The sequence below is a fragment of the Terrisporobacter othiniensis genome (genome assembly GCF_000808015.1).
Taxonomy (GTDB): Bacteria; Bacillota; Clostridia; order Peptostreptococcales; family Peptostreptococcaceae; genus Terrisporobacter; species Terrisporobacter muris.
Window position 1 is genome coordinate 1 of sequence record NZ_JWHR01000112.1, and the last position, 115,343, is coordinate 115,343.

General features: G+C 29.3%; 112 protein-coding genes, 2 pseudogenes and 3 riboswitches. Of the genes and pseudogenes, 13 read left to right on the top strand and 101 right to left on the bottom strand.

Going from position 1 to position 115,343, the window contains the following annotated elements; all coding sequences use genetic code 11:
- A pseudogene (locus QX51_RS20050) lies at positions 1–657 on the top strand (IS3 family transposase); the annotation flags it as partial.
- Positions 658–726: 69 nt separating this feature from the next.
- Here QX51_RS20050 and QX51_RS13230 read toward each other — a convergent pair.
- Entirely contained in the window at positions 727–3,261 is a 2,535-nt protein-coding gene (locus tag QX51_RS13230; protein ID WP_039680372.1) for an FAD-dependent oxidoreductase, read from the bottom strand.
- A gap of 216 nt (positions 3,262–3,477) precedes the next feature.
- Positions 3,478–3,672, bottom strand: coding sequence for a double zinc ribbon domain-containing protein (locus tag QX51_RS13235; RefSeq protein WP_039680373.1), 195 nt, complete (start codon positions 3,670–3,672; stop codon positions 3,478–3,480).
- Between the two features lie 258 nt (positions 3,673–3,930).
- Here QX51_RS13235 and QX51_RS13240 point away from each other — a divergent pair, with 258 nt between their 5' ends.
- A complete protein-coding gene (locus tag QX51_RS13240; protein WP_039680374.1) occupies positions 3,931–4,899 on the top strand; it encodes an ornithine cyclodeaminase family protein in 969 nt (322 codons plus the stop codon).
- Positions 4,900–4,934: 35 nt separating this feature from the next.
- On the opposite strand, the gene rlmD is transcribed toward QX51_RS13240, so the two are convergent.
- The 12 genes from rlmD to murB all read right to left on the bottom strand — a co-directional run bounded on the left by rlmD (position 4,935) and on the right by murB (position 20,870).
- On the bottom strand, positions 4,935–6,296 hold the full coding sequence (gene rlmD / locus QX51_RS13245) for a 23S rRNA (uracil(1939)-C(5))-methyltransferase RlmD (RefSeq protein WP_039680375.1): 1,362 nt from the start codon (positions 6,294–6,296) through the stop codon (positions 4,935–4,937).
- A 74-nt stretch (positions 6,297–6,370) separates the two neighbouring features.
- Positions 6,371–7,063, bottom strand: a complete 693-nt coding sequence (locus QX51_RS13250) for an HMG-box domain-containing protein (RefSeq protein ID WP_039680376.1) — start codon at positions 7,061–7,063, stop codon at positions 6,371–6,373.
- Positions 7,064–7,371: 308 nt separating this feature from the next.
- Positions 7,372–8,937 carry a sodium:neurotransmitter symporter family protein gene (locus tag QX51_RS13255; protein ID WP_039680377.1) on the bottom strand — a complete coding sequence of 522 codons (1,566 nt, stop codon included), beginning with the start codon at positions 8,935–8,937 and terminating at the stop codon, positions 7,372–7,374.
- Positions 8,938–9,234: 297 nt separating this feature from the next.
- Positions 9,235–10,995 (bottom strand): pyruvate kinase, encoded by a 1,761-nt coding sequence (gene pyk / locus QX51_RS13260; protein WP_039680378.1) that lies wholly within the window; start codon positions 10,993–10,995, stop codon positions 9,235–9,237.
- 22 nt (positions 10,996–11,017) lie between these two features.
- A complete protein-coding gene (gene pfkA, locus QX51_RS13265) occupies positions 11,018–11,977 on the bottom strand; it encodes a 6-phosphofructokinase (protein WP_039680379.1) in 960 nt (319 codons plus the stop codon).
- A 156-nt stretch (positions 11,978–12,133) separates the two neighbouring features.
- On the bottom strand, positions 12,134–15,664 hold the full coding sequence (locus tag QX51_RS13270; protein WP_039680380.1) for a DNA polymerase III subunit alpha: 3,531 nt from the start codon (positions 15,662–15,664) through the stop codon (positions 12,134–12,136).
- An 84-nt stretch (positions 15,665–15,748) separates the two neighbouring features.
- Positions 15,749–16,723 (bottom strand): DNA-binding protein WhiA, encoded by a 975-nt coding sequence (gene whiA / locus QX51_RS13275; protein WP_039680381.1) that lies wholly within the window; start codon positions 16,721–16,723, stop codon positions 15,749–15,751.
- Positions 16,724–16,740: 17 nt separating this feature from the next.
- Entirely contained in the window at positions 16,741–17,166 is a 426-nt protein-coding gene (locus QX51_RS13280) for an NUDIX domain-containing protein (RefSeq protein WP_039680382.1), read from the bottom strand.
- A gap of 65 nt (positions 17,167–17,231) precedes the next feature.
- Entirely contained in the window at positions 17,232–18,347 is a 1,116-nt protein-coding gene (locus QX51_RS13285) for a gluconeogenesis morphogenetic factor MgfK (RefSeq protein ID WP_039680383.1), read from the bottom strand.
- 12 nt (positions 18,348–18,359) lie between these two features.
- The gene (gene rapZ / locus QX51_RS13290; protein WP_039680384.1) at positions 18,360–19,217 is read right to left on the bottom strand and encodes an RNase adapter RapZ; all 858 of its coding nucleotides are present in this window, start codon (positions 19,215–19,217) and stop codon (positions 18,360–18,362) included.
- A gap of 18 nt (positions 19,218–19,235) precedes the next feature.
- Positions 19,236–19,952, bottom strand: coding sequence for a PHP domain-containing protein (locus QX51_RS13295; RefSeq protein ID WP_039680385.1), 717 nt, complete (start codon positions 19,950–19,952; stop codon positions 19,236–19,238).
- 3 nt (positions 19,953–19,955) lie between these two features.
- Positions 19,956–20,870 carry a UDP-N-acetylmuramate dehydrogenase gene (gene murB, locus QX51_RS13300; protein WP_039680386.1) on the bottom strand — a complete coding sequence of 305 codons (915 nt, stop codon included), beginning with the start codon at positions 20,868–20,870 and terminating at the stop codon, positions 19,956–19,958.
- Between the two features lie 570 nt (positions 20,871–21,440).
- On the opposite strand from murB, the gene fdhF reads away from it, so the two are divergent.
- From fdhF to QX51_RS13325, 4 genes are read left to right on the top strand one after another with little or no spacing between them, the layout of a single operon-like run.
- Entirely contained in the window at positions 21,441–23,591 is a 2,151-nt protein-coding gene (gene fdhF / locus QX51_RS13310; RefSeq protein ID WP_082007839.1) for a formate dehydrogenase subunit alpha, read from the top strand.
- Positions 23,592–23,650: 59 nt separating this feature from the next.
- The gene (locus tag QX51_RS13315) at positions 23,651–24,205 is read left to right on the top strand and encodes a 4Fe-4S dicluster domain-containing protein (protein WP_039680389.1); all 555 of its coding nucleotides are present in this window, start codon (positions 23,651–23,653) and stop codon (positions 24,203–24,205) included.
- A gap of 18 nt (positions 24,206–24,223) precedes the next feature.
- Positions 24,224–25,600 (top strand): [FeFe] hydrogenase, group A, encoded by a 1,377-nt coding sequence (locus QX51_RS13320; RefSeq protein ID WP_039680390.1) that lies wholly within the window; start codon positions 24,224–24,226, stop codon positions 25,598–25,600.
- Complete coding sequence (locus tag QX51_RS13325; protein WP_039680391.1) at positions 25,601–26,146, top strand: 4Fe-4S dicluster domain-containing protein; 546 nt, start codon at positions 25,601–25,603, stop codon at positions 26,144–26,146.
- Positions 26,147–26,227: 81 nt separating this feature from the next.
- On the opposite strand, the gene QX51_RS13330 is transcribed toward QX51_RS13325, so the two are convergent.
- Positions 26,228–27,022, bottom strand: coding sequence for a formate/nitrite transporter family protein (locus QX51_RS13330; protein WP_039680392.1), 795 nt, complete (start codon positions 27,020–27,022; stop codon positions 26,228–26,230).
- A 251-nt stretch (positions 27,023–27,273) separates the two neighbouring features.
- Here QX51_RS13330 and fdhD point away from each other — a divergent pair, with 251 nt between their 5' ends.
- The gene (gene fdhD / locus QX51_RS13335) at positions 27,274–28,071 is read left to right on the top strand and encodes a formate dehydrogenase accessory sulfurtransferase FdhD (protein ID WP_039680393.1); all 798 of its coding nucleotides are present in this window, start codon (positions 27,274–27,276) and stop codon (positions 28,069–28,071) included.
- 93 nt (positions 28,072–28,164) lie between these two features.
- On the opposite strand, the gene QX51_RS13340 is transcribed toward fdhD, so the two are convergent.
- The 25 genes from QX51_RS13340 to QX51_RS13455 all read right to left on the bottom strand — a co-directional run bounded on the left by QX51_RS13340 (position 28,165) and on the right by QX51_RS13455 (position 49,567).
- Positions 28,165–30,066 (bottom strand): molybdopterin biosynthesis protein, encoded by a 1,902-nt coding sequence (locus QX51_RS13340; RefSeq protein WP_039680394.1) that lies wholly within the window; start codon positions 30,064–30,066, stop codon positions 28,165–28,167.
- A 16-nt stretch (positions 30,067–30,082) separates the two neighbouring features.
- Positions 30,083–31,306 carry a molybdopterin molybdotransferase MoeA gene (locus QX51_RS13345; protein WP_039680395.1) on the bottom strand — a complete coding sequence of 408 codons (1,224 nt, stop codon included), beginning with the start codon at positions 31,304–31,306 and terminating at the stop codon, positions 30,083–30,085.
- Between the two features lie 18 nt (positions 31,307–31,324).
- Positions 31,325–32,290 carry an aldehyde ferredoxin oxidoreductase N-terminal domain-containing protein gene (locus QX51_RS13350; protein ID WP_039680396.1) on the bottom strand — a complete coding sequence of 322 codons (966 nt, stop codon included), beginning with the start codon at positions 32,288–32,290 and terminating at the stop codon, positions 31,325–31,327.
- A gap of 106 nt (positions 32,291–32,396) precedes the next feature.
- Positions 32,397–33,242, bottom strand: coding sequence for an ABC transporter substrate-binding protein (locus tag QX51_RS13355; protein ID WP_039680397.1), 846 nt, complete (start codon positions 33,240–33,242; stop codon positions 32,397–32,399).
- Between the two features lie 72 nt (positions 33,243–33,314).
- Complete coding sequence (locus tag QX51_RS13360; protein WP_039680398.1) at positions 33,315–33,980, bottom strand: ABC transporter ATP-binding protein; 666 nt, start codon at positions 33,978–33,980, stop codon at positions 33,315–33,317.
- Between the two features lie 14 nt (positions 33,981–33,994).
- Positions 33,995–34,636 carry an ABC transporter permease gene (locus QX51_RS13365; RefSeq protein ID WP_052233055.1) on the bottom strand — a complete coding sequence of 214 codons (642 nt, stop codon included), beginning with the start codon at positions 34,634–34,636 and terminating at the stop codon, positions 33,995–33,997.
- Positions 34,637–34,716: 80 nt separating this feature from the next.
- Complete coding sequence (locus QX51_RS21820; RefSeq protein ID WP_052233056.1) at positions 34,717–35,064, bottom strand: helix-turn-helix transcriptional regulator; 348 nt, start codon at positions 35,062–35,064, stop codon at positions 34,717–34,719.
- A gap of 112 nt (positions 35,065–35,176) precedes the next feature.
- A complete protein-coding gene (locus QX51_RS13375; RefSeq protein ID WP_039680400.1) occupies positions 35,177–35,860 on the bottom strand; it encodes a HesA/MoeB/ThiF family protein in 684 nt (227 codons plus the stop codon).
- A 4-nt stretch (positions 35,861–35,864) separates the two neighbouring features.
- Entirely contained in the window at positions 35,865–36,089 is a 225-nt protein-coding gene (locus QX51_RS13380; protein WP_039680401.1) for a MoaD/ThiS family protein, read from the bottom strand.
- A 94-nt stretch (positions 36,090–36,183) separates the two neighbouring features.
- A complete protein-coding gene (locus tag QX51_RS13385; protein ID WP_039680402.1) occupies positions 36,184–38,019 on the bottom strand; it encodes an aldehyde ferredoxin oxidoreductase family protein in 1,836 nt (611 codons plus the stop codon).
- Positions 38,020–38,184: 165 nt separating this feature from the next.
- Positions 38,185–38,301: riboswitch (molybdenum cofactor riboswitch) on the bottom strand.
- Positions 38,302–38,408: 107 nt separating this feature from the next.
- Positions 38,409–38,900 carry a MogA/MoaB family molybdenum cofactor biosynthesis protein gene (locus QX51_RS13390; RefSeq protein WP_039680403.1) on the bottom strand — a complete coding sequence of 164 codons (492 nt, stop codon included), beginning with the start codon at positions 38,898–38,900 and terminating at the stop codon, positions 38,409–38,411.
- A 1-nt stretch (position 38,901) separates the two neighbouring features.
- Positions 38,902–39,336, bottom strand: coding sequence for an MOSC domain-containing protein (locus tag QX51_RS13395; RefSeq protein WP_039680404.1), 435 nt, complete (start codon positions 39,334–39,336; stop codon positions 38,902–38,904).
- 13 nt (positions 39,337–39,349) lie between these two features.
- On the bottom strand, positions 39,350–40,327 hold the full coding sequence (gene moaA / locus QX51_RS13400) for a GTP 3',8-cyclase MoaA (RefSeq protein WP_039680405.1): 978 nt from the start codon (positions 40,325–40,327) through the stop codon (positions 39,350–39,352).
- A 40-nt stretch (positions 40,328–40,367) separates the two neighbouring features.
- Positions 40,368–40,871, bottom strand: a complete 504-nt coding sequence (gene mobB / locus QX51_RS13405; protein ID WP_039680406.1) for a molybdopterin-guanine dinucleotide biosynthesis protein B — start codon at positions 40,869–40,871, stop codon at positions 40,368–40,370.
- 11 nt (positions 40,872–40,882) lie between these two features.
- A complete protein-coding gene (locus QX51_RS13410) occupies positions 40,883–42,088 on the bottom strand; it encodes a molybdopterin molybdotransferase MoeA (RefSeq protein ID WP_039680407.1) in 1,206 nt (401 codons plus the stop codon).
- A 141-nt stretch (positions 42,089–42,229) separates the two neighbouring features.
- Positions 42,230–42,366: riboswitch (molybdenum cofactor riboswitch) on the bottom strand.
- The gene (gene mobA / locus QX51_RS13415) at positions 42,365–42,964 is read right to left on the bottom strand and encodes a molybdenum cofactor guanylyltransferase (protein ID WP_039680408.1); all 600 of its coding nucleotides are present in this window, start codon (positions 42,962–42,964) and stop codon (positions 42,365–42,367) included. (Overlaps the previous riboswitch by 2 nt.)
- 37 nt (positions 42,965–43,001) lie before the next feature.
- Entirely contained in the window at positions 43,002–44,021 is a 1,020-nt protein-coding gene (locus QX51_RS13420) for a molybdopterin-binding protein (RefSeq protein WP_039680409.1), read from the bottom strand.
- A 282-nt stretch (positions 44,022–44,303) separates the two neighbouring features.
- Complete coding sequence (locus QX51_RS13425; protein WP_039680410.1) at positions 44,304–44,789, bottom strand: hypothetical protein; 486 nt, start codon at positions 44,787–44,789, stop codon at positions 44,304–44,306.
- Between the two features lie 36 nt (positions 44,790–44,825).
- Positions 44,826–45,074 (bottom strand): hypothetical protein, encoded by a 249-nt coding sequence (locus QX51_RS21245; RefSeq protein ID WP_242842743.1) that lies wholly within the window; start codon positions 45,072–45,074, stop codon positions 44,826–44,828.
- Entirely contained in the window at positions 45,044–45,382 is a 339-nt protein-coding gene (locus QX51_RS21250) for a hypothetical protein (RefSeq protein ID WP_242842744.1), read from the bottom strand. The genes QX51_RS21245 and QX51_RS21250 overlap by 31 nt, the downstream gene beginning before the upstream one ends.
- 126 nt (positions 45,383–45,508) lie before the next feature.
- Positions 45,509–46,201: a hypothetical protein gene (locus QX51_RS13435; protein ID WP_039680411.1), complete on the bottom strand. Its 693-nt coding sequence runs from the start codon at positions 46,199–46,201 to the stop codon at positions 45,509–45,511.
- Positions 46,202–46,301: 100 nt separating this feature from the next.
- Positions 46,302–46,994 carry a metallophosphoesterase gene (locus QX51_RS13440; protein ID WP_039680412.1) on the bottom strand — a complete coding sequence of 231 codons (693 nt, stop codon included), beginning with the start codon at positions 46,992–46,994 and terminating at the stop codon, positions 46,302–46,304.
- A 58-nt stretch (positions 46,995–47,052) separates the two neighbouring features.
- Positions 47,053–47,853 carry a GTP diphosphokinase gene (locus tag QX51_RS13445; RefSeq protein WP_039680413.1) on the bottom strand — a complete coding sequence of 267 codons (801 nt, stop codon included), beginning with the start codon at positions 47,851–47,853 and terminating at the stop codon, positions 47,053–47,055.
- Positions 47,854–47,902: 49 nt separating this feature from the next.
- A complete protein-coding gene (locus tag QX51_RS13450) occupies positions 47,903–48,814 on the bottom strand; it encodes an MBL fold metallo-hydrolase (protein WP_039680414.1) in 912 nt (303 codons plus the stop codon).
- A gap of 21 nt (positions 48,815–48,835) precedes the next feature.
- Complete coding sequence (locus tag QX51_RS13455) at positions 48,836–49,567, bottom strand: YkgJ family cysteine cluster protein (protein ID WP_039680415.1); 732 nt, start codon at positions 49,565–49,567, stop codon at positions 48,836–48,838.
- 90 nt (positions 49,568–49,657) lie between these two features.
- Here QX51_RS13455 and QX51_RS13460 point away from each other — a divergent pair, with 90 nt between their 5' ends.
- From QX51_RS13460 to QX51_RS13470, 3 genes are all read left to right on the top strand, one after another.
- A complete protein-coding gene (locus QX51_RS13460; RefSeq protein WP_039680416.1) occupies positions 49,658–49,909 on the top strand; it encodes a hypothetical protein in 252 nt (83 codons plus the stop codon).
- Positions 49,910–50,238: 329 nt separating this feature from the next.
- Positions 50,239–50,568 (top strand): hypothetical protein, encoded by a 330-nt coding sequence (locus QX51_RS13465; RefSeq protein ID WP_079764792.1) that lies wholly within the window; start codon positions 50,239–50,241, stop codon positions 50,566–50,568.
- 385 nt (positions 50,569–50,953) lie between these two features.
- Complete coding sequence (locus QX51_RS13470) at positions 50,954–51,865, top strand: manganese-dependent inorganic pyrophosphatase (RefSeq protein ID WP_039680417.1); 912 nt, start codon at positions 50,954–50,956, stop codon at positions 51,863–51,865.
- Positions 51,866–52,093: 228 nt separating this feature from the next.
- Here the strand turns inward: QX51_RS13470 and QX51_RS13475 are convergent, their stop codons facing one another.
- The 7 genes and pseudogenes from QX51_RS13475 to QX51_RS13510 all read right to left on the bottom strand — a co-directional run bounded on the left by QX51_RS13475 (position 52,094) and on the right by QX51_RS13510 (position 61,496).
- A complete protein-coding gene (locus QX51_RS13475; RefSeq protein ID WP_039680418.1) occupies positions 52,094–52,618 on the bottom strand; it encodes a peptidylprolyl isomerase in 525 nt (174 codons plus the stop codon).
- A 340-nt stretch (positions 52,619–52,958) separates the two neighbouring features.
- Positions 52,959–54,251 (bottom strand): M18 family aminopeptidase, encoded by a 1,293-nt coding sequence (locus tag QX51_RS13480; RefSeq protein WP_039680419.1) that lies wholly within the window; start codon positions 54,249–54,251, stop codon positions 52,959–52,961.
- Between the two features lie 11 nt (positions 54,252–54,262).
- The gene (pcrA, locus tag QX51_RS13485; RefSeq protein WP_039680420.1) at positions 54,263–56,503 is read right to left on the bottom strand and encodes a DNA helicase PcrA; all 2,241 of its coding nucleotides are present in this window, start codon (positions 56,501–56,503) and stop codon (positions 54,263–54,265) included.
- 378 nt (positions 56,504–56,881) lie between these two features.
- Positions 56,882–57,056: riboswitch (cobalamin riboswitch) on the bottom strand.
- Between the two features lie 90 nt (positions 57,057–57,146).
- Positions 57,147–58,934, bottom strand: coding sequence for a vWA domain-containing protein (locus tag QX51_RS13490; protein WP_039680421.1), 1,788 nt, complete (start codon positions 58,932–58,934; stop codon positions 57,147–57,149).
- Positions 58,935–58,952: 18 nt separating this feature from the next.
- Entirely contained in the window at positions 58,953–59,879 is a 927-nt protein-coding gene (locus tag QX51_RS13495; protein WP_039680422.1) for an AAA family ATPase, read from the bottom strand.
- 182 nt (positions 59,880–60,061) lie between these two features.
- Positions 60,062–60,597 (bottom strand): annotated as a pseudogene (locus QX51_RS21825) (aminotransferase class III-fold pyridoxal phosphate-dependent enzyme).
- Positions 60,598–61,202: 605 nt separating this feature from the next.
- Complete coding sequence (locus QX51_RS13510) at positions 61,203–61,496, bottom strand: hypothetical protein (protein WP_039680423.1); 294 nt, start codon at positions 61,494–61,496, stop codon at positions 61,203–61,205.
- Between the two features lie 464 nt (positions 61,497–61,960).
- Here QX51_RS13510 and QX51_RS13515 point away from each other — a divergent pair, with 464 nt between their 5' ends.
- Positions 61,961–63,076, top strand: a complete 1,116-nt coding sequence (locus tag QX51_RS13515; RefSeq protein WP_039680424.1) for a 4-hydroxybutyrate dehydrogenase — start codon at positions 61,961–61,963, stop codon at positions 63,074–63,076.
- A 105-nt stretch (positions 63,077–63,181) separates the two neighbouring features.
- Here the strand turns inward: QX51_RS13515 and QX51_RS13520 are convergent, their stop codons facing one another.
- Genes QX51_RS13520 through cobT form a run of 4 tightly spaced genes read right to left on the bottom strand, consistent with a single transcriptional unit; the run spans position 63,182 to position 66,197 of the window.
- Entirely contained in the window at positions 63,182–63,790 is a 609-nt protein-coding gene (locus QX51_RS13520; RefSeq protein WP_039680425.1) for a histidine phosphatase family protein, read from the bottom strand.
- Between the two features lie 9 nt (positions 63,791–63,799).
- The gene (cobS, locus tag QX51_RS13525) at positions 63,800–64,567 is read right to left on the bottom strand and encodes an adenosylcobinamide-GDP ribazoletransferase (protein ID WP_039680426.1); all 768 of its coding nucleotides are present in this window, start codon (positions 64,565–64,567) and stop codon (positions 63,800–63,802) included.
- A 2-nt stretch (positions 64,568–64,569) separates the two neighbouring features.
- A complete protein-coding gene (gene cobU / locus QX51_RS13530) occupies positions 64,570–65,130 on the bottom strand; it encodes a bifunctional adenosylcobinamide kinase/adenosylcobinamide-phosphate guanylyltransferase (protein WP_039680427.1) in 561 nt (186 codons plus the stop codon).
- A gap of 20 nt (positions 65,131–65,150) precedes the next feature.
- Entirely contained in the window at positions 65,151–66,197 is a 1,047-nt protein-coding gene (gene cobT / locus QX51_RS13535) for a nicotinate-nucleotide--dimethylbenzimidazole phosphoribosyltransferase (RefSeq protein WP_039680428.1), read from the bottom strand.
- A gap of 222 nt (positions 66,198–66,419) precedes the next feature.
- Between cobT and QX51_RS13540 the strand changes: the two genes are divergently transcribed.
- Entirely contained in the window at positions 66,420–66,611 is a 192-nt protein-coding gene (locus tag QX51_RS13540; RefSeq protein WP_039680429.1) for a hypothetical protein, read from the top strand.
- A 559-nt stretch (positions 66,612–67,170) separates the two neighbouring features.
- On the opposite strand, the gene QX51_RS13545 is transcribed toward QX51_RS13540, so the two are convergent.
- Positions 67,171–68,322, bottom strand: a complete 1,152-nt coding sequence (locus tag QX51_RS13545) for a S41 family peptidase (protein ID WP_039680430.1) — start codon at positions 68,320–68,322, stop codon at positions 67,171–67,173.
- A gap of 168 nt (positions 68,323–68,490) precedes the next feature.
- Between QX51_RS13545 and QX51_RS13550 the strand changes: the two genes are divergently transcribed.
- Positions 68,491–69,060 (top strand): 5-formyltetrahydrofolate cyclo-ligase, encoded by a 570-nt coding sequence (locus QX51_RS13550; protein ID WP_039680431.1) that lies wholly within the window; start codon positions 68,491–68,493, stop codon positions 69,058–69,060.
- A gap of 54 nt (positions 69,061–69,114) precedes the next feature.
- Here the strand turns inward: QX51_RS13550 and QX51_RS13555 are convergent, their stop codons facing one another.
- The 49 genes from QX51_RS13555 to tyrS form a co-directional block, all read right to left on the bottom strand.
- Positions 69,115–69,540, bottom strand: a complete 426-nt coding sequence (locus QX51_RS13555; protein ID WP_039680432.1) for a hypothetical protein — start codon at positions 69,538–69,540, stop codon at positions 69,115–69,117.
- 166 nt (positions 69,541–69,706) lie between these two features.
- The gene (locus QX51_RS13560; protein ID WP_039680433.1) at positions 69,707–70,636 is read right to left on the bottom strand and encodes a transketolase family protein; all 930 of its coding nucleotides are present in this window, start codon (positions 70,634–70,636) and stop codon (positions 69,707–69,709) included.
- Positions 70,629–71,456, bottom strand: a complete 828-nt coding sequence (locus QX51_RS13565) for a transketolase (protein ID WP_039680434.1) — start codon at positions 71,454–71,456, stop codon at positions 70,629–70,631. Before QX51_RS13565 ends, QX51_RS13560 begins: the two co-directional genes overlap by 8 nt.
- A gap of 154 nt (positions 71,457–71,610) precedes the next feature.
- Positions 71,611–71,976, bottom strand: a complete 366-nt coding sequence (locus QX51_RS13570; protein ID WP_039680435.1) for a type II toxin-antitoxin system PemK/MazF family toxin — start codon at positions 71,974–71,976, stop codon at positions 71,611–71,613.
- The gene (locus tag QX51_RS13575) at positions 71,969–72,250 is read right to left on the bottom strand and encodes a hypothetical protein (protein ID WP_052233059.1); all 282 of its coding nucleotides are present in this window, start codon (positions 72,248–72,250) and stop codon (positions 71,969–71,971) included. Before QX51_RS13575 ends, QX51_RS13570 begins: the two co-directional genes overlap by 8 nt.
- Positions 72,251–72,597: 347 nt before the next feature.
- Complete coding sequence (gerS, locus tag QX51_RS13580) at positions 72,598–73,191, bottom strand: germination lipoprotein GerS (protein WP_039680436.1); 594 nt, start codon at positions 73,189–73,191, stop codon at positions 72,598–72,600.
- Positions 73,192–73,245: 54 nt separating this feature from the next.
- On the bottom strand, positions 73,246–73,623 hold the full coding sequence (gene acpS / locus QX51_RS13585; protein WP_039680437.1) for a holo-ACP synthase: 378 nt from the start codon (positions 73,621–73,623) through the stop codon (positions 73,246–73,248).
- 143 nt (positions 73,624–73,766) lie between these two features.
- On the bottom strand, positions 73,767–74,045 hold the full coding sequence (atpC, locus tag QX51_RS13590; RefSeq protein WP_079764793.1) for an ATP synthase F1 subunit epsilon: 279 nt from the start codon (positions 74,043–74,045) through the stop codon (positions 73,767–73,769).
- A 3-nt stretch (positions 74,046–74,048) separates the two neighbouring features.
- Positions 74,049–75,443 carry a F0F1 ATP synthase subunit beta gene (atpD, locus tag QX51_RS13595; protein WP_039680438.1) on the bottom strand — a complete coding sequence of 465 codons (1,395 nt, stop codon included), beginning with the start codon at positions 75,441–75,443 and terminating at the stop codon, positions 74,049–74,051.
- A 12-nt stretch (positions 75,444–75,455) separates the two neighbouring features.
- Positions 75,456–76,325, bottom strand: coding sequence for an ATP synthase F1 subunit gamma (atpG, locus tag QX51_RS13600; RefSeq protein ID WP_039680439.1), 870 nt, complete (start codon positions 76,323–76,325; stop codon positions 75,456–75,458).
- 27 nt (positions 76,326–76,352) lie between these two features.
- Entirely contained in the window at positions 76,353–77,855 is a 1,503-nt protein-coding gene (gene atpA / locus QX51_RS13605) for a F0F1 ATP synthase subunit alpha (protein WP_039680440.1), read from the bottom strand.
- Between the two features lie 15 nt (positions 77,856–77,870).
- A complete protein-coding gene (locus tag QX51_RS13610; RefSeq protein WP_039680441.1) occupies positions 77,871–78,413 on the bottom strand; it encodes a F0F1 ATP synthase subunit delta in 543 nt (180 codons plus the stop codon).
- Positions 78,410–78,910, bottom strand: coding sequence for a F0F1 ATP synthase subunit B (atpF, locus tag QX51_RS13615; RefSeq protein WP_039680442.1), 501 nt, complete (start codon positions 78,908–78,910; stop codon positions 78,410–78,412). Before atpF ends, QX51_RS13610 begins: the two co-directional genes overlap by 4 nt.
- A 96-nt stretch (positions 78,911–79,006) precedes the next feature.
- A complete protein-coding gene (gene atpE / locus QX51_RS13620) occupies positions 79,007–79,258 on the bottom strand; it encodes an ATP synthase F0 subunit C (protein ID WP_200886403.1) in 252 nt (83 codons plus the stop codon).
- A gap of 84 nt (positions 79,259–79,342) precedes the next feature.
- Positions 79,343–80,047 carry a F0F1 ATP synthase subunit A gene (gene atpB, locus QX51_RS13625; RefSeq protein ID WP_079764794.1) on the bottom strand — a complete coding sequence of 235 codons (705 nt, stop codon included), beginning with the start codon at positions 80,045–80,047 and terminating at the stop codon, positions 79,343–79,345.
- 4 nt (positions 80,048–80,051) lie between these two features.
- Complete coding sequence (locus QX51_RS13630) at positions 80,052–80,441, bottom strand: ATP synthase subunit I (RefSeq protein WP_039680444.1); 390 nt, start codon at positions 80,439–80,441, stop codon at positions 80,052–80,054.
- A gap of 7 nt (positions 80,442–80,448) precedes the next feature.
- Entirely contained in the window at positions 80,449–80,679 is a 231-nt protein-coding gene (locus QX51_RS13635; protein WP_039680445.1) for an AtpZ/AtpI family protein, read from the bottom strand.
- Positions 80,680–80,757: 78 nt separating this feature from the next.
- Positions 80,758–81,387, bottom strand: a complete 630-nt coding sequence (upp, locus tag QX51_RS13640; protein WP_039680446.1) for a uracil phosphoribosyltransferase — start codon at positions 81,385–81,387, stop codon at positions 80,758–80,760.
- Positions 81,388–81,402: 15 nt separating this feature from the next.
- On the bottom strand, positions 81,403–81,855 hold the full coding sequence (rpiB, locus tag QX51_RS13645) for a ribose 5-phosphate isomerase B (protein ID WP_039680447.1): 453 nt from the start codon (positions 81,853–81,855) through the stop codon (positions 81,403–81,405).
- A gap of 283 nt (positions 81,856–82,138) precedes the next feature.
- A complete protein-coding gene (locus tag QX51_RS13650; protein ID WP_039680448.1) occupies positions 82,139–83,176 on the bottom strand; it encodes an L-threonylcarbamoyladenylate synthase in 1,038 nt (345 codons plus the stop codon).
- 27 nt (positions 83,177–83,203) lie between these two features.
- Complete coding sequence (locus tag QX51_RS13655) at positions 83,204–83,884, bottom strand: ZIP family metal transporter (protein ID WP_039680449.1); 681 nt, start codon at positions 83,882–83,884, stop codon at positions 83,204–83,206.
- Between the two features lie 99 nt (positions 83,885–83,983).
- Entirely contained in the window at positions 83,984–85,048 is a 1,065-nt protein-coding gene (prfA, locus tag QX51_RS13660; RefSeq protein ID WP_039680450.1) for a peptide chain release factor 1, read from the bottom strand.
- 44 nt (positions 85,049–85,092) lie between these two features.
- Positions 85,093–85,938: a peptide chain release factor N(5)-glutamine methyltransferase gene (gene prmC / locus QX51_RS13665; protein WP_039680451.1), complete on the bottom strand. Its 846-nt coding sequence runs from the start codon at positions 85,936–85,938 to the stop codon at positions 85,093–85,095.
- Between the two features lie 20 nt (positions 85,939–85,958).
- A complete protein-coding gene (locus QX51_RS13670) occupies positions 85,959–86,855 on the bottom strand; it encodes a DUF1385 domain-containing protein (RefSeq protein WP_039680452.1) in 897 nt (298 codons plus the stop codon).
- A gap of 97 nt (positions 86,856–86,952) precedes the next feature.
- Positions 86,953–87,525 carry a thymidine kinase gene (locus QX51_RS13675; protein WP_039680453.1) on the bottom strand — a complete coding sequence of 191 codons (573 nt, stop codon included), beginning with the start codon at positions 87,523–87,525 and terminating at the stop codon, positions 86,953–86,955.
- A 122-nt stretch (positions 87,526–87,647) separates the two neighbouring features.
- Positions 87,648–87,848, bottom strand: coding sequence for a 50S ribosomal protein L31 (gene rpmE, locus QX51_RS13680; RefSeq protein ID WP_039680454.1), 201 nt, complete (start codon positions 87,846–87,848; stop codon positions 87,648–87,650).
- A 146-nt stretch (positions 87,849–87,994) separates the two neighbouring features.
- A complete protein-coding gene (rho, locus tag QX51_RS13685; RefSeq protein ID WP_139045048.1) occupies positions 87,995–89,578 on the bottom strand; it encodes a transcription termination factor Rho in 1,584 nt (527 codons plus the stop codon).
- Positions 89,579–89,818: 240 nt separating this feature from the next.
- Positions 89,819–90,820, bottom strand: a complete 1,002-nt coding sequence (gene glpX / locus QX51_RS13690; protein WP_039680455.1) for a class II fructose-bisphosphatase — start codon at positions 90,818–90,820, stop codon at positions 89,819–89,821.
- 272 nt (positions 90,821–91,092) lie between these two features.
- Positions 91,093–91,254 (bottom strand): MerR family DNA-binding transcriptional regulator, encoded by a 162-nt coding sequence (locus QX51_RS20055; RefSeq protein ID WP_330376090.1) that lies wholly within the window; start codon positions 91,252–91,254, stop codon positions 91,093–91,095.
- A gap of 496 nt (positions 91,255–91,750) precedes the next feature.
- Positions 91,751–92,638: a UTP--glucose-1-phosphate uridylyltransferase GalU gene (gene galU, locus QX51_RS13695; protein WP_039680456.1), complete on the bottom strand. Its 888-nt coding sequence runs from the start codon at positions 92,636–92,638 to the stop codon at positions 91,751–91,753.
- 100 nt (positions 92,639–92,738) lie between these two features.
- A complete protein-coding gene (gene pepF / locus QX51_RS13700; RefSeq protein WP_039680457.1) occupies positions 92,739–94,613 on the bottom strand; it encodes an oligoendopeptidase F in 1,875 nt (624 codons plus the stop codon).
- 260 nt (positions 94,614–94,873) lie between these two features.
- Positions 94,874–97,243, bottom strand: coding sequence for a stage II sporulation protein E (gene spoIIE / locus QX51_RS13705; RefSeq protein WP_039680458.1), 2,370 nt, complete (start codon positions 97,241–97,243; stop codon positions 94,874–94,876).
- Positions 97,244–97,329: 86 nt separating this feature from the next.
- Positions 97,330–98,256, bottom strand: a complete 927-nt coding sequence (locus QX51_RS13710; protein ID WP_039680459.1) for a Ppx/GppA phosphatase family protein — start codon at positions 98,254–98,256, stop codon at positions 97,330–97,332.
- Between the two features lie 159 nt (positions 98,257–98,415).
- The gene (locus QX51_RS13715; RefSeq protein ID WP_052233060.1) at positions 98,416–98,709 is read right to left on the bottom strand and encodes an FtsB family cell division protein; all 294 of its coding nucleotides are present in this window, start codon (positions 98,707–98,709) and stop codon (positions 98,416–98,418) included.
- Entirely contained in the window at positions 98,706–99,182 is a 477-nt protein-coding gene (gene yabQ, locus QX51_RS13720) for a spore cortex biosynthesis protein YabQ (protein ID WP_039680460.1), read from the bottom strand. The genes QX51_RS13715 and yabQ overlap by 4 nt, the downstream gene beginning before the upstream one ends.
- On the bottom strand, positions 99,182–99,436 hold the full coding sequence (yabP, locus tag QX51_RS13725) for a sporulation protein YabP (protein ID WP_039680461.1): 255 nt from the start codon (positions 99,434–99,436) through the stop codon (positions 99,182–99,184). Before yabP ends, yabQ begins: the two co-directional genes overlap by 1 nt.
- Positions 99,437–99,496: 60 nt before the next feature.
- Positions 99,497–99,739 (bottom strand): RNA-binding S4 domain-containing protein, encoded by a 243-nt coding sequence (locus QX51_RS13730; protein WP_039680463.1) that lies wholly within the window; start codon positions 99,737–99,739, stop codon positions 99,497–99,499.
- A 72-nt stretch (positions 99,740–99,811) separates the two neighbouring features.
- Positions 99,812–100,096 carry an HU family DNA-binding protein gene (locus QX51_RS13735; RefSeq protein WP_039680464.1) on the bottom strand — a complete coding sequence of 95 codons (285 nt, stop codon included), beginning with the start codon at positions 100,094–100,096 and terminating at the stop codon, positions 99,812–99,814.
- 80 nt (positions 100,097–100,176) lie between these two features.
- Complete coding sequence (gene yabN, locus QX51_RS13740; RefSeq protein ID WP_039680465.1) at positions 100,177–101,625, bottom strand: bifunctional methyltransferase/pyrophosphohydrolase YabN; 1,449 nt, start codon at positions 101,623–101,625, stop codon at positions 100,177–100,179.
- A 74-nt stretch (positions 101,626–101,699) separates the two neighbouring features.
- On the bottom strand, positions 101,700–103,313 hold the full coding sequence (locus QX51_RS13745; RefSeq protein ID WP_039680466.1) for a putative polysaccharide biosynthesis protein: 1,614 nt from the start codon (positions 103,311–103,313) through the stop codon (positions 101,700–101,702).
- Positions 103,314–103,457: 144 nt separating this feature from the next.
- Entirely contained in the window at positions 103,458–103,997 is a 540-nt protein-coding gene (locus QX51_RS13750) for a stage V sporulation T C-terminal domain-containing protein (protein WP_039680467.1), read from the bottom strand.
- A gap of 108 nt (positions 103,998–104,105) precedes the next feature.
- Complete coding sequence (locus QX51_RS13755) at positions 104,106–105,098, bottom strand: peptidylprolyl isomerase (RefSeq protein WP_039680468.1); 993 nt, start codon at positions 105,096–105,098, stop codon at positions 104,106–104,108.
- Positions 105,099–105,114: 16 nt separating this feature from the next.
- Complete coding sequence (gene mfd, locus QX51_RS13760; protein ID WP_039680469.1) at positions 105,115–108,507, bottom strand: transcription-repair coupling factor; 3,393 nt, start codon at positions 108,505–108,507, stop codon at positions 105,115–105,117.
- Positions 108,508–108,521: 14 nt separating this feature from the next.
- Positions 108,522–109,085 carry an aminoacyl-tRNA hydrolase gene (pth, locus tag QX51_RS13765; RefSeq protein ID WP_039680470.1) on the bottom strand — a complete coding sequence of 188 codons (564 nt, stop codon included), beginning with the start codon at positions 109,083–109,085 and terminating at the stop codon, positions 108,522–108,524.
- A 12-nt stretch (positions 109,086–109,097) separates the two neighbouring features.
- Positions 109,098–109,661, bottom strand: a complete 564-nt coding sequence (locus tag QX51_RS13770) for a prepilin peptidase (RefSeq protein ID WP_242842745.1) — start codon at positions 109,659–109,661, stop codon at positions 109,098–109,100.
- Positions 109,662–110,001: 340 nt separating this feature from the next.
- Entirely contained in the window at positions 110,002–111,063 is a 1,062-nt protein-coding gene (locus QX51_RS13775; RefSeq protein WP_039680472.1) for a type IV pilus twitching motility protein PilT, read from the bottom strand.
- A 399-nt stretch (positions 111,064–111,462) separates the two neighbouring features.
- A complete protein-coding gene (locus tag QX51_RS13780; RefSeq protein ID WP_039680473.1) occupies positions 111,463–112,413 on the bottom strand; it encodes a ribose-phosphate diphosphokinase in 951 nt (316 codons plus the stop codon).
- Between the two features lie 61 nt (positions 112,414–112,474).
- The gene (glmU, locus tag QX51_RS13785) at positions 112,475–113,851 is read right to left on the bottom strand and encodes a bifunctional UDP-N-acetylglucosamine diphosphorylase/glucosamine-1-phosphate N-acetyltransferase GlmU (RefSeq protein WP_039680474.1); all 1,377 of its coding nucleotides are present in this window, start codon (positions 113,849–113,851) and stop codon (positions 112,475–112,477) included.
- Positions 113,852–114,078: 227 nt separating this feature from the next.
- Positions 114,079–115,302 (bottom strand): tyrosine--tRNA ligase, encoded by a 1,224-nt coding sequence (gene tyrS / locus QX51_RS13790; protein WP_039680510.1) that lies wholly within the window; start codon positions 115,300–115,302, stop codon positions 114,079–114,081.
- Positions 115,303–115,343: the final 41 nt, after the last annotated feature.

Sequence of the window (115,343 nt, forward strand, 5' to 3'; positions counted from 1 at the left end):
TTTGGAGTAATAATGAATAGAAAGAAAATATAAAGAATAATGCGCAAATATAATATTATTTGTCCAATACGTAAATCTAATCCTTATAAACGTATAGCTAAGGCAACTAAAGAGCATAGGGTTGTTCCAAATAAATTAAATAGAGAATTCAAGCAAAATATACCAGGGAAAGTATTGTTAACAGATATCACGTATATGCCTTATGGCAATGGAAAAATGGCATATTTATCTACGATAAAAGATTCATCAACTAATGAAATATTATCACATTATTTATCAAAAAGTTTAGCTATAGAAATTGCTACTAAAACTATTGATAAATTAGTTGAGTTTAAATCATTTAAACTACATAAAGATGCATTTATTCACTTTGATTAGGGCTCTTAGTATACTAGTCCAATTTTTCAAAAGTTACTTAAAAAGAATAATTTAGAGCAATCGATGTCTAGAAAAGGTAATTGTTGGAATAATGCTCCGCAGGAGTCATTCTTTGGTCATATGAAAGACGAGATTGATTATAAAAGTTGCAATACATTTGAAGAGTTACAGATTTTAGTAGATGACTATATAGATTATTATAATAATTTCAGATACCAATGGAATTTAAAAAAGCTGACTCCTATTCAATTTAGAAATCAGCTTTTGATGATGTCTTAGCCATGTCTTTTTTCTTGTGTCCTTGACAAAGGATCCACTTTATTTAGACTTAGAGTTTTTTCTTATAATCTATTTAAATATTTTATTAAATAATCTATTTTCTTCTACTGCCATAGTTAAATCTACTAATCTACTAGTGTCACCAATTAGTATAACTCCACTTAATCGGTTATTTACAAAGTAGTATTTTTCATAAGTTTGTTTTTTCTCATCTGCAAATTCTACTGTTTTATATTTTTTATTTGGATCTTTTCCATTATCCCCTATGACAAATAGTGAAGTGTCCATACCGTTGAAAGTAAGTCCTGCACTAACTGTTTCATATGTTACAGAATCTCCTGCCGCATTTGCTCCTGCAACTTTCCCCATTTCTACAGCTTGTGGCCAAATAGCATAATTTATATTTTCAAATTCTGCGCAGTCTCCACACGCATATATATCTGATTTATTAGTTTCCATCTTTTCATTTACAACTACTGCTTTATTTACATTTATTCCACAAGATGATGCTAAAGATACATTAGCCCTAACACCACAAGAAATCACTACCAAGTCTGCTGATATTATTTCTCCATCACCAAGCTTAACTCCTGTAACACCATCTTCACCTTCAATGCTATCAATTTTAACATTTAATTTTAAGTCTATCCCTGATTCTTTAATTATATCAGCTAAAAAGTCTCCTGACCTTTCATCTAATTGTCTAGGCATTAGACTAGGTGCAAGTTCTAATACAGTTACATTACATTTAGCTTTGCTAAGTTCCCAAGCAGCCTCTAATCCTAGTACTCCTCCACCTATTACTACTGCATTTTTAACACTTGGAAGTATATCATTTATTTTATCAGTATCAGAAATTCTTCTAATTGCTATTACTCCTTCTTTTTCATTCCCAGCAATTGGTGGTATAAATGATTCTGAACCTAATGCATAAATACATTTATCGTATTTAAGCTTCATATCACCATCTAAAGTTACTATTTTTTCTTCAGTATTTATATCTATTACATTTTTATCTAATATATTAGTTATGTTATTTTCCTTGTACCATTCTTCGTTATAAATTGCTAATTGATTAGCATCAAATTTAGCAATCATGCTTTTAGTAAGCATTGGTCTATTATAACTTAATACATTTTCATTTGATATCATAACTATATTACAAGTATTGTTTCTTTCTCTTATAGCTTTTGCAGCATTTATACCAGCAGCACCATTACCAAGAATTAAGAATATCTCATTTGTATCCTTCTTAAAGTTACTTTCTTCCACATTAACTGGTATAAAGTTTTCTCTTCCAACACCACATACTGGGCATATGTCTAAACTAGCATCAAATATTTCTCCACAAACTACACATTTTACTAGCGGAGTTTCTGTTACTTTATTTTTAACTCTTTTATTTTCCTTATTTAATAATATACATCCAAAATTAAACCCATATTCATATGCATCTTTTAAATCCTTTTTACCTGGTTTAAACTTAACTCTAAATCCATCTACAACTTTCATTCTAAGTTGTTTTAATCTTTCTATAATATGAGGTACTCCTTCACCACTCCATCCATAACTACCAAAAGCACTAGCAAGTTTACCTCCATGAGTTCCAGCAAATATCGAAGTTGTTAAATCCCAAATAGGTTTTAATGCTTCTCCCACAATTGTTGGTGTTCCAAATAATAATCCATCTGCAAAACCTATTTCTTCTAAAACTTTAGCTGTATCACTTTCAACTAAATCATAAATTCTAACATCTATTTCTCCACTATCTTTTATACCTTTTTCTATTTCATGTGCTAATTCTTTTGTATATCCATAAGCGCTAACATAAGGTATTATCACTGTTTTTCTTGGATTTGGATTTATAACCGTACACCATTTTTTATAAGTTTCTTTTATTTCATCAATTCTACAATCTATTACTGGTCCATGACCTGTACATATCATATCTATCTTTAAGTCTTTTATTTTACCTAAAGCTTTTAACATATGTGGTTTAAATGGACCTATTATGTTATCAAAGTAATATTTTGTAGCTCTCATATATCCTTCATTATCAGTCAATTTACTTAATACTATATCATCTAAGCAGTAGTGAGAACCAAATGAGTCACATGTGATTAAGGTTTCATCTTCTTCTATGTAAGTATACATAGTATCAGGCCAATGTAAGTGCGGTACTGAAATAAATCTTAAAGTTTTATCTCCAACTTTTAAGATATCGTTATCCTTGACAGTTAAACTATAGAAGTCATGATTAACTATATTCTTTAAGAAGTTTATTGCAACTGTACTTCCTACTACTTTTATATTTGGATTCATATCTATTAATTTTTCCACACTACCTGCATGATCTGGTTCAGTATGATTGACAACAATATAATCAATCTTATTTATATCTACTATTTGTTTTAAACGTTCTAAATAAGATTGGAAAAATTTAGCCTTTGCTGTTTCAAATAATATGACTTTGTCACCAGTTTTTAATACATAAGAATTATAACTAGTCCCAAACTCCGTCTCCATAATAATATCAAAGATCCTTAAATCCTTATCTAGTATTCCTGCCCAATAAAAATCTTTTTTTAATTCCTTATAATCCATAATCTACCTCCACTTATTTGTATATTAAGTATAATAATTTAGTCTAATTTTTATCCCCTATTCAGATGTTAAATTCTGTTATTTTTTTATTATATCTCTACCCTTTATTATAGTATATAAACTCATTTATAGGATAATTGTTAAATTTTATACAAAAAAAATAGGTCCAATTTTGAACCTATTAATATTATCTATGCTTAATCTAATTGTTTTAATTTAAAGTAGATTTTTACATTCATTACAAATTTTATTTTCTACTGAATTTTTTGATCCACAAACTTCACAAAATACATGAGTAAAATCCTTTAGCATATAACCGCAGTCTTGACAAAAATTAACATTGTCGTAATTAATTTCTCCACACTTATTGCAAATTTGAACTTCACTAATATCTTTTCTTACCTCCACCATGCTTACAGCCTCCCCTTTTTTAATTTTCTGACTATCATGCACACTATTTACTTTTATTATAGTACTTTTTTATATAATTAACAATATCGTATATCATATTTATTATTTTTTTGTTATTAGTATGTCATATTTTATTTATATGGCTTTCTTTGGTCAATATATTTTTATATTATATTTAAAATAAATATCAATTTACTTTGTATTTTTTTACAACTATAATTAAATAAGAGTATAAATTAAGGGGGAATAAAAAAATATATGTTAATCATCAATGAAAAGTACATGGAGCAAAATATAACTATCGAAGATGTATTAAGTTCTATAGAAAAAGCATTATTAATACAAGAATCTGGCAAATTTAGTCAACCAGATCGTATCCATTTAGGTGAAGATGAAAATCCATTTTTGTTAATGCCTTGTTTTAAAGAAGACTATTTTTCTACAAAGTTGATAACTGTATATCCTAAAAATAGTGAAATAGGGGAAGCTGTAACACAAGGTGTTACTTTATTAAATGATATTAAGACCGGCAAACCTTTAGCTTTATTAAATGGTACATATTTAACAGCACTAAGAACAGGATGTGTTGGTGGTGTATCTTCAAAATATTTAGCAAAAAAAGATGCTTCATCTATAGCGATAATCGGAGCTGGCGTTCAGTCAGTATTCCAAGTGTTAGCTACATGTGCAGTTAGACCAATAAAAGACGTGTATGTATATAGTAGAACAGAGTCAAAAGTAAACTCTTTCATAGAGAAGTTACAGCTATTACTTCCTAATGTAAAGTTCCACAGAAGTAATTCTAGTAAAGATGCTATAGAGAAAAGTGACATAATAATATGTGCTACTACCTCAGCTAATCCTGTTATACCTGATGATGCTGATTTATACAAAGGAAAACATATAATCGGAATCGGTTCTTATCAACCTCATACTAGAGAATTTTCTAACGCTGCAATTAAATCTGCTGATCATATTTATACAGATACTTTATTTGCCATAGAAGAAAGTGGGGACTTAGGCATACCAGTTAAAGAAAATTTAATAAAAAAAGAAAATATTCAAACTTTAGGTAAGGTTATTCAACTTAATGAATTAGATGATGATTTATTAAATTCTACTACTGTTTTTAAATCTGTTGGCATAGGCTTATTTGATTTATGTGCAGCTGAAGCCATATATAAGCATGCTCTTGAAAATGGTGGTTCTATAGATATAAATTTATAAACAATAAAAAGTAGAGAAATTAATTTCTCTACTTTTTATTGTTTCTTAACTATAAGAGCCACATTTTCAATATGAACACTATGAGGGAACATATCAACTGGCTGTACTTCTAAACATTTGTATCCTCTTTCATCTAGATAATTCAAATCTCTAGCTAAAGTTGATGGATTACAAGAAACGTAAACTACCCTATCAGGTTGCATAGATATAATTGTATCTAGTACTTTTTCATCGCAACCTTTTCTAGGTGGGTCAACAACTACTACGTTAGCACGTTTCCCTTGTTTATACATCTTTGGAACAACCTCTTCAGCCTTTCCAACATAGAATTCCACATTATCTAAATTGTTTATATTTGCATTTATCTTTGCATCTTTTATTGCTTCTTCTACAATCTCTATTCCATACACTTTTTTAGCTTTTTGCGCTAAAAATAATGAAATAGTTCCGATTCCACAGTATATATCAAATACTGTATCATTTTCTCCTAAATTAGCATATTCTAATGCTTTATTATATAGTACTTCTGTTTGTACAGGATTAACTTGGAAGAATGATAAAGGTGATATTTCAAATACTAAATCTCCTATATTATCATTAATCTTTCCATCTCCATAAATCACTCTATTTTCATTTCCTAATATTACATTAGTTTTTTCTCTATTCACGTTAACTACTAACGTTTTAAATCCTGGAATATTTTCTTTTAATACAGATGCTAGTTCATTTAAATATGGTAATTTTCTTCCGTTGGCAACTAATACTACCATAACTTCTTTAGTAGTAAAACCTACCTTTGTTACTAAGTGTCTTAAAACCCCTGTATGAGTTTTTTCATCATATATACTAACTTTATAAGCTCTTATATATGTTTTTATTATTTTTATTATTTTATCATTTACATCATGTTGTATAATACATTGATTTGTAGGTATAATATCATGGCTTTTCTTTTTATAAAAACCAATTACAGGTACTCCATCTACTTTTTGAATAGGAAATTGTGCCTTATTTCTATATCTAAAAGGTTCTTCCATTCCTAAAGCATTATGAATTACCACATCATCAAGTTTTCCAATTCTACTTATAACTTGTTTCACTTCATTAGTTTTTAAATTAAGTTGTTCTTTATAATCTAATTCTTGAATTTGACATCCACCACATTCTTTAAGCTCTTTGCTACATTTTCTCTCAACTCTATATGGTGATGGTTCCAGTATTTCAACTATTTCTCCAACGGCATAATTCTTTTTTGATTTAGTTATCTTAACCTTAATCTTATCTTTTACTAATCCGCCATCTACAAAAACTGTAAATCCTTCGAATTTACCAATTCCAACTCCACCTTGACCTATATCAACTATCTCTACAACGTACATTTTATCCTTTGATAACATAGGTTTTCCTCCGAACAATTAAATTTAGACTTCAAAGACTTATTTTATCAAAAAAATAAGGACTATTAAAGTCCTTATATAAATAAATCTCTATTTTTTAATCCTAAATAAAATTGTGTACATGCTAATACAAGTAAAATTACTCCTCCTATAGAGCCTATGTAGATTAATTTCTCTGCTAAACCTTGTGATAATCCTGATTCTACAATCACTTGTACATATTTATTAAAGTTTTGCATTGCTTGGTATCCATATCGAACCCATGTAATACCTGTCATAAGTCCCATTGGAACTATACTCATGCTCATATAAAATCCATTTATTGATCTTTGCTTACTACCTTTAACTCCAAGTATAATTGGTACTAAAAATAATAGTGGCAACATATATCCATAAAATTGAGGTGTTAAAGCTAAAAATAATGCTGCCGTTAAATAAAATGCTAATAAATAATTTTTTAATACATTTGTTTCACCTTTAAAGTCTCTTAAAGATGCTTTCAAATATCTTATATATACAGGCAGATCATTTTCAACACCTTGAGTATCCCTACCCATTCTCATATCTTTAATTAATTCCTTGCCTTTTCCATTAAGTTGATTATATTGTTTACTAAAATATTCTGGTACTTCTACCTGCTCATATTCAGATCTTAACTTTTCTAAATCAGACAAATATTTTTGTCTTTTTCTTTCTTTTATCCCTTTGAACTTTTTGGTTTCAGTGATTAATTGGTTAATCGTCATAACTACTAATCCTGTACTCATACCTCCACCCCCTTATAATTATGATACTATATAGACAATTCAACTGCTACATTTTAATAATAAAATTTATAAGTTCTTTTATATATATATTCATTATTTATATAAAGAACCCTACAAAATTGTAGGGCTCTTTTTTATTTTAGTTACCTTTCGTTATCAAAATTCTATTTACCATGGTTTACTATCTTACTTAATGCTATTCCAGCACAACTTAATATAATAACCCACACTATTGACATAAAAGCCCAAGCAAATCCTGTCATTATATTCACCATCCTTTAAATTTAATCTATAAGATTAAAATTTTATTAAGCTTCTACTTTATTATTATTTATTTCAGAAGTATATTTAGATTTTATAGATTTATATGTTTGTATAAATCCAACTATTAATATACATACAACTACTGCCCTAGCAAGATTTACCCAAACAACAAATTGTTCATTTCCTGCCATATAAGATGGTATAGCTTTAAAGTTACCAGCTAATGCATAGTCCTTAGTAAATATTGCTAGGAAAACTATTATAGAAATTGGTGTCAAGAATTGATGGAATAATCTAAAGAACCATTTTGGTACCTTCCATAAACCACCTTTATTCATTTCATCTAATGCTGGGTCTTTAACTAACCAAGCTACAACTATAACTTCTATTAATCCAAGAACAATTAACAAGTAGTTACCTATCCAGTTATCAACTTCTGTAAAGTAGAATAAGTTAGCAGTTCCTGTAACTATTGATTCTAATGCTATTGGAGCACCAACTATCAAATATGCTAAGAATATAATAACGGCACCTTTCTTTCTTTGTATTCCCATATCTTCTTCTAGTAATGCAACTAAGTAGTTGTACATTGCTATAGCTGAAGTAAATCCTGCGAAGAATAATAAGAAGAACCAAACAGCTCCGAATATTCTACCACCAGTCATATCAGCAAATACATTTGGCAATGCCATAAATGCAAGCCCTATACTACCTTTTATACCTTCTGGTCCAAGGAATGCATATGAAATAGGTATAACAGAAGTACCAGCAAGTATAACTTCAGCAAATTCATTTAATGATACTGTAGCAACAGAAGCAGCTACTATATCTTCATCTGCTTGTAAATAAGATGCATAGTTACAAATAATCCCCATACCCAAAGATAATGTGAAGAATATTTGTCCTGTTGCAGTTACTACTGAAGCCGAAGTTAATTTACTTAAATCTGGATTCCATACGAAGTTTAATCCATTCATTGCTGACCAATCAGGATTAACTGGAGCACCTAATGTTAAAGCTCTTATAACAAGTATGATACCAAATACATATATTGTTGGCATCATTACTTTAGCCCAAGCTTCTATACCTTCAGATACACCCTTCATTACAGCCCATCCAAGTAAAGCTAAAGAAATTACCCAGAATATCAACATCTTAGGATCAGTTATATATTGAACAAAGAATGTTGAACCATCTACACCTACATAACCACCTGTTAGTGATTGTACTGCGTACCCTAGTGACCAACCTATTATATGAGTATAATAAGAGTTAACTAATAATGTAACTCCAAATGCTATAGCTCCCGCAAGAGCTCCAAGTATAATTGCAGTTTTTGGTTTTACAGCTTTTTTAGCCTGTAAATAAATCATTGGGCCTACTGTACCATGTCCATGCGCTCCACCATAACGACCTATACTCCATTCTATTAACATTACAGGTATACCTATAACGATTAGAGCAAAGAAGTATGGTATCATAAATGCGCCACCACCATTTGTAGCAGCTATATACGGGAATCTCCAGAAATTCCCTAATCCAACAGCATTTCCTGCCATTGCTAAGATAAGACCTATCTTAGAACCCCATTGTTCTCTGTTTTCTGCCATTTGTTACTCCCTCCTTTTTATTTTAAATATTACGGAAAATAAAACCTAAAATAAATATTCAGAATAAAACCCCTTTTGTCTATATTTTCACATTTTTGTAAATTTTCTGACTATTTATCTTATAAAAATAACCACTAGACTTTGTTATTATCTAAGTGGTCATTTTATATAATAGTACCATCCTTTACTAAAACATGCAATAATTCTTTCAAAATTTATTTTTCAGATATTCTTGCCGCTTTAATAAATTGCTAGATGCACTATAGTAAAATATATTAATTATTTTTAATTTTATTCTTATAATACTCTACTTGATCCTCTGTATACAGCACCTCTTGTAGTATCAACTGTTATAAGTTCACCATCTTCAACACTTGATGATATATTTGTAGCAGATACAATAACTGGTTTTCCTAAGTTAATTCCAACTATTGCAGCATGAGAAGTCATTCCGCCATCTTCTGTTATTATGGCAGCAGCTTTTTCTATATAAGGATTCATTTCTTTATCAGTCATACTAGTAACTAATATATCTCCTTCATTGAAATTTTCACAAACTTCTCCACTTTTAACAAAACGTACTTTTCCCTCTACTGTGGTTCTTCCTATACCTATACCTTGACATATTTCTTCACTTACAACATGAACCTTTATTAAATTAGTCGTTCCGCTTACTCCTGTTGGAACACCTGCAGTTATAACAACTAATTCTCCATCATGAATGAAACCTTCATTTTTACTTGCTTCTATTGAATTATCTATAAGATCATCTGTATTTCCTGCCTGTTGGCAGTTTACTGTATAAACTCCCCAGCTTAATGATAATTGTCTACTAGTTTTACTATTAGGAGTTGCAGCTATTATTGGAGTATTTGGTCTAAATTTAGAAACCATTCTAGCTGTATGCCCTGAAGATGTTGATGTAACTATTCCTGAAGCATTTAAACTTTTAGCTGTTGTACACGTTGCATAACTTATTGCATCTGTAACATTAGTATTATTTAAACCTTTGTTTCTTAATATATTATCATAATCTAAAGTTTCTTCTATTCTTTTAGCTATTGTAGCCATTGTTTTAACTGCTTCTACTGGATACTTTCCTGCAGCAGTTTCTCCAGATAACATTATTGCATCTGTTCCATCATATATTGCATTGGCAACGTCAGTTACTTCAGCTCTTGTAGGTCTTGGATTTCTAATCATTGAGTCAAGCATTTGTGTAGCTGTTATAACTGGCTTTCCTAATTCATTACATTTTTTAATCATTTCTTTCTGTACTATTGGCATTTCTTCAGTTGGTATTTCAACTCCTAAATCACCTCTAGCAACCATTAAACCATCAGAAACTTGTAGTATTTCATCTAAGTTATCTACACCTTCTTGGTTTTCTATTTTTGATATTATTTGTATATCTGTAGCATTATTATTTTCTAACACTTCTTTTATTGCAAGAACATCAGATGCTTTTCTAACAAATGAAGCTGCTATAAAATCTATTCCTTGAGTTATCCCGAATTCTATATCTGATATATCTTTAGGAGTTAATGCTGGTAAGTTTATCTTTACACCTGGAACGTTTACGCCTTTGTGATTTTTAACTATACCTGAGTTTTCAACTACACAATGAATTTCATCACCAATAACTTCTTCAACCCTTAGCCCAACTAGACCATCATCTATTAATATTAAATTACCTTTTACAACATCATTAGCTAATCCTTTATAACTAACTGTACAAATTTCTTTAGTTCCCACAATATCAGCCATAGTTATTGTAAATTTGCTTCCTTCTTCAAGAAAAACTTCTGGATCTGCAAAGTTTCCAGTTCTTATTTCTGGACCTTTAGTATCTAATAATATTGCAACTGGCTTCTTAAGTTCTTCTCTAACTTTTTTTACCATATCCATTCTTTCCTTATGTTCTTCATGAGAACCGTGAGAGAAGTTAAATCTACAAACATTAAGACCATTTTCTATTAGTTTAGTTAGGACTTCTTCACTTTGAGAAGCTGGTCCTAAAGTACAAACTATTTTTGTTTTCTTAGCACTCTTAAGCATTATTTATATCCTCCTAAATGTTTTATATAGATAGTATTTGAGCCATTTGATAACTTTTCTTATCAAAATCTCTCTTCATAGATAAAGCTTCGTGTATTTCCATATCTATTATTTTATCGTCTCTTACTCCTACTACTCTAGCAGATTTACCATCTAAAAGTAATTCAACTGCTCTTACTCCCATTCTACTTGCTAATAAACGATCTGCTACTGTTGGACTTCCTCCCCTTTGAACATGTCCTAATATTGTTACTCTAAGATCTACGCCAGTTCTTTCAACTATTTCTTTTCCAATATCATTAGCATTGCCAACACCTTCTGCTAATACTATTATACTGTGTCTTTTACCTCTTTTTTTAGTAGTCTCTAATCTTAAGCAAATATCTTCTATTTTATAATCAACTTCTGGTACTATTATGGTTTCAGCCCCACCAGCTAATCCTGAATATAAAGCTAAATCACCACAATGTCTTCCCATAACTTCAACTATGTTAACTCTTTCATGAGAAGAAGATGTGTCTCTTATCTTACTTATTGCATCTACTATAGTATTAAGTGTTGTATCGAAACCTATTGTATAATCTGTGTAAGCTAAGTCATTATCTATTGTCCCTGGTATACCTATAGCTGGAAAACCTAAATCACTAAGTTTTTGAGCTCCATTGAAAGAACCATCCCCACCTATTACAACTAAACAGTCTATTCCATGTTTCTTAAGAATCTTAACTGCTTTTTGTCTTCCTTCTTCAGTTTTGAATTCTTCACATCTCGATGACTTAAGTATTGTACCACCTCTATGGATAATATCCCCAACTGACGATAAATTCATTTCAACTAAATCAGATTCAATAAGACCCTTATATCCTCTATTAATACCATAAACTTTGCATCCATAGTATATGGCAGATCTAACAACAGCTCTAATAGCTGCATTCATTCCTGGTGCATCCCCACCACTAGTCAATATTCCTATTGTCTTCATAGTACTACCTCCTAATAATCCTAAATCCTTAGAGTTGTAATTTTTACTCCCTAGGTATATATGTTCTAATTAATTTTATAAAAACATTTTCACCTACATATATTGTGTATTATATCACAAATTTTACCTTCTTTTTGTATAAAACACTAATTTATACTAATTTTTAACTTTAACATTTTCTACACCTAATAACTCTTGTAATTTATATTTTAAATCTGAATTTAAGCTTACTTCCATACCTGTCCATTTAAACATTTTTCGAGGATGTTCTGTACATATGTAAACACCTTCATTGCCTCTATGTTGAAGTAATATTTTTTCTATTGAGTTAATAAGTTGCTGATTATCCATACTATCTATTTTTATAAATATGCCTCTTGCCTCAGGCTTTTTATTTTTTGTGTATACATTATTTCGATTGTTAATTTTAAAATTATTAGTATCATTTATATCTCTAATTTCTCTAGCTATAAGTTTTGCACCTTCTTCTTCTTTTATGCTAAGCTTACCTTTAATATAAATAATATTATCCTCATTTAAAATATTATTGTATTGTTTTAAAACTTGAGGAAATACTATGACTTCAATAGTACCATACAAATCTTCCAACTCTAAAAATGCCATAATATCGTTTCTCTTAGTTGTTTGTATTCTCTTATTAACAATCATTCCACCTAAAATAACTTCTTTTTCATCTAAATTTAAATATGCTTCCATATCTTCTTTTAAAGCATTAATTTTTCCATTATCTATAGATGTATTATTTTTTAATTCTTTTTCAAACTCTCCAAGAGGGTGACCACTTACATACATTCCAAGAACTTCTTTTTCTAATGCTAGCCTTTCTCTCTCTTCAAATTCGTTTACTTTAGGCATTGAACTAACTTCTTGCTCAACCTCAACAGTTTCTTCTCCCATTTGAAGTCCATCAAATAGAGATATTTGACCTTTAACATTTTTCTTTCTATCCATAGATACACTTTCTAATAACTTTTCATACCCCATCATTAGGCTGGCTCTATTATCACTAATATTGTCAAAAGCTCCGCATTTAATTAAGCTTTCTAATACTCTTTTATTTAGGTCTTTTGAATCTAATCTTTTTACTAAATCAGCAAAATCTTTAAAATCTCCGTTTGCTTCTCTTTCTTTAATAATATTATTTATCACGTTTATACCCACATTTTTGACTGCTGCTAAACCAAATCTTATATTATGCCCTTCAACAGAGAATTTACCAAAACTTTTATTAATATCTGGTTTTAAAATTTCTATTTCTAATGCACTACATTCTCTTATATATTCAACAACTTTATCTGTATTACCCATTACACTAGTTATTAATGCTGCCATAAATTCAACTGGATAATATGCTTTTAAATATGCTGTTTCATAAGATACAACTCCATATGCCGCTGCATGTGACTTATTAAAAGCATATCTTGCGAAATCAATCATATCATCAAATATTTTATTTGCTATATCTTCTGAGATTCCATTTCTTACACATCCAGTTATTTCTATATTTCCACTTTCATCTTCTTTTCCGTGTATAAAATACTGTCTTTCTTCTTCCATTACATCCATTTTCTTTTTACCCATGGCTCTTCTCACCAAGTCACTACGACCATAGCTATATCCAGCTAAGTCCCTAACAACTTGCATAACCTGTTCTTGATAAACTAAACACCCATAAGTAACTTCCATTATAGGTCTTAAACTTTCATGAATATAAGTAACTTTCTCTGGATTATTTTTATTCTCAATATAAGTAGGTATAGAATCCATAGGACCTGGTCTATATAGAGATATCCCAGCAACTATATCCTCAAAGTTATCTGGCTTAAGCTGCTTCATAAAGTTCCTCATACCAGAACTTTCTAACTGGAATACTCCAAGAGTATTCCCTGAAGAAAGTAACTCATAAACCTTTGGGTCATCATAATCCATTGATGAAAAGTCTATTCTCTTTCCATATTTATGCTCTATTAAGTCAAGTGCATCTCTTATAACTGTAAGAGTTCTAAGTCCTAAGAAATCCATTTTTAGAAGGCCTAATTCTTCTAATGTAGTCATTGTGAACTGAGTACTTATAGATTCTTGGTGTTTATATAAAGGAACATATTCATCTACAGGGTTTTTAGATATAACTACACCTGCAGCATGGGTAGATGCATGACGTAGCATTCCCTCCATTTGCTTAGAAATATCTATTACTTCCTTTGTTTCAGCATCATTTTCATATAGTTCTCTAAGGTTTGGATTCATCTCTAATGCTTTATCGATAGTCATCCCTAGATCAAAAGGAATTTCTTTTGCTATTTTATCAACCTTGTTATAAGGAATATCCAATACTCTACCAACATCTCTTATAGCTGCTTTTGCTTTCATAGTTCCGAAAGTTATAATCTGAGCAACATGATCATCACCATATTTTCTTTTGACATAATCTATAACTTCTTCTCTTCTTTCATAACAAAAATCTATATCTATATCTGGCATAGATACACGTTCTGGATTTAGGAAACGTTCAAATAACAGCGAATATTTTATTGGATCTATATCAGTTATTCTCAAAGTGTATGCAACTATAGAGCCTGCTGCACTACCTCTCCCTGGTCCAACCATTATATTATTTTCTTTTGCATAATTTATAAAATCCCAAGTAATCAAGAAGTATTCTATATATCCCATTTTTGAAATTACATCAATTTCATAATTTAATCTATCTACTGCTTCTTGTGTAGGATTTTTATATCTCTCCTCTAATCCTTTAAAACAAAGTTCTCTTAAGTAACTTTCCGTTGTGTAACCTTCTGGAACATTATATTGTGGTAAATGATAAGTATTAAAATCAAACTCCACATTACATCTTTCTGCGATCTTAACCGTATTGTCTAAAGCATCTATTGCATAAGGGAAAAGTTGCTCCATTTCTTCCCTTGATTTTAGATAAAATTCATCACTACCAAATTTCATTCTACTTGGATCATTTAAAGTTTTACCCATTTGAATACACATAAGTGCATCATGAGTTTTTGCATCCTCTTTATTTACATAGTGGAGATCATTTGTGGCAACAAGTGGTATACCTGTTTCTTTAGACAACTTAACTAACCCTGCATTTACCTCTTTTTGTTCTGGTAAATTATGATCTTGTATTTCTAAATAAAAATTATTTTCTCCAAATATCTCCCTATATAATAAAGCAAATCTTTTGGCTTCTTCATAATTCCTATTTAAAATATTATTTGATACATCACCAGCTAAACAAGCTGATAGTGCTATAATTCCTTCACTATGTTTTCTCAATTCTTCTATATCAACCCTTGGTTTGTAGTAAAACCCTTCGACATAAGAAGTTGAGACTAATTTTATTAAATTTTTATATCCTGTCATATTTTCAGCTAACAAAACTAAATGACCATATTTTTTGTCATAGTTAGGGTCTTTATCTCTTAAACCACGAGATGCAGTATAAACTTCGCATCCTATAACTGGTTTTATTCCTGCTTTTTTAGCCTTTTTGTAAAAATCTATTGCTCCAAACATACACCCGTGGTCTGTTATTGCAATAGCTTTCATATTTAGCTCTTTTGCTCTGCTTATCAATTTATCTAATCTTGAGAATCCATCTAATAAGCTGTATTCCGTATGCACATGAAGATGAATAAAATCTTTATTCATTATCTCACCTCCTAAATTTATAAACTTATTTTATCATATTTATATAATTAAAAAAGAGGCTATATAATATAACCCCCTTAATAATTAGTTTTCATTATTATTTTCACTATCAAATTCTTTATTTCTCAATTCATTAGCTATATCTTCTATTTTTTTCAATCTGTGATTTACACCTGATTTACTAATTGGAGGATTCAATAATTCTCCTAGCTCCTTTAATGTTAAATCTTCATTTTCCACTCTTAATAAAGCAATTTGCTGTAAACTTTCGGGTAATCTACTTATACCCATTTTTTTTTGAATTAATTTTATATTTTCCACTTGTCTTACTGCTGCATTAACTGTCTTAGAAAGATTAGCAGTCTCACAATTTACGATTCGATTTACATCATTTCTCATTTGCTTTAATATTTTTGTATTCTGTAGACTTAAAAGAGCTTGAAAACCACCTATAAGACTTAATAAGTCAGATATTTGTTCACTTTCTTTTAAATATACAACATAAGAATTTTTTCTACATACTATCTTTGAGTTTAAACCTAAAGAGTTAATTAAATTCATTAAAGATTCTGCAAACTCTTCATTGCTAGTAACAAATTCTAAATGGTAATTTTTTTCTGGATCACTTATAGAACCTCCACCTAAAAACGCTCCTCTGATAAAGGCTTTTTTACACTCCTCATCTTCATATACCCAGGATGGAACCGTATGACAAGGTAAAAAATCTTCATCTTTCTCTAAAAGACCTAAAGTTTTCATTAACTCTTCAGAACCCATATCACTTTTAACCGTTAGTACATAGCTATTATTTCTTTTTAACATTTGGTTTTTATTAACTACAATACTCGTATTTATATTAAAATCAGTTTTTAATGCTTTAAAAACTTTTCTAGCTACTGAATTTAGTTCTGTAGAAATTTTCAAGTTAATCTTTTTATATCCAGCAATTTGAATACTACCAGCCAACTTTGCTATTCCTGATAGTTCAGCTTTTTTGCAACATAAGCTTTCTGGTATCACTCTTGCTAATTCATTTTTCGTTTCTGTAGAAAAAGACATATATACCACCTATTATTTTAACTCTTTTTTAATCTTTTTTTTATTTCTTTTAAAGCCACCTTTATAATTTCTTTCTCATCATCATATCTTGCTAGATCAACAACTCTATCTATATGAATAAACTTAGCGTCCACAAATCCTTCTTCCTTTTGTGGTACTGTATCCATGTTCTTAGCATGCATCAAGTACCAAAATACAGTTTTATGAACAGCTCTATTTTCGTCCCAATTCTCTTTAAAAGTATAATGTATTTCTCCAAGATATTTTAAGGTTTCGGCTTTTACTCCTGTTTCCTCTGACACTTCTCTTAATGCAGCTTCTTCGTTATTTTCACCTTCTTCTACTTTTCCCTTTGGCAATACCCAGTCACCATTAAACTTTCTCAGTAGAAGAATAGCATTTCCAAATAACACCACCCCACCGGCACTAATTTCTTCTCTCATAGATGTTCACTCCTTAAAACTAACATAATAATAAGGATTTCTACATAAAATTTTAAAATCCTTTTTTACCTTGCCCTGTCATAATCATGACTTAGTGCCAAATTATTGATTACTTCACATATAGAATCTGCGTGATGTCTAATATAGTCATTTTTAATTTCTATTAAATCTCCTTCGACTACTTTGATTCCCATGTTCTTTAATTCAATTTTTTGCTTCTTATCTAATAATACTTGTTTTGCTCCATCTTTTTTATATTTTTCAAATTGATTGTCAGGTATTATTTCATCATTAGCTATAACATAATCAATCAAATTTTCTTTTGTATGTTTGTTTATAGCTTCAACATGATTCAGTACATTATATCCATCGGTTTCACCTGGTTGTGTCATTACATTAGGAATATATATTTTTGTTGCATTAGTTCCTTTTATAGCTTCAACTACACCTTCTACCAATAAATTTGGTATTATACTAGTATATAAACTGCCTGGACCCATTATAATGTAATCTGCTTCATAAATAGAATTAATCACATCATCTAATGGTTTCGCATCTTTAGGCTCCAAATATACTTCTTCAATTTTGCTTTTTTGTTTCCTTACTTCCTTAGGAATTTTAGATTCCCCTTTGATTATATTTCCATTATTTAATTTAGCAATCAAGTCTATACTTTCTAATGTAACTGGTAAAACCCTACCTGTTATATTAAAAATCTCACTTAATTTGTAAACAGCTGTTTCAAAGTTTCCATATAGACCATTCATAGCTGCTAAAAAAAGGTTTCCAAAACTTTGACCCTTTAGACCACCTTCTTCAAATCTATATTGCATTACTTCTTGCATAGTAGGCTCTGTATTAGCCAGAGCTAACAAGCAGTTTCTTATATCACCTGGCGGTAACATTCCTAGGTCAGATCTCAATACTCCAGATCCTCCACCATCATCAGCAACAGTAACTACTGCAGTGATGTTAGGGGTAATTTTCTTAAGACCTCTTAAGAAAATTGATTGACCTGTTCCTCCTCCAATAACGACTACATGAGCCTTATTATCTTTTATAGTTTTTCTTTCATTATCTTTATCTTTTTTTACTTGTTTTTTTGCTTTTATAAAAAAAGCTATCCCTAGAACTAAAGTTACCATACCTAGAATATCTATAATATAAGCCAAATATTTCATAGCTGCCTCCGCCTATCTTAGCATAAAATCTCTATGCTTCTTAACTACTCTATATCCCTGTTTCATTAGTTCATCGCTTATAAGATTACTTATTGTTACAGATCTATGTCTTCCACCTGTACATCCTATACTTATAACCAAATGGTGTTTACCTTCTTCGATATACTGCGGAACTAAAAAGTTAATCATATCTATTAATTTTTCATAAAATTGATGACTTATATCTGCATCCATAACATAGTCTCTAACTTCTTGGTCTTCACCTGTTTTACTTCTTAATTCATCAACATAATATGGATTGGGCAGGAATCTCACATCAAAAACTAAATCAGAATCTGAAGGTATTCCATGTTTAAATCCAAATGAAACTACAGATATAGTTAAGTTATTATTAACTTCTCCATGTGCATAAATTTTGCTTATTTCTTCCTTAAGGTCCTTAGGTTTCATATTAGACGTATCTATTATACAGTCCGCAATTTCTTTTAATGGTTCCAGTATTGTTCTTTCCATTTTTATACCTTCTGGTATCTGTCTATTAATTGCCAGAGGATGGTTTCTTCTTGTCATTTTATATCTTTTTAATAAAACATCATCAGCACAATCTAAGTACAGCACTTCAAAAGGATATTTATCTTTTCTTAAGGTATTTAAACTTTCATGTAATGCTTCGAAAAACTTTCTTCCTCTTACATCTATTCCTAATGCCACCTTGTCTATAGTTGAATTAGATTGATAACATAATTCAGCAAATTTAGGAATTAAAGTAGGTGGTAAGTTATCTACACAATAAAAGCCCATATCTTCTAAAGCTCTCATCGCTTCACTTTTTCCAGAACCAGAAAGTCCAGTAACTATTATAAACTTCATTTGTAAACTCCCTTTTTATCAAAATTTAATATTTTCTATTAATGATAAGTCAATTTTTGCTTCTTTAATAGTATTTAACGCTAAATCAAAGTTACCTACATTTTGTGGAATATGAGCATCAGAACCTACTATAAACATATTTTCTATATGCTCAATTTTTTTTAATTGATCTACATTTAAAAATTTGTGACTACTATTTATTTCTAACCTAGTGTTTGTTTCTTTTGCAACTTTTGCAACATCTTCTATATATACATCACCCTTGTCTCCAGGGTGTGTAATAACAAATATATCATTATTTTTCATAGCATTTATTATTGCCAGGGTATTATATTCTTTTGATTTATTTGACTTAAAAATATAATTATTAGCATGATTAAATAGACCTTTTAAATTTGTCGGCTTCGATCCAAAGTGATACCCTGCCATAACATAATCTAATACTGCTCCTATTTTATCATCATAATCAATATTTCCTTTATCATCTAATATATTACTTTCTACCCCTAATAGAATTTTAATCTTATTTTTATATTTTTCATTAAGAAAGTCTATTTCTTCTCTCATTTTAAATATACTATCTTTCTTAATTCCATAAGTTAAATGTCCATAGCTATGATCAGATATTCCAAGAGTTTCAATCCCTTTTGAAATAGCTACTTTCACATTATCTTCTATTGTTCCTTTACCATGACTATATATAGTGTGTGTATGATAATCAGCTAGAATTTTCATTTATTAGTCCTCTCCTAGAATTTTAACTTCTTCCTCTAACATTATACCAAATTTAGCATTTACTGTGCTTTTTACTATAAATATTAAATCTAATATATCTTTTGCTGTGGCATCTCCTGAATTGATTACGAATCCACAGTGTTTTTCTGATACTTGTGCACCTCTTAAGCTTAATCCTCTAAGTCCACAATCATCGATTAGTTTTCCTGCAAAATGACCTTCTGGTCTCTTGAAAGTACTTCCTGCACTTGGGAAGTTTAAAGGCTGTTTAGTTGATCTTCTATTAGAATAGTCAGCCATTATATCTTTAATTTCATCAAGGTCTCCTACTTTTAATTCCATTACCGCAGATAAAACTATATAGTTCTTCGTTGATAATATACTTTTTCTATACCCAAATTGCATTTCTTCATTCGATAATTCAAATATATTTCCATCCATATCCATAAGTCTTACACTTTTAACTACTTGTTTCATTTCTCCACCATAGGCACCTGCATTCATTGCTAATGCTCCTCCTAAAGTACCTGGTATTCCTGCTGCAAATTCAAATCCTGTTAATGAACTTTTCATTACATTTCTTCCTAATACAGCAAGTAATGCTCCACTTTGAGCCTTTACTATTGTTCCATCTATTTCAAAATTATTAAAGTTATCTGATAATTCTATAACTATACCTCTTATACCTCCATCTTTTACAAGAAGATTTGAGCCATTTCCTATAACTAAAAATGGTATATTTTCTTTTTTAACAAACTTTATAATTTGACTTAATTCCTCTTCTGTTTTTGGCTTAACTAAAAAGTCTGCTGGTCCTCCAACTTTGAATGAAATATGTTTTTTCATAGGCTCATCAACCTTTATACATTCTTCATCTAATATATTTAATAACTCTCTATATATAAATTCCTTATTCATTTATTTTCCTCCCAAATCATTAGCTTTATTAATCAATAATTGACTTTATCTTACAAATATTTACATAGCATCAAGCTATACGTTTTATCCTTACTTTTAGTATATGCTTTTACTTAAAAAAGGATAAATTTTAATCATAAAATGATTTTACCACATATCTTTATAATATTTAATGAAAATTTCTTAAATACCAAGTACTAAACAAGCGTCTTGATTTTCTACTATATAAGCCTTGCTCTTTTTGTAAAATAAATCATAATCTCATTTAATATTTAAATTTACAATTTGTAAGTCTAATAAAAACAATATTGTGCTAAGTTCTAATTAAAATTAATTTTACATTTCTTAAAGTTGAATCTGGAAAAAATAGGTGATACAATTAAATTAGCATATTTTAACATTGCTATATATAAGATTAATTTAATTGATAAATTTTAATTCATACATCATAAAAAGTCTTCATCATTTTTACTTAATATTTAAGTTTACTAGTTTGCTCAATATTTTCATTAATATTGAGCAAATATTATATTTATCAGTAAAGTATTTTAAAATAAGGGGGATAAACTCATGGAAAAAGAAGTTTTAACCACTTGTCCTTACTGTGGTGCTGGATGTCAATTTTATCTAGTTGTTGATGAAGAAAAAAATCAAATCATAAAAAGCAAACCTGCCCAAGGAAGAACAAATGAAAGTACACTATGCCTTAAGGGACATTATGGATGGGATTTTCTAAATGATCCACAAATTTTAACTCCACGACTTACTAAACCTTTAATCAGAAAAAATGGTGTATTAAAAGAAGTTGAATGGGATGAAGCAATCTCTTATACAGCTTCTAGACTAAATAAAATCAAAGAAAAATATGGCCCAGATTCAATAATGGGAACTGGTTCTGCCAGGGGCCCAGGAAATGAAGCTAACTATATTATGCAAAAGTTCATGAGGGCTGCAGTAGGCACTAATAATGTGGATCACTGCGCTCGTGTTTGACATGCTCCATCTGTAGCCGGTTTGGCTTACTCATTAGGTAGTGGTGCAATGTCTAACTCTATACCTGAAATTGAAGATGCAAATTTATTACTTGTATTCGGATATAATGGTGCCGATTCTCACCCTATAGTTGCAAGAAGAATTGTTAGAGCAAAAGAAAAAGGAGCTAAAATAATAACTGTTGACCCTAGAGTTACAGAAACTGCAAGAATCTCTGATATGCATTTAGCTTTAAAAGGTGGAACTAATATGATTTTAGTTAATGCCTTTGGTAATGTTTTAATAAATGAAAATCTATATGACAAAGACTTCGTAGCAAATCATACTGACAATTTTGAAGAATATAAAAAAATTGTCGCTCCTTATACTCCTGAATATGCAGAAAAATATACTAATATATCAGCTGACGCCATAAGACAAGCCATGAGAGAATATGCAAAGGCAAAAGATTCTATGATTCTATACGGCATGGGTGTTTGTCAATTCTCACAAGCTGTTGATGTAGTTAAAGGTTTAGCTTCTTTGGCTTTACTTACAGGAAACCTAGGAAGACCAAATGTTGGTATTGGACCAGTTCGTGGTCAAAACAATGTTCAAGGCGCTTGTGATATGGGTGCTCTTCCAGATGTTTATCCAGGTTATCAAAAAGTTACTAATCCTCAAATCAGAGAAAAATTCGAAAAAGCTTGGGGTGTTACCCTTCCATCTGAAATAGGTGTTAAATTAACTGAAGTTCCACATGCTGTTTTAGAAGAAAATAAAATAAAGGCTTACTATATATTTGGTGAGGATCCTGTTCAAAGTGATCCAGATGCAGGTGAAGTAAGGGAGGCTTTGGATGCTTGTGAATTTGTCGTTGTACAAGATATATTTATGAACAAAACTGCTCTTCATGCAGATGTTATTTTGCCTGCCACATCTTGGGGTGAACACGATGGTGTTTATTCTTGTGCTGATAGAGGTTTCCAAAGAATTAGAAAAGCTGTAGAACCTAAAGGTGACGTAAAAACTGACTGGGATATTATATGTAGAGTTTCTACTGCCATGGGATATCCTATGAGTTACAATAACACAAAAGAAATTTGGGATGAAATGAGAAGTTTAACTCCTAGCTTCTTCGGTGCAACTTACGAAAAAATAGAAAAACTAGGTTGTGTTCAGTGGCCATGTAGAAGTGAATCTGATGAAGATAAAGGATCTATGTTCCTTCACAAAGATGGTAATTTCTCTACTGATAACGGTAGAGGTAAATTATTTGCAACTGAATGGAGACCTCCTTATGAAATAGAAGATGATGAATATCCTTTTAGTTTATCGACTGTAAGAGAAGTTGGACATTACTCTGTTAGAACAATGACTGGTAACTGTAGAACTCTTTCTCAATTGGAGGATGAACCTGGGTATTTACAAATTAATTATAAAGATGCACAAAAACTTGGTATTACAGATAATGAGATAATTAGAGTAAGTTCTAGAAGAGGTAGTGTATTAACAAGAGCTTTAGTAACAGATAGAGTTCAAGAAGGAGCTACTTATATGACTTATCAATGGTGGGTAGGTGCTTGTAATGAACTTACAATATCTAGTCTTGACCCTATTTCAAAAACTCCAGAATATAAATATTGTGCTGTTAAAGTAGAAAAAATAGAAGATCAAAACTATGCTGAAGAATGCGTAAAAAATACTTATAAAGATTTAAAAGTCAAAATGGGTGTTAAAAATATCTAATCAAGGAGACATTCAATCTGATTTTAATGAATTATTATATTAAAGAAAGGTGAAATAGTATGAAAAATAAATTAGGCTCATTTGTAATTGCTGACTCTAGTAAATGTACTGGTTGTAGAGCTTGTGAAGTAGCTTGTTTTACTACTCACACAAAAAAAAGTAACTCTGTAAGCTATACAGTCGGTACTGTAGAGATTCCTGTAATTCCAAGACTTTATTTAGTTAAAGATGATGATATTTGTATGCCAATACAATGTAGACATTGTGAGGATGCTCCTTGTTTAAATATCTGCGCTGTAAAAGCAATCTCAAGAGTTGATGGTATTGTAATTGTTGATGATGATAAATGTATAGGATGTAAAACTTGCTTACTTGCATGTCCTTTTGGAGCTATCGACTTATTAGCCCAATTTAAAGATAATAAACCTGTTGAGCAAATTGCAATAAATGAAAGCAAAAAAATAGCTTATAAATGTGATTTATGCAAAGATAATGACAAAATAGCTTGTGTAAATGCATGTCCTAATGAAGCTTTAAGACTTGTTACTCCTCTTGAAGATAAAAAAGAGAAAAACATTAAAGCTGCTTTAAATTTATTGTCAGCTACTAAATAGGATAAGGGGGATAAAAGTATGATAGTTAGTATAGATAAAGATTTATGTACAGGATGTCAAGAATGTGTAAAAGTATGTCCTGCCTTTGCAATTGAAGGAGAAGCTGGCAAGCCACAAAAAATAAATGAAGACCGTTGTGTAGTTTGTGGTCAGTGCGTTCAGGTTTGTAAGTCTTATGCCTCTATTATTGATCATGGTGAAGAACTTATAGAAAATAAAAAATCTGAAAGAAAGTTGCCTGAAATAATTAATGAACCTCTATTTGCTGCAAATAATGTATGTGATGTGGATAGAGTAAAAGAAGCTTTAAAAGATTCTAGTAAAATAACTATGGTTCAATGTGCCCCTGCTGTTAGAGTGGCTCTTGGTGAAGACTTTGGAATGGAATTAGGTTCTTTAACTCCAGGTAAAATGGCTGCTGCGTTAAAAGCTCTTAAATTTGATAAGGTTTATGATACAAACTTTGCAGCAGACTTAACTATTATGGAAGAAGGAAATGAGTTAATTAAAAGAGTTACAACTGGCGGAACTTTACCAATGTTCACATCTTGTTGTCCTGCTTGGGTTAAGTTTTTAGAAGATAATTATCCTGAGTTAACAGACCACTTATCTACTTGTAAATCGCCACAGCAAATGGCTGGTGCTGTTTTCAAAACTTATGGAGCAGAAATTAATAATATTGAAGCAAAAGATATTTATAGTGTTTCTATTATGCCTTGTACATGTAAGAAATTTGAATGTGATAGACCAGAAATGAAATCTAGCGGATACAGAGATGTTGATGTTGTTTTAACTACTAGAGAGTTAGCATACTTAATAAAAGATGCTGGTATTAATTTTAATACTCTCGAAGAAAGTGAGTTTGAAACTCCTTTAGGAATATACACTGGTGCTGGTACTATATTTGGTGTTACTGGTGGTGTTATGGAAGCTGCTCTTCGTACTGGTTACGAAGTTATAACTGGAGATAAAATTCCAAGTATAGATATACCTGCAGTTAGAGGATCAGAAAGTTTCAGAACTGCAGAAATAAAAATTGGAGATTTAACATTGAATGTCGGTATTGTTACAGGACTTAAAAATGTTGTCCCTGTTTTAGAAGATTTAAAGGCTGGTAAACTAAACCTAGATTTTATAGAGGTCATGACTTGCCCTGTAGGATGTGTAAGTGGTGGTGGTCAACCTAAGTTATTATTAGAAGAGTATAGAGAATTAGCTTATAAAAATAGAGCAGATGCTACTTATAATCATGATAAAAACTTACCTCTTAGAAAATCTCATGAAAATCCAGAAATAACTAAGATATATGAGGATTTCTTGAAAGAGCCTTTAGGAAGTGTGTCTCATCATTTACTACACACTAAATATTGTATAGGAAAGGAAGTGGCTAACTAAATGAATTATTTTGTTATAGCCGACCCACTAAAATGTATCGGATGTAGAACTTGTATGATAGCTTGTGTAGTTGAACACAGCAATAAAGATATATTCTATCAAGATCCAAAAGATATAAATTTTAATCCAAAATTAGAAGTGGTAAAAAATGCTCAAGTCAGTGCTCCTATACAATGTAGACAGTGTGAAGATGCTCCTTGTGCAAAAGCTTGTCCTCATAATGCTCTTACAAAAGAAGATAATTCCATAGTTGTTAATGAGGAAAAATGTATCGGATGTAAAAACTGCATGTTAGCATGTCCTTTTGGTGCCATTAATTTAAATGACACAGAAAAAGGAAAACTAGTTAATTTAGAAAATATTCCAAATGATAAATTATTTTGTATAGAAAAAATGGTAGCTAATAAGTGTGACCTTTGTAAAAATTCAGATGAAGGCCCTGCTTGTGTAAGAGTATGCCCAACCTCTGCATTTAAAATTGTAACAGAGGAGGATTTGTCTCAATCTATAAAAAATAAAAGAAAATCTGCCACTATCAAATTATAATATAATTTTTTCCATAAATAAAAAAATACTACCTTTCTTAATTTAAAGGTAGTATTTTTATATCTTAAATTATATTTTTATTTATGACTGTTGTTTAGAAACTTGCTTTTCTTCTTTTAAGTATGAGTTTTGGTACAAGAATGGTATTATTATAGCTCCTCCAAGTATATTACCTATTGTTACAAATACTAAATTTTTTATTAATGCAGCCATAGTAACCTTAGCTCCTAATAACATTCCCATTGGTATAAAGAACATGTTTGCCACGCTATGCTCAAATCCGCATAGTACAAATAGCATTATTGGGAACCAACAAGCAAACAATTTTGATATTACATCTTGAGCAGATGCTGCAATCCATACTGCTAGTACAACTAAAATATTACACATTATTCCCCTAAATATTAATGCCATAATATCTAAAGATGCTTTACTCTCAGCTATTGCTATAGCTTTTGTTCCTGCATCTCCACCTAAAACACCACCATAAAATACTATTAGTGCTAAAAATACAGATCCAACTAGGTTAGCTACCCATACGACTCCCCAGTTTCTAAACATTTGTGATAAAGTAATTTTTTTGTTCATAACAGCTAATGTCATTAAGTTGTTTCCAGTAAATAATTCTGCTCCTGCAACAACTACTAATATAAGTCCAACAGGGAAAACTGCTGCACCAGCAAACTTAGCCAAACCTGGGTCTATATTACCTAAAGTTTGACTTATTATTGTGTTAGCCAGTCCCCCAAATCCTATGTACATGCCTGCTAAAATACCTAAATAAATCATTGCTGATGTTTTTAAGTTGGCTTTCCCAACTCCAACATTTACCATTGCATTAGCTATTTCCTTGGGTGTCAAAAATCTTTTTTCCATAAAAGTAACCCCCTCTTACAAGTTTATTGCCTTATATTAATTATAGCAATATTTAACAGAAATAATTAGTTTTCGAACATGTATACATTATTCTTAATGCCAAAATAAGTTCTTAATATTTTTTATTATATGAGCCTATAACAAAAATAAAACTGATACAATTAAAGTATTATATAAGTGACACAATATAATTTTTCTCTACATTTATCTATATCTTATATTTATATATTTCTTATTTGGAGGTTTTTTTAATGACAAATTTCAACGAAAAAAATAATAATTATTTGGCTAATTATGAATACGATTATTCTTTTGAATTCCCTTTGATAAGGGTAAATCATTTAGACAGTACTAAAATTAGCGATACGGTTGTTGCAGAATTTCCACTCGGGTTAGTTATTAATGGAAAATACGAAAACACCTTTTTATGTTCTCCTTATAAACTAAAAGAATTAGTTGTTGGATATTTATGTTCTAGAAATTTGATTAGTCGTAAAGAAGATATTTTAAACTTTGAAATAAATCATGGTAAAAAAATTGCTTATGTAAACATCGATGAGCCTATAGTTAATGATGATGAAAATACCCTTTATCTAAATGACTATGATTTTCTAAAAACTAATCCTATTTGTAATGATAATTTAAAAATAAGCGTCAGTAGCATATATGAGACAATGGAAAATAATCTAAATTTTTCTCAACTATTCAAAAATACTGCTGGTGTTCATTGTATTGGTATTTATGAAAATAATAAACTAGTAATTGCTTGTGAAGATGTGGCTAGACATAATGCCATGGATAAAGCCATAGGCCACTGTATATTAAACGATATTCCACTTGATAATAAAGTTATATTTGTCAGTGGTAGACTTTCTTTTGAAATGGTAAAAAAAGCTGCGAGAGTCAAGGTACCTGTCATTGTCGCTAAATCTGCTACTACAAGTTTAGTAATAGAAACTGCTCAAAAATTAAATATTACTTTAGTAGGCTTTGTTCGAGGCAAAAAAATGAATATTTATACTAATCCCTATAGAATATTGTTCGAATAAAATAAAGAAGGACTGTATTCTTATAAATAATCAGTCCTTCTTTATTTCATAATGAAAATATACTCATATATTTTTATCATGCAATTATAAGTATTATTTTATATAAACCACTTCTCCCATATTTTCTAAATTATATCCCCCTAAACTTTTAACTTTGTTTATAAAAGATTCTTTATTTATTGTGCTTAATAGAGAATTTATATATTTACTATTTAACATATCTTTTTTCAATAATAAATCATACTCTTCTTCACAAATTGGTATAAAATCTAAATCAAAAATATGAGCTGCAGAGTATACCCCAAGACCACAGTCTGCATCTCCATTTTCTATAGCTTTTGCTAAAGACATGTGAGTAAACTCTTCCCTTTCATACCCATTAATATCATCCTTATTAATATTATTTTTCTTTAGAAGATAATCAAATAAAATTCTTGTTCCTGATCCCTTTTGTCTGTTTATATATCTCACATTAATTAAGTCATTTACTGACTTAATATTTAATGGATTCCCTTTCTTTACTATTATTCCTTGTGTTCTTTTTACTAATTTAATTAAAGCTACATCTTCTTCTAAATATTTATTTATAAACGGTATATTATAAGTTTCACTTTCAACGTCAAATAAATGTATTGGTGCTATATGGCTTTCACCTTTTATTATTGATAATAAACCTTGGAAACTACCTACATGAGTAGAGCTTAAATGAACTTTACCAAAAGACTCTTTAATTAATTCATCATTAATAATATCCATAACTATATCATGACTTCCTATAGATATAATAGTATTATTTATTTCACTTATATCTTTTAATAATTCTATATCTACCTTTTCTCCTTCGTTTATACCTTCTACATTTTGAGAAATCCTTATAACACCATCTGCATTTACCAAAGTTGTTATAGTACCTGCACCTCTTTTTATTGGAGTTGCTACATATTTATTATTAATTAGCCCTAACTTTACTCTAACAAATTCTTCATATTTTAAAGTACTCATAACTCTTTTACTTAATGTTGCTTCAATTTTTTCCTTTTCCTTAACTTCTTTATATATAGATTTCCTAATTACTGGCTTTACGATATTTTCCATAACTACCCACGCAGAAACTGGATATCCTGGTATTCCAACTACAGCTTTATTATTTATTTTACCTAAAATAGCAGGCTTACCTGGTTTTATTGCTAGGCCATGAATACAAACTTCACCAAGCTCTTCAATTATGTCATAAGTAAAATCTTCTCTTCCTTGAGATGATCCTGCATTAATAAGAACCATGTCACATTCTTCTAGTGCTCTTAATACACTAGTTTTTATCTTTTCATAATTATCTTCTACTATAGGATATATAATTGGAACTGCTTCATATTCTAGTATTAATCCTTCAAACAGTCTAGAATTAAACTCTATTATATCTCCAATTTTAGGAGTTTCATGTCTATCGATTAGTTCAGTCCCTGTAGGGATTATTCCTACTTTAAACTCTTTAAATACTTGTATTTTATCTATCTTGCCACTTATCATTGAACCAATATCTTGTGGTCTTATTGTATGAAAAGATGGAATAATCATTTCTTTTTCTACCACATCTTCACCTAGGCATCTTATATGTTGCCAAGGTATAGCAGGCTTAATTATTTTCACACTATTATCTTCTTTTTCTAGTAAATCTTCAACCATGATTACTGCGTCAAATTCCTTTGGTATAGGGTCGCCTGTATCAACTACTATGTAATCTTTACTTTCTTCCAGCGTAATCATATTTTGTTCATTTGCTAAAAATGTTGATTCAGCTTTTACTGCTATTCCATCCATTGCTGAACAGTTATAAAAAGGCGCAGATAAATTTGCATAAATCGCTTCACTACTCATTCTATTAAGTGATTTTTCTACATCAATGTACTCCGTATCTCTAACTTTATTGATATCTAAGAACTTACAATATTTTTCTATTCCTTCTTGTAAAGGTATATTTGATAAATATTTCCCCATGATACTCCCCCTTTAATTAAAATAAATTCACTTTTACAATTTCACCCTTATGTATACCTTCTAATTCTCTATCTATCTTCAAATATCCATCGCAATTTGCAAAATGTTTAATCACGCTTGATTTTGCAAATATTGGTACGCATATTATTTTTCTACTTTCTTCTTTTATATCTACAGCTATATATTCTTCTCTTCCTTTTGATTTATGATAATTGTAAGCAAACTCACATAAAATAATCCTATTATCCTTCTTAGCATTAAACAAAGATAATATAAATGGCTTAACTATAGCTTCTACAACGAATCCACATGAAAGCGGATGACCCGGTAAACCTAATATTAATTTATCATTAACACTTGCTACTATTGTAGGCTTTCCTGGCTTTATCGCAATCCCTTCTATTAATACTTTACTATTTTCAAATGATTCAATTGCCCTTATAGTTTCATCTTTTTTCCCAACAGAGCTACCACCGGATATTAATACCATATCACATTCATTTATAGCCTTATCCATTAATTCTATTATTTCTTCTAAGTTATCTTTTGCAGGAGGGTAAATTATAGGTTCACATGAAATTTTACTTAATTGCCCATAAAGCATATAAGAGTTAATGTCTTTTATTTTTGCATCTCTTATCCCCTCATCTAGATCTAATATTTCATCACCGGTAGAGATTATACCTACAACTACTTTTTTATAGACTGGTATACTATTTATATTCGCTCCTGCTAATACACCTATATCCCTTTCATTTATAAGATGTCCTTTTTCATAAATTCTTTCTTTTTCTTTTATATCCTCACCTATCTCCACAATATTATCATTTAACGATACACCCTTCTCAATTAATACAGTATCCTCACCTAGCTTTTCAGCATACTCTATCATAACTACACCTTCAGCATTAACCGGCACCATTCCACCAGTAGGTACATATACAGCTTCTTCTGAATCTAATATTTTGTTACATATTTCCCCCATATAACTTTCTCCTATTAAATTCAACGGTACTGGATTTGATTCACTTGCTAAAAAAACATCCTTTGCTAATACTGCATATCCATCTACTAAAGACTTCCTAAAATGTGGAACATTAATTTCTGATTCTATATCTTGACTAACATATCTATTTACACTATTAAAAAAACTAACTTTTTCCTCACTTAATTTAAATGAAAAGTTTTCTTTCATTACATTAAGCGCCTCTTTAGTGCTTACTACATCAAATAGCTTCATATTCCTCTCCCTTAAACTTTAATTTTCAACTAATTTAATTAATTCTTCTAATTCTTTTTTTGTTAGTATATCTTTATTTATTAAAAATCTACAAAACCCTAATTTATCGAATATATTTTCTTCTTTTTTAGTTACCTTTTTTGAATTATGATCTATTTTATATTCATTTGGATTTTTAATTATATTATCAGCTAATTTATAAATATCTTCTTCACCATCAAAAAATTTTGTAAATGTAATACTATCCATACCATACTCATTACAAACATTATCAATTACTTCAGCTCTTTTATTGTCTATTCCCCTCTTTGTCAATTTTTGTATTGATGTACTTTTGCAGTTTATATTACATCCATAGCAGTTATTTTCATCCAAAAAATATGAATTTAAATCATCTTTGTTTAATCTATCATTTATTTTTTCATTAATATTATTTAAAATAATTTCATCATGTGAATTCAAAGATTCTTGTTTTTTTACCACAATAGCTTTAAGATTTTTCTCTCCCATAATTTTACCTAAACCATCTTTACCACAAGATTTTTTTTCTCCAAACATTATTTTAGAAAAATCTAGTTTATGAGCCCCTGCTGTAGATATACTAGACACCTCTATATTTTCTTCTCCCAATATTTTCTTTATAATATCTTTGCTATCTTTATAACTCATAAAAAAAATTTCTTCAGCATCATAAATTTTGACCGAGTTCTTATTAATATAAATAAACACAGGCATATCTGATTTTCCTTTAATCCTAATTAAATCATAGTTATTACATTTTAAATAATGAGAAAAATAACCACCAGCCTTTGATTTTATATTTTTTGTACAGACTTCAATTCTATTAACACCAATAATTTGATATCCACTTAATAAAGATGTAGAAAAGATTAAATCATCATTTTCACTAGTTATGTCATCATTTTCTATATAACTTGTATTTATTTCTTTAGATTCTAAATTTACTGTTAATTGTCTTTTCAAATAACTACCTCCACAAAGATTTAGCATAATTATAATATTCTACTTTTATTTAAAAAAACCTTGTCTCTAAATGTAGAAATTTAAAGACAAGGCTCGTAATCATATATTATTCAAATACAAAGAATAAAGGTTCTCCATATTCTTTAACTCCATATTCTTTTATTTGATTTTGTATATCTTCTGATTTATAGTACTCCACTAATTTATTTGTTATTCCTTCTTTATCTTTATCTAAATCACTTATTGTTACAATACTATAAACATTTTTCAAGCTATCATCAGCATCTTTTACTACTTCTAAATCTAAGTTATCTCTAGTTGCTAAAAAAGTACCTATATCAGTTAAGCAATATGCTTTCATTTCACTTGCCATTTGTAAAGTAGCTGCCATTCCTTTACCTACTTCATTATAGTTTTCAAAATCATTTTTTGATCCACTTTCTTCCCATAAACTTTTTTCTTTAGTATGAGTTCCTGATTCATCTCCCCTAGATGTAAATACTAAATTATTATCACTTATGTATTTGAATGCTTGTGAAGCGCTTAATTTAGATATTTTTTCATTATTTGGATCATCTTTTGGCCCAACTATTATAAAGTAATTATACATTATTTCAGTTCTATCAATTCCATATCCTTCTTTTATAAAATCCTCTTCTTTTTGTTTAGCATGTACAAATAATATGTCTGCATCTTTTGATTTCCCAAGTTCTAAGGCCTCTCCTGTACCTTTTGCTACAACATTTACTTTCACTCCATTTTCTTCTTCAAAACCTTTTAATGTCTCAGCTAAAAATCCTGTATCATCTAAACTTGTTGTTGTTACTAATGTTAATTCTTGTGCTGTAGATGCTTCATCTTTATTTTTATCATCAGTACTCGTAGAAGAACACCCTACCATAGAAATAGAAATCATTACCGCCGTAATAATACTTATAATACCCTTCTTCATCAAAACTCCCCCTTAAATTAAAAATTTTATCTATAGAAAAATTATAAAAATTTGTCTATCTAGTAAATTTAACTACATAATCTTATCAAAAAATTCTACTGGGTTATATATTCCAATTAAATTCAAATTTTCCATAAATATAATTTTTTCTCCAATTTTTCTTGCTTGTATAAAATCATGTGTAACTAGTACAATAGCTCGATTTTCTTTTTTTAGCTGTCTAATTTTTTTTTCTACAAGTTCTCTCGTTTCAAAGTCTAAACTTGCCATGGGCTCATCCAATAAAATATAATCTTTATTCAATAATAAGGTTCTTATAAATTGAGCTTTTGCTTGTTCTCCTCCAGAGAGCTTTCTAACATCTACATTTAGTTTATTTTCTAATTTAAACTCACTTATTAAATCTTTTAATTGATTTCTATTTAATAAATTTTTATTGCTACTATATTTGTAAATATAATTAAAATTTTCTTCCAAAGTTCCTCTTAAAAAACAAGGTTTTTGAGGGTTATATGCTATATAATTTTGACATATTTCCGATGAAAAACCATTTGATTCTATATCTATTTCTCCATTATCATGACTTGTTAGATTATATAGTATTTTTAATAAAGTACTCTTACCACTTCCATTATGACCTAAGATAGTGTAAATACATCCTTTTTCAATTTCTAAACTATCTATTTTTAATGGTTTCTGATATTTAATTTGTTTTTCTATATTTTTTATTTTTATCATAAATCCGCTCCAAGTTATTCATCTCGTTGTAATCTTCTAATAAAATAAGTCGATACAAATGAAATAGATATTAGTATTGCTGCTATCATTAAAGATTCATCAAAATTTCCCATTGATGTAGACTGTGCTATATAAGTGGTCATAACCCTTGTTTTTCCTCTTATATTGCCTCCTACTAACATTACCGCTCCTACTTCTGATATTCCCCTACCAAAAGTCGCTATAATAACAGTTATTATATGATATCTTATTTCTCTTATAAAAATAAGAATAGTATCTTTTTTACCAACCTGAAGTATTTTGCATGTATCTAATATCTCTTTACCAAATTTATTTAAACAGTCTAGTGTTAAACTCATACAAATGGGAATTAATAAAAAAACTTGAGCTACTATCATTGCTTGCGATGTAAACAGTAATTGAAATTTTCCTAAAAGGCCTTGTCTTGATAACAATATAAATACTATTAACCCCATAATAACTGGAGGAGTACTCATTAATGAATTTACTATCGTAGTAATAGTTTTCTTAAAAGGAAAATTATTTAAATATATAATTATACTAAAAAAAACCCCAACTATAGTAGCTATACATGTTGCTATTACGGTGACATACAATGATCTAGTTACAATTTCAATTACTTCAATAACTTCCATTATGATATCCTCTCCTGATTATAAAATAGTAGTAATATAATTATAACACTATCTTTTGATGTCCCAAACATTATCATACATTATTTACCATTTTTATTTATTTTTATATATTCCAATGGAGTTATTCCATAAATTTTTATAAAACTTTTATTTAAATGACTCAAATCATAAAACTCATATTTACTTACTAATGTATTAATATCAAGACCATTATACAAATCATTCCTTATATTTTCAATTTTACAATCTAAGATATATCTATAAGGTGTTATCCCAGTCTCCTTTTTAAATATGCGTAGAAAGTAAAATTTAGATAAGTGTACATTCTCACAAAGTTCCTCAATTGTTAGTTTCCTTTTTATATTGTCATTTATATACTTTATGGATTTAGTGACATATGGATTACTATAAAATTTACTATCTGGCATGATTTAAATTTATACCCCTTCCTTAAAATAGTGAAAGTTGCTAAATCCATTAGTCTTAACTATAATTATATATTATAAAAGAATTTTAGTTTTAATATATAAAATATATTCTCTAATTCCTTATGTTAATAATATTAAACTCATTATATAAAAGATCTATAATAAGCATTTTATTTTGCAAAATATCCCCCTTTGATAATAAAACTTTAATCACTTCACTTACCTGAATAGATGCTATATTAGCAGGAGTAAAAGATGGATTTCCAAGTTTATTTTCTATTCCAATATAATCACGTTTATATATTTTATTTAATGTATCATCACCAGGCATAATTGTGCATACTTGCCCAAACCATCCTCCTATAGCTCCGTGTACTAATGGTATACTTAATTTTTTACAATATTTTTGAAGTAAAAATCTACTTTCAATATTATCTAATGCATCAACTACTACATTATGATGTCTTATTATTTCCATTCCATTCTCTTCACTAAATCCTTCTTCTATTATGGTTACATTTATATCTGAGTTTATATTATTAACCCTAACCTTAGCCTCTTTTGACTTGCTATACCCCAAATTCCTTTCAGTTGAAAGAATTTGCCTATTTAAGTTACTTTCATCAAATATATCCATATCTACAACAGTTAAGTGACCAATTCCTATTCTCGCCAGCATTTCAACTATATATCCACCTAAACCACCACAACCTATTATACAAACTCTAAAATCTTTTAACTTTTCATTTTCATCAGGTGTAAGAGTTGATATATTTCTTAAGTATCTTTTTTTCATATCCTTAACCTCCTCCAACAGGTGGAAATATTGATATAACGTCCCCATCATTCAACATTCTATCACTGTTACCATCTCTTCCATTTAAAAGCATAATTGCCACTTCATTTTCATCTATATTTAATATATTGATAATATCTAATATGGTTGTATTCTCATTTATTTTTATTTTTTGTTTTTTCTCTCTACCTTCTCTGAAAGTAGCAAATAATCTTACCTCTACTTCCATAAATTCACCTCCTTCAACAGTAATAACCCCTAAATATATTAGGGGTTATTACCTTAAATTATAGTCCAAGTCTGTCAATTTATAATATTAATGGCTAGCAAGTTGCTCCAGCCTCAATATTACCAATGTATTCATCTAATCCTAATTTTTTAAGTGTATCTTCAGTAGGAACTCCATTTTCATCCCATCCTCTAACACTATAGTATTCAGGTAATAATATATCTAATTCATATATTTCACCCTTAGTTGGCCCTGCAACTATAGGATCATTTAATAATCTTTCTGGTAATGTATCTTGAGATTTATCTATGCCTGCTTTTATATTAAATATTTTTTCTAATGTCCATATTCTATCTCCAGCTTCTAATAATGTCTCTGGAGTATAAATATCACCACAAACTGCATTATACATTTCTGTATAGTCAGGAAGTCCTAGTCCAAATGTAGTAAATATACAAAGTCCCATAGAATCTATTACTGCAGTTAAATCATGGAATACCTTAGCATAAGCTGGCTTTCCTTCTAGTGCTAATCTATCTAATTTTTCTGGTACTCCAAGTATTTCTGGATTTATCATATATCCTTTAATATGACATCCACCTCTATTATTTACAGCATAAGTTATACCATGGCCTTTTACTCCTCTTGGATCATAAGCTGGCAATTCTTGTTTCTTAACTGTCATTGAATATTGAGTTGCATTGTAACTTTCACATAATCTATATGAACCTTCAGCTAGTTTATCTCCAAATCCTTCTCTAAGTCCCATCTTTTTAGTCCAAGCAACCATTGATTCAACATCTCCCCAATTTAGAGATAATCCATCAGCTACTAATTCTTCATCTTTTATATATCCTCTTTGATATAACTCCATAGCCGCTGCTATCGTAGCACCTGCAGAAATTGTATCTAACCCATATTCGTTACAAAGCTCATTAGCTCTATTTATTGCATCTAAATCATAAATATCACAGTCTGAACCAAAAGACCATAAAGTTTCATATTCCGGTCCTCCAACTTCTCTACCATCATTTAATTTTACCCATCTACCACAAGCTATCGGACATCTATAACATGGATTTTTTTTAACTAAACAATTTTCTGTCATAGCTTCTCCACTTATTAAATCAGCTTTTTCAGTATAAGATTCTTGGAAATTTCTAACTGGATGTATACCATTCTCATTTATTATATTAACAAGTACAGCGGTACCATAAGTAGGAAGTCCTCCACCTGCAACTGGGTCATTTTTTAATATATTGACTTTATCAGCATTTACTTTTTTAACCAATTCAGAATCAGCTACTTCTACTTTTTTACTTCCTTTAACTACTACTGCTTTTACATTTTTAGAACCCATTACAGCTCCAACTCCGCCTCTACCAGCAGCTCTATCCACATCGTTCATTATTGCTGCCATTGGTGATAATTTCTCTCCCGCTGGTCCAATACACATTACATTTGTTCCAGGATGTGCTTCTGTTAATGCATCTGTTACTTCAGAAGATACCATTCCCCAGTATTTTTCAGCATCTTTAATTTCTACTGTTTCATCATCTATATATAAGTAAACTGGCTTTTCTGATTTGCCTTCCATTATTATCATATCGTATCCAGTTGATTTAAATTTAACTCCCCATTTACCACCTGAATTTGATATAGCTATAGTACCTGTTAAAGGTGCTTTTGTTACAACCATATATCTTCCTGAAGTTGGCATTGGAGCCCCTGTCAATGGTCCTGTAGCTATAATTAATTTATTATCTTCACTCAATGGATCTACTTTAGGATCTACCTCGTCAATAAAAGTTTTTACACCTAATCCCCTAGCCCCTATATACTTTTGAGCTAACTCTAAGTTTAATTCTTCTACTTTAACTTCCTGAGTAGAGAAATTAACTCTTAATACTTTTCCAACATATCCATTCATAGCATTTCCCCCTTAAACTTATTTAATATTTTTTGCTAAACCAGTTATGACTTCTTATCCATTACTTGAGATCTAAAATAAAAAACCATCATGTAAAAAGTATTATAATACCTTTTAAATGATGGCTTTTTCACACAAATAAATTCTATTTGGAAAATAGACAGTATTATAATTCTACTATCTCCTTTCCATTGGGAGGCATAAAAATTTCTAATTATACCCTACTGTTTTACTAACCATAGATAGACCTTAGGTTTGGTAAAATCGGAGAATTTCATATTCACTTTATACTTTAAATGTAGTACATATATTTTTAATTGTCAATATATTTCGAATATTTATTTAATACCTTATCCTCAGCAAGGAATTAGACATGTCAAAAAATTTAGTTATTTTCTTGCACATTCGCTAGCAGATCCTTTTAATATATCAATACCATGATTTAAAGCAGGCATTATGCATTCCATACTTTCTTTTACAGCTTTCGGACTTCCTGGCATATTTATTATTAAGGTTTCTTTTCTTATAACAGATACTCCTCTACTAAGCATTGCTTTCTTTGTAAATTGCATGCTATAACTTCTGATTGCTTCTGATATTCCTGGTACAAGTTTTTCAGCTATTTCTAATGTTGCCTCAGGAGTATTATCTCTTTTCGAAAAACCTGTTCCTCCAGTAGTTAAAATTAAATCTACCTTATTTTCATCACAAAGTTGTTTCATTTCACTTGAAATTGTATCTTTATCATCAGGTAATACTTTGTAATAAACTACTTGGTATCCAAAACTAGAAACTATTTCTTTTATTTGTGGACCACTTTCATCAACTCTTTCTCCTTTTGATCCTTTATCACTAGCTGTTATTATTCCTACTCTATACATACTACTCTCCCTCTATTAAAATTTCATCACCTGGTTTTATTACTCCACCATGCAACACTTTTGCAAATATACCTTCTCTTGGCATTATACAATCACCCATTTTCTTAAATATTTCGCATCCTTGATGACATTTCTTACCTATCTGAGTGATTTCTAAAATTACATCATTACATTTAAATATAGTTCCAACTGGTATGGTTCTAAGGTCATATCCTTCTACAACTAAATTTTCTCCAAAAGCTCCTGACTTGACACCTGCTCCCAATTCATTAAAAGCTACAACCTTTTCATGAGATAGTAAACTTACTTGTCTATGCCATTTACCAGCATGAGCATCTCCTTGTATACCAAAATCTTCAATAAAAATTCCCTCATCTACGCTTTTCTTTTGTACACCTTTTTTTTCACTTAGACATACCGCAATAATTTTTCCCATTGTTCTTCTCTCCTTATCCCCCAATTTGTACCATATTTTTATTTTCTACATTTTCTATATTACTATCATGATAAAAGTTATGCCCTAGTGGTTTGTTTCTTATGGCATGGTATATCATGTTTTCTAACTCTTTATCTGTAATATCACTTCTTATAGGCTCTTTTAAATCTATGCCTTTATTATAATGCAAGCATAATTTTAAAAATCCATTTGCTGTAAGTCTTACTCTATTACAGGTTTCACAAAATTCATTACTAATAGCACTAATTAAACCAATATATCCTTTAAATTTGTCGTTTTTATAATATACTGCTGGGCCATTTCCTCTCTTTTCTTTTACTTTTTTAAATGAACCATACTCATCTTCTAGTAAACCTAGTATTACTTCATTCGAAATTCCTGTGTAATTTTTGCCGTATCCTATAGGCATTAATTCAATAAATCTTACATCTATATTATTATTTTTAGAATAAGCCGCTATTTTAACTATTTCTGATAAATTATTTTCTTTTATTGCTAAACAATTTATTTTAACCCTTACACCTAAATCAATAAGCTTTTCTATTGCCATAGAAACATTTTCGTATTTATCACGTCTTGTTATCTTAAGAAATTTATCTCTATTTAAAGTATCTAAACTTATATTAATCGCATCTATTCCTGCTTCATATAATTGATCTGCCATTTCATATAACAACACTCCATTAGTTGTTATAGTTACTTCATCTATACCATTAATTCCTTTTATTTCTTTTATTAAATCAATTATATCTTTTCTTACTAAAGGTTCACCTCCAGTAATTTTAATTTTCTTTATTCCTAAATTTGCAATACATTTACAAATTCTGATAATCTCATCATAAGATAAAATTTCTTCATGAGAAATATTTTCTATACCTTCCTCCGGCATACAGTAGACACACCTAAGATTACATCTATCTGTAACTGATATTCTCATATACTCTATTTTTCTATTTAGTTTATCTATCATAAACATCCCCCACTTATAGATTAAATTTTTATGAATCTATTTATTGCTCATAACTTTTCATATAATCTAGTATTTTTTCAGTTATAAAGTCTATATTATTTAAATCTATTATATTATAATTTCCGTCTATAACCTTTAAATCCGATAATATACCTATTAAGTTTTTTTTACTACATACGGATTTGCTTGAATTTCCTTTTCTCACAATTTCTAATTTAGGATAGTCAGAAGCTTTAAATCCTTCTAATAAGATAATATCAGCTTCAGGAAATAGTTTAATAAAATATGTCTCATCAACAGATTTTTCTTCTTTTATTATCATGAATTTATTATTAGAAAATATAGCAGTGCCATAAGCTCCTGCTTTTTTATGTTCATATGTATCTGTTCCAACTTCATCACCTTGAAAATCATGTCCATCATGTTTTATAGTGGCAACCTTATATCCTTTTTCACAAAGCTTAGGTATAAGTTTTGTAATTAATGTAGTTTTACCAGAGTTTTTACACCCGCTAATTGCTAATAAAAATGGTTTCTTGCCCATATTAACCTCTCCTATATAAGTATAATATCTACTTCATCTCCTTTTAAAAGCTGTTTTGTTCCAGGTTTTATATCTATCAAACAGTTGCATCCTAGCATAGAAGACATTATACCTGGCGAATGTCCTCCCTCAGGTAGATAAACTTTATTGTTTTTATAAATTCCTCTTACAATTCTTCTTCCTTTACTAGACTTTAGAAAATCATCCTCCATAATAGATTTTACTCTTATTTGTTTTAAATCTATATCTCCAGTTAATTTATAAATTAATTCTTTTCCCATGATTTCAAAAGTAGCTATAGCTGCAAATGGATTACCTGATAAGGATATTATTGGTTTGTTTTTATAAATAGAGTATATTGCAGGTGTTCCCGGTTTCATCTTAACTCTCCAAAATAATCTGTTAGCATTTATTGTTTTTATAACTTCATGCATTATATCTTTTTTACCAACAGAAACTCCTCCTGTAGTTATAATTACATCTACTTTATCTATTAAGTTATATATTTCTTCACTTACATAATGGACTTCATCTGATATAATCTTAGAACTAACTATTTCACATCCAAAATCCAAAAGCCTCATTGAAATAGCAACTCTATTACTATCATAAATTTTTCCTTTGCCTAAAGTTTGACCGACACTAATAATTTCATCACCTGTACTAATTATTCCGACCTTTGGTTTTCTTTGTACTAATACTTGTGTAATTCCCATAACAGCTAATAAGCCAATATGTATATATGTTAATTTTTCACCTTTAGAAATCAGTTTACTTCCTTTTTTTACGTCCTCACCAGCAAAACAATAATTCTCGTATCTTTTTAGTTCAGAATAGATTTCAACTTCATTCATATCATAATTAGTGCTTTCCTGTCTAATTACACAGTCTGCCCCCTCTGGTATTTCAGCACCTGTCATTATTCTAATAGCTTGCTTATTCTTCAATATAGTATTTATGTCACCACCAGCAAAGACCTCATCTACAACCTTTAATTTAATTGGGTTGTCTTTGCTTGCACCCAATGTATCTTCTGATTTTAATGCATATCCGTCAAGGGGCGATCTATTGAAAGGCGGTTGATTTATTGGTGCATAAATATCTTGTCCTATTATTCTTCCCCTAGCTTCTTCTATATTTACTTTTTCTGTATTACTTATTTGATTCACTGACTCACCTATAATTTGCAAAGCAAGTTCTAACTCAATATTCTCCATAGATAATCTCCTTCTTATATCTGATTCTAATATAATCTGCTATCTTTAATATATTTCTAAATTAAAACAATAAAAAACTATGTCATCTTTATATTTAAAAAGAAAACATAGTTAAATAAAGCTAAAGTCATAAATACCTCTTTAACTAAAAATAAATTCTCTTTTCAAACAATGGAAGGCTAGCATGTTTCCATATTAACCCGAGGCAATATAATTTGCCTGGCTAGATATCATAGACCTTAATCCTTAGATATGTTAGCTTGAGAATATTAAATTTTATTTATTGTAACATTTAATTAATTGTTCATACTCTTCTGGTGTATTAATATTTTTAAAAACATCGTCTGATAAATCTGTATCCTCCAATAATAATTCAACAAAATTACTATTACGAATTAACTTTAAAGGCTTGTATTCCTTATTATCTATCAATTCCTTCATATAAGGAATTACATTTTTTGAATATATAGCACCCAAAGGATATAATAATCTATTTTTAGAAAAAAGTACTATATCTATGTTATTTTTCATATTTGCTTGTAACTCATTTATTAACTCCTTATTTATAAAAGGCATATCGCATGCTGTTATAAATAAATAATCTTCTTTGCAGTTTTTAAGAGATGAATACATTCCTCCCATAGGGCCAATATCATCGTAGATATCTACTATAACTGATAATCCCATTTCTTCATATTTTTTAATTTCTTCTGAAGAAAACTTTTTGTTAACCGATAAGTATATATTGGAAAAACCTTCCAAGACACCTACTATTTGTTCTAAAAAAGTTACTTCATTTATTTTTAAAAGTCCTTTTACATTTCCTCCCATACGGCTGTTTTGTCCACCCATAAGTATTAAGGCTCCTATGTCCACAGTATCACCTCTAAATCTCCATTAAAAATTTCTATACTCATTTACCAAATCCACAATTTGGATAGTGGCATACATCACAGTTTAAACATAAACCACCTAAGCCTAATTTGCTCAAATCATCTTTAGTAATTTTTTCATCCGCCATAACGCGAGGCAGAATCAAGTCAAATACTGTTCTTTTAGCGTACATAACACATCCTGGAAGCCCTATAATTGGTATATTCCCTTTATAGTATGATACTAACATCATTGCTCCTGGAAGTACTGGCGCACCATAACTAACAATATCTGCCCCTGTATCCTTTATTGCTTTTGGCGTTTTATCATCAGGGTCAACACTCATTCCTCCTGTACATAAAACCATATCTGCTCCATTTGAAATAAATTCTAAGATTGCATTTGTTATATTTTCAGGGTTATCATTCACAATAGTTTGTCCAAGCACATCCACATCAAATTCTTTTACTTTTTCCATAATTACGGGCCCAAAAGTATCTTCTATCCTGCCATAAAATACCTCATTACCAGTCGTTACTATACCAACTTTCTTATGTACAAAAGGCTTAATACTAAGTATAGGACCGTCACTACATAGCTCTTGTGCTTTTTTCATTTTTTCTTCTTCTATTATTAATGGTATTATTCTTGTCCCCGCTAATTTATCTCCCTTTTTTACAGGAAAATTCTCATGTCTTGTTGCTATCATCATTTCACCAAGAGAATTTACTTCTCTAAGCTTATCGATATTTATTTTTAATAAACCATTTATACTTGAAAAAAGTTCTATCTTTCCTTCTTTTACATCTGATTCTTCCATATATTCATTTTTGCATATATCTCTTAATATGATTGCTGCCTCATTTTCATGAAGCATGCCCTCTCTTTTTTCCCATACATACAAATGATCCTTACCTAGAGATAGTAAAGTATTTATATCTTCTTCTTTTACTACATGGCCTTTTTTAAAAGCGACTCCCTTTACCTTATCCTTAACTATTTGTGTTATATCATGGCATAAAACGTGACCTACTGCATCTTTTGTTTTTATTTCTTTCATTATTTTCATTCCCCTCTATGAATTTATAACCCATTTTCTACTACATAATTTTGCGTATAAAAAAAGACAGATTATTACTTCATATCGTATATATACTAAATAAGAATATATATAATATATTTAGAATCTGTCTAAATTATCTTACTCTAAAAATGTCGTTTAAGTTCTTATAAAAACAAACTTCTTAAATAAATTGTAATTATTACAATTTTCATTGTCAATTTAATAATCTTAGTTTATAAAAAATTACTTAAATCCTAGAATAAAAATAATTCTTTATTGTTAACAATAAAACTTTGATGCCCCTGCTAACTGCCTCTTTGAAACAATTTTAGCTAAATTTTCTAATACAGCAATAGTTGTTTCTTTAAAGCTAACAACAAATACAAATTTGAAATCTGTAAATTCATCATTAATGCTATAAATATCGGAACAACATCTTATGTTATCAACTAAGTAGATTTCTTGTAGTTCTGCCTCAATTTCATCCGTAGTATCTTTTAAGAAGGCTCTCACATCTTCAAAGAATAACTCAAAAAATGATTCATCTATATCACCAGCTGATTCTTCAATAAGCTGCTTTGCTAACTCTTTTGAAAATATACTTTCAGCAAGTTTACAGTCAAAAACCATTATATTTTTTTGATTTATAGTATTTGATATATCCTGTACAAAATCTATATCTTGTCTAATTCCTAGAATATCCTTAACTTCTTTACTATTAACATTAAATTGACCTTTTTTATTCTTTAATTTAAGTTGTATCATAATCTCCCGCCTCCTTTTCTAATAATTAAAACTTGATTACATATTATTAATTAATCTTTTTATATGCTCCCAATCTTTAACTTTAGTTATATTGTCATGTTTTATATCTTTATTATAATTAGCTTCTAATAAAAATACCCTTACTCCTCCCTGAGCTAACTGCAGGGCGTTTAGAGGATTATCCTCTATAAATATATCACATTTTAACTCTTTAGCCTTATCTATTCTGTAATCGATACCTAACATATAAATTTCTATGCTAGATAATTCATTTTTTCCAACCATTTTGTAGTTACATCTTGTAATTCATTTCCCCTTGCTGTAACAAAGTATAGATTATTTTTCTTATTCAGATCCTCTATAATCTTCTTTGCTCCATCTACAATTTTAGCCTCTTCATATGAATGCATATATTTATCATGAAATTTTTTAATAAACTTCTCATTATCTTCATCATATAACTTAAACCAGTTAACTATAGTACAATCTTCTTCTTTGATATTCCTATTATACATTTCATTAAGGTAAAAAATGAAATGGTACAGGCTAGTTATTGTTCTGTCTATATCTATACAAATATTTAAATTATTCATTCTATCCCATCTTTGTGAAAAAGTAATTATATCATATAAATAAGTATAAATCAAAAGCACTGGAATAACTATATTATTAAATAAAAAATCCTATGGTTATATAGAAACAACCACAGGATTTTTTATTTATTCTTCATTAATTTTTTCTTTTAGTCTATCTATTTTATTCTTAAAGCTAGCAATTTCTTTATCTGATAATTTTAGATATTCAGTTATCTTATTTATATAAATAGGATTCTTTGTATCTATTAAATTCACGGAATTTTCCATAGCTATAGTTCTTAATTCATATGTTTTCCTTACATTTATTCTCGCCCTATCTAACTCCTGAGTATACTCATCTTTAGATAATGTGGGCACTTGCATATTATCATATATTTTTACTACATCTTCACACATTTCCTTTGCATACAACACATCATTTTTTATTTGAGTTAAATTAGCTAAACTTTTCTGCAAATTACTTGTGTAAGGAAGACATTCTCTCATAGGTGTTAAAGCAGCCTTTTCAATAGAGTAAATATCTTTTCTAAATTCATCTATTTTTTGCAAATCCGATTTTTTCATAGTTTTATTATTTGCCACAGGCTCTATATCATATTGATCCAGATAAGTTTCCAATACTAAATCATTCTCATAATCTAAGGTATCTTCAAGAACCCTAATACCACTTAAATATATATTTGTAATTACCATTGTTGTTGATAAAACAACATAAATACTTCCATAAATACAGGCCCTTTTAAAACTTTTATAGTTTTTAAACAGAACTGTAAGTGGTATAAGATATAAAAGTATGAATACTAATATCCATCTCATTTATTAACACTCCTTTTTAAATTAAGTAAAATTGCTAATATTCCCCACTTTCTAATTTCTTAGGCATTATGTTTTATAGTATTTACATTTTTTTGATTTCTTACTCTATTATTTTTATTGGTTTAAAATTTATATAGTCGCTTGAAGCTAATATATATTCTACATTATTTCGTTTCCCTTTTAAGCCCATCTCAAAAGAATCTTTCCCATGAAGATGACCATATATAACTTTCGTTACGTTATACTTTTCAAAAATCTTTGTAAATTCCGACTCCTCAAGCTTATCATTAGTAGGTGGATAGTGAGTTATTACTATTAATTCTTTACAACCATCTTTTACAGCAGCCTCTAAAGACATTTTTAATCTTAATTGTTCTCTTTTATATATTTTCTCATCATCTTTATCAAATTTCACTTCATTAGGACAGAGCCAGCCCCTAGTTCCACAAATTCCTATATCTCCATATTTATAAAAACTATTTTGTAAAAATGTAATTTCTTCATAGCTTGTTCTTAATTTGCTTAATGATGACCACCAAAAATCATGGTTTCCCTTTATAAATACCTTCTTTCCTGGTAGTTTATTAATTGTATCTAGATCTTCTTTTGCTTCATTCATATTCATAGCCCAAGAAGTATCCCCTAGTACCAATACTGTATCATCATTGTTTACAATTTCTTTCCAGTTATTTATTATTTTATTTTGATGATTGTCCCAATTATCTCCAAATATATCCATAGGCTTATTTACTGATGTGGAGAAATGGAGATCACCTATTGCATATAAACTCATACTTTCATCCTTTCTTATGTTTAAAAAGCCGCCTTAAATTAATTAAGACAGCCCCCCACTAATCATCTATTCTCGTATTTTTATAATACTGTAGTATCTGTTCTATTTCTTCTTTTAATGCTACAATTTCTTTAATATCTTTTTGACTATCTACTCTATCTAGTCTCCTTTGATAGTTTATAGCCCTACTAATTTCCCCTAAATCATATAATTCTTGTACCTTACTTAAAACTTCTCTAATTGTAAGTGATTTAGCTTGATACATCACCTGGGCTTTCATTATTTCTTCTCGAATTTCACTCATTTCTTGGTCTAATAAAAATGCAGCATCTGCAGCTCTTCTAAGTCTATTTGCCACATCTTCTGGTATGTAATGTTCATATTTATATTTTAAAGAATGCTCTATAGTAGCCCAAAAGTTCATTGCTAAAGTTCTTATTTGAATTTCGCATAATATTTCTTTGTATCCAGCTATAGAGTTAATTGGGTAATTGATTATGACGTGATAACTTCTATATCCACTATCTTTAAAATTTGTAATATAATCTTTTTCGTATACTATAGTCATATCAGTTCTTGATTTTATTAAATCTACTAAAGTATATATGTCCTCTACAAACTGACACATAATTCTTATTCCTGCTATATCTTCAATTTCTCTTTCAATATCTTCAGCTTCTAATCTATTAGCCTTTGATATTATAGATGATATTTTTTTTGTTCTCCCTGTAACAAATTCTATTGGAGAATATTCACCCTTTGTAAGAAATTCTTTTCTTATATTTTTAAATTTTACTTTTAGTTCTTCAACTGCATGTTCATAAGGAGCTAATACTTCATCCCATTTTTCATACTTCATATTATTCACCCTTTATACTAGTTTCAAATCATATATATTTTAACATAATTTATTCTTTTTTAGAATAATAAAGCACTTCTCCCAACTCTATACTATAATCTATCTGATTCAAATCACATAAGTAACTAATTATAGATACTATGCTGCTTCTAAAATAATGATATTCTGTATAGTTACAACTTAAGTTATTATTAATTATTATATTTTTTAATATATTATCTATGGTTATTGGTGATTTTAGTAAATCTTTTACTTGATTCACATAATTGTTAACGGCACTTATATGATTATTTATAATCCCCTGGCTATCTATCTTAGAATAAATTTCTTTATCATGTCCTAAAACCATATATTCAAAATCAATATCTTTTATCTTATTAACAGAATTTAGATATTCCTTTACATCGTACAATAAAAGTAAATCAAATTTCTTTAGCATTTGACTTCCTACAAATAAATCCCCTACAAATAAAATCTTATCATCTGTCAAAATACCTATACTTCCTTCAGTATGACCGCTTAGTTTAATTATTTCAAATTTTCTATTATTTAATACTATCTTTCCTTCCTCAATTATATCATCAACCTTGGTCGCATGACTCTCTTCTGAAGACTCTTTAAATTTCAAAAACTTATTAGCTTTTCCTCCTACAGTATAATCTGCAAATTTATTAGGATTATCTATAAATATTTTAGCTTCTGAAGATGACAGTATCTGAATATTATTATTAAGCTTTTTTAAATTACTGGATCCTTCATAATGGTCACCATGCTCATGAGTATTAATAATATATTTTATAACCATATTATTTTCTTTTAATAGCTCAATCATCTTTCTTTGTTTTATACCATAACGCCCTGGATCTATTATTAAACAATTATTGTTATCTAATCTAATTACCCCTGTGTTTGTACCACCCTTAATGTAATAAGTGTCTCCTTTTATATTTATTAACTTCACTTACCCCACCTGCCAATTCTTCTATTTAATTAACATTCTTTTCAATCTGCCTATTGTTCTCTTAGATATATTTTTCTCTTTAGAAATCCTTACTTTAATATTATAAGACATATTTTGGTCTAATAGTGAATCGATAAAATATTCTACAATTCCTCTATCTCTAAATTCTATATCTATAATTCCTTTCGAAAATAATCTAGAATCTAGAACCATTACATTATCAACAAAGTTAAGCCTTTCACTTTTAGATAGATATCTAGTTTCTGGTATGAAATCTTCACAATATTTTATTTTATAATTTACAACTTCATCACTTATATCAAATCCATATTTACCCTTAATTATATTTTTATACTGTTTATTCTTTTCAGTTATATCTTTTAGATTTTTATTATAATCTTCTTTTTTCCAATGACCAAACAATCTACAATTTAATGGTCTCACATCATAAATTCCACATCTATTATTTTCATCTTTAAAAGGACAACATTTCTTCTCCATAAACTCCATAAAATAATAATCCATTATTCTATCAAGAGATTTTTTTCTTAACTCATGCTTATCTTCTAAATAGTTATATATATTTAAAAATTCTATTAAATTAACACCCACAGATTCCATACAACAAATTCCACAACCTGTACACTGCCCCTTGGGTAACGTTTCATATATATTATTAAGTTCATCAAATAGTTGATTTTTTTTAGCATATTCTATACTTTTTAAAATATCTATATTATTTATACTAGCCATTGTACATTCTCCTTGTTATAATTATTAAGTTAATATAAAAACTTATTATATCACATTTATTACTATAAATTGTAGGAGGTATCTTACTAAATGAACAGATATACAAAGATTATCAATATGATGGAAAGTTATTTCACTAAGGATTTTGACAAAGCTAAAAAAGGAATAACTAAAACCAGAGAAGTAAAAGAAGAAACTGTTAAAAAAGCTTTCTTAAAAGGAAATACTGAAGTTTTAGTTATTTTAGAAGATTCAGGCCGTGAAATACTTATCGACGACTTTTCTTCAGATGAAGATATAAAAAAATATTTAGGTGCTTCATTTATAAATCCTAAAAGATAAAAAATAAAAAGTTCGAAGGTTAACAAAACTTTCGAATTTTTTTATGTATAAATTTTCATTACAAAGACAATAATACTAATGTAATTTAAATATTTAACTCAATCTCCCCCAATATAAGCTTTCATTCCCCCAGTGGAAGCTACGTTTTTTGCTAAATAGAGAAGGATAAATTTATTCTTCTCTATTTTTTTGTAATTAAAACAAAATTCTGCTGCCAATTTAGCAAGTATTAAATATATAAATTAAACTTTAATTGATATATTATGATAATATGACTTATATTGTATATTAAATATATAGATACAAATACTTATTTACGAGGTGAAATAATGATTGAAATAGGAAACTTAAAATTAGATAGTGATTTTGATTATAGGATCATAAGAGAAGAAGCTAACGATTTAGACTTGTATATAGATATAAATTATAGATGCGTAGACATAAACGTGGGAGAATCGCAAATATTTAATTCTAGAGTACAATTTCCATATGTTAGGTCTATACTTCTAAGAATTAATAAGGAGAGTCACTTAATGACTGTACACCTTATGAGAGATATAGATTTATTTTCTGCTTTTGCAAACTTTGAGGTTGATTATTCTAATAGTATTTTTAAGATCAAGAATTTTCAAGAAAAAGTAATTATAAGTAAAAATTAATATTCAAAAAAATAAGGGGGCCTTAACAGGCCCCAGTTTTTATTTATCTCTTATTTATAATTCAATTGTAATCCCAAAATTTTCTCACGTCAAGAAATTTTCTGAATATTTTAAATTTTTTGTTTTGTATTCATTATTTTATATATATTGATAAATTTATAACATTCAAACTTATATCTTATAATTATTCATTCTTTGTTATTACATTAAAAATATTAGACAATAATAAAATTATCATCTATTAATAGATTATTGTCACTCTAGCCAACATTTTGATATAATTATTATTATATAAAATAATATTGCATATTAATTTTCATATGTGATTTTAATAAAAATACAATGAGTTAATTACTATTAGTAATTTATGAGAGGAGTTTTACATATGAGTTTATTTGTTTTCGGACATAAAAGTCCTGACACTGATTCAATATGCTCAGCAGTATCATTAGCATATTTAAAAAAACAATTAGGGGTTGAAGCTAAAGCTTATGCTTTAGAAGAACCTAGAAAAGAAGCTAAGTTTGTTTTAGACTACTTCAAGGTAAATGCACCAGAAGTATTACCAGCTGGGGCAATAAAGGGACAAAATGTTGTTTTAGTTGACCACAACGAGGTTGCACAAACTGCAGATGATATAGCAGAAGCTAACTTAGTAGAAGTAATAGATCACCACAAAATAGGATGCCTTTCTACTGACCTTCCAATATCAGTAAGAATAATGCCTGTTGGATGTACTTGTACAATAATCTATAACTTATATAAAGAAAACAACGTAGAAATACCTTATGAAATAGCTGGATTATTATTATCTGCAATATTATCAGATACATTAATATTCAAATCTCCAACTACTACAGAAAAAGATAAAGAAGCTGCTTTAGCATTAGCTGAAATAGCTAAAGTTGACTACGAAAAATACGGAATGGAAATGTTTAAAGCTGGAACTTCTTTAGAAGGATTCTCTATAGAAGAAATAGTAAACATGGACTTCAAAGAATTCGACATGAGTGGCAAAAGAGTTGGTATAGGACAAGTTATGACTTTAGATATAGATGCCGTTTTATCTAAAAAAGAAGAGTTCTTATCTTACATAAATGCAACTGAGTTTGACATGTTAGTTCTTGCTGTAACTGATATAATAAACGAAGGTTCTTATTTAATCTACAAAGGTGAAGATAAAGTAATATCTGAAGCTTTTGGTGTAGATGCTTCTCAAGGTGTATTTGCTGAAGGTGTTGTTTCAAGAAAGAAACAATTAGTACCTAAATTAACTGATGCGGTTAAAAATATATAATCAAAATTGTATAACTAGGAAATAAAAAATGACACAGATTAATCTGTGTCATTTTTTATTTTGAAAGTATTATAGAATAGTACTTTCTTTATAAAATATTTTTCTGCTCATTGTTACAATGGTTTATTCATTCTGGTGTTTGTGTTTATATTTTTAGGATTTACTTTAAATATTGTAAATGATGTAGCACCAGTTGTAAATAGTATTTATTTCTATTTATACCATTTACTACATTTTTTCTACTTCTGGATAGTCTACACCGAACTTTTCAACTGTCATAGTTTTTATTTTTTGATCAGCTTTAGGTCTGTCTCCTCTATCAACTGGAGTATCAGCTATTTCATCTACTACATCCATTCCTTCTATTACTCTACCAAATCCAGCATATTGTCCATCTAGGTGTGGAGAGTTTTTATGCATTATGAAGAATTGAGAACCAGCACTATTTGGCATCATAGTTCTTGCCATAGAGATTACCCCTCTCTCATGTCTTAAGTTGTTAGCGAACCCATTACTATTGAACTCACCTTTTATTGAATATCCTGGCCCACCCATTCCAGTTCCTTGTGGGCATCCACCTTGAATCATGAAACCTCTTATTACTCTGTGGAATATAATTCCATCATAGTAATGGTTATCTATTAAGCTTATAAAGTTATTTACTGTATTTGGAGCTATATGAGGATATAGTTCAACTTTTATAGTTTTTCCATTTTCCATTTCTATAGTTACTATAGGATTTTTATTTTCCATATTTTTACCTTCTTTCTTTAGTTGTTATGTATTTTCATATATTATTATATACTAAGTTGTAAAAAAATAACTACTCTATTATTTTTTTACCATGCTTAAAAACAGTTTAATAAAATATCTGTGGATATCTTAGCATTTCTATCCACAATATCCACATACCTTAAAATTCATTTTTATCCACTATATTACAAAGTTTTTATTTGTACATATAAAAAAAACATTACGTTTTATAATCATATTATCCACATAGTTATCCACTTATCTACAGCTTATCAACATCTTATTCAACCCTTATCCACATTTTCAAAAACAATTTACAGAATTTTTCATCATTATTTTCTTATATTTGATAAAATCCGACAAATGTTTTATATATATTGTAGTGATCTTCTACACTTCCAAGTTCTCTTACAGAATGCATAGATAAAATTGGACTTCCAATATCCACAGAATTAATGTCTAAATGTGTTGATGAAATAGGCCCAATTGTTGATCCACCTCTCTCATCAGATCTATTTACGAATTGTTGATATTTTACTCCACATTTTTCACATATACTTTTGTATATTCCTGCCGAAAAAGCATCACTTGTATATGATTGATTTGCGCTAATTTTTATTACAGGCCCACCACCCATTACTGGTCTATTTGTAGGGTCATGTTTTTCAACAATATTAGGATGAAGAGCATGAGCCAAATCTGCCGATATCATAAAAGATGAATAAATAGCTGAAATGAAGTCTTCTCTGTCTTTTTTCAAACTTATACAAATTCGTTCCAATAGGTTTAGTAACATATTGGAATCAGCTCCTTGTTTTGTAGAACTTCCTACCTCTTCATTATCAAATATAGCAACTACATTTATACCTTTTTTACCTTTTGAATCTATTAAAGCATATAAACTAGCATGTGCCATAGACAAGTTATCTAACCTAGAAGAAGATATAAACTCTTCATTTGGACCAATTATGCTTCCTTTTTCATATTCATATAAATATAAATCAAAATCAAGAATATCTTCTTTATTTATATTTAATGCTTTACTTATTTCCTTTAATAGAAACTCATCTTTTTCTAATGTTTCATTTAGTAATCCTACTAGAGGTAGTGTATCTTTTTGTTTGTTAAACTTATAACCATCGTTTACTGTTCTATTCATGTGAATAGCTAAGTTTGGTATTATACAAATTGGTCTATTTATATTAATTATTTCTTCTCTTGGACACAATATATCTTCAGATTTTAATACTACTCTACCTGCAATTGATAATGGTCTATCAAACCAAGTACTTAGTATTGATCCACCGTAGCCTTCAGTATTTAATTTTAAATAAGTATTTTCCACAGTCATTTCTGCATCAGGTTTAATCCTAAATGTAGGTGAATCACTATGAGACCCTATTATTCTAAAGCCTTCTTGCATATTGTCAGAATTTACTACAAAGGCTGTTAAAGAAGATGCATTCTTTGTTATAAAATACTTTCCTCCAACTTTCAGTTGCCATTTTTCATTCATTTTTAATTCTTTAAATCCATTTTTCATTAGTAAATCTTTACTAGTTTTTACTGCATTAAATGCAGTTGGACTATTATAAATATAATCTATTAAATTCTCGGCAAATTGTTTTTTCATAGCTCCTCCTATTAAACTAAGTCTAAAGTTGTATATTCTTTATTTATAGTTTTTATACCCTGATTATCGAATGCTATAGTAACATCTGGACCTTTTAAGGCAACTACTGTCCCTAGCCCAAACTTAGGATGATGTACCTTAGCACCAAGTTTCAAGTCGTCTATGTTGCTTTCATTTGATGTATTTTTTATAGTTGCATTTGCTTTTTTAGCTGCTTCAACCTTGTTCATATTATTCATCTTGTATTTTTGAGTATATTTATCAAGTATATTATAATTAGCTTTTGAAAAAGATAATTCTTTTTGTTCTTTATTTAATCTTTCTATACACTCATCTGGCAACTCTTCTATAAATCTAGATGCGATTGAAGGATTAGTTCTACCATATAGAGTTCTCTTTCTTGTCAATGTTAAGAATAATTCTTCCTTTGCCCTAGTTATTCCAACGTAACAAAGCCTTCTTTCTTCTTCTATATCGCTATCTTTCATAGATTGAATAGCCCTAGAAATTGGGAATATTTTTTCCTCCATTCCTGCTAAAAATACAACCGGGAATTCAAGACCTTTTGATGAATGTATAGTCATTAATGAAACTCTATCTTCTTCTTCTTCTTCATTATCTGGTTCTGCATTAAGTGCAACATTTGTTAGGAATGATTCTAAACTCTTATCATCACTTGAACTCTCAAACTCTAGGGCAACTGATATAAGTTCTTGTAAGTTTTCTAATCTATCTTCCCCTTCATTGTTCTTTTCTTTTAACAATTCATCCTTATATCCTGTTATATCTAATACTTTTTCAATTACTTGGCTAACAGTATATATTCCTGTAAAACTTCTTAGTGTGGACATTAAATCTACAAATTCACTTATACTTGCTCTAGCTTTTCTCGATATATCTGAGTTATCTTCTATATCAATAAGTACGGAATAAATACTTTCTTCTTTTAAACTAGCTCTGTCTTCTATTTTTTCTATAGTTCTAAGTCCTATACCACGTCTAGGAACATTAATTATTCTTTTTAAAGATACATCATCCTGAGGATTTTGTATTACTCTAAGATAAGCTATAATATCCTTTATTTCTTTCCTTTCATAGAATTTTATACCACCATAAATATTGTATGGTATCCCCGCTCTATTTAAAGCATCTTCCACAGAACGAGCTTGGGCATTGGCTCTATATAAAACTGCAAAATCTTTGTAATCTCTATCTTCATATCTTTTCATATATGAAATAGTATTTATTATGAAATCACCTTCTTCAATTTCATTTTCTGCCAATTGAATTTTTATTAGCTGCCCTTCCTTTTTATCACTCCAAAGTCTTTTTCTTTTTCTTTCTGTATTATTAGCAATAACATGGTTAGCTGCATCCAATATTACTTGTGTTGACCTGTAGTTTTGCTCAAGTTTTACTATTTTAACATTATCATAATCTCTTTCGAATTCAAGAATGTTTCTTATGTCAGCGCCTCTCCAACCATAAATACTTTGATCATCATCTCCAACAACACAAATATTTTGATGTTGCTTAGCTAATAATTTTATTAACTCATATTGAGCTTTACTTGTATCTTGATATTCATCGACCATTATGTATCTAAATTTATTTCTATAAAAGTCTAATACATCTGGACATTCTTTAAATAACTCAACTGTTTTCATTATTAAATCATCAAAGTCTAGTGCACTATTTCTTTTTAAACGATCTTGATATAGGGCATATATTTCCCCTACTTTTGTTTTAGATATATCTCCTTCATTTAATTTTAAATACTTTTTAGGAGAATATAGTTTATCCTTTGCATTAGATATGCAACTTAATACATATTTAGGGTCAAAGGCTTTATCACTAATGTCCAACTCTCTCATACAGTCTTTAATTAAAGTTACTTGGTCTGGACTATCATATATAACGAAACTTCTGTTATAACCTATTTTATTTATACTTTTTCTAAGGATACGAACACAGCAAGAGTGGAATGTTGTAATCCACATTTCTTTAGTATCGGTTCCTTCCAAAGTTTCTTCTACCCTTTCCCTCATCTCATTGGCAGCCTTATTAGTAAATGTTATTGCTAATATATTTTCGGCTTTAACATCCTTATCTTCCATAAGATATCCTATTCTAGTAGTTAAAACTCTAGTCTTTCCTGACCCAGCTCCAGCAAGTATTAATACAGCGCCTTCTGTATTCTCTACTGCTTCTCTCTGAGCGGGATTTAATTTTTCTATTATATCTGAAATCATATATATCCTCCTATAATGCTCATATAAATATATTTTAATCTAATTCTGATTTTTCTTCAAATTTCATAATACTATAATAATTCCCATGAATAAATTATAAAATACTATTCCTCAAAAAAAGGCCTTAGGACTTTGGAGAATCCTAAGGCATAGGTTAAGGGTTATTCTATTTTCAAACTATTTTGAAATAAAATAGGTTGAGGGCAATTTAAAATTCACTTCGATCATATAAATGAAATAGCTTCGTTACCACTTTAAGCCACTATGTGAGCGCTATGATAATATAATTTCATTATATGTAAAAAGTGCCTAACTTCAAGTTAGGCACAATATCTTCAAATAAAAATTTTTATTAAGATATTTCTCCTTCCCCGAAGAAATGGCTTTATATTATAGGCAGGTCTCCTGGCTCTGCTTCATCCTACTTCTTTTCCTTCCCATGTTTTCCACAGTGGTTAAAAGTTTCGTCCACATTACAGTAGCGGGGGCTGCAAAGGTATCTCACCTTTTTCCCTATTAATCTTAAACAAGAACCTAAAATATTTTAATTAATTTAATTTTGAACTAATATAATTATAGCACATAAATAAAATAATTTGTTATTTTTTACCAAATATTTCGATATATGTTTTCCTAAAATATTTTAATTTTTTATTATTTTCTTCAAATACATAGCAACAATATCTGCAAATCTTTCTATATCCTTAGTATAAATAAAGTCTTTGCCATAAATCATTTTTTCTGCATCTAAATCGCTTTCTTTGCCAGTAAAAACTCCCAGTACAAGTATACCTTGCTTTCTTGCTTTTCTAACTTCTAAAGCTGTGTCTTTCACTCCAATAATACCTTTATATGATGCTTCTCCTCTTAAACTTCTAGATCTATCTTTCCCAATTTTCACATCATTAGGCTTTCCATCACTAAGAACTATAAGAATTTTATTTTCTTCTTCTCTTTCTATTAAATCATCACAAGTTGCCTTTATTGCTAGTCCATCTCTATTATTTCCTGCTGAAAAATATTCGAATATATTTTCACAAGAATTAATATCATCGTTATAATTTCTATATCGTTTCAATATGGTGTAATCTAAAAAACTTAGATATCCCATAACCCTATTTGGAATACCTACAGAAGTTAATGCCATAGCAATTATATATGCTTGTATAGCCACATTAAATTGATTTCTACTTTGTGAGCCGCTGGCATCTAGCAATATATCTATTACATATTTTCCTTTTTCATTTCGTATATCTTTATAAAATACTTTGGTATTATTACTTCTTCCTATTCTCCATGCCCTATTGGCACAAATAGTTCCTCCATCAGAATAAATTCTATCAATAGCACTTTCTTCTACTAATATTCTTGATATACTTTCCTTTAGTTTATTAATGCTTCTTTTATGTAATTTAATATTATCTCTATATTTATATAAATTATTTTCTTTTTGCCTAGTAACATATTTTAGTTGAAAAGCATTGTTACATTCACTACGCAATACTCCATCTGTGAAGTGAATTCTACATCCCTCATGAATACCTCTACAGTGTTTAGTTTCAAATTTTTTCACTTCACTTTCACTCAAAAAAGTTTTTCCATAGTAATATCCTACCTTGTCGTAAATTTTTTGAGCCATAACTTCATCCACATAAATTATCCTATTTGGTGATTTTTCTAAATCTCCATAGCCCATTTCACCTAAATTTTCAACTAACATAGAATTACTTATATTATTAATTTCACTTTCTATAGCTTCTGTTTCTTCATCCATATATAACTCTTCATACATAAAATCTGAAAAAGTATCAAAATCTACATTTACATTTTCTATATCTTTCTCAATTACTTGAGAATTTTCCATTTGAGAGTTCATTATAACTTCAAAATAAGTTAAATAAATTTCATCCAGCCTTTTTAATATAGTCATTAAATCATCATTACAATCAATAGCCTTTATATCTCTAATTATTCTTCTAGTTAAACCATCCACTACAGGATGCCTGTCCATAGCTTGAAGAATAAAAGTATACCTTAATGTCTGTAATATATCTTCCTTATGAATTTTACTATAATTCACAAATACATCTTTGTAAGCTTTGCTTCTTATTTCTGCTACACCTGGTCTCTCATTTATTACCTTATCTTCTACTATAGAGTTAAGAACTAGCTCAATTAAGGTATATAATATATCCTTATTATAGGATTTTTTTATTCTACTCATTAGGTATTTTTTTATTATATCCCAATCCAAGTACTTCCTTCTTGCTCCAGCAATTATACCAAAATATAAAGAAACATCCTTAGATGAATAATCTTTTTCACTGGAGTCTATATCTTCATCATACATACCAGAAACAGTCCAAGCCAAGTTATTTACTCTATTTTCAAACTCATAATTGTTATATATCCAATTAGTATTCACACTCATGCTCTCACCTACTTTAGGTTATTTTAAATTAGGAAATATATCTTTGCTTTCCCATTTTTCTGGTATTCTTGTTCTAATAATATCCTCAACAATTTCTTTTTCATAAATATCAAAAGTCTTTCCTGTAAGACCCATATTTATAGCAAGAGTTGGTCTAAGTCCTCTTTTAATAGTTTTTAAAGCTCCTATTAATCCTCTTAAATCTATTGCTTTTGTAGATATTTCTCCATTTTGTGATTTTAATTGTAAGTCCAAGAAAATTCCTGCAAATTGGTTTAGCTTTTCTGAATCTGTGCAAGGAAACTCTCTTTGCAATATCATCATTAATTTATCTTCATTTACTGCTGGTATATCTATTACTAAAAATCTAGAAACTAAAGCTTCGTTTAATTCCTTTGTTCCTGCATATTCATAATTCATAGTGCCTATAAATCTAGTAGCCGGATGAAGATTTATTCTTTCATATCCAGGCACATCTATAACCCTTCTATAGTCTAATGCCGAGTGGACCACAACTATGGCATCATTTTTTGCCATGTTTATTTCATCAAAAACTCCAAAACCACCATGAAGCGCACATTCATATACAGATCCCCTTCTAAGTTTTACTTCATTATCAATGAAAGTATCTGTTCCAATTAGTGATGAACTGTCTGTATTTATATGAAAGGACGTATTCCACTGTGGTCTCCCGAATATCTCTGATAAATTATCTGAAAGTAAGTTTTTACCCGTAGCCTTTGGTCCAGATAGTAATATATTTTCTTCTTCTAAAATAGCAGATATGCACATAGACAATATATCTTCTCCAATATAGAATGCTGGTGATTTTGTTACTCTATGCTCCACTTCTTTATCGACTTTAAATTCTTTTCTAAAATGTAATACATCCTCTATAAGAGAATCACTTACCCCTTGAATTTTTAAGTTTTCTATTATATCCATAATAATCTCCTTTTGTAAGTAATACTTGTTATTATTATATCCTTTTAATTTGTTTTCTAATTAAAACTATTTAGTTTTTGCACTTAATAAAAGTATAGTATATTTGTTTAAAATTAAGTAATGTTTTTAGTATTTTATATAAAATCAAAGGTTATAAAATTAAATTTCTCACCTTTAACTAATTACAAATATTTTTTTAGTACTTCTATACCTTTATTTATTTCATCATATGTAATTACTAATTGCGGCAGAATTCTTATAACATTTTCATCTGTTTTTAAGAATAGTACTCCTTCTTCAATACACTTATCTATTATATCTGGTGCATTAACATTTAGCTCTACACCTATCATAATACCTTTTCCCCTTACCTCGATAACCTTATGACTATTAATATTTTTGATGTAATTCATTATATATTTTCCCTTAAATTCAGCTTCTTCATAAAAACCTGGTGTTTCTATTTCATCAAAAACTACTGATACTGCTGTCATTGCAATGTATTTCCTCCAAAAGTTAAACCATGATCTCCTGGATGTAGCATATCACTTGTTTTTTTATTCGTTAAAACTCCACTTATCAGAAGCCCCGCTCCTATACCCTTATCAAGAGCTACTATATCAGGTTGTAAATTATAATGATTATAAGCAGATAATTTTCCAACTTCTTCCCATACTACATTGAACTTCATCAAATATAACAAGAATATCTTTTTCATGACAAATTTTTATTACTTCTTTTAATAATCCTGGAACGTCGGTAAGTAGTATTAATTTTTATGCTTTCAATTCCTTTGCTATGGCTGATGCTGCCAAATCACCGTTAATATTATAAGAATTCCCATACTCATCCACAAAAGCCTAATGCATTTCCACCTTTGCTATTTATTTTTAAAACAAAATCCTTATTAACCTTTCCTGAGAGAACCATTTAAACCACTTCCATAGTATCTTCATCTGTATATATAAGAACGTTTATAAATTCTTTTTTCATATTTAATTTATCTAAAACTGCATTAATTTCTTTTCCTCCACCATGAACTAAAACCACATTTATTCACACATAGCTCATCAGTATGATATCTTCCATAACAGAATCTTTTAATCTATCATTTTGCATTGCTGAACCACCGTATTTTACTACCATGGTTTTACCACTATATTTTTCTATATATGGTAAGCTTTAAACTAAAATTTTAGCTTTCTCATCATTAATCATTTTTTAACTCCATAACTTCCATTTATTCTTACATACTCATAAGTCAAATCACATCCCCAGGCAGTTGACCTTTCTTAACCCATATGTTGTACCTCATCTTTTAATCTAAAATCCGCAACTTTCTTTCTTTTTTAATACATCTATTACAAATTTTTCACTAACTCCATGTGGTAGAGCCATAAATAAAAAATCACAATTATCTATGACTTTTTCATTTTCCATACACTTAATTTTATAATTTTCTCCTAAATTAGAATAAATATCATTTATATATTCATCAATAAATAAATTTGCCCCTAGAGCACTTATTTCAACATCAGAATGATTTGATAGCAACCTTATAAGTTTCACTCCAACATACCCAGTAGCTGCTATAATTCCAACTTTCATTTTATCCATTTATATTTCTCCTTATTTATTTACATTAAAAAAGCCTCTCAGTAAAATTACTAAGAGGCGAAAATCCGCGGTACCACTCTAATTAACAAAACTCACTATGTTCGTATCGGCAACGATATATCCTCGTTACCACTTCAGATAAATCCTTTGATATAAATCCTTTGATCAAAATTCGCTTCGTATAATACTCTTTGTCTAACAAATAAGTTCTATTCACTCTATCTTTTAAGGCAAGATTACCTATTATGCTACTATCTTCTTCACTGGATTTACATATTTTGTATTTATTAATGAATAATATACGTATTTTAAACACCTGTCAATATTTTTTGATTATTTTTCTAACTTTTTATTTGCTTATAAATTTCATTTCTAATTTTACTAAATATCTTATGATATAATAAACATAATATGACTCATATTATAATTAAATAAAAATTTTAAATTAATTGAAAGGATTACATATGAAAAGTTTTAAATTATATCCAGAGATACTTACTTTTGATAAGTGCGAAGAATTTTGTTCAAAATTCAATATAAATAAAAATGATCTAATAATAACAAATGAGTATATCTATAAACCATTTTTTGAGGCCTTCATTAAAGACGCCACTATAATATATAGAAGAGATTTTGGTAGTGGTGAACCTAGTGATGTAATGGTTGAAAAAATTTATAATCAAGTCAAAAATATTGATTATAAAAGAGTTATAGGAATCGGTGGCGGAAGTATATTAGATGTAGCCAAACTTTTTGCTTTAGAACAAATCACACCAGTATGTGACTTATTCGAAAAGAAATTTGAGCCTGTTAAAAATAAAGAATTAATACTTATTCCAACAACCTGTGGTACTGGTAGTGAAGTTACTAATATATCTGTTCTTCATTTAAGCTCAATTAATAGTAAGTTAGGTCTTGCCCATGATGAAATTCTTGCTGACTATGCTGTATTAATACCAGAATTATTAAAGGTATTACCATTTAAAGTTTTTGCTGCCAGCTCAATTGATGCTCTTATTCATGCAATTGAATCTTTTGTATCTCCAAAGGCTTCTGTTTTCACGGAAATGTACTCTGTAGAATCTATGAAAATGATTTTAAATGGATTTAAAAATATTGTAGTTAATCGAAAAGATGACTTAAATAATCTTCTATATGATTTCTTAATTGCTAGTACTTATGCAGGTATCGCTTTTGGTAACGCAGGAACTGGTGCTGTTCACGCAATGAGTTATCCTTTAGGTTCAGTTTATCATGTCCCTCATGGAGAAGCTAATTATGTTTGCTTTACAGAAATATTTAAAACATATAAAAAATTAAATCCAAATGGAAAAATTAAAAGACTTAATAATATTTTAGTAGAAATTCTTAATTGTTCTGAAGAAGAGGTCTTTGAAGAGTTAGAGAAACTACTTTACAAAATACTTCCAAAGAAATCTTTAAAAGGATATGGAGCCACTGAAGAAGATTTGCTACTTTTCACAGACAATGTGCTTACTAAACAAGGAAGACTCATGTCAAATGCTTATGTTACCTTAGACAGAGATACTATTTATAATATTTATAAAACTTTATATTAAAAAATAAGAACCTAGCCACGTGGCTAGGTTCTTATTTTTTAGAAACGTAGTTGCCTGAAGCGACGCAAAGGTATCTCGTTGGCGACATGAGCGAATCGAATTTTTTTATAATTCAAAATAAGTCTTATCATTTAATTTATTAATTACAGCAAAATTATTATCTACTTCTATTTCAGTGATAGAGCAATTATCTATTCTAAAATTCCAATGATATTTATAATCATCACACAATAAATAAGAAATTATATTTCTAATTGTACCTCCATGAGAACAAATGAGTACAGTTGAATTTTCATTATCACTTATTATTTTCTTCACTTCATGTCTTACCCTTATAAAAGTATCTACTAAACTTTCACCATTAGGATACTTGTATTCAAATCCTTCTTTTATCATTTTTTCTATTTCTTCTGGGTATTCCTTTTCTATTCCTTTAAACGAGAGACCTTCAAAATCACCAAAATTTATTTCATTCAATTGACTTCTCTCTTCAATTTGAATATTCTTAATTTCAGCCAATTTTTTAACTGTTTCTTTAGTTCTAGAAAAAGGCGTTGTATATATTCTATCTATATTTTCATCTTTTAAATATTGCGTAAGCTTATTAGCTTGCTCATTACCTTCTTCACTTAATTTGCTATCTGTAAGCCCAGAAAAAGCTCCTCCTTCATTACAAATAGTTGTACCATGCCTCACTAAAATTAACTTTATCATTTCATCACCTTAAATCAGAATAACTATATAGGAAAATAATAAAAATATTAACTCTCCTAGTTCAATAGTACATCCTAATATATCTCCTGTTACACCATCAATTTTCTTATAAATATGATTTTTAAATAAATAATCAAATATCATTACCACCACAATAGATAGCAGTAGTATTATAATATTAAAATCAGTAGATAAAAATATAAACTTACTAATAGCTACAATAATCACAATAGTATGTACTATGGCAGTTATAAACATACCTAAAGTTGCCTTCCCAATAAATATGTTACCCATACCAACTTTCCTTGGTGTGACAGTCTTGTAAAGCATAATTATAACTCCCAAGCGAGATATCATAGGCATAAATATTATCAAATACATAAGGTTACTATTGATTGCAGAATTTAATAATCCTATTTTTATTAATACTAAAAATAGGATTGCTAAAAGAGAGTTTGTTCCCAGCCTAGAATCTTTCATTATTTCCAACATTCTATCTTTATCTCTATTACTATATATGGCATCAAAGGTATCTCCTAAGCCATCAATATGTAAACCACCCGTTAATATAACCTCTCCTGCAACAATAAGTATTGATGTTATAAATGGATCAAATATTCTAATTGCTAAACTTCCTATAAAAAAAGAAATCAATCCTATGACAAATCCAACTAGTGGAAAATATACTATAGATTTGTGGAACTCTTCATCAAATCCTATATCTGCTTTAATAGGTATTCTAGTCATAAATTGTAGTAATCCTATAAATCTTTTCATAATTATCCCTTCACTTTCATAGGAATTCCACTTACAACAAAATAAACCTCATCACTATATTTACTTATTAATTGATTAGCTCTACCAACAAAATCTCCATAGATTCTAGACAATTTATTTTCTGGTACAATTCCCATTCCAACTTCATTAGTTACTATTACAAAATATAAATTTGTTTGCTTAACAGCTTCTAGTAATTTATTTATTTGATCTTTTATATAGTTTTCCAATTCATTTAATTCTTCAGAAGTAGCTTCATCTACTTCTATTCCATAAGTAAACATCAAATTATTAACCATAAGAGTAACACAGTCCATTATTACTGTGTCATGAGTTTTATCCAATTCTTCCACTATTGAATATATATCTTTATATATTTCATAGGTCTTCCATTCTTTTGGTCTACTTTCTTGGTGTTTTTTTACTCTATTTTTCATTTCGTCATCAAATGCTATCGATGTGGCAATATATGCCGTTTTATTATTCTGTTTTATACAAAGAGATTCTGCAAAATTGCTTTTTCCTGATCTTGCTCCCCCTGTAACTAAAATGATATTGCTCATAAATGTTCTCCTTTAGATATTTATCTTCCCATATCTATTTCATCAAATGTCGCCATATTTTTATATACATAATTTGCAGCTTCAATTATGTTAAAAGATAATGCTGCTCCACTTCCTTCTCCTAATCTCATATCCATATCTAAGAATGGTTGTAACCCCATAATATCTAGTGCTTTTTTTGTCCCTGGTTCTGCAGATAAATGAGATGCTATCATATAATCCTTTGTATTTGAATTAATATGATAAGCTAACAGTGCTGCTGCATAAGATATAAATCCATCTAATACAACAGGTATTCTATTGGCTGCACACCCTAAAATCACACCTGCCATAGCGCCTATTTCGAATCCACCCACCTTAGATAAAACATCTACTGCATCTTTTGGATTAGGTTTATTAAGCTCTATAGATTTTCTTATTACTTCGGCTTTGTGTTTAATCAATTCTTTCTTTAAACCTGCACCTATACCAGTAATCTCTTCTGGATCATAATTTCCAAAAACTGAAACTATAGCTGTAGATGGTGTAGTATTTGCTATTCCCATTTCTCCTATACCAATTAATGTATAGTCATCTTGTATACATTTTTCTGCCATTTCAATTCCTATAGATATACACTGTTCAGCTTCTAATCTAGTCATAGCAGGTCCTTTTGCCATGTTAGATGTTCCTTTTCTTATTTTATAGTCAACTACACCTTCTATTTTTTCATCACAATTTATTCCTACATCAACTGCTAATACATCTGCTCCTACAAATTTTGAAATTGTTCCCACACCATTTATTTTTTTAGGGAAGTTTTGAAATTGTAATATAGTAATATTTTGAGGATCTGGTGCTACTCCTTCTTCGTAAACTCCATGATCTGCTCCGAAAGCTATTATAACTTTTTTTGATGTATCAAAATATTTTCTACCATATATCCCAGCCAGTTGGGCACAAATATTCTCCATCTTACCTAAGCTTCCTGTAGGTTTTATAAGTCTATTTAATCTCTCTTCTGCTTGTTTTATATATTTCTCTTCTAATGGATAAATATTTCTTGATATACTTTCTATTAAATTCACTGTTGCTATCCCCCTTATATTTTTTGTTTTTGTAATTTATTTAAAATGTCTCTTATTTATTATGTTTCATACAATAATTATATTGTTATATATAAAAACTATCTAGTATTTTGTGTATTTTTTAAACATTTTTTGGAATCATAGGTATTTTTATCTGATAGAATAGTATCTCTTTATAATCAAAAAATATAAGTAGATAAATATATTTAAGGAGATGATTGAATGGAAAATTTCAATGATTTAAAGAACCTATATGAAGATGGTTATAGATGTATTTATCAAGATGGAACTGAAGGTAATAGAAATATATATCTGAAAAATTTCGATGAAGAAAAATCTAAAGTAGTAAATCTTCAGGATGAAAATGAATTTTCTCAGTTCCAAGATTATATTAGTGGTTTAAGAATGTCATAATAAAAGGGAGCATAAGCTCCCCTTTATTATTTTAAAACAAATTGACATAATAATATATATTTTATTAACTCAATATATAATTTTTACTATTAATCTTTAATAAAACATAATTAGATGGTTACAATATCTTCTATTTGGTAGTCACTATTTGTTTAATAAGTTCTAGAAGCTCTTTTCTATCAACTTCTAGATTCTTCTTTTTCTCCTTATACTCTTGAAAGTTAACAACTTTTGACATAGTTTTCTTCATAAACTCACTTCCCAACTAAGATTATTAGCTTATATAAGTAATTCTAGGTTATTTTGTTTTTTCCTCTTAATTATTTAATATTTTCCGTAAAATTTATTAGATTCCTAATCTATAAAATCATAAATTGTAGAATTATTTGTTATTTTATTATTTCCTAATTATTTTAATTCATTTTCAACTATTATTTTAACAACTATTACTTATATAATTACTTATATAATTACTTATATATTAATTATTAACAGTATTTATGTTTTAAGTCATATACTCAAACTATTTTTTGCTATATATAATTTATTTATATATCTATCACTTAATTTCCTTCTTAATATATTCTAATGCCGATTTAAGCTGTTGATTTTCATCTGCTTCTTGAATTTTAGGTGTAATACCTTTTCCATTTATATAATCTCCATTTGGTGTAAAATACTGAGCAGTTGTCAATTTATATCCAGTACCATCTTTTAATCCTTTTACGCTTTGTACTAACCCTTTACCAAAAGATGTTTCTCCTATCGCTATAGCTTTTCCATTATCAACTAATGCTGCTGTTAAAATTTCTGATGCAGATGCACTTCCTCCATTTATTAAAACAGCAATTGGCATATTAACTTCTTTGTCATCTGATTTATAGTACTCTTTATTCCCCGTATTATCCTTTGTATAAACAATAGTTCCCTTTCCTATCAAATCATCTGCTATATCCACACAAACATCTAATAACCCTCCTGGATTGTCTCTTAAGTCTATCACTAGTCCTTTTACTCCTTTAGATTCTAATTGACTTAAATTTTCTTTAAACTCTTTATATGTATTTTCATCAAAAGATGTTATTCTTAAGTATCCTATGTTATTATCCATAACTTCATTTGATACACTTTTTGTTACTATAGTTTCTCTGTTAATATCAAAACTTAACTCTTCTCCTTTTCTTTGTACAGTTAAATTAACCTTTGTATTTTCTTTACCTTTTATATTTTTTATTACCTCGTCTATTTTCTTAGAATCAACATTTTCTCCATCAACTTTTAGCACTATATCTCCAGATTTAATTCCTGCTTTAGCTGCGGGTGAACCTTCTATTGGTGAAATTATTGTTAACTTATTATCTTCAGGATTAACACCTATGTATACTCCTATTCCAACAAAAGAACCACTTGTTTGCTCTTTTAAACTTTGAAATTCATCTGTTGTATAGTATTGTGAATATGGGTCATTAAGACCTTCAAATAATCCTTTTAGTGCTCCATCTACTAGATTATTTTCTGATACTTCTTTATAATAATCCTCCTGAATAAGTTCTTCTAATCCCAATAACTTATTATACTTCGCATAAGATTCATATAAATCTTTAGATATTATTACTTTGTTCCCCAATGTTATTTGAAACATTGTTGTTCCAATTACAGTTACTATTACAAGAATAATAGAATATATAAGAGCCCTCTTCTTAGATATCATTTGTTCATCTCTCCTTTAATCAATCTACTATATATTATATGACTAGCTTGTCTTTTTATTACTATTTATCAATTATATTGATTTAAATCTATAATTTAACTAAAATTTATATTAAGAAAGTAAAATTACGGTAATTATATAATACCATAATTAAGAGGTGTAGATTATATGAAAAAAGAGTTTAGAAAAAAGGTTATTAACCTTAGAAAAGAAAAGGACAAAGATTTTATTAAGCACAACTCAGATATAATCACAGAAAAGCTACTTCAGTTAGACTGTGTAAAAAATGCTAAAACTATTATGCTTTATTTAGACTTTAATAACGAGGTTGCTACAGATAGCTTAATTAATAAGCTTATCAACTTAGGAAAAACTGTTGCATCTCCCATAACTTTAAAAGAAGAAAGAAAATTAATACCTTCTCAAATTACAGATTTAGAAAATGGAATTCAGTATGGTGCTTATAATATTAGAGAGCCAAAACCTGAATGTTCTACGACTATAGACATTAAAGATTTAGATGTAGTTATAGTACCTGCTGTAGCCTATGATAAAGGCTGCTATAGACTTGGCTACGGTGGAGGTTTTTATGATAGATTTCTTGAGAATCTAAGAGAAGATGCTGTTACCGTTGGAATCGCATTTGATTTACAAATTTTTAATGAGGTTCCAAAAGAAGACCATGATGCTCAGCTAGATTATATAGTAACCGAATCAACAATATTAACACCAAAATAAAATTCGCTTGACTCAAATAAATAAGAGCTCTTGATTAATTCAAGAGCTCTTATTCTATTTTTCTTCTTTTGTTGTATTCAATTGGATTTTGTCTGGCAAAGATTTAAGATTTGTTTCAGCAACTACAAAAGGATAAGACTTACTCTTGTCTTTATATGTAATATTCACTATCATAACAGTTTTTTCTTCCACTGTATCCATGGTGATTTTATCTATGTCTATACCATGTTCTTTTTCTCCCCTTGTTACTATAACGTATATTTTACCATTTAGTTTTACTGCTAAAGCTCTCTCCTCGTCTTCGTACTTATCCATAATATCTAATATTTTATCTGGTATAGATTCTCTTTGTACCATTGTGAAATCAACTGGTTTTGAATTATCTAAAAATAATTTAGGTATAAAGACAAATCCTAAAACTATAAATAATATTAGTATTACACCATATATTACTCCTTTGATATTAAACTTAATCTCCACATTATCCCCCCTATCTCTTATAAATATATGAGGTAATAATCTTCGATAGAATAATAAATAGATTGTAATTTATATTTTCTCAATAACTAAGATAAGATATAAATACATTACAATAAAAAAAGCGTACTTAATAAAATATTAAATACGCTATATATATATATATATACTAGTTTAATGCTTCTTTAACTTTTTCTACTATGTTTTTAGCAGTTAAACCATATTTTTCTAATAATTCACTTGGAGTCCCTGATTCACCGAAGCAATCATTCATTCCAACCTTTTTAACTATTATAGGGTTACTTTCAGATACAACTTCACTTACAGCTGATCCTAATCCACCTATTACACTATGTTCTTCTGCTGTAACTATTGCTTTAGTTTCTTTAGCAGCTTTTATTATAAGGTCTGTATCTATTGGTTTTATTGTAGACATATTAATAACTCTAGCATTTATGTTTTCTTCTTTTAACATATCTGCAGCTATTAAAGCTTCATTAACCATTATTCCACAAGCTATTATCGTAGCATCGTTACCATCTCTAAGTACAACACCTTTTCCAATTTCAAAATTATAGTCTTCTTCAAATATTGTTGGAACTGCACTTCTTCCAAGTCTAATGTACATTGGTCCATCAAACTCAGCTGCTGCAAATATCATCTTTTCAGCTTCTATTCCATCAGCTGGAACAACTACTGTCATGTTTGGGATAGATCTCATTAAAGATATATCTTCTACACTTTGGTGAGAACCACCATCTTCTCCAACAGTAATACCTGCATGTGTAGCTGCTATTTTTACGTTTAATTTAGGATAGCATACTGAGTTTCTTATTACCTCAAATGCTCTTCCAGTAGCGAACATTGCAAATGTACTTGCAAAAGGTACTTTACCTGCTGCTGCAAAACCACAAGCAGCACCTACTAAGTTTTGTTCTGCTATACCCATGTTGAAAAATCTATTTGGGTATGCTTTTAAAAAGTCATTTGTTTTGGTTGATTTAGATAAATCTGCATCTAAAACTACTACATCGTCATTCATTTTCCCTAATTTAACTAAGGCTTTTCCGTAAGCCTCCCTAGTTGCTATTTTACTCATGGAAAGCACCTCCTAATTCTGATAATGCTTGTTCAAGTTGTTCTTCACTTGGTGCACTTCCATGCCATGAAGCTTGGTTTTCCATGAAAGATACCCCTTTACCTTTTACTGTTTTAGCAATTATCATTGTTGGTTTATCTACTGTATCTTTTGCCATATCTAATGCTGCAAATATTTGGTCAAAGTCATGACCATCAATAGTTATTACATTCCATCCAAAAGTTCTAAACTTATCCTCTATAGGATTAATGCTCATTACTGATTCAACTTCTCCATCAATCTGAAGTCCATTGTAATCAAGGAACGCTATCATATTATCAAGCTTGTAGTGAGCTGCACTCATAGCAGCTTCCCATATAATACCTTCTTGAACTTCTCCATCTCCTAGTAATGCATATACATTCCATGGAGCGTTATCTAATTTAGCTGCCATAGCCATTCCGCATGCAACTGAAAAACCTTGTCCTAATGAACCTGTAGACATTTCTACACCAGGTATTTTTTTCATATCAGGATGCCCTTGAAGCATACTTCCTAATTTTCTTAAACTGTTTAACTCTTCTTTATCAAAATATCCTCTTTCAGCTAATGTTGCATATAAAGCTGGTGCTGCATGACCTTTTGATAGTACAAATCTATCTCTATCTTCCATTTTTGGATTTGTTGGGTCAATATTCATTTGATCAAAGTAAAGAGCTGTTAAAATCTCAACCGCTGATAATGAACCACCTGGATGCCCTGATTTTGATTTACATATCATTGAGACGATGTCTTTTCTTATTACATTAGTAATCTCATTTAATCCTTTATGGTCTCTCATGTAATTTACCTCCCTAGTTATATACTGAGGCTATTGGTTAATTAGCCATATTGTATTTAAATCTCATTATATTATAACATCTTTATGGTATTTTTTTGCGTTTTTTGTATATAAAACAAAAAAATTATTGATATGCTACTATATCAATAATTTTTTATATGCTAAATAAATCTAAACTTATTTGCAGCCCATTATTTACTTTTAGCATAGTTTTATTATCTAGATAACCTATTTTTTCTCTCAGCCGCTTTTTGTCTATGGTTCTAATTTGCTCTAAGAGAATTACAGAGTCTTTATTAAGTCCGTATTCACTAGAACTTATTTCTATATGAGTAGGCAATTTTGCTTTATTAATCTGGGATGTTATAGCAGCAATTATAACCGTAGGGCTATATTTATTTCCTATATTATTTTGGATTATTAAAACAGGTCTAACGCCTCCTTGTTCCGAGCCAATAACTGGACTTAAATCTGCATAAAATAAATCTCCTCGCTTAATATCTAAGCTAAGATTATTCAACTTTGGCTATATCTCCTTCAGAATCATCATCCAAAGATACTTCATCTGTCATACCAAGTTCCGCTAATGATAAGTTGATTTTAGCCATTTCCTTATAACCCTTTATCATACTTTCTTTTAGGTTAATTTTCTTTTTTTGGGTTATATAAAACTGAAAAGCAGCCTTTGCAAAGTCTTCCCTATTACTATTTTCCATCTGCACTATTTGATCTACTTCAGATAAAATATAGTCAGGTAAAGTAAACATAATTTTTTCTTTATTCTTATTGCTCACAAAATCGCCTCCCAGAGAACAATATCTCTTATATTTTATCAGATTCCTAACTAATTGTAAAATTGCATTTGTTTCCATATAAGTACGTTCATTTGTTGTGTATTTAATAAATAAATAAAATTATAACTATATTTACATTATTTTTAATTTTATACACCTCATGTTAAATATTATAACCTACACAACTTTTTTTATGTCTTCAATCATAGTTTTTGGAGCAAAAAATTTACTATACAACTTATTCATTAACAATTCCCTTATTATAACACTTAGTATCATTTTTTTATTTTAGTAAAACAAATTATTATGTCATCTAGATTTCTCTTATGTTATTTATATTATTTTATTTATTTTTCGTATTTAAAATCTTCATATGTTACTATAAATATTTGTTCTCCCTTATTATCTAGTATTTCCATTTTATCCGGATTCTTAGTCTTATTATTTATATATAAAATTTGTTTATTAAAATATTTATTATCACCAGGTATTTCAATTTCTATTTTCAATTCACTTTCTGTAGCTTCTAAAACTACCTCTTCATTCTGCATATAATTTTTGATAAAATCTCCAATAAATAAATAATGACTATCATTGTTTATATTAGGAAGTTCTACTGTGTCATTAACATTAGGATTATGTACTAAAACTTTATCACCCTTATATTCAATAGTTTTTCCTTGTAAATTTTTTGGCGACTTAACTTCTAATTTATAATAATCTGGTTTTGTATATGTGTGTTTAAAAATATAGGTTGTATTTTCCTTATTTCCTATAGCTTCTACTTTCGCAGTACAAGTATATGATGTAATTTTTGAAATTTGATTTTTAAAATCTTCATATACCTCTTCTTTTGTATATTCTTTTCTTCCACATCCAACATTACATAGTGTAATTATTGAAATAATTGTTATTAGTAATGTACACCACTTATTTTTCACAAAGTACCTCCTAATTTATATTTATTCATATGTTCATTTAAATATTTCTTATTTTTACTTCGTAATAGTTATAGCATTTGCAACAGCATAGTTCTCACTATGAGATATACTTACCTTTATTTCTAAAACACTATATTGTATGCATATTTGTTCCAAATTATTATAAGTTCTAACTACTGGCTTTCCTAAATTATTTCTAAGTATTTCTATATCTTTAAAATTGTAACCCCTTATACCCAATCCTAGTGATTTACTAATAGCTTCCTTTGCTGCAAAGTTACCAGCTATAGTTTGAGGGTTGTTTCCTTTTTGATTAAACATTTCTACTTCTCTTTCTGTAAATATTTTTTTTAGAAAATCACCTCTTTTATTCAATGCATTTTTTATTCTCTCTACTTCTATAATATCTGTCCCTATATCTAAAATATTCATATTTTCCTCCCATAAATTATCTTCTTTACAATTATATTACCTTATTATAAACAATTATATTATTGTTAATAATATTTTTATTTTTGTAAAGTAAAAAGACTAGGATCAATCCTAGTCTTTTTAATTAATATAATATTCTAGTTTTAAAGTCCTCCGACTTCATCATTCCACTTTGCAGACTCAGTTAATATAGTTGTTTTTTCTTTACTAACTGTCATGAAGCCGCCAGAAATTTGGCCAGATTTAAATTTTCCATCTTTTTTTATTCTTAATTCTCCATCAACTAGACCAGTTACAAAAGGTATATGATCTTTTAGTACAGCTCTATCCCCTTGTGTCGTTCTAGTTATAACCATTTCCACCTCACCTTGGTAGAACAGTTCTTCTGGAGTTACTATTTCGAGTTGAAATATGCTTGCCATGACCTATCTACTCTCCTTTGCCTTAGCAACAACTTCATCTATTGTTCCTGCAAGTAGGAATGCTGATTCAGGTAAGTCATCATGTTTTCCTTCTAATATTTCTTTAAATCCTCTTATAGTTTCTTTTACAGGTACATATTTTCCTTCTAATCCAGTAAATGCTTCTGCAACTGAGAATGGTTGAGAAAGGAATCTTTGTATTCTTCTCGCACGAGCAACTATAATCTTATCATCATCAGATAATTCATCCATACCAAGTATAGCGATTATATCTTGTAATTCTTTATATCTTTGAAGTATTGATTGTACACCTCTCGCTACTTCATAATGTTCATTACCAACTATTTTTGGATCTAGTACTCTTGAACTAGACTCTAGTGGATCAACTGCTGGATATATACCTAGAGACGCTATTTGTCTAGATAAAACTGTTTTAGCATCCAAGTGAGCAAATGTTGTCGCTGGCGCTGGGTCAGTTAAGTCATCCGCAGGCACATAAACCGCTTGAACAGATGTTATAGAACCTTTCTTAGTTGATGTTATTCTTTCTTGTAAGTTACCCATTTCTGTAGCAAGTGTTGGTTGATATCCAACTGCTGAAGGCATACGTCCAAGAAGCGCAGAAACTTCTGAACCTGCTTGTGTGAAACGGAATATATTATCTACGAATAAAAGAACGTCTTGATTTTGTTCATCCCTGAAATACTCAGCCATAGTAAGTCCAGATAAGGCAACCCTCATTCTAGCTCCTGGTGGCTCGTTCATTTGTCCGAATACTAGAGCTGTTTTATTTATAACTCCAGAATCTTTCATTTCATGATAAAGGTCATTACCTTCTCTTGTTCTCTCTCCAACACCAGCGAATACTGATATACCACCGTGTTGCTTAGCTATATTGTTTATAAGCTCTTGTATAAGAACTGTTTTTCCAACACCTGCTCCTCCGAATAGACCTATTTTACCACCTTTTAAATATGGTACTAATAAGTCAACTACTTTTATACCTGTTTCAAGTATCTCAGCAGTACTTGCTATATCATTATATTCTGGAGCTTGCCTATGTATTGGTAGTTGAGGTGCATCTTTTGGTGCTGGTGCATCATCAACTGGTTCCCCAAGAACGTTAAATATTCTTCCTAATGTCGCATCTCCAACAGGAACACTTATCGGTCTTCCTGTATCTACTGCTTCCATTCCTCTAACTAGTCCGTCTGTAGCACTCATTGCTATACATCTAACTGTATCATCACCGATATGTTGTGCAACTTCAGCAACTATTTCTTGATCTCCTAACTTTATAACTAATGCGTTTAATAAGTTAGGTAGGCTATTTTCACTATCAAACTTAACATCTAGTACAACACCTACGATTGATACTATTTTCCCTACGTTGGCCATTTCCTAACCTCCTTATTTTAGAGCTTCTACTCCACCTACTATCTCTGTTATTTCTTGAGTTACAGCTGATTGTCTTGCTCTGTTGTAACTTAATTCTAAATTAGATAGCATTGCGTCTGCATTATCTGTTGCTGAACTCATTGCAGTTCTTCTCGCAGCTTGTTCAGATGCGAAAGATTCTATTACACCATCATATATAATTCCAGATACATATTTAGGTATTATATGACCTAAAACAACTTCTGCCGATGGTACATATTGAACTCTAGCTCTTTTTGCAGCTTGCTCTTTTGTTTCCTTATTTTCTTCTTTTTCAAATGCTAACGGTAGCACTTTTAATAATTTTGCATTTTGAGTCAAAGGAGATACAAATTCTGTATATGCTATATATACTTCATCTATTTCACCCTTTTTATATAAATTCATCGCTTCATTTGCAAACTCAAGTGTTTCTTCATAATCACATTTTTCAACACTTTCAGCTGATTTTAAAATATCATAACCTCTTTTAGCAAAATATTCTGTTGCCTTTTTACCTATAGGCATGATTTTTTCATGTTTATTACCCATGTGATTAAGAGTTAATTTTATTATGTTTGAGTTATATCCTCCTGCTAGACCTCTATCACCAGCAACAACAATATAACATCTATTTTTTACTTCTCTTTGTTTTAAGAATACATTTCTAACGCCACGTGTATTTGTAGCTATATCTTTAACGGTATCATACATCGTTCCAAAGTACGGTCTGGCATTTAAAGCTCTGTCTTTTGCTTTTCTCATTTTAGAAGAAGCAACAAGTTCCATTGCCTTAGTAACCTGTTTTGTACTATTAACACTGTTGATACGAGTTTTAATCTCTTTAATTCCAGCTCCTGCCAATTAATTTACCTCCTTTGTTAAAAAGGATTACGCTTCAACAACAAACTTTTTCTTAAATTCTAATATTACGTTTGTTAAATCAGAAGAGAAATCTTCTGCTGCTAATATCTTTTTAGATACTTCTGGATAGTTATCATCTACAAATCTGAATAATTCTTTTTCAAATCTTTGTACATTACTTACAGGTATATCTTCTAAGAAATTATTTATAACAGCAAATATTATCATAACTTGGTTTTGAACTGCTATAGGGTCAGTTTCATTTTGTTTTAAAACAGCAACTATTCTTTCCCCTTGAGCAAGTCTTCTCTTAGTATCTTCATCTAAGTCTGATCCAAATTGAGAGAATGATGCAAGCTCTCTATATTGTGAGTAAGCAAGTTTTAATGTACCTGCAACTTTTTTCATTGATTTAATTTGCGCATCACCACCAACCCTTGATACTGATATACCAGGGTCAACTGCTGGTCTTACACCTGAATAGAATAATTCTGGTTGTAAGTATATTTGTCCATCAGTTATTGATATAACATTCGTTGGTATATATGCAGAAACGTCTCCTGCTTGAGTTTCTATGATTGGAAGTGCAGTCATAGACCCTCCACCTAGTTCATCTGATAATTTTGCCGCTCTTTCAAGTAATCTTGAGTGTAAGTAGAATACATCCCCTGGATAAGCTTCACGTCCTGGTGGTCTTCTAAGTAGTAATGACATTTCTCTATAAGCAACAGCTTGTTTACTTAAATCATCATATACTATTAGAACATGTTTACCATTAAACATGAACTCTTCACCCATTGCAGCTCCTGCATATGGTGCAAGGTATTGAAGTGGTGCAGATTCAGAAGCTGTAGCTGATACAACTATTGTGTAATCCATTGCTCCACCTTTTTCTAATGTATTAACTAATTGAGCAACTGTAGAACGTTTTTGTCCTATTGCAACGTATATACATATAACGTCTTTACCTTTTTGATTTAATATTGTATCTATAACTATAGAAGTTTTACCTGTTTGTCTATCTCCTATAATAAGCTCCCTTTGACCTCTACCTATTGGTATCATTGAGTCTATAGCTTTTATACCTGTTTGTAATGGTTCACATACTGACTTTCTTGCCATTATTCCAGGTGCTTTACTTTCAACAGGTCTAGTTTTATTTGTGTTTATAGGTCCTTTACCATCTATAGGTAAACCAAGTGGACTTACAACTCTACCTATTAAGGCTTCACCAACAGGAACTTCAACTATTCTTCCTGTTCTTTTTACTATGTCACCTTCTTTGATTCCTGTGTCATCTCCGAATATAACAGCCCCAACAACATCTTCCTCTAAGTTAAGGGCCATACCATATATTTCTCCAGGGAATTCAAGAAGTTCACTTGACATTACGTTTTCTAAACCATATACTGTGGCGATACCATCACCTACTTTAAGTACGCTACCAGTATCAGTCATTTCTATTTTATTATCATAATTCTTAATTTGTTGTTTAATTATAGAACTTATTTCTTCTGGTCTTAAGTTCATGGGTTCACCGCCCTCCTAAGAAATTACTTGAGAAAGTTGGTCTTTTATATTATCTAAACGAGTTTTTACAGATCCGTCAATTTGAGTATTTCCTAATCTTACTAAAACCCCACCTAATATACTTTCGTCAACTTTGTTCTCTAAAGTAACATTTTTATTATATTTTTTTGAAAGTTTTTCTTCTAACTCTTTAACCTTTTCATCAGTTAAAAGTATGGCACTTATTACAGTACCTTCGATTATATTATGTTTATCATTTAATAATTCTTTAAATGTTAATTCTATTGATTTTAAAGAAGATATTCTTCCCTTTTCAACTAATATTTTTAAGAAATTTTTTAAGTTATTATTTATTTTAGTATTAAATAATGTTTCTATTAATTGAACCTTTTCAGACTTAGCTACTAATGGTGATTTTAAAACATTATCTAAATCTTTATTATTTTTTAATATATCTACTACATTGTTTAACTCATTGTAAATTTCTTTAGTTATATTTTCCTCTTCACTTAGTTCGAATAGGGCTTCTGCATATCTGTTAGCTATTATATCTATCATTTAGCTTCGCCCACCTCTTCGATAAATTTGTTTATCATTTCCTCGTGTTTAGCTTGGTCAATATCTTTTTCAATTACTTTAGAAGCAGCAAGTATAGCTATGTTAGAAATGTCATTTTTAAGTTCATTCATAACTTTTTCTTTTTCTTGTGCTATATCTCTGTTAGCTTTATCTTTTAATCTAATTGCTTCTTCTTTAGCAGTAGATATTATTTCCTCAGACTTTTGTTCGGCCCTAAGAGTAGCTTGTTTTATGATTTCTTGTCCTTCATTTTTAGCAACTGAAAGTTTTTGTTCATATTCAGCTTTTAAAGCTAAGCCTTCATTTTTAGCTTGTTCTCCTGTAGCTATATCTGTCTTTATTGCATTTTCTCTAGCATCTATTATGTTTAAAACTGGCTTGAATAAAATTCTCTTTAGTATCCAAAATAAAACAATTGTATTTACTATTTGAATAGCTAACTCCCAAGTTATAGTTACTACTGGTTTAAAACCCATCTACTAATCCTCCTTTCCATCATCCATAATTATAGTTAGGAGATTAAATTTCCACTTCTCCTAACTATAAAATTTCCATACAATTCGTCTTCAATTCTATACCCATGGATTAGCAAATATAAGGATTATAGATATAACAAGACCATATATACCTGTAGATTCTGCAACTGCAGCACCTAATAACATTGTAGATATGATATCACCTTTTGCTTCTGGTTGATTACCAACAGCTTCTGCACCTTTACCAGCTGCATACCCTTGTCCTATCCCAGCTCCTATACCTGATATAACTGCTATCCCTGCTCCTATTGCAGAACCTGCGATTGCTATAGCTTGACCTAATTCCATAATTTAATCCTCCTTAAATTTTAACTTTTTATAATTGTTTTTTGTTTTTATTCTAATATGCCAATATGTAATTTGCATATATTTTTACTCTGTTGCATTTGAAACAAATACCATTGTAAGCATTATAAATATAAATGCTTGTAAACATCCTGCAAATAAATCAAAGTAGAAATGTAATGGTACTGGTATTACTAATTGTAAGAATGGAATTGAAACATTTGGTATCAATGATGATATAAATGCTAATAATTGATAAAGTAATCCCATTATTACTGTTCCTCCTAAAATATTACCAAATGGACGGAATGTAAGTGATATTGGTCTAGCAAATTCACTTACTATATTAAGTGGTAATAGTAACGGAACTGGCTCTAATAAACCCTTAAAGTATCCTGGTCCTTTAGCTTTAACCCCTTCATAGTAAATTAGGAAGCAAGTAATTAAAGCCCAGGCTAAAGTTGTGTCTACATCAGTAGTTGGAGACTTAAAACCTAACAACCCAATCAAGTTGGAACATACGAAAAAAAGAAACAAAGATCCAATATAAGGTAACATATTTGGCATTCTTTTTTCTACATCATTCCCCATATTTCCATGAACAAGATTTCTAAGTGATCCAACGGCATACTCTAACATTATCTGTTTTTTTGTAGTTGGTACTGGCTTCAAATTTCTTGTTAATAAAAAGGCTATTATAATTAATGCAGCCATGATAATCCAACTAGTTACAATAGTTTCACTAATTTTAAAACCATTTGCAAATGTAATTAACCATTGTGTATACTTCACTTATTTATACCTCCTTTCTCGATATCCTCGATATTATCAGTTTTTTTATAAATATAACAATCTGAGTACTTATTAATCCTAAGACTGTTCCTATAACATTTATATTAGGGTTTTTTACTGAAACGAATACAACTGCCGCAACAATAAACATCCTTATTAAGTATCTAATTCCAGAATAAGCTTGAGCCTTTCCTGGAGAATAATCTACTGCTTTTTCCATAGTAATAGCTAATAGTCTAAAATTAAGTATTGCTATTATACTTCCAAAAACAACTCCCAATATTATGTGAATTGGTTCTTTTGATATAATAAATGATATTAATCCTACTATTACAGCGTAAACACATATTCCCTTCGAAACTTCATTAACTTCTTGTTGTACCTTTATATCCATAAATTTCTCACTTCCTTTTTGTGTATCCAATTACAGTTTTATATACAGACATAAAAGCCCCACCAATTCCTAATACTAAAAAAATTAATGTGAAAATAGGGCCTGTATTTAGTTTAGTATCTATAAATTTGCCTATAAAAAAACATCCAAATATTGAAACTAGCATCATAATACTTAATTGACTTAATAAAGAAAGTGCTTGTGCTATTTGTGCACCTGTACTTTTTTTCTTATTCATTTAATTTATATGCCTCTCTATATTATATATAGTTAAACATAAGGAATCTATCAGAAATAATAGATTCCTTAAAATATACTATTTCGTACCGAATAATCTATCTCCAGCATCTCCTAATCCTGGAACTATGTATCCATGATCATTTAGTTTTTCATCTATAGATGCCACATATATATCTACGTCATTGTGATATTTTTGTACTTCAGCTATTCCTTCTGGAGCTGCAACTAGGTTAACTAATTTTATACTTTTTGCTCCATTAGCTTTTAGAACATCTATAGCAGCAACTGCCGAACCACCTGTTGCAAGCATTGGATCAACTACTATCATTTCTCTTTCATCTATGTCTTGCGGGAATTTACTATAGTATTCCACTGGCTTTAATGTTTCAGGATCTCTGTAAAGTCCTAAGTGACCAACTTTAGCTGCTGGTATTAAACTTATAAATCCATCAACCATTCCAAGTCCTGCTCTTAATATAGGTACTATTCCTAATTTTTTCCCTGATATCATTTTTTGAGTAGTTTTAACCACTGGTGTTTCTATTTCAACATCTACTAATTGTAAATCTCTTGTAACTTCGTAACCCATTAACATTGTTATTTCCGTTAATAATTGTCTGAAATCCTTTGATCCAGTCTCTTTATCTCTCATTATTGTTAATTTGTGTTGTATCAGCGGATGATCCGTAACTATAACTTTACTCATCTTTGTTTAAACCTCCTATTTATTGTGATTTTTTTCTATGTCAATTATCATATTAACTCTTCTTAAATGTCTATCACCTTCAAATTCTGTATTAATCCAAGCATCTACTATTTCTAATGCAAGACCTTTTCCTAATACTCTTTCCCCTAGAGATAACATATTTGCATTGTTGTGAGCTTTAGACATTTTTGCAGAAAAAACATCTGAAACAACAGCACATCTTATACCAGGAACCTTATTTGCTGCTAAAGATATCCCTATGCCTGTTCCGCAGCACACAATACCATAATCTACTTCTTTTGAAATAACTGCATTTGCAACTTTCTCCCCATATATGGGATAATCAACCGAATCTTTTGAATTATTTGTTCCAAAGTCTATACATTCTATTCCTTTTGACTCTAGAAAATTAATAATTTCTGATTTTAAATTGTATCCTCCATGGTCACATCCTAAACCTATTCTCATAATTAGAACTCCTTGTTAGTATGTAAAGTAATTATCTTTTAAATCTGATAATTATTTCAATTACATCGTATTTTTTATGTTTGATTTTTTTTTAACTAGTTTATTTAATTATACATAATTTTTTATCAATACTCCATAGAAAAGCATAACTTTTTTAAATATTTTATTAGTTTTCGCTTGATTTTTATTCTGAATTTTCTAAATTTACCAAATTTTGTAATATTTTTGTTTCAAAATTTCATTATAAGTTTTATAATAATTATATTTTTAACTTTCCAAAGCACTATGCTTTAATTATTTTATATCCCGCAGATTTAAGTAGTCTATTCATTATAGCCCTACCAACACCACATCTCGAAAACTCTTCTGTATACACTATGTCATAATTTTCTTCATCTGCAGTAATAAGTGCATTAAATAAATTTGATGCAACTTCCTCCAAATTTTGACCTAATACTATAGTATTACATTTATATTTATTTTTATTTTGCTCTAAGCACATTACTGCACATTTCAAACCTTCTTTTGCATTATTATTAGATAATTCATTTACTTTTTTTATAACATCATCTATATGACCTGATACAATATATACATCTGCATTTGGTGAATAATGCTTATATTTCATTCCTGGGGCCTTAGCTTTTATATTATCTTCTTTTTTTTCTAATGCTGGATCTATATTTACCTGTCCAATGACGCTTTCTAAATCTTCTTTTGTCACACTTCCCGGTCTTAATATGGTAGGTACATCATTAGTTAAATCTAGTACTGTAGATTCTAGACCAAATGTACAATCTCCACCTAAAATAATTCCATCTACTCTATTATTCATTTCATCGTATACATGTTTTCCTTTAGTAGGCGATGGTCTTCCTGATATATTTGCTGATGGTGCCGCAATTGGTAAGTTTACTTCTTTTAATAATTCCTTTGCTATTGGGTTTGATGGCATTCTAATACCAACAGTATCCAATCCACCACTTGTTATATTTGGTACTATATCTTTTTTCTTTAATATTATAGTTATTGGTCCTGGCCAAAATTTATCCATTATTATGTGCGCTTTTTCAGATATATCTGTTGCTAATTCATCAACTTGTTTTTTGTCATATATATGTACTATTAATGGGTTATCACTAGGTCTTCCCTTTGCTGCATATATTTTTGATGTTGCAGTATCATCTAAAGCATTGGCCCCTAGACCATATACTGTCTCTGTTGGAAATATTACTGTATTTCCATTTTTCAATATTTCTGCCTGTTTTTTTATTTCCTGTTTATCTATGTCGTTTTCATCAATTTTACTTATAAGTGTCATTATCTTTGCCCCTTTCTCTATATAAATCTATATACAATATACAATTATTGTTCCTGCTAAAAAGCCAATTATACTATATATACTTTTTGATTTTGGCATTATTTCATCTAACACTACAAATAACATAGTTCCTGCTGCCAAAGATAAAAATACTCCTATTAAAGATTTAAATATCCCTGCAAAATATACACCTAAAAAACTACCTATTCCCATAGGTATTCCCGCAATAAATGTAAATAAAATTATTTTTTTAGCAGGTACTTTAGCACCAACCAAACTAAGAGCTGTTGCTAAACCTTCTGGTATGTTATGTAATGCAATTACTATAGCAAGAGTAATTCCTAGTGTTTCTGCCGATATAAAAGATGAACCTATTGCCAGTCCCTCTGGCAAATTATGTAGTAGTATACTTATAAATATTAAGTATCCCGATTTCATGTCTCCAGCAAAATCTAATCTGCTTTTTATAAACATTGTTAGTAATACTCCCATAAAAGTAAATACTACTGTATAAATTATGCCGCTTGATTCCATTGCCTCTTTCATTAAGTCAAAAACTACTACAGCTAACATAATGCCCCCGGAAAATCCCATACAAAAATTAAGGTACTTGTCTACTTCTTTTCTAAATATTGAAGATAGTATTCCACCAATTCCTGTACCTAATACTCCAGCCATTAGTCCTATCAACGTGACTTTTAGTATCATTTATCCAATTCACCCCATATTTATATTTTAATATATCATTATATTATATTAAATTATATTTAAGTACCTATAGAAAAAATCCCTAAAAATTTAGGGATTTTATATTGCTGTCATCTTTTTAGTTTGATCTTCTGTGATTAATGCATCTATCATTTCGTCTATATCACCATCTAAGAATTGATCTAATTTATAAAGAGTTAAGTTTATTCTATGATCACTTACTCTACCTTGTGGATAGTTATAAGTTCTTATTCTCTCAGATCTATCCCCAGTACCAACCTGACTTCTTCTTTCTGCAGCAACTTCATCATGTTGTTCAGATAAAGCTTTGTCATAAAGTCTAGCTTTTAATACTTTTAAAGCTTTTTCTTTATTCTTTAACTGAGATTTTTCATCTTGACAAGATACAACCTCACCTGTAGGTAAATGAGTTATTCTTACAGCTGAGTCAGTTGTGTTGACACACTGTCCACCATTTCCTGATGCACGGAATACGTCTATTCTTAAATCATTTGGATTTATTTCTACTTCTACATCTTCTACTTCTGGTAAAACTGCAACTGTAGCAGTTGAAGTATGAATTCTTCCCCCAGATTCAGTAGCTGGTATTCTTTGAACTCTATGAACTCCTGACTCGTATTTAAGTCTTGAGTAAGCACCCTTACCTTTTATTAGGAAAGATACTTCTTTGTATCCTCCAACTCCAGTATCACTAGCACTTAAAAGTTCAATTTTCCATCTTCTTCTTTCAGCGTATCTAGAATACATTCTGAACAAGTTTCCTGCAAATAGAGCTGCTTCATCTCCACCTGCTCCACCTCTTATTTCAACTATAACGTTCTTTTCATCGTTAGGGTCTTTTGGTAATAAAAGAATTTTTAATTCTGCTTCTAATGGTTCAACCTGACATTCTAATTCAGCTATTTCCATTTTAGCTAATTCTCTTAGGTCCTCATCAGATTCTTCTTCTAATATAGCTTTAGACTCGCTAAGGTTGTTTAATACATTTCTATATTCTCTGTATTTAAAAACGATAGGCTCTAAATCTGCATGTTCTTTCATATACTTTTGCCAAACTTTTTGGTCATTTATTATTTCCATATCACTGATTTTTTCAGTTAAATCTATATATTTATCTTCTAAAACCTGTAGTTTGTTTAACATACCGTTCACCTCTTTTTTCGTACAATTTCAAGCAATTCATTATATCATAAAACACTACCTATAACAACTCTGTCAATTTGTTGTAGGTCTTTTCTAGTATATATATTAGTATATCCATCCTTCTCCATTAACTTACTAACATCTTCACTTTGGTCATGGCCTACTTCATATGCTAAAATTCCACCTTTATTAAGATAGTTTTTGCCTTGTGTTGTTATTGCTCTATAAAAATCCAAACCATCAATTCCACCTTCTAATGCATTATATGGCTCAAAATCCTTAACCTGCTTGTCTAAAGTTTCAATAACTTCTTTTTTTATATAAGGTGGATTAGATACTATTATATCAAATTTCATATCTTTATCTATATTTGTAAATAAGTCTGATTTAATAAAAGTTATTCTATCATCTACATCATTACTTTGGGCATTCTTTTCGCCAATTTCCAAAGCAATGTCTGATATATCTACAGAAGTAATCTTAGCATTTACTAAATATTTTGCCAAACTTACAGTAATAGCACCAGAACCTGTACCTATATCAAGTATATTTATAGGCCCTTTATCTTTACATAATTCAATAACTTCTTCTACTAATACTTCAGTGTCAGGCCTTGGTATTAAAACACCTTCCTTAACATAAAAATCTAATCCCATAAATTCACGATTTTCCACGATATAAGCAATAGGCCTATTACTCAGTCTTTCTTCTATAAACTTATTAAATAATTTTTCTTCATCATCGCTTAGAGATTTGTCTAAGTTTAAAAGTATATATAATCTATCTACATCAAGAACTTTTTGTAGTAATGTTTCCACATCAAGTCTAGGCGTAGGACTTATTTCTTCAAGTTCTTTCGAATATCTTATAATTATTTCCTTAATAGTCATAAGCTTCTCCCTTATTTCTCTTAAATTACAGCCTTTAATGCTTTTATTGCCACCTCTAATTGTTCATCATTTGGTTCTTTTGTAGTAATATTTTGAAGCATCATTCCTGGATATGCAACAATTTTACTTAATATATTATTATATTTCCCAAGAAATTTTATTATTTCATAAGATATGCCAGCAACTATAGGTATACACAATATTCTCATTGCTATTCTAGCTAAAATATTTGGCCATCCAAAGAAAGAAAATAATATAATTGATGTAAACATTACTATGAATAAGAAATTTGTACCACATCTAGGATGCAGTGTTGTAAATTTCCTTGCATTTTCTACTGTTAATTCTAAGTCATTTTCATAACAATAAATAACCTTGTGTTCTGCTCCATGATACATAAATGTTCTTTTTATATCTTCATTTCTCGATATTAACAACATATATGATATTAGTATACCTATTCTAATTAAACCTTCAATTAAGTTAAGTATTATGTTGTTGTGTATAAATGATGAAAATAATCCTCCTATTGATGTTGGAATTAATACAAATAACCCAACAGAAAGAATCATTGCTAAAATAAGAGATACTGCCATAATTGCATCATTTGCTTTATCTTTAAATATTCTTTTTAAAAACTTATCTATTACATCTTCTTCCTCTTCATCTTCTTCTAAAAAAAATTCTGATGAATAGTTTAAGCTTTTCATACCTTCTATCATCGTTTCAAATAAAACAAACGAACCTCTTAAGAAAGGTATTTTATCAATTTTTTTATCTTTTATCCAACTTCTTATTCTCTCTTTTTTTAATTCTATTTCTCCATTACTTTTTCTAACAGCAATAGCTCTGTAATTTTTAGACTGCATCATAACGCCTTCAATTACAGCTTGCCCTCCAACACTTTGCTTTTTCATGGCCATACTCCTCATAATAATTTTTCAATCACTAAAACTATTATAATATAAAAATTCCCCTTAGAGTATTATATTATACTTTTAAGGGGTTAATAATTTATTTTACCACATGACACTTTCTACATCTAGCTTCATAGCTTTCTACAGCTCCTACCTGAATAATAGGATCATCATATCTTGCTGGTTTTCCATCTATTAATCTTTGTGATCTTGTTGCTGGTTGACCACACACAGAACAAATAGCTTGAATCTTATCTACAAATTCAGCGACTGCTAAAAGTTTTGGTGTAGGTCCAAATGGTTCTCCTTTAAAATCCATATCTAAGCCTGCTGCTATGACTCTTACTCCCTTGTTAGCTAAGTCAATAGCTATATCCACTACTTCTTCATCAAAAAATTGCACCTCATCTATTCCCACAACTTGAACATCTTCATCTATTAAATTATAAATATCAGATGCTTTTTCTATTGGAATAGCTTCTATACTGTCCCCACTATGAGATACAACGTCTTTCTTACTATATCTATCATCTATATGAGGTTTAAATACAACAATATTTTGTTTTGCAATTTTAGCTCTTTTTAATCTTCTTATTAATTCTTCGCTCTTTCCACTATACATAGGTCCAACTACTACTTCAATATAACCATGGTTTACTGGTCTATACATATTTTCGAACCTCCTAAGTCTTTATCTAATGTTATTACTGATAATATTCTAAAATTATGTATTTTTTAGTAATTAGGGAAATAAAATAGGAGTTGGATAACCAACCCCTCTTTTTACAATAATTAATCCATTTTGAATCTTTGTTTGAATTTGTCTATTCTTCCACCTTTTTCTATGTTCTTTTGTTTTCCAGTATAGAAAGGATGGCATTCTGAACATACTTCAACTCTTATTTCGTCCTTAGTTGAACCAGCCATGAAAGTATTTCCACAAGCACAGTGTACTTCAACTGCATTGTATTTTGGTTGTATATCTTTTTGCATTCTTAGTCACCTCTTTTTCAATTATATTCTAAATTAATTATATTAATTTTAAGTTTTCATCTTCAACTACATCATTATATCACATGTTTTTTAGTGATACAAGGATTTTTGTATTTCTTCATTATATGATTTTAGGTTTATTAATTTTACTTAATGCTTCTTATGAATTCTTCATTATTTTTTGTTTTCTTTAAAGCTTCGATTAAATTATCTGTAACTTCTAATATAGAATTGTTGCTCATTTCTTTTCTCAATTTCCATAAAGCTGTTTTTTCTTCTTCTGAAAGTAATAAGTCTTCTCTTCTTGTTCCTGATTTATAAATATCTACAGCAGGGAATATTCTCTTCTCAGCAAGCTTTCTATCTAAATGTAATTCCATATTACCAGTTCCTTTAAACTCTTCAAAGATTACATCGTCCATTCTAGACCCCGTCTCTACTAATGCAGTTGCAAGTATTGTCAACGAACCACCTTGTCTAATATTTCTAGCTGCACCAAAGAATTTTTTAGGTCCATGTAATGCTCCTGGATCAAGACCTCCAGATAGTGTTCTTCCTGTTGGAGATATTGTTAAGTTATAAGCTCTTGCTAGTCTTGTTATACTGTCAAGAAGTATTACAACATCTTTACCATGTTCAACAAGTCTTTGTGCTCTATTTAGTACCATTTCTGCTACTTTAACATGGTGACTTGATACTTGATCAAATGTCGAGTAGATAACATCTCCATTAATAGACTCTCTCATATCAGTAACTTCTTCTGGTCTTTCATCAATTAATAAAACTATTAGCTCTACATTAGGATGGTTTTTTGCAATACTATTAGCTACACTTTTAAGAAGTATAGTTTTACCTGCTTTAGGTGGTGCGACAATAAGACCCCTTTGTCCCTTTCCTATTGGTGAAATTAAATCTATTAATCTAGTTGATATTTCATGTTGACTTTTTTCTAATGTCAGTCTTTCTTCTGGATATATTGGCGTTAAGTTAACAAAAGATTTTCTATTTATACAAGTTTCTGGTTTTTCGTCATTAACTTTTTGTACAAATAATAATGCTCTGAACTTTTCTCCTGTTTTTGGATGTCTTGTTATGCCTCTAACTTTATCTCCTGTTTGAAGATTGAATCTTCTTATTTGAGATGGAGATACATATACATCTTCATCTGTCGATTGATAGTTAGAACCTCTTAAGAAACCAAATCCATCAGGAAGTATTTCTAAAACTCCAACTACTTCATCATCTTTAGAAGTGTTAAACTCATTAATTATTTTAGATTCTTCAACAACTTTTGGTACATAATTACTTTTATTATTTCTCTGATTTCTATTTTCCATACCTGAAGTTTTATTATTATTATTGAAATTACGAGAATTGTTTTGATTTTCTCTACTATGAGTTTTTACATAAGGTCTATTATCTGATTTATCTACAGTTTTAATATTTTCCGTATCGCTATTTCTATTAAACTGTTTATTTCTGTCCCCGTTATTATCTATGTTTTCTCTTCCCTGTTTTTGTACTTTAGCCTCTATATTTTCTTTATTATTATGTAACATACTTTTGTCTTCTTCATTTGTATTATCTTTAGGACTGCTGTTGATTAACTCAACTAACTCATTTTTCTTATACTTAGTAACTGATTTTATATCTAATTCCTTAGCTATCTGTCTAAGTTCCGCCAAGGTCTTTTTACTCAATTCTTCCATTGTTATATTTTCCAAATTCAAATGAACCTCCTCATATTTTATTTAAGGCTGTAATTAAGTTTTAGTTTTATAGGGAATATAGGGTGTGAAAAAGAAAAGTAATCATTTTTAAATATGAAATTTAATAAAATAATAATATCATTATTAAATATCATGGTCAACACGTAAAACTCCTAGTTCTCATCTTTTTTATTATTTTTACTATTATTTGTAAATTTATTCATCAAAAATAAAGAAAGTGGACAATCCGTCCACTTTTTATTATTCCATATTATATTTTTTCATTAAATCAATAAGAATCTCATTTTTATCTAAGTTGTGTATTGCGTCTACAAATCTTATTGTTCCTGTCTTTCCCCTCATTACAATAGATTCAGTTTTAGCTTTGTTATCTCCAACATTTATTACACCTTTTAATAAATTTCCCTCTGTAATTCCTGTTGCAGCAAAAAATAAATCCTCACCTTTAGCCAAGTCTTCTAAAGTTAATTTTTTTTCTATATCTTCATCAGATAATCCCATTTCATGACATCTATTTCTTTCTTGTTCACTCATAGGATAAATTTGTGCTTGCATATCTCCGCCCATGCACTTTATAGCCGCCGCTGTTATTACACCTTCTGGTCCTCCACCAATTCCCATAAGCATATCTACACCTGTTTCTTCAAAACAAGTTGCAATACCTGTAGCCACATCTCCATCGCCAAACATTCTTATCTGACAACCTAGTCTTCTAGCCGGTTCAATTATATAATTATGTCTTTCTCTATCTTGAGTCATTATTGTCATTTGTGTTGTTTTTTTACCTAACGCTTTTGCAACATTTAATATATTTTCTTCCACACTTTTATCTAAGTCTATACATCCTTTTGCTTTCGGTCCAACAACAATTTTTTTCATATATGTATCTGGTGCACGAAGTAGTGAACCTTTTTTACCAATAGCTATTACTGATATTGCGTTTGGAAGCCCTTTTGCTATTAATGTAGTTCCATCAAGTGGATCTACAGCTATATCAACCTCCATACAGTCCTCTGTTTGCAATCCGACTTTTTCCCCAATATATAACATTGGAGCTTCATCTAATTCTCCTTCACCAATAACTACCTCTCCATTTATTTTTACAGATTCAAAAGCTCTTCTCATTGCTTCTACTGCAGCACCATCAGCTCCATCCTTATCTCCTCTTCCCATAAACTGAGAAGATACTAATGCAGCCGCTTCCGTTACTCTTACAAGCTCTAATGCTAAATTTCTATCCATTAAATTCCCATCTCCTTTATTATATTCCATTTAAAATTATATATTATATACTTATTTTAGTAAATAGTGTAGTATATATTTGTTTTATATTTACCATTTCTAGCAATATGGTATACTATTTCTTTTTATTATATCACGCCATATAAGTTATATATTTCTTAATACTAAAAATTTACTTCAATTAAGTAATCATATAAATCCTTCACCTCGAAAAGCTAACTTATTCAAGTCAATTAGATTGGATATAAAAAGAAAAAAGCATTCTAAAATATTTAAACTAATATTTTAGAATGCTTTTTATAAAATAATATTTGTTGTAATAAATCTGCTTCTTTTTCTCCATATATACGATATCCTAATGAATTTATACGACTGGGCTTAAGTATGCCAATTTCATCATAGTATCTAAGTGTCCTAACGCTGACACCGGACAGTTATGCAAACTTCTTAGATGTATATTCCATATACACGCCTCCTACAACTTTATAATAAAGGGTTCCCTAACGTCGGAGTCAATATCTTTTTTATATTTTTTAACTTATTTTATTATTTATCTACAACCTGCTAATATACTTTATATTTATAATCTATTTCATAAAAAATTCGCTTCGCTCATACCGCCAACGAGATGCCTTCGCTCCGCTTCAGACAACGACCTTGCTAAAAATTAACTTTTTACATTTCAATATTTGTTGATATTACTTAATTCCGCGAGTTTTACACAGATTTGAGAGCAATTATAATATCCTTGCATATAAAAAAAAGCTAGTCTTAAAAGACTAGCTTTTCTCTATAAGGACCAAGCTAACATTCTTATTAGCGTTGATACACTTGTTAATATAAAAATTACAGCTATTCCTATTGCTATAATTTTAGTCATTTTTTTCTGCATATTTTTAGCCATTTGAATCACCTCTCTAAGTTCTACTTCTATTTTTTATCAGCATCTTCAAGGCTAACTTTTTTAAGATATTTCATAAAATCATCTCTTAATTCATCTTTTTTAAGAGCAAAATCTACAGTGGCTTCTAAGAAGCCTAATTTGTCTCCTACATCGTATCTTCTTCCCTCAAAATTATATGCATACATAGCCTCTTTTTTAGATAGTCTTTTTAAGGCATCAGTTAATTGAACTTCTCCACCTTTTCCTATAGGTAAATCTTCTAGTATATCAAATATTTCAGGTGTAATTATATATCTTCCTAAAATCGCAATATTAGAAGGCGCTTTATCTATATCAGGCTTTTCAACTAGATCCTTAACTTTGTAAACTCTATCTTCTATATGTTTAGCATCTACTATACCATACTTATTTACATTTTCACTTTCAACTGTTTGAACCCCAAGAATAGTAGTTCTATATTCTTCGTAAGCATCCATAAGTTGTCTTAAACATGGAACATCATTATCTACTATATCATCTCCAAGCATAACTGCAAAAGGTTCATCGCCTATGAAACTCCTTGCACAGTGTATAGCATCTCCAAGTCCCTTAGGTTCCTTTTGTCTTATATAATAGATATTTACCATCTTAGATATATCTCTAACTATTTCTAGTAATTCCGTCTTCCCTTTTTGTTCAAGTTCTAATTCTAACTCTACTGATTTATCAAAATGATCTTCAATAGATTTTTTATTTTTACCAGTTATTATTAATATTTCCTCTATTCCAGAAGCCACTGCTTCTTCAATTATATATTGCAAGGTTGGTTTATCAACAATAGGTAACATTTCTTTTGGTTGAGCCTTTGTTGCTGGTAGAAATCTTGTCCCAAGACCAGCAGCAGGTATAACCGCTTTTCTTATTTTCCTTTGCATAATGCTATTCCCTCCAATAATCTTAAATATAATACGTTATATTAATACTTATTTTATCATCATACTTATAGTTTTGTCATGTTTATTATTGTCTAATCAATCATTTCTCAGCTAATAATTTTTCTAATTCATTTACTAATTCATCAAACTTGTCTATTGTCTTTTTAATAGGTTTTTGACTATTTAAATCAACATTATTAGATTTTAACAGATTTAAAGGATAATCTGAACCACCTTTTTTAAGGAAATTCAGGTAATTATCTGGACCATTTTTTAATATGTCTTGAGCACAAGTAACTGCGCTACAACACCCTGTAGCATATTTATATACATAAAAACTATTATAAAAATGCGGTATCCTAGCCCATCCTACCATAGATAATGGATCAACTTCAAAGTCATCACCATAATATTTTTTAAGCAACATAGACCATTTATCATTTAATACTAATGCATTTAGTTGCTTATTATTTTCTGCTGCTTCATGTATATAATCTTCAAATTCAGCATACATAGTTTGAGTATATAGCGTATTTTTTATAAAATCTAAATACATGCTAATATAATAAGCTTTTTCTTTATTATTTGTTGCATTTTTAATTAAATTTTCATAAAGTAAAACTTCATTTGTTGTTGATGCAACTTCATGAGTAAAAATAGATGGAGAAGAATTATAAAAGTTTTGATTTTTAGTGCTTAAATATTCATAGGATGCATGACCAAGTTCATGTATTAATGTCGATACACCTCCTATAGAGCTATTGTAGTTAAGCAGTACATATGGATGATTATCATATACAGATAAACAGTATCCTCCACTAACTTTATTTTCTTTTGAATATACATCTATCCATCTTTCATTAAATGCTTTGTATATTATACTTCCATATGCATCACCTAAAGGTGCTAAAGCAGAATATACCATACCTTGTGCTTTGTCATAGGATACAACTTCTTCACATTCACTAACAATAGGTACAAACATATCGTAGTAATATACTTTATCTAAATTTAAAACTTTTTTTCTAAGACTAATATACTTGTGTAAACTATCCGTATTATTGCTTACAGTCTTTATTAATCCTTTATAAACTTTTTCATCTATATTATCTGAGTCTAAATACATTTGTAAAGATGAATCATAATTTCTTACTGATGAATAAAAAACATTTTTATTAACCTGCCCACTTAATAAGCCTGCCAGAGTATTTATATTATCGTTATATGGTATAAATTCATTTTTATAAGCTTCCACTCTTTTTTCTCTGCTATAGTCTTGTATAGCATTCTCATATTCTGCAGGAGTTATATCAGACTTCTTGTCCATATTTCTAAATAAATCATAAACATTGCTAGGCAATCCATTTATAGATGACATGTTTGATAATATAGTCTCGCTCTTATCATCTAAATAATGTTTTTTATTTCTTCGAATATCTTTTATATACATTCCGTACTTGTTATTAATTTTTTTATCTGATAAGTATTTATTGCAATCTTTATCTGATAATTTAAGTATTTCTAACTCAAGCTGAGATGTAATATTCATATACCTAGAATAAGATTTTTTTATTTCTTCTGTCATGTTTAGATATTCATATGAACTCTTATTTAAATCTTTTTTTAACTTAGCATAAGCTGATAGAGAATTTAACTTTATATCAAGTTTTTCCTTTATTCCCATGCCTAAATATAAATGTGTTTTAGACTTTGTTAATTTTCCTATGTAATTTTCCAGCTCATTCATATCTTTATTAAATTTTTTTAAATCTTTTATCCATGCATCATCATTTTTATATAAGGTATATAAATTCCAACAATATTTACTATAATCAATTTCTTTTTTAGGCTTCTCTTCATCTTTTTCATTTTGTGCAAAAGCTGTAGAGTAAGTACTGTAAATATCTTGTCTTGTAGTATAAATCCCAAATAGTAATAAAAAAACAATTAATAATTTTAATAACTTTCTGCCCATAAAAAGCCACCCTTTCATCAAGTTACTTAATAATAGGATGGCTTATTTTTTACAAATTATTCAATTTTATATACTGTGTATAACCATGACTTATCCACAATGTTATTCACATATCAACACCCTTTCTTTTTCTTATACTTTAGTATTTTCAATGGTTTTATATTTATAAAATTATATCACTTCACCATATTCCTCCTATTTATCAACATTTTTTACAATCTTATCAACAAATTTTATACCTTTTTGTTGATATTTATATTTTAATTGCTTACAACTTTAGTTACCAACACAGTCATATCATCATCTACCTCTCCAAGCTGTAATTCTAAAGCTCGGTCTAAAATTTGATTTGCAATTTCCTTTGGATTAGTTGTTGTAAGTTTTTTAAGGAAGTATATCAACCAATTCTCTCCGAAGTCATTATTCTTACCAGCATCAACAATACCGTCAGAGACCATTATTATAAAATCACCATTCTTTATTTTCACATTGTGTCTATCTAAGTTTATTTCAGATAGTATTCCAACTGGTAGTGAAGATGATGAAATTAAATCCACATCCTTATTTTCTCTACTAATATATGTTGAGCAAGCTCCCATTTTAACAGTTTCCAATCTTCCTTTTTTCAAATCAACTATACCTAAATCCAGCGTTGAAAAAATTTCTTCTGATGATTTAAGTAAAAGCATATTATTTATTGTGTTTATGACTATTTCTTTGTCAATTTTAGCTTCCATCATATTTTCCAAGATGTCTATGGTAACAGATGATTCATCGTATGCTTTTTTACCTTTTCCCATACCATCACTTATTGCCATCATATATTTACCATCGTAAATTTCCATAAATGTATAATTATCTCCACAGAATATATGACCATCCCTAGACATGGCTGCTGCTTCTGTGACCACTTTAAATTTCTCAGCTTTTGTAAGGATTGCTTTACAATTTTCTCCTAAACAATGGCACCCGATCTTTTGAATATCTAAAGTTTCTCCTACAAAGTTAGAAATAACTTTTAATAATTTATCATCACACAAGCAACCATCTCTACAATTTTTCATTTCAATGGTTATTTTAAAATCATCGTTTCCTTCTTGAATATAATTAACCTTGTCCACAATAATATTATGTCTTTGTAATTCATCAAAAATTTCTTTTTCTTTATCTAAATTCAACATAATGTCTTGTTCTAAACTTTTGGATATACATTCTATTGATTTTGATATATCTTTTATTTGTTTTGATATAACTTGTCTACTTTCACTTAATTTCATATTCCAATCATAGTCTAGAGCATATAGTTTATAATAATAGTTAGCTACTCTTACAATTAGCTCTGGCTTCATACACTCTTTCCTAAAGCTTTCTGGAATATCTCTTGTACTTATCTCACCATCCTCTATTTTTTCAATTATTTCATAGATTAAATTATAAGTGTAATTAAATTTTGATTCCCAACAAATTCGTTGCATACTACAATACTGACATTCATCATTATGAATCATATCAATTATAGCGGAGATATCTCTTTGGCCTATTACTTTGTCTCTTTCTCTTACTTTGTCAAAAGTGTTAGCCAACTCATTATATACTCTTTGTATATTCATAAGTTTGCTATTTGTTAAATTTTTACTTCTCGTTATATATTCATAAACAGCCTCGTTAGAGTCCACCTTAGTTTTTACTAATTTCTCCATCTTATTAAAAAGTGATTTTGGTATTAGAGAAACTATTAAACAACCTATGGCTATATCAATTATTTGTGATAAATTTGAAGTTATTCCTGAAGTATAGGAATATATTATAATCCAACTTAATAAATATCCTAATATAGAAATATATTTATTTAATTTATTAAATGCCCCTGATACAAGGCCAGCAAAAGAATATACTCCCATATATAGGGCCGATACTACGTTAGATATCATAAAACCTAAACCAACAATAACTCCACTTGTAGCACCCAGAGTTGAACCTCCAAGTATAGATGCTATAAGTATTAACACTGTTGCTAAAACTCCCCTAGCTGAAACACCTAATAAACCTATATTGCCTATTCCTATAATACTAAAGGCAATTAATAGGCTGAGGGAAACTACCTCCTCGGGACTTATATACATCTTGTTCTTGTTATTAAGTAAGAACTTTGTCCCAAACGAAAATATGTATGCTGAAATAAATGTAACTACAAATTCCATAAGAATTATTATAAAATCGTATATGTTTTTATTACCATAGTATGCTGTTTGTCCTAAAGACATTGGAAGCAATATTACTGCTCCTAGCAAACTAATTTTGGCTACAGAGTCTAATTTTTTAATCTTATTACTAAAAGCTAAAATAATAACTAAACATATACTGTACTTAACAATATATGATATATCATTGAAAGATAGTAGTGTGCCTACCAAAGTTGATAAAAATACTTGATATTTATACTGATCTAATTTAACAAAAAATAAGAAGAATGCTATTCCAAAGGGTGCTACCCCATCCACAATGGTGAACCGACTAAGAAAAAATCCCAGCAACATAAAAATTGCCGTCTTTGTGTTTATATATTTATTTATTTTTATTTTATTTAAATTAAAGCCTCTACTTTTTACAGCAACTCCATCTCTATCCATAAAAAATCTCCTCCTTTGTTTAACATGAATTATATCAAAGGGGAGAATTATATTTTGTCATAATTGGTTTTAGTATTCCTAAAAAATTAAGACATATTTTTTGAGTTTTGACACATTAAGCCTTCCAAATTATCGTACTCACTTATCATTATTTTTTCAATTTCTAACTTTTCCATTACAATATGTAATATTTTTACACCAGCCGTTATAATATCTGCTCGTTTTGGTTGTAGCCCTTTTAAGGCTTTCTTATCATTTAATGTCATGATTTTTAAATTTTGTAGAATTTTTTCTAAATCTTTTTTTGTGACCACACTATTATGAACTTTTTCCATAGAATATACCTCTAATTGTTGATTCATAGCAGAAAGTGAAGTAATTGCTCCCCCAATTCCTACTAATTTGCTTATATTCATTGTTTCAATTTTATTAATAGTCGATGATATAGTATCCTCTATAAAGTTTGTCATAGAGCTAAACTCTTCATCACTAATAGGATCTGTTGTAATAAATTTTTCTGTCATTCTAAGAGCTCCTACATTTTCACTCTTGCAAAACTTAATACCCTCTTCATTTCCAACAACAAACTCTGTAGAGCCACCTCCAATATCGATTACTAATATATCTTCTTTTTTATCACCTTCTGTGCCTTCTAGTACGCCCATAAAGCCTAAATTAGATTCTTCTTCTCCACAAATTATCTTTACATCTATATTTGTTAATTTTTTTGCTTCATTAATAAAGTCTTGTCCATTTTTACTATCTCTCAAAGCTGATGTTCCCATACAATACACTTTTTCACACTTTTCCTCATTACATTTATCAGAGAACTCTTTAAGAGCCTTTAAATTTCTTTCTAAAGCTTCATTTGTAATATAACCGTCTTGGTCAACTCCTTGACCTATTCTAGTTGTATTTATGTACTTCTTTCTATTCTCTATTTTATTATCGTTATAATCTGCTATTAATAACCTCATTGAGTTTGTACCAATATCAATTGCTCCTATTTTCATGTTATTCCTCCTTATTAAAATTCAATCCTGTTCATATTGTCTACCATATCTCTTAGTTATAGTTTTTAATAAATCAGTTTGCAAACAATATATTATAAATATTCCTTCAAGTAATAATCTTACTTAAATTAATATTATTATAAACTAAAAAGAGATAACTTAGTTATCTCTTTCACTTGAATCTACATATATTATTTCATTTGATTTAATCATACCTAGCTCATTTCTTGCTACTGATTCTAAATCATTATCTTTACTTAATTTTTCTAACTTACTTATTTCCTCTTTAGTATTTTCTATCTGGTTGTTTATTTGTGCTATCTGGCCTTTATATTCATTTACTTTTCTAATCTGAAATATAAATCCAGTGATGATACTAAACACTAAAAAAAATACAAATAAGCCTAAAATCATATACTGCCCCATAAATCTTTTTAACATCTTTATCTTCATGCACCTACACCCTTTTTATTTTTTCTTTTTCTCTTAGTTGATAAAAGTATACTTGGTATATAACAAATAATATCAAATATAAGGTGTATTGAATAGATAATAATGTAATACAAATTATTTAAAAAACTGACTATGTAGTATATAGTCTTTTTGAATAAGCTTGTTATAAAAGAAATTATTTTATTGAATGCAATCAAAATATATTTACTTATGGTGTTATAATATAAAATAAAACCTAGAAATAAGGCTACAAAATGATAATATCTTAAGTCAAATCTTTCTAATAAATTAATTGTTGTGAAGATTACAGCTGTTATAAGTATCCAAAATATAACATCAAAAACAAAAGATATTTTTTTTACTATTTTAAAATTTGTTCTTAGTGATCTATATAAATCAAATAATAGCCCTATTACTATTCCACCATAAAGAGTTAAATAAAATATATTTATGTCCTCTATAAAAAATCCCATTATTTAAATACCTTTTTAAAGAATTTTTCTTCAGGCTTTTTATCCTTGGCATAATTTATAGAGTTTACAGTGCCTTCCACACTTATTATACTTTCTTCCAAATTAAGCTTATTCATATCCAAGCCCTCACCTTCCACAATAAGTCTTCCTGCAGAAGTTAAAAGCTCTACTCTCTTATCATTAAAAGAATATATATGATCTACTCCTGATATAACTAGATTAGATCTGTCCTTTAAACTTATACTATGTTCCATCATATCCCCCCAGTATATATAAATTACTCCTAATATAAATATACTGAGGTTATTCAAATATTATTCTATTATCTCATACATTTCCTTAGCTTCAGCCTTAAGAACATGTTCTCTTATTTCAGTTATTTTAAATTTCATTATTTTTTCTCCAAAAGTAATTTCTAATACATCACCTATGTTTACTTCTGAAGATGATTTTGCTTGTTTCCCATTTATAGTAACTATCCCTTTATCACAAGCTTCCTTTGCCACTGTTCTTCTTTTTATTATTCTTGATACTTTTAAAAATTTATCTAGTCTCATAGGGCCTCCTTAATATGCAGAAAAAGTGTGGGAAGCCCACACTTTTATCTATTATTAATCACTATTATGTTCTTATTTGTTTATAGCTTCTTTTAAAACTTTTCCAGCTTTGAATACTGGAGCTTTAGAAGCTGGTATGTTTATAACTTGTTGTGGGTCTCTTGGGTTTCTTCCTTGTCTAGCAGCTCTTTCTCTAGTTTCGAAAGTTCCAAATCCTACTAATTGAACTTTATCTCCTTCAACTAGTGCATCTTCAACTGAAGCCATAAATGCATTTAATGCATCCTCTATTTGTTTTTTAGTTAATTCTAACTCACTTTTTTCTGCCATTTTTGATACTAATTCAGCTTTATTCATTATTTTTACCTCCTAAAATGTGTTAATATAAAACTCTTTTCTTGTAAGTTCTATATACTTATGAAATTTCCTTCTATTATTTATTGAAATTTAGCCTTTTCCCATAGTTTATCCATTTCTTCCAATGTCATTTCTTCCAATGTCTTATTCATTAATTTAGCATTATCCTCTATAAATTTAAATCTTTTTATAAATTTTTTACTAGTTAGGTTTAATGCTTCTTCAGGATCAACTTGCAAAAATCTAGCCAAATTTACTATTGAAAATAATAAATCGCCTAACTCTTCCTTTATGTATTTTATATTCCTTGATTTACATTCGTCAAGTAGTTCTTTATATTCTTCTTCAACTTTTTTACAAACATCGCCAATATTGTCCCAATCAAATCCTACTAGGGAAGCTTTATGTTGTATTTTTTCTGCTTTAGTTAGAGCCGGCAAAAATTGCGGAATCCTTTGTAACCCCTCAGTCACACTGGTTTCACCTTTTTCCTTCTTTTTCAGTTCTTCCCATGTTTTATCAAATTTATTCATATCTAGCTCAACATTTTCAAAAACATGCGGATGTCTGTGTATTAACTTGTTACAAATACTACTTGAAACATCTCCTAAATTAAAAAATCCTTCTTCTTCTCCTATTTGACAATGGAATATAACTTGTAAAAGTACGTCTCCCAGCTCTTCAATTAATTCATCAATATCATCATTATCAACAGCTTGTACTACTTCGTAAGCTTCTTCAATTAGATATTTTTTTAAAGTCTGGTGAGTTTGTTTTGCATCCCATTCACAACCTGATGGACCTCTAAGTTTTTTCATTATATTTTGCAAGTCATGAACTGTATTATATAATTTTTTATCACTCTTTGGTATGTATAAACTTGTTAAGTAACTAAATAGTTCAGGTTGTCTATCAAGTTCATATAATTTTACATAAGCCTTACTTTCTAATTCTTTTATTCCTGCACCAACTACTATGCAAACTTCTTGTTCATCATCGTAATGTTCCATTAATTTTAATTTAACATTTGATGCAATAAAAGGATCATATATTTGCGTTATTATAGTATTTGTATTTATATCTATATAAGACTCTTCTAATTCAAAAGCATCTAATAATTTAAATCCTTCTGCTGGGTCAACCCCTAAGTAATTGTACATAGCATCTACAAAGCTCATAGAAGGGATTATATCCAATTCTAAGTTGTTTTGTATACATAAACCTTCTATAATGCTTACAGTCTTCTCTGCCACGCGAGGATGACCTGGTACAGCGTATACTAAGTCTTCACTCTTACCTTTTTCTACTATAAATTTCGCAATTTCTCCATATACTTCTTCAAAATTCTCTTCTTTTTCATAAAAATAATCTAGAGCAGTATATTGAATTTTTTCTTGTAACTGCTCTACAGTTGGATGTTTCTTAGTTCTTAAATAAACATTAGAACTAGTACTTAAGGCATCTAATGCACCTTGACTAATCAAAGAATAATCTCCAGGTCCTAGTCCTACAATAGATATTTTTCCCATGATTTTTTCTCCTATATACGATGATAAGATTATATACATTAATATAATCTTATCATCTATTTATATACTATCTTCTATTTCATTAATTTAAGTTTTCTTAAAATCGAGTAAATTTTTTCACCTTTTGGTAAAGTTAAAATTTCATCTTTTCTAATTCCACCTATTCCTAATAACACTAATCCATAAACAACCCCACCAATAGCTATTGATACTAAAGTTGATAATGAATTACCTAAGAAACCTACTATAAATCCATATGATAATTTAACAACTACATACATTGTTATAACTGTTATCAATGGTTTTATAACGAATTCTTTTGGTGATAATCTTAATTTTAGATGTTTCTTTATATACATAAACTCTATTATAGATGCTACTGCATATGCTGACAAAGTACCTATTCCAGAACCTATTATATTTATTGATGGTATACCTGTTAATACATAACTTATTACTACTTTAAATACCATACCTATAGCTAGAGCTATAACAGGCATCATAGGTTTTCCCATCCCCTGTAGTATACCATTTTGTGCATATATTAAACCTAAAAATACTGCACATGGAGACACTACAAATAACATGGTTCCAAGAGTTGCTGGTTCAGCAGGGTATAATAGCTTCATTATCGGTCCTGAAAGAGCTGCAAATCCAAATGTAGCTGGTAAAGTAACTAATAATATAGTCTTTAATCCTGTCTTAGCTTCTTTTCTTACTCTTTTCATTTGCTTTAATGCATAAGCTTCTGAAATAGATGGTACTAAACTCATACCTATTGCTTGATCTATAACTACAAGTAAGTTTACAGTTGATATTGCCATTCCTGATAATTGACCAAGTAGAGAATTGGCTTGTTCTATATTAAATCCAGTTTCTGTAAGTCTTCTTACTACTATTACACTATCTACCATATTTACTAATGGCATTACACATGCACCAATACTTATAGGTATAGCAACATACAATAATCTTTTTAATATAGTTCCTGTACTTTCAACCTTTATATGCTTACTTTGAGCTATTTCAGCTTTTCTAGATTTACTACTTCTTAAATATATGTAAATTAAAAATACAGCAGATGCGAATCCACCTATTGCAGCCCCTAGTACTCCACCAGCAGCTCCCATTTGCTCTCCAAAGTTTTTCATAAGCATATATGCCAATAATAATCCTAATACTACCCTGAAAAACTGTTCAATTATTTGAGAAATAGCTATTTTAGACATTTCTCTTCTTCCTTGGAAATATCCTCTATAAGAAGACATCAAAGGAACAAATAACAATGCGGGAGAAATAGCAATTAATGCTGCATATGCTCCACTATTTTTCAACAGTACTGTAGATATAAAATCTGCACCAAAGAAGAAAAATGAAAATGATATCAATCCAGTAATAAATAAAACTGTATATGATATTCTAAATGTTTTATTTGCCCCTCCAAAATCCCCTACAGCTCTTTGCTCTGAAACTAGTTTTGCTAGTGCAGTCGGAAACCCTGCCGTAGCTAACGTTAAGAATAAAGTGTACACTGGATATACGGCTTGATAATATCCTAATCCCGTTGAACCAATTATGTTTCCCAGAGGGATTCTAAAAAATGCTCCCATTATCTTAACAATTATACCTGCCATTCCAAGTATAAGTGCACCTTTTAAAAACGATTCTTTATGTGCGTTATTGTTCATAACTTACCTCCATATTATTTATATAACAAACTTTAATATATCATATCTATATCAGTATATTCAATAACTTAAGATTTTTTAATTATTTAGAAAACAAATTTTTTAAAATATTAAAGGCCCTTATAATAAGGGCCTAATAATAATTTATTGTACTTGCTTTCCTAAAAAGCTAGTTGCAATTTTTAGAATTTTTTCTATGTCTTCAGAGAAGACTTCATTCTCTTTTGTAACTACTGAAATTGAACCTATACAATCTCCTGAATCACTTATAATCGGCATAATAATCTGACCGCTATATGGAGTAGAATCATCTTTGTGTAAAGGTATCATTTTATTATCGTTAGCATGTTTAACTACTCTATTTTCAATTAATTGCTCTAATTCATTACTTATACTTTTTTCTTTATAATCTTTTTTAGGTAACTTAGATACCGCTATTATAGAGTCTAAATCTGTTACTACAACACCTTGACCTAATATTTCACCTAAAGTTTCCGCATATTCTTGTGAGAATTCGTTTAATTCTCCTATTGGAGAGTACTTTTTAAGGATTACTTCTCCGTCTTTAGCTGTAAATATTTCTAAAGGATCTCCTTCTCTTATTCTAAGGGTCTTTCTAATCTCTTTAGGAATAACAACTCTTCCTAGGTCGTCTATTCTTCTAACTATTCCTGTAGCTCTCATTTATTAATTAATCCCTCCATTACTGTCTTTAATATGTATATATTTTTACCATTGATAAGAAAAATATACAAAAAAAGCTATATCCTAAATTGGACATAGCTTATTATATTAAAATTTAGCAGATTTTACAATATCTTCTTTTTCTTCTATCTTAGAATCTTTCTTAAGTTTTTCAACATACTCAGTGTATTTTTCACTTGCTAGTGTGCTCTTTATTTGATCTTTTACATCATCATATGTTTCTTGTTTGTCGACTCTATCTGTAACCTTTATTATATGATAACCATATTGTGTTTCTACTAGATCAGATATTTCTCCTGGTTTCATAGAAAAAGCTGCATCTTCGAATTCAGTTACCATTTGATTTCTACCAAATGTTCCTAAATCTCCACCACTTGATGCTGATGCATCTTGAGAATATTCTTTTGCAACCTTCGCAAAATCTTCTCCAGCCTTAACTTTAGCAAGAGCCTCCTCTGCCTTTTTCTTAGCTTCTTTTTTCTTTTCAGCTGATAATTCTTTACCCTTATCATCTTGAGTTTTTAATAATATATGAGAGGCTGTTACAGTATCAGTATAGAAACTTTTTTTATTATCTTCATAATATTTTTTCATATCCTCTTCTGATATTTTTGTATCTTTCTCAAATTTTTCTTGTAAGTTGCTGTTAGCTAAGTCTCTTGCAAATTGGAATTTTAAAAACTCTTCATCTATTCCCATCTTTTTAAGTTCTGCTTGGTAATCAGCATCATCTTTTGTAGTTTCATTAAAACTATCTATTTGCTCTTGTATTTGTTTATCTGTAGGCGCAACCTTTTCTTTTTCTGCTTGTTGATAGATAACTTCAGAACCTATCATTGTTTGAAGTACCATGTCTCTTAATGTATCTTCATACGTTTTACCTTTTTCTATTTCAGTAGACCAAATATCACTTCCATAGTAAGATTCCATTGATGATTTGTTTAAAGCTAATAATTTTTCGTAATTTCCTAAAGTTATGTCTTGTCCATTTACAGTTGCAACTGCTTTTTTGTCTGCACTACATCCTATTAATGACATTGTCATCATTAAACACAGGATTAAAGTAAATATTTTTTTCATAAAACACCTCTCCAAATTAATTATTTAATTTTAACATTTTTTCTAATAGTTCTTCTAATTCCTTAACAATTTTGTGACCCATTGTTTCTTTTGTTTTGTATCTAGTTAAAGGGTATAAAATTATCTCATTCTTAACTTGTCTTACTTTTTCTATTTTAAGTTTTTTGCACATAGATTTTATATAGGCAATATTTAATAATGTTTCTACAGGCTTAGGTATATCAGAAAATCTATCTTCAAGTTCATATTGCACTTCTGCTAAATCATCTTTATTTTCTATGCATGCAATTTTCTTATACATTTCTAATTTTATTAATTCATCATCAATATAATAATCTGGAATATATGCATTAACACTTAAATCAATTTCAACTTCCACTTCTTCAACTATAGGTTCTCCTTTAACCTTTCTTATGGCATCGTTTAACATTTTAACGTATAAGTCATATCCAATAACCGCCATATGTCCATGTTGTTGGGATCCTAATATATTTCCTGCACCTCTAATTTCTAAGTCCCTCATTGCTATTTTAAACCCTGATCCAAATTCTGTAAACTCCTTGATAGCTTTTAGTCTTTTTTCAGCTACTTCACTTAAAACTTTGTCTTTTTCATACATTAGATACGCGTAACCTTGTCTAGAACTTCTTCCAACCCTACCACGTAACTGATATAGTTGTGCTAATCCCATTTTATCTGCATCATAAATTATCATAGTATTTGCATTGGAAATATCCATTCCTGTTTCAACTATTGTTGTACAAACCAAAACATCATATTCCTTATTTAGGAAATCTATTATGATATTTTCCAGCGCTTTTGCAGTCATTCTACCATGAGCAACAGCTACTCTAGCATCTGGTACTAATTCTTGTACTTTAGACGCAATTCTTTCAATTCCTTCTACTCTGTTATATACAAAGAATACCTGACCACCTCTAGCTAACTCTCTTTCCACCTCGTCTTGTATAATACTTTCTTTAGCTTCTGTAACATAAGTTATAACAGGGTGTCTTTCTTGTGGTGGATCTTCTATTACGCTCATATCTCTAATTCCACTAAGAGACATGTGTAGTGTTCTCGGAATAGGCGTTGCTGATAAAGTTAATACGTCTACAGTATTTTTTATTTTCTTTAAAGATTCTTTGTGTTTAACCCCAAATCTTTGCTCTTCGTCTATAACTACTAATCCTAGTTTAGGTAGATCTATATCTTTTGAAACAATCCTGTGAGTTCCTATTAAGATATCAACTAATCCTTTTTTGGCATCTTCTATAATTTGCTTTTGTTGTTTTGGAGTTTTAAATCTACTTAAGACTTCTACTCTTAATGGATAGTTTTCAAATCTTTCTTTAAAGGTATTGTAATGCTGTTGGGCAAGAATTGTAGTAGGAACTAGTACAGCAACTTGTTTTCCATCCATACAAGCCTTAAAAATGGCTCTGATAGCCACTTCTGTCTTACCATATCCAACATCTCCACAAACTAACCTATCCATTACCTTGGAAGATTCCATATCTTTTTTAGTTTCTTTTATTGCTTTTAATTGATCTTCTGTTTCTTCATGAGGGAATAAGTCTTCAAATTCTTTTTGCCAAATGGTATCCTTTGAGAATTTAAATCCTTTAACTTTTTCTCTTTTAGCATAAAGTTCTATAAGATCTTTTGTCATATCTTCTATTTCTCGTTTAACCTTAGCTTTTGCTCTAGTCCATTCACTAGTTCCTAATTTATTTAATTTTACTCTTTCAACATCAGCACCAATATATTTTTGTACCTTGTCCATTTGGTCAATAGGTACATAAAGGTTGTCTCCACCTTGATAAATTATTTTAATATAGTCTTTCTTGATTCCATTTACTATAACTTGCTCAATACCCGTATATCTACCTATACCGCTATTTTCATGAACAACATAGTCTCCTATATTTAAATCTAAAAAAGAATCAATCTTTTGTCCATTTTTATTCTTTTTCTTTTTCTTCTTTGTGGAAGTTCTTTTTTGAACTCCTATTATTTCATTATCAGTAATTACTACGAATTTAATAGATTTATATTCAAAACCTCTGCTTATATTTCCCGGGCAAATAATTATTTGAGAAGATTTAATTTCTACATCTCTATTTTTTGAAACTATGGTTTCTACATTAAACTCAAGTAAATCTTTACTTAATTTCTTTGCTCTGTCTAATGTGCTTGTAACTAATACAACTTTATTTCCATTGTATTTTAGTCTGTTTAAATCTTCTGCTAAAAGTTCTAATTTACCATTATAGGGAGGTATTTCCCTGGAATCAAAGTTAATAACTCTCTTTATATTAAACTCATTTATCTGTCTTACTAATAAAGTATTTAATAATATAGATCTATTTTCTATAAGATAACTTAAATCATTATAAGTATAAATTAACTTACCTTGGCTTTTTAGGGCTAATCCCCTTTCCAAGTTTACTTTGTAATTATCTTTAAATTCTTCAAAGTAATTCTCACATTTTTCCTTAAGTCTAGTAACATCTTGGGTAAAAATCACTGCATCTTCATCTAAGTAAGTAAAGATACTTTTATTTTCCTGAGGATAAATATAATCAATGTAGTTTTCTACTCCTTCAAAATAAGTTTTACTTGATATCTTATCGATATTAGAAATAGCATCATCATCTGTATTGTCATTAATTTCTTTTTTCAGGTTTTTTACTATTTTATCCAATTCCTCAGGATATATAAACTCTCTTGAAGGTGTTATTACAATTTTTTTTATTTTTTCTATAGACATTTGTGAGAACACATCAAAAGTTCGTATAGAATCTACTTCATCATCAAATAATTCCATACGAATAGGGTTAGTGTACTCTAGAGAAAAAATATCTATGATTCCACCTCTTATGCTAAATTGACCAAATCCTTCTATTTTGGAAACTCTTTCATATCCTAAATTCACAAGGGTATTAGTTAATTTTTCTATATCAACAGTATCTCCAACTTTGTAAGTTATTACATTGTCTATCAATACTTTCTTCGGTATATATTTTCTTAAAATAGCTTCAGCAGAAGTTACTACAATAACTTTTTCTCCCTTAGCTAATTTAAACAATGTCTTTAATTTTTTTGCTTCTTCTCTTCTGTCCTTTGCATCTAAATGATAAAAATAAATATCTTGACTTGATAGATATTCTACCTTTCCCTTAATATAGCCATCTAAATCTTCATAAACTTTCTTTGCTTCTAAATCACTATTGGCAATAAAAAGGATTTGTTTTTTTAATTCTTTAAATACGGAATAAGCTATATGTGGCTTTTGCATAGGTAATAATCCATTAACTAATGCTGCACCATCACTTTCCTCAATATAGCTTATAACTTCCTTATATTCATTTAAATTTTGCAAAGGATATAATAATACATCCTTCATGATAGCCCTCCTAATTATTTTCCGTTAAATTTATTCATTGATAAATCTATGTCTTCTCTAATAATGCAATCTATTGCTTTAACTGCTTTTTCCAAACCATCTTTTAAATCTGCTTCCTCTTCCTTACTAAATCTAGAAAGAACAAAGCTTGCTAAATCTCTTCCTGGCTCTGGCTTAGAAACGCCAACTCTAACTCTTGGGAAATCTGTTGTTCCTAAACATTTTACAATAGATCTCATTCCATTATGAGTTCCACCGCTACCTTTTTTTCTTATTCTTATTTTACCAACATCAAGATCTATATCGTCATAAATTACCACAATGTTGCTTGTTTCAACTTTATAAAAATTATATATTTCAGCTAAAGATTCTCCACTAAGATTCATATATGTTATAGGCTTCACAAGAACAACCTTCTCAGTTCCTACTCTACCTTCTCCTATTAAAGCTTTGTGCTTCATTTTAGTTACACTTATTCCATATTCATCCGCTAAAATATCTATTACATTAAATCCTACATTATGTCTTGTATTCTCATATTGCTTACCCGGATTCCCCAGGCCTACTATTATATACATTATTATCCTCCTTTATAGATTTCTACTTAGAATGTCAAAATATAAATTAATTATATCTTTTTGTGTTAATATTATTAAAATTGTAGCCAAAGATATAAATGGCGTAAAAGGAATTGATGATTTTATAGATTTTTGTTTTCTCAGAAGTACATATCCTCCATAAATACTAGCCAACATAAATGATAAAAATATCATATATAAACAGTACTTATCTCCAAGTACAAAAGTACATAGTCCATAAAAACCTATATCACCATCTCCCAGTGATTTTGTTACTTTTGCCAAAATATATGATAGTATAATACCTATAAATAATCCCTTTAGGTGACTCATTAAGTTAACATTTAGCTCTTTGTTCAATAAAAAAATAACACTCTGCATAATTATACCACTAAGTATTGTTATATCATATACATAAGTTGTTTTAAAATCAATTATTGAGACCATTGTTAAAAAAGGAATTAACAGCATGTAGCTTACAGTCTGCATGCTTAACTCATACTTAGTATATATTAAAATGGGTATTATCATGTTTGGTAAAAATATTAATATCTTGTTGCTTAAATTTTTATCCATGGAATTGTCTAATCCGTAGATGATTTTTTCTGAAATATAGGATAAAATAATAAAAATTATTAGTATTGTAAAATATATCATAGTTTATTTTTGTAATAATAGTATGTTTTTTGCCCCAATATTAAATACGACTTTCATCGATATTTTTCCTTTGATATTTAAGTATTTAATATTATCGTTTTTTATTTCAAGTTTTATACATATTTAAAGGGGATAACAAAAATGTTTCCCCATTTCAACTTACATTTATACTGTTGTTTATAATATAATAATCATCAAATAATTATATAAAATTCATATACCAATTAATAATATTTTCCCCATTTATATTTTATCATCTCTAATAGTAACTACCTACACATTTATTAACATAGTCAAAATCACTACATCTGCTAAGAGCAATTTCCTTAGCAATCCTACCTTGTTGATATAGTTTGATTAAGTCTTGATCCATAGTATGCATACCCTTACTAGTTCCTGTTTGAATAGTATTTTGAATCTGATAGGTTTTATTTTCTCTTATCAAATTTCTTATGGCCGGTGTTGCCATCATCACTTCTGTAGCTGCCACCCTACCATTTCCATCAGCCGTTGGTAGCAATTGTTGAGATATTACCCCTTCGCATACTGTTGATAATTGTGTCCTTATCTGTTGCTGTTGCTCTGGAGGAAAATTATCTATTATCCTATCAATAGTCTTTGCCGCTCCTATAGTATGTAGTGTAGAGAATACTAAGTGACCAGTTTCGGCTGCTGTAAGTGCTATTGATATAGTTTCTGGGTCTCTCATTTCACCTATAAGAACAACATCTGGATCTTGACGTAGAGCAGCCCTAAGAGCTGAGTTAAACGATTTTGAATCACTTCCTATTTCCCTTTGATTTACTATGCTCGTTTTGTGATTATGTACGTATTCTATTGGGTCTTCTAACGTTATTATGTGAGCTTGTCTATTTTCGTTTATCATGTCTATTAAACTTGCTAAGGTTGTAGATTTACCACTTCCTGTTGGACCTGTTACAAGGACTAGTCCTTTGTATTTTTCTGTGAAAGCTTTTAGTGTTTCTGGTAGGTGTAACTCATCAAATTTAGGTACTTTTGCGTTAATCGTTCTTATTGCCAGCGCATAGTCTCCTTTTTGTTTATAGGCGTTTACCCTAAAACGAGTTCTATCTTCTAGTGATGCTGAAAAGTCTAGTTCTCCTATACTTTCTACTATTTTAAATCTGTCTTCTCCAGCTATTTCTTCTACCATTTCTTTTGTATCTTCTTTTGTTAGTATGATGTCAGATAGTTTTATAAATTTTCCTTTTATCCTTGCCATTGGAGATGAATCAGTTGTGATGTGTATATCTGATGATCCTAGGTTTACGGCTTCTTTTAATAAATTAAATATATTCATTTGTTACCTCTTTTATTATTTTTTTATTTAAGTACTTGTATTCTATCCATGATGCACTTTATATAAACCACTATTGTTTTTATATATTAAGTTTACTTGTTAATAAATCAAAAGGAGCTACTACTAATATTCATATGTTATCTATTGATACTAATCATTATACGAATATAAACCTTTGTCATCTTTCTTCTTATTAAACATCACTTTCCTCCTGAAGTTTAATATAATAATCTATACTATTTTACATTTTATACTCAAGCACCATAATACTTTAAATTATTTATATATAATTTAAAGTATTATCACTTATACATATAAAAATCCCATTTAAATTAACTCATTTGATAAAAAAAGAGATATTAATCTCTCGATTAATATCTCTTTTATATAAATTACTAATTAGAATAAAACACTTACAGATTCATTAGAGAATATTTTCTTAATAGCTTCCCCAAACATTTCTGCCACTGTTAATACTTTTATTTTATCAAGTTCTTTTTCTTTAGGAAGTTTTATAGTATCAAGAACTATTAACTCACTAATTGCAGAGTTTTCGATTCTTTCTATAGCTGGTCCAGATAGTACTGCATGTGTACAACCAGCGTATATGTTTTTAGCCCCAAACTCTTTAAGTGCATTAGCTGCGTTTGTTATAGTTCCTGCTGTATCTATCATGTCGTCTAACATGATAACATTTTTACCTTTTACATCTCCTATAAGATTCATTACTTCACAAACATTAGCTTTAGGTCTTCTTTTGTCTATTATAGCTAGTGGAACTTCTCCTTCTAACTGATTAGCAAACTTTCTAGATCTAGTAACACTTCCTAAGTCTGGTGAAACTACAACTAAATCTTCTAAATTTTTACTATTAAAGTAGTTAGCTAATAAGTTTCCTCCTAATAAATGATCTAGTGGGATATCAAAGTATCCTTGTATTTGAGAAGCATGTAAGTCCATAGTTAAAACTCTGTCTGCTCCTGCTGCTGTTATTAAGTTTGCAACTAATTTGGCTGTAATTGGATCTCTTGCCTTAGCTTTTCTGTCTTGTCTTGCATACCCATAATATGGTATTACTGCTGTAATTCTTCCTGCAGATGCTCTCTTTAATGCATCTATCATTATTAATAATTCCATTAAGTTATTGTTAACTGGGTTATTAGTAGATTGAACTACGAATACATCACAACCTCTAACTGTTTCATTGATATTTACACTTATTTCACCATCGCTAAATGTTGTCACTTGGCAATCAGCAACTTTTACCCCTATATATTCTGCGATTTTCTCAGCTAACTCCTTATTTGAATTACCTGCAATAATTTTAATCTCGCTTCCGCTAGTATTCATTACTTATCCTCCTGAAAATTATATAAATATTATTAGGTGTTTTTCCTAAATTAATAATTAGCTATTTATTCTCATCTCTTTTTTCTTTTTTAGCTACCCAACCTTCTTTTACTACCTGTCTTTGCCTAGCAACTGCTAAAGCTCCTTCAGGTACATCTTCAGTTATAGTAGACCCTGTTGCAATATAGCCTTTTTCCTCAACTGTTACTGGCGCAACTAAATTTGAGTTAGAACCTATAAATGCTCCATCTTTTACTATTGATTTGAATTTATTTTTTCCATCGTAATTTACAAATACCACTCCACAACCTATATTAACGTCTTTACCTACATGAGCATCTCCTATATATGAAAGATGTGATGCTTTTGAGTTGTCTTCTATAGTTGCATTTTTAACTTCTACGAAATCACCAATTTTTACATGATTTCCAATGTTACTTTTTGGTCTCAAATAAGCATAAGGACCAACTGTAGTATTTTCTCCTACAGTAGAATCTATCACTGTAGAGTTTTTAACTTCTGTACAGTTTCCTATTATTGAGTTTGTTATAGAAGTATTCATTCCTATAATACACTCATTTCCTATTTTAGTATTACCATGAAGCATAGCCCCTGGATATACTATAGTATCTTGACCTATTTGTACATCTGCTTCTATATAAGTAGCAGCTGGATCTATTATAGTAACTCCATTTAATAAATGGAATTCATTTATTCTATTTCTCATAAGAGTTTCTGCTTTAGATAATTCTAATCTAGAGTTTACACCCATTAATTCCTCAATTGTAGAACCATTGAATGCCCCAACTTTAAAACCTTTATCTCTTAATATCTTCATTGTGTCAGTTAAATAATACTCTCCTTGAGCATTGTTATTATCTAGTAAATCTAAAGATTCTCTTAGCATCTTACCTTTAAAACAGTAGATTCCAGAGTTAATTTCATTTACTGCTAATTCTTCAGCATTCCCATCTTTTTGCTCAACAATTTTTAATAAATCTCCATTTTCATCCCTTATTACTCTTCCATATCCAGTTGGATTCTCAACTTTTGTAGTTAAAACCGTAGCTGTATATTCATTTTCTATATGATAATCAAATAATTTCTTAAGAGTTTCTTCTTTTATAAGAGGAGTATCTCCACATAAAATAACTATTGTATCTTCATCATTTATGTATTCTTTTGCCATTTTAACAGCATGACCTGTTCCTAGTTGCTCAGCTTGCATTGCAATCATAGTATCTTCTGGTAGTATGTTTTTTACAACTTCTGATTCATGACCTAGTATAGCTACTACATCATTAACACCAGATTTTTTTGATACATCTATAATATGGTTAACCATTTCTTTTCCGCATACTTTATGAACAACTTTTGGATATTTCGACTTCATTCTTGTACCTTTTCCAGCAGCAAGAATTATGGCTTTAAAGTTCATATTTTCACTCCATTTCAATAAAGTTTTTTATAATTGTTATTATTAAGGTGTATTATTTCCTAAATAGTATACAATTCAATCGTATTATTATCATTTATAATATAGCATTTTTTTTATAAAAATACTAGGTTTTTGTATTTCTTTACATTATCTTATTATACACAAAAATAGCAGCAACTATAAATTGAGCAGTTACTGCTATCTATTTATTAAATTATTCTATATGATTATTTTACAACTACTCTTTGGAACTTTTTCTTTCCACGTTTTATAACCATACCATCACCAGTTAAATCATCTTTTGCAAATGTAGCTTTAAAATCAGTTACTTTTTCACCATTCACAGTTACTCCACCTTGTTCTACATTACGTCTACCTTCAGATCTAGTTGGAGCTAGTCCACTTTTAACTAATAAAGATATTATATCTATATTTCCATCAGTTAAATCTGCATCAGTAAGTTCTGTTGTAGGCATATTATCATGTGCAGCACCTGAGAATAAAGCTCTTGCACTTTCTTGGGCTTTTGTTGCTTCATCTTCATCGTGAACAAGTTTAGTTAATTCAAATGCTAATACTTCTTTAGCTTCATTGATTCTATTATCTTCCCATTTTTCCATAGCTTCTATTTCTTCTAATGGTAGGAATGTTAACATACGCATACATTTGAATACATCAGCATCTGCAACATTTCTCCAGTATTGATAGAATTCAAACGGAGAAGTTTTGTTTGGATCTAGCCATACTGCACCATTAGCTGTTTTACCCATTTTATTTCCTTCTGAGTTAAGAAGTAATGTTATAGTTAATGCATAAGCATTTTCTCCTAATTTACGTCTTATTAATTCTGTACCAGCAAGCATATTACTCCATTGGTCATTTCCACCTAATTGCATTTGACATCCGTATTTTTCGTATAAGTGATAGAAGTCAAAAGCTTGCATTATCATGTAGTTGAATTCTAAGAAACTAAGTCCTCTCTCCATTCTGCTTTTGTAACATTCAAAGCTAAGCATTCTATTAACACTAAAATGAGTTCCAACTTCTCTTAATAGTTCTACATAATTTAAATCTAATAACCAATCTGCATTGTTTACTAATAAAGCTTTATCTTCACCAAATTCTATAAATTTACTCATTTGTTTTTTGAAACATTCACAATTGTAATTGATTTGTTCCGGAGTCATCATTTTTCTCATATCTGTTCTTCCAGATGGATCACCTATCATAGTAGTTCCTCCACCAACAAGTGCTATTGGCTTGTTTCCTGCCATCTGTAATCTTTTCATTAAGCATAGGGCCATAAAGTGTCCTACATGTAAACTATCTGCAGTTGCATCAAATCCTATATAGAATACTGCTTTACCTGCGTTTATAAGTTCTTTTAACTCCTCTTCATCTGTTACTTGAGCAACTAATCCTCTAGCAACTAATTCATCGTAAGTCGTCATTGACATAGTTTTTCTCTCCTTATTTTTATATTTTAAAAATC

What these genes read in the sequence shown, in the direction of transcription:
- QX51_RS13230 (WP_039680372.1), bottom strand. Translation starts at nt 3,261, where the DNA reads ATGGATTATAAGGAATTAAAAAAAGATTTTTATTGGGCAGGAATACTA.
- QX51_RS13235 (WP_039680373.1), bottom strand. Translation starts at nt 3,672, where the DNA reads ATGGTGGAGGTAAGAAAAGATATTAGTGAAGTTCAAATTTGCAATAAG.
- QX51_RS13240 (WP_039680374.1), top strand. Translation starts at nt 3,931, where the DNA reads ATGTTAATCATCAATGAAAAGTACATGGAGCAAAATATAACTATCGAA.
- rlmD (WP_039680375.1), bottom strand. Translation starts at nt 6,296, where the DNA reads ATGTTATCAAAGGATAAAATGTACGTTGTAGAGATAGTTGATATAGGT.
- QX51_RS13250 (WP_039680376.1), bottom strand. Translation starts at nt 7,063, where the DNA reads ATGAGTACAGGATTAGTAGTTATGACGATTAACCAATTAATCACTGAA.
- QX51_RS13255 (WP_039680377.1), bottom strand. Translation starts at nt 8,937, where the DNA reads ATGGCAGAAAACAGAGAACAATGGGGTTCTAAGATAGGTCTTATCTTA.
- pyk (WP_039680378.1), bottom strand. Translation starts at nt 10,995, where the DNA reads ATGCTTAAGAGTGCTAAGAAAACAAAAATAGTTTGTACTTTAGGACCA.
- pfkA (WP_039680379.1), bottom strand. Translation starts at nt 11,977, where the DNA reads ATGAAGACAATAGGAATATTGACTAGTGGTGGGGATGCACCAGGAATG.
- QX51_RS13270 (WP_039680380.1), bottom strand. Translation starts at nt 15,664, where the DNA reads ATGAATAAAGATTTTATTCATCTTCATGTGCATACGGAATACAGCTTA.
- whiA (WP_039680381.1), bottom strand. Translation starts at nt 16,723, where the DNA reads ATGTCTTTTTCTACAGAAACGAAAAATGAATTAGCAAGAGTGATACCA.
- QX51_RS13280 (WP_039680382.1), bottom strand. Translation starts at nt 17,166, where the DNA reads ATGAGAGAAGAAATTAGTGCCGGTGGGGTGGTGTTATTTGGAAATGCT.
- QX51_RS13285 (WP_039680383.1), bottom strand. Translation starts at nt 18,347, where the DNA reads ATGAAATATTTGGCTTATATTATAGATATTCTAGGTATGGTAACTTTA.
- rapZ (WP_039680384.1), bottom strand. Translation starts at nt 19,217, where the DNA reads ATGAAGTTTATAATAGTTACTGGACTTTCTGGTTCTGGAAAAAGTGAA.
- QX51_RS13295 (WP_039680385.1), bottom strand. Translation starts at nt 19,952, where the DNA reads ATGAAAATTCTAGCTGATTATCATACACACACTATATATAGTCATGGT.
- murB (WP_039680386.1), bottom strand. Translation starts at nt 20,870, where the DNA reads ATGAATAAGGAATTTATATATAGAGAGTTATTAAATATATTAGATGAA.
- QX51_RS13315 (WP_039680389.1), top strand. Translation starts at nt 23,651, where the DNA reads ATGAAAAATAAATTAGGCTCATTTGTAATTGCTGACTCTAGTAAATGT.
- QX51_RS13320 (WP_039680390.1), top strand. Translation starts at nt 24,224, where the DNA reads ATGATAGTTAGTATAGATAAAGATTTATGTACAGGATGTCAAGAATGT.
- QX51_RS13325 (WP_039680391.1), top strand. Translation starts at nt 25,601, where the DNA reads ATGAATTATTTTGTTATAGCCGACCCACTAAAATGTATCGGATGTAGA.
- QX51_RS13330 (WP_039680392.1), bottom strand. Translation starts at nt 27,022, where the DNA reads ATGGAAAAAAGATTTTTGACACCCAAGGAAATAGCTAATGCAATGGTA.
- fdhD (WP_039680393.1), top strand. Translation starts at nt 27,274, where the DNA reads ATGACAAATTTCAACGAAAAAAATAATAATTATTTGGCTAATTATGAA.
- QX51_RS13340 (WP_039680394.1), bottom strand. Translation starts at nt 30,066, where the DNA reads ATGGGGAAATATTTATCAAATATACCTTTACAAGAAGGAATAGAAAAA.
- QX51_RS13345 (WP_039680395.1), bottom strand. Translation starts at nt 31,306, where the DNA reads ATGAAGCTATTTGATGTAGTAAGCACTAAAGAGGCGCTTAATGTAATG.
- QX51_RS13355 (WP_039680397.1), bottom strand. Translation starts at nt 33,242, where the DNA reads ATGAAGAAGGGTATTATAAGTATTATTACGGCGGTAATGATTTCTATT.
- QX51_RS13360 (WP_039680398.1), bottom strand. Translation starts at nt 33,980, where the DNA reads ATGATAAAAATAAAAAATATAGAAAAACAAATTAAATATCAGAAACCA.
- QX51_RS13365 (WP_052233055.1), bottom strand. Translation starts at nt 34,636, where the DNA reads ATGGAAGTTATTGAAGTAATTGAAATTGTAACTAGATCATTGTATGTC.
- QX51_RS21820 (WP_052233056.1), bottom strand. Translation starts at nt 35,064, where the DNA reads ATGCCAGATAGTAAATTTTATAGTAATCCATATGTCACTAAATCCATA.
- QX51_RS13375 (WP_039680400.1), bottom strand. Translation starts at nt 35,860, where the DNA reads ATGAAAAAAAGATACTTAAGAAATATATCAACTCTTACACCTGATGAA.
- QX51_RS13380 (WP_039680401.1), bottom strand. Translation starts at nt 36,089, where the DNA reads ATGGAAGTAGAGGTAAGATTATTTGCTACTTTCAGAGAAGGTAGAGAG.
- QX51_RS13385 (WP_039680402.1), bottom strand. Translation starts at nt 38,019, where the DNA reads ATGAATGGATATGTTGGAAAAGTATTAAGAGTTAATTTCTCTACTCAG.
- QX51_RS13390 (WP_039680403.1), bottom strand. Translation starts at nt 38,900, where the DNA reads ATGTATAGAGTAGGAATAATAACAGCTAGTGATAAAGGATCAAAAGGA.
- QX51_RS13395 (WP_039680404.1), bottom strand. Translation starts at nt 39,336, where the DNA reads ATGGGAAAAATTATTGCGGTATGTCTAAGTGAAAAAAAAGGTGTACAA.
- moaA (WP_039680405.1), bottom strand. Translation starts at nt 40,327, where the DNA reads ATGATAGATAAACTAAATAGAAAAATAGAGTATATGAGAATATCAGTT.
- mobB (WP_039680406.1), bottom strand. Translation starts at nt 40,871, where the DNA reads ATGGGCAAGAAACCATTTTTATTAGCAATTAGCGGGTGTAAAAACTCT.
- QX51_RS13410 (WP_039680407.1), bottom strand. Translation starts at nt 42,088, where the DNA reads ATGGAGAATATTGAGTTAGAACTTGCTTTGCAAATTATAGGTGAGTCA.
- QX51_RS13420 (WP_039680409.1), bottom strand. Translation starts at nt 44,021, where the DNA reads ATGAAAGAAATAAAAACAAAAGATGCAGTAGGTCACGTTTTATGCCAT.
- QX51_RS13425 (WP_039680410.1), bottom strand. Translation starts at nt 44,789, where the DNA reads ATGATACAACTTAAATTAAAGAATAAAAAAGGTCAATTTAATGTTAAT.
- QX51_RS21245 (WP_242842743.1), bottom strand. Translation starts at nt 45,074, where the DNA reads ATGGTTGGAAAAAATGAATTATCTAGCATAGAAATTTATATGTTAGGT.
- QX51_RS21250 (WP_242842744.1), bottom strand. Translation starts at nt 45,382, where the DNA reads ATGAATAATTTAAATATTTGTATAGATATAGACAGAACAATAACTAGC.
- QX51_RS13435 (WP_039680411.1), bottom strand. Translation starts at nt 46,201, where the DNA reads ATGAGATGGATATTAGTATTCATACTTTTATATCTTATACCACTTACA.
- QX51_RS13440 (WP_039680412.1), bottom strand. Translation starts at nt 46,994, where the DNA reads ATGAGTTTATATGCAATAGGTGATCTCCATTTCTCCACATCAGTAAAT.
- QX51_RS13445 (WP_039680413.1), bottom strand. Translation starts at nt 47,853, where the DNA reads ATGAAGTATGAAAAATGGGATGAAGTATTAGCTCCTTATGAACATGCA.
- QX51_RS13455 (WP_039680415.1), bottom strand. Translation starts at nt 49,567, where the DNA reads ATGGCTAGTATAAATAATATAGATATTTTAAAAAGTATAGAATATGCT.
- QX51_RS13460 (WP_039680416.1), top strand. Translation starts at nt 49,658, where the DNA reads ATGAACAGATATACAAAGATTATCAATATGATGGAAAGTTATTTCACT.
- QX51_RS13465 (WP_079764792.1), top strand. Translation starts at nt 50,239, where the DNA reads ATGATTGAAATAGGAAACTTAAAATTAGATAGTGATTTTGATTATAGG.
- QX51_RS13470 (WP_039680417.1), top strand. Translation starts at nt 50,954, where the DNA reads ATGAGTTTATTTGTTTTCGGACATAAAAGTCCTGACACTGATTCAATA.
- QX51_RS13475 (WP_039680418.1), bottom strand. Translation starts at nt 52,618, where the DNA reads ATGGAAAATAAAAATCCTATAGTAACTATAGAAATGGAAAATGGAAAA.
- QX51_RS13480 (WP_039680419.1), bottom strand. Translation starts at nt 54,251, where the DNA reads ATGAAAAAACAATTTGCCGAGAATTTAATAGATTATATTTATAATAGT.
- pcrA (WP_039680420.1), bottom strand. Translation starts at nt 56,503, where the DNA reads ATGATTTCAGATATAATAGAAAAATTAAATCCCGCTCAGAGAGAAGCA.
- QX51_RS13490 (WP_039680421.1), bottom strand. Translation starts at nt 58,934, where the DNA reads ATGAGTGTGAATACTAATTGGATATATAACAATTATGAGTTTGAAAAT.
- QX51_RS13495 (WP_039680422.1), bottom strand. Translation starts at nt 59,879, where the DNA reads ATGGATATAATAGAAAACTTAAAAATTCAAGGGGTAAGTGATTCTCTT.
- QX51_RS13510 (WP_039680423.1), bottom strand. Translation starts at nt 61,496, where the DNA reads ATGGATAAAATGAAAGTTGGAATTATAGCAGCTACTGGGTATGTTGGA.
- QX51_RS13515 (WP_039680424.1), top strand. Translation starts at nt 61,961, where the DNA reads ATGAAAAGTTTTAAATTATATCCAGAGATACTTACTTTTGATAAGTGC.
- QX51_RS13520 (WP_039680425.1), bottom strand. Translation starts at nt 63,790, where the DNA reads ATGATAAAGTTAATTTTAGTGAGGCATGGTACAACTATTTGTAATGAA.
- cobS (WP_039680426.1), bottom strand. Translation starts at nt 64,567, where the DNA reads ATGAAAAGATTTATAGGATTACTACAATTTATGACTAGAATACCTATT.
- cobU (WP_039680427.1), bottom strand. Translation starts at nt 65,130, where the DNA reads ATGAGCAATATCATTTTAGTTACAGGGGGAGCAAGATCAGGAAAAAGC.
- QX51_RS13540 (WP_039680429.1), top strand. Translation starts at nt 66,420, where the DNA reads ATGGAAAATTTCAATGATTTAAAGAACCTATATGAAGATGGTTATAGA.
- QX51_RS13545 (WP_039680430.1), bottom strand. Translation starts at nt 68,322, where the DNA reads ATGATATCTAAGAAGAGGGCTCTTATATATTCTATTATTCTTGTAATA.
- QX51_RS13550 (WP_039680431.1), top strand. Translation starts at nt 68,491, where the DNA reads ATGAAAAAAGAGTTTAGAAAAAAGGTTATTAACCTTAGAAAAGAAAAG.
- QX51_RS13560 (WP_039680433.1), bottom strand. Translation starts at nt 70,636, where the DNA reads ATGAGTAAAATAGCAACTAGGGAGGCTTACGGAAAAGCCTTAGTTAAA.
- QX51_RS13565 (WP_039680434.1), bottom strand. Translation starts at nt 71,456, where the DNA reads ATGAGAGACCATAAAGGATTAAATGAGATTACTAATGTAATAAGAAAA.
- acpS (WP_039680437.1), bottom strand. Translation starts at nt 73,623, where the DNA reads ATGAATATTTTAGATATAGGGACAGATATTATAGAAGTAGAGAGAATA.
- atpC (WP_079764793.1), bottom strand. Translation starts at nt 74,045, where the DNA reads ATGGCAAGCATATTTCAACTCGAAATAGTAACTCCAGAAGAACTGTTC.
- atpD (WP_039680438.1), bottom strand. Translation starts at nt 75,443, where the DNA reads ATGGCCAACGTAGGGAAAATAGTATCAATCGTAGGTGTTGTACTAGAT.
- atpA (WP_039680440.1), bottom strand. Translation starts at nt 77,855, where the DNA reads ATGAACTTAAGACCAGAAGAAATAAGTTCTATAATTAAACAACAAATT.
- QX51_RS13610 (WP_039680441.1), bottom strand. Translation starts at nt 78,413, where the DNA reads ATGATAGATATAATAGCTAACAGATATGCAGAAGCCCTATTCGAACTA.
- atpF (WP_039680442.1), bottom strand. Translation starts at nt 78,910, where the DNA reads ATGGGTTTTAAACCAGTAGTAACTATAACTTGGGAGTTAGCTATTCAA.
- atpE (WP_200886403.1), bottom strand. Translation starts at nt 79,258, where the DNA reads ATGGAATTAGGTCAAGCTATAGCAATCGCAGGTTCTGCAATAGGAGCA.
- QX51_RS13630 (WP_039680444.1), bottom strand. Translation starts at nt 80,441, where the DNA reads ATGGATATAAAGGTACAACAAGAAGTTAATGAAGTTTCGAAGGGAATA.
- QX51_RS13635 (WP_039680445.1), bottom strand. Translation starts at nt 80,679, where the DNA reads ATGAATAAGAAAAAAAGTACAGGTGCACAAATAGCACAAGCACTTTCT.
- upp (WP_039680446.1), bottom strand. Translation starts at nt 81,387, where the DNA reads ATGAGTAAAGTTATAGTTACGGATCATCCGCTGATACAACACAAATTA.
- rpiB (WP_039680447.1), bottom strand. Translation starts at nt 81,855, where the DNA reads ATGAGAATAGGTTTAGGATGTGACCATGGAGGATACAATTTAAAATCA.
- QX51_RS13650 (WP_039680448.1), bottom strand. Translation starts at nt 83,176, where the DNA reads ATGACACTTATAAGTAAAATTGATGAAAACGACATAGATAAACAGGAA.
- QX51_RS13655 (WP_039680449.1), bottom strand. Translation starts at nt 83,884, where the DNA reads ATGATACTAAAAGTCACGTTGATAGGACTAATGGCTGGAGTATTAGGT.
- prfA (WP_039680450.1), bottom strand. Translation starts at nt 85,048, where the DNA reads ATGTTAAACAAACTACAGGTTTTAGAAGATAAATATATAGATTTAACT.
- prmC (WP_039680451.1), bottom strand. Translation starts at nt 85,938, where the DNA reads ATGACTATTAAGGAAATAATTATAAGATATTCGAAAGAACTTGAAGAA.
- QX51_RS13670 (WP_039680452.1), bottom strand. Translation starts at nt 86,855, where the DNA reads ATGAAAAAGCAAAGTGTTGGAGGGCAAGCTGTAATTGAAGGCGTTATG.
- QX51_RS13675 (WP_039680453.1), bottom strand. Translation starts at nt 87,525, where the DNA reads ATGTATAGACCAGTAAACCATGGTTATATTGAAGTAGTAGTTGGACCT.
- rpmE (WP_039680454.1), bottom strand. Translation starts at nt 87,848, where the DNA reads ATGCAAAAAGATATACAACCAAAATACAATGCAGTTGAAGTACACTGT.
- glpX (WP_039680455.1), bottom strand. Translation starts at nt 90,820, where the DNA reads ATGGATAGAAATTTAGCATTAGAGCTTGTAAGAGTAACGGAAGCGGCT.
- galU (WP_039680456.1), bottom strand. Translation starts at nt 92,638, where the DNA reads ATGCAAAGGAAAATAAGAAAAGCGGTTATACCTGCTGCTGGTCTTGGG.
- pepF (WP_039680457.1), bottom strand. Translation starts at nt 94,613, where the DNA reads ATGGGCAGAAAGTTATTAAAATTATTAATTGTTTTTTTATTACTATTT.
- spoIIE (WP_039680458.1), bottom strand. Translation starts at nt 97,243, where the DNA reads ATGGATAGAGATGGAGTTGCTGTAAAAAGTAGAGGCTTTAATTTAAAT.
- QX51_RS13710 (WP_039680459.1), bottom strand. Translation starts at nt 98,256, where the DNA reads ATGAAAATAGGAGCAATTGATATTGGTACAAACTCAATGAGGTTATTA.
- QX51_RS13715 (WP_052233060.1), bottom strand. Translation starts at nt 98,709, where the DNA reads ATGAAGATAAAGATGTTAAAAAGATTTATGGGGCAGTATATGATTTTA.
- yabQ (WP_039680460.1), bottom strand. Translation starts at nt 99,182, where the DNA reads ATGGGATTTTTTATAGAGGACATAAATATATTTTATTTAACTCTTTAT.
- yabP (WP_039680461.1), bottom strand. Translation starts at nt 99,436, where the DNA reads ATGGAACATAGTATAAGTTTAAAGGACAGATCTAATCTAGTTATATCA.
- QX51_RS13730 (WP_039680463.1), bottom strand. Translation starts at nt 99,739, where the DNA reads ATGAGACTAGATAAATTTTTAAAAGTATCAAGAATAATAAAAAGAAGA.
- QX51_RS13735 (WP_039680464.1), bottom strand. Translation starts at nt 100,096, where the DNA reads ATGAATAAAGCTGAATTAGTATCAAAAATGGCAGAAAAAAGTGAGTTA.
- yabN (WP_039680465.1), bottom strand. Translation starts at nt 101,625, where the DNA reads ATGGGAAAAATATCTATTGTAGGACTAGGACCTGGAGATTATTCTTTG.
- QX51_RS13745 (WP_039680466.1), bottom strand. Translation starts at nt 103,313, where the DNA reads ATGAACAATAACGCACATAAAGAATCGTTTTTAAAAGGTGCACTTATA.
- QX51_RS13750 (WP_039680467.1), bottom strand. Translation starts at nt 103,997, where the DNA reads ATGAGAGCTACAGGAATAGTTAGAAGAATAGACGACCTAGGAAGAGTT.
- QX51_RS13755 (WP_039680468.1), bottom strand. Translation starts at nt 105,098, where the DNA reads ATGAAAAAAATATTTACTTTAATCCTGTGTTTAATGATGACAATGTCA.
- mfd (WP_039680469.1), bottom strand. Translation starts at nt 108,507, where the DNA reads ATGAAGGATGTATTATTATATCCTTTGCAAAATTTAAATGAATATAAG.
- pth (WP_039680470.1), bottom strand. Translation starts at nt 109,085, where the DNA reads ATGTATATAATAGTAGGCCTGGGGAATCCGGGTAAGCAATATGAGAAT.
- QX51_RS13770 (WP_242842745.1), bottom strand. Translation starts at nt 109,661, where the DNA reads ATGGATAAAAATTTAAGCAACAAGATATTAATATTTTTACCAAACATG.
- QX51_RS13775 (WP_039680472.1), bottom strand. Translation starts at nt 111,063, where the DNA reads ATGAATATATTTAATTTATTAAAAGAAGCCGTAAACCTAGGATCATCA.
- QX51_RS13780 (WP_039680473.1), bottom strand. Translation starts at nt 112,413, where the DNA reads ATGAATACTAGCGGAAGCGAGATTAAAATTATTGCAGGTAATTCAAAT.
- glmU (WP_039680474.1), bottom strand. Translation starts at nt 113,851, where the DNA reads ATGAACTTTAAAGCCATAATTCTTGCTGCTGGAAAAGGTACAAGAATG.
- tyrS (WP_039680510.1), bottom strand. Translation starts at nt 115,302, where the DNA reads ATGACGACTTACGATGAATTAGTTGCTAGAGGATTAGTTGCTCAAGTA.